The sequence below is a fragment of the Stomatobaculum longum genome (assembly GCA_000242235.1).
Lineage (GTDB): Bacteria > Bacillota > Clostridia > Lachnospirales > Lachnospiraceae > Moryella > Moryella longum.
Genome location: JH590862.1, coordinates 114645 through 228564 on the forward strand (window position 1 = coordinate 114645; position 113920 = coordinate 228564).

A 113920-nucleotide genomic window follows, 5' to 3' on the forward strand; every position below is an offset into this window, starting at 1 on the left:
TGTTCTCGTCGATCATGCGGTTCACTGCATTGTTGCCTGCGCCGCCAACGCCGACTACGATGATCTTTGCAGTATTATCGTCTTCGTTCAGTTTGATCTCTAACAAGGTACCTGCCTCCTGTAACTGCTTATTCACAGATTGTCTCATACTGGATAATATGGTCTATCATACTTATTTTTCCCGAAAAGTGCAAGCAACTTTGCGGATTTTACGGATTCTGCGCCTGCAGCGCATAGGTTCCGTTTGACGCGCGCTTCCGGATATCCAGGATTCCGGAAGCATTGCCCGCTTTCTTCAGAATACCCGCGAGATCTTTGCACCTCTCCTCGGCTTCTTTTTCACCGCCGAAGAGCACAGTGATGCCGCCGCAGCGAAACGTCGCCTGATAGGCCGCGTCAAAGACAATCTGCTCCGTGCGGATATCGTTCTTCCGGAGATTCAGCAAGAGCTGCCGGACTATGGTCCTTCCCTTGGGATCGGCCTCGAGCAGCGTCCCGCCGACCGCAATGTCGCCCGTCTGCAGTCCCGTAATCTCCGGATACCCGGAAATCGGTTTCTGCGCACTCTCCACGACGCGAAGCTCGTCGTCAAAATAAAAGGCCGCACTCATATAGCGCACATAGCCGAGCACCGGCTTTTCGTGCAGTATGAGTTCCACCGAAAAGGGTGAGGTAAAGCGTATGTCGTAGCCGGTCAGAAAAGCGAGCTGTTTCTTTTTGCCGCGCCACAGCCGGAACAGAAGCTCGGCGCTGCGCTCGCCCTCCGCCTGCGGCAGCAGTGCCTTTCGCGCCGCCTCCTCACTGTATATCCGGTTGCCCTGCACCGTGACGGTTTTGACGCGAATACAGACAAACGCCGCTGCGAGCGAGACCGCCAGCAGCAGCGCAAAAACAATTCCCAGTTTTTGGAGCCGCTTCATGTCAGTTGCTCCGGGCGCATGCCCCTGGAAACCGCAAGAACCAGCCCGATTTCTCCCATGAAACTCACGAGAGAGGTACCGCCGCTGCTGATAAAGGGCAGCGTGACACCGGTATTCGGCATCAGGCCCGTGACCACGGCGACATGCATCACAATATGCAGCAGGATATGAACCGCCACACCGCCGCAGAGCAGAGCGCCGTAGCGGTCCGGCGCGTGACACGCAATCCGGAGGATGCAAAAGAGTAGCATCGCGTAGAGCAGAATCAGTACGCTCATACCAACCATGCCGAGCTCCTCGCCGATGACCGGAAAGATAAAGTCGGTCGAGGGCTCCGGCAGACCGTTCTGCTTGACCACCCCTCTGCCGAAACCGGCGCCGAACCAGCCGCCCGCACTGATGGCATACTTGCCGAGTCTCACCTGGAAGCCGCTGCCGTTCGCATTGGCATCGGGGTTCAGCCAAGACTCAATGCGCGCAATCTGATAGGGATGCAAAAACGGAAACTTCTTGTAATAGTGCACGGCGAAGAAAAAGAGCGCCGCTCCCGCAATCGCAAGCCCCAGATGCATCCGGTTGTCTTTCACGCCGAGCAGTGTAATCAGAAAGACCATGGCGCCGAGCAGAAGGCCGGTGCTGAGATTCTGAAAGGCAATCAGTCCCGCCGGGATGCCGCCGAAAACCGCCATCATCCAGAAAACGCGTTTGGGCGTCTTCGAAAAGCTGTAGTAATAGTTGACCAGATAGACCGCAAAGAACAGCACCAGGGCTGTCTTCATGAGCTCCGAGGGCTGAAAGCTCACGGGGCCGAGCCTGATCCAGCGGGTTCTGCCGTGCGAGCTCCGCCCGAACACAAGCGTTGCGACCAGCAGGACAGTGCTGAGTGTATAGAGCTGGCACCAACTCAGGCAGAGCAGTCTGTGATAATCGAGGCGGGACAGAAGCAGCATCGCGCACAGCCCGACCAGCGCAAAAACCGCCTGCTTCTTCACACCTGAGAGCGGCTCATCGCCCGCAAAGGACGTGGTTGAGTAGACCATCGCGAGACCGAACAGCACCAATATGACCGTGACCCAGAAGACATAGCCGTTCATATGCCGGCGATTCCGCTTCCACTGCTCTTTGCCGACGCAGGGAACAGCCTCAAAAATCCGACTCCACCGACTGCGCGCACCTTTCGTTTGTCGCGGATAGAGCGGCTCTACTTTGCCGCCTGCCGTTCGCCCTGTCCTTCTGACGCGCGGCTCTCTCTGCTGCGCGCCACTTGTCTCTTTTCTCCTTGGCGTTCTCGCCGTCATAGTGCGCGCACGCACTCCTTAAAGACTTTGCCGCGCACCTCGTAGTTCGGAAACATACCCCAACTTGCACAGGCGGGAGAGAGCAGCACATAGTCGCCCGCGTTGGCGTAAGAAGCGCAGACCTTGACCGCCTCCTGCATGTCCTCCGCGAACATGATGTTGGTAAAGCCGTGGCGCTTTGCGCAGTCCGAAATCGCATCACGGGTCTGTCCGAGTAACACGAGATAGCGCACCTTGCCGCCGAAGGCATCAATCCACTCGTCGTAAGAGGAACCTTTGTCATAGCCGCCGCCGATTAAGAGGGTCGGCCCCGGCATTGCCTTGATGGCCTGAATCGCCGCATCCGGGTTGGTTCCCTTCGAGTCATTGTAGTATTTGACGCCGTAGCGCTCCGCGACAAACTCAATGCGGTGCTCCACCGCTCGGAACTTGCGAACCGCATCCAGAATCGCATCCATCGGCGCCTTCATGCAGACAGCCATTGCAATCGCCGTCATGACATTTTCAAAGTTGTGACGGCCGAGCAGCTGCAGTTCGTCCGTCCGAATCAGCTCTGTCTTCTCTCCCTTTTCCTTGCGGCAGATGACACCGTCCTCGAGGTCATAGCCGTCGTCGAGCAGCTGGGTGCTCGAGAAGAAGACCACCTTCGGCTTCAAATCCTTCCGCTCACCGAAGGCGCGGAGCACCTCGTCGTCGTAGTTCAGCACGAGGAAATCATCGACCGTCTGGTTCGAGCTGATGTCCTCCTTGATCCGGATATAGTTCTCCATCGTATGATGGCGGTTCAGATGATCCGGCGTGATGTTTGTGATTGCGGCGACATGCGGGTGGAAGCGGATGATGGTCTCGAGCTGGAAACTCGACGCCTCGAGCACCGTGATTGACTTCTCCGTGGTCTTCAGCGCGACTTCCGTATAGGGGAGGCCGATGTTGCCGACCGTAAAGCTGTTACCGAACGCGCGCTGCATGATGGCGCCGGTCAGCGCCGTGGTCGTGGTCTTGCCGTTCGTGCCGGTAATGGCCAGAAGCTGTCCCTTCGCAACCTGGAACCCGAGCTCAATCTCCGACCAGAGCTGAATCTTCTTGTCGGTCAGTTTCCTCACAAAAGGCGTCTCGAGGTCAATGCCGGGGCTCATCACGCAAATCTGAATACCGGTGAGCAGTGTCTCGTCCAGTTCGCCGAGGCAGATTGTGAGGCGCGCATTCTCCGGGAAGTTTTCCCGGATTTTCTCCTCCGAGAGCGCTTCATTGCCGTCATAGAGCAGCACTTCGCCGCCCGTCTCCAGGATCAGCTTTGTTGCCGCGATACCGCTCTTGCCGGCACCTGCAACCATAACCTTTTCATTCATGAGAGTCTCCCCTTTCATTCCCCGAGTCCTATCCAGGCCGCGAGTGACAAAATGACTGTGCATATCGTAAAGACCGTGACAACGCGCGTCTCGGACCAGCCACCCAATTCAAAATGATGGTGCAGCGGAGCCATCCGGAACAGCCGCTTTCCCTTGGTCGCCTTGAAATAGCCGACTTGCAGCATGACCGAAATCACTTCCAGCATGTAGATGATGCCGACCAGCATCAGGAAGAGCGGCATGCGGAGCACCAGCGCAACGGCCGCCGCATAGCCGCCGAGCGCGAGGGCACCGGTATCGCCCATGAAGACTTTGGCCGGATAGCAGTTGAACAGCAAAAAGCCGAGCAGCGCACCGATGACCGCCCCGCTGACCGGCGCGGCGCCGGGTGCAAAGCGGCAGGCGACCGCCGCAAAAAAGAGCGCCACGACCGCCGTCACGGACGAGCAGAGCCCGTCGAGTCCGTCGGTAAAATTGACGCCGTTGTCCGTGCCGAGCACAACCAGAAAAACAAAGGGCACAAAGAGTCCGCCGAGCGGCAACAGAATGCCGGTCTCAAAACTTCCGCTGAACGGCAGCAGAATATCGCCGTAGTTTCCCGTTCGGAACAGCCGATATGCGAGAACTCCGGTCGCGATGAGCTGCAGCGAAAATTTCTGCCAGGCTTTCAGCCCCTCCGACTGCTTCCGGTGAATCTTCAAAAAGTCATCGAGAAAGCCGATAAACCCGAATGCGAGCGTAAACCCCATGACCGGCAGGGTCTCCGGCGCCTTTTTGAGAAACGGCAGACAGCCGAGCGCAATCGCAAGGACAATCATGATGCCGCCCATGGTCGGCGTTCCGCTTTTTTTCAAATGTGACTGCGGGCCGTCATCCCGGACCTGCTGCCCAAACTTCATGCGGTGCAGGATGGGAATCATGATCGGGCAGAGCGCCGCGCAGGCGAAAAAAGCAATAAAAAGCGCCAATATGGTGTCAGTCAGCATGCATCGCGCCTCCTGTTGTCTGTATAGTTGTGAGCCTCTTTACAGTATACCCTTGCCAAAAGTCTTGCGCAAGCCTAGTGCCGCGGCTTACCGCCCCGCGCGGGCTTACTTCTTCTTCGACGAAGAGCCGCTCTTTGAACTCTTGCCGCTCTTGGTGGCGTTCTTTGCGGAATTTCCACTCTTCGTGCTCTTCGAAGTCTTATTGCTCTTTGACGAAGAGCCGCTCTTCGTGCTCTTCGTGCTCTTCGAAGTTTTACCGCTCTTCGACGAAGAGCCGCTCTTTGCGGCCGCCGTGCTGCTCTTTTGCGCCGCCGCCGTGCTCGCCGCGGCCGCCGCACTGTCCGAAGCCGCTGTGCTGTCCGCCGCTGCCGCACTGTCCGAAGCCGCCGTGCTCGCCATGGCCGCGGTACTCTCCGCAGTCGCCGTGCTCTCCGCGGTATTGGCGCTCTCGCCGCCTTCCTCTCGGCCGGAGGCAATCCCGGCATTGATACCCTCCAACAGCGGCGTCGCCGTTGTACCCGGTGCATCGCCCGGAACCACATTGAGGGAGGGCAGAATGTCCGCCATGATATTCTGAAACAGCACCGAGGCAAAGGTGCTGTGCGCCTGGTCTTTCACATGCGGCTGATCGACCACGACATAGCAGAGTACCTGCGGGTTGTTTGCCGGCGCATAACCGCAGAATGAGAGCAGGTAATTCTTCTTGTTTCGCGGCAACTTCTCCGAAGTACCGGTCTTTCCGGCAATCTCATACCCCGGCACCTCCGCCGCCGCACCCGTGCCCTCGGTCACAACGCCGCGCAAAGCCTTGCGAAGAAAGAGCGCGGTCTCCTGGGAACAGGTCTCCCGCACGATTTCGCCGCTGTAGTCGCGAATCACGGTGCCCTGCGAGTTTAATATCTGCTTTACCACATGCGGCCGGTAGTACGAGCCGCCGTTGATGACCGAAGAAAAGGCTGCCGCGAGCTGCACCATATTACAGCCGAAGCCCTGACCGAAGCTGTCGGTCGCGAGTTCGACCGGGCCGAGTCTGCGGTTTGCCGCATCGTCCGGCGGGTTCAGAATGTGCACCTGCGTCGAGGTATCCGGCTCGCCCGGCAAATCAATGCCGCTGCTCACGCCGAAACCGTAGAGGTTCTGCGTTTTCTCAAATGCCTCCCGCCCGAGCGCCTGTGCAATGCGCACCAGCGCCACGTTGCAGGACTGCTCGAGGGCGCCGGTTACATTGAGTCTGCCGTGGCCGGTCCGCTTGCTGCAGTGAATCAGGGTGCCCTGTACATCCACCTCGCCCGTGCAGGTATATTCCTCCTGCCCGGTGATCTTTCCGTTTTCGAGCGCACCCGCGATCGTAAAAACCTTTGCCGTGGATCCGGGCTCGTAGACCGTGCTCACGCAGAAATTGTTCCAGAGTTTCTGCGTCGCCTCCTCGCTGGTCATCTGCTTCAGTTCATTGGCGCTGTAATACTTCTGCAGGTTTCCGGGGTCGTTTAGGTCGAACGAGTGATTGGTCGCCATCGCGAGAATCTCCCCGCTGTTCGGATCCATCACAATGACGCCGATATTTTCCGCACCCGTGGTATTCATGAAGTCCTTGATGTGCCGCTCGACACTCTGCTGCACCTTGACATCAATCGTGCTCACGACGGAGTTGCCGTCCTGCGGCTCCCGGGTCACATCCTGCGCCTCCCGGTCGGCGTCCATATAGCTGTACCGCTGGCCGTCCGTGCCGGAGAGCACCTCGTTATAGGACTGCTCTATGCCCGTCGTGCCGACCCGCTGATCGTCGTAACTCCGGTAGAAGCCGAGCACATTGCACGCGAGCTCGCCGTACGGATACTCGCGCTGGTAGTATTCCTGCAGATTGACGGCGCCGAAGCGCCCGCGGTAGCGCTCCCGCTGTTCCTGGCTAAAGCCCTCGTAGGTCTTGTCCTCCGCCCGCTTCTTCGCCTCATAGCGGTCGGGATTGTTCACGTGCTCCTGAAAATCCAGGAAGCGCTGCTTGTCGGGTGCTGTCAGCGGCTCTCCGACTTTCAGATTCTGGCTCGTCGAATTCTCTTCAATCTGCTTTCGAAGCTCATTCTCATCCATGCCGAGAAAGTCCGCGAGCGCATGCACGGTACAGTCGTAATAGAGATCGCGGCTGTCTTCCTTGAGCAGCGACTTGGGCGACACAATCAGCTGGTAGCGCTTTTCGGTCGCCGTCAGATAGGTGCCGTTCCGGTCCATAATCTCGCCGCGGCGATAGGGAATCACTTCCGGCTGCCGCAGTTCCTTACTCCGCGTGAATGTGCGCGCAACCGCGGCGTTGTTCTTCTGCACGCCGTACACCTGATACACGAGGCCGCCCAGTGCAAGCACCGTGAGCCCCATGAGCAGCCCGAGCTTGCCCCGCAACTGTCCCTTGACGTCATAGTTCGTTGTCTTATTTACCAGACTTGGTCTCTTTGGGAATTTCTTCATACTGCCTCACATAGCCCTGTTCCGCCCGATCGTAGTATATGACCTGGCCGGGTTCCGGCTGTACCAAGCCGTAACGGTTGATTGCCAGATCCCGAATGTGCTCCAGATCCTGCTTCCGGTTCAGTTCCACCTGCAGTGCGTCGTTTACTTCTTTCTGCTCATCGAGCTTCCGCTGCATCTCGCTCCGCGCGAGCTCGGCCTGCCGCACACGCCGCTCGCTCCGCACATAGAAGCCAAGCAGCATGACGGCACAGGCAATGCAGACTGTCAGCGCGACCATGCGCCGGAACACATCGCCGAGCGAGCGTTTCGGCTCCGGCGCGCGGCGCGGCTGCTTTTCGGGCGGCCTTTTGGCTATCCTCCGGTTGCGCGGTTTTTCCTCCGGTTCCAGCTTCGGTGCGGCGCTACCGTAGGTATAGGGCTGTCTGCTCACAGTATGCCTCCTCTCTCAAACACCCGGAGTTTCGCACTCCGGGATCTCGGATTCGCTGCCACTTCCTCTGCGGTCGGCACAATCGGTTTTCCGGTCACGACCCTGCCGCGACTCTTCTTCCCACAGACGCAAATCGGAAAATCCGGCGGGCAGGTACAGGGCGAGGCATTTCGCCGAAAACCCTCTTTGACAATTCTGTCCTCCAGCGAGTGGAAGGTGATAATCGACAGACGCCCGCCCGGCTGTAAGCGCAATATCATCTCGTCAATCGCCTGCTCCAAAACTGTGAGCTCACCGTTCAGCGCAATGCGGAGCGCCTGAAAGGTGCGCATGGCCGGATGCCCCCCCGTCTTCTGCAGGCGCATCGGAATCACGCGTTTCACGAGAGCCGCGAGTTCTCCGGTTGTCTCAATCGGCTTCTTTGCGCGCGTCTCGACGATACGGCGTGCAATCTGATTCGAGAAGCGATCCTCGCCGTAGACGCGGATGATGCGGGCAAGCTCGGCCTCGCTCTCCTCGTTCACAAGGTCTGCTGCCGTCCGTGCGCTGCGCCTGTCCATCCGCATGTCGAGCGGCGCATCCTCCATATAGCTGAATCCTCGCTCCGCGTTGTCCAGCTGGTACGAAGAGACTCCGAGATCCAGATAAATGCCGTCCGCGCGCGGTATGCCGAGGTTGTCGAGCACCGTCGGCAGATTCACATAGTTGTCGCGGACAACGGTCACCTTGTCTCCGAACGGTTTCAGCCGCTCTCCGGCCGCCTGGATTGCATCCGCATCCTGGTCTATGCCGATCAGCCGTCCGCCTTCCCCGAGTTTTGCGGCGACCAGCGACGCGTGGCCGCCGCCGCCGAGCGTCCCGTCCACATAGATACCGTCCGGCCGGATGTTCAGGCTGTCAATGGTCTCCCGCGGGAGCACTGAAATGTGATGAAAGTCCATATGCTGTCCTCCGCTGCCCACAGCTCTGCCATATCTTGTCACAATCGATACTCATTTGGATGCATCATACCAAAATAAGCGGCATTTTTCCAGCTTACGGGCGCATTCCGTCAGTTTTTTCGCCCGCGCGCCGCAAGCCGCCGCCCGGCCAGAATGCAAAGCAGGGCGACCAGAACACAGATGCCCGCGAGCGCCTGCGAAACCGCAATTCCCGTGCCCGGCACCAGCAGCGAGTCCGTGCGAAGTCCCTCAATCCAGACTCTGCCGAGACCGTAGCCGCCGAGATACAGGAAGAAAATCTCCCCGGTAAAACGCTTCTTCGGGCGGTACCAAAGTAAGAACAGCAAGAGGCAGAGGTTCCAGACGGACTCGTAGAGAAAGGTCGGATGTACCTGAATATAGTCGACGCCGTTCACCCGGACAAGGTGTTGCAACAGCGCGGAATCGATCATAATCGGATTCACGATGTCCCGCCGAAGTTGCATCGCAAAGAGACTGTCCGTATAGCGCCCGAAGGCCTCGGCATTGAAAAAATTGCCCCAGCGCCCCAGAATCTGTCCGACCAGGACGCCGAGAATTAAGGAGTCCGCGAGATTCAGGAAATTCTGCTTCTTCCGTTTGCAGTAAAACATAAGACTCAGAATGCCGCCGATTACACCGCCGTAAATCGCGAGCCCGCCGGCCCGGAGGTTCAGAATCTCGAGCAGGTTCCCGCGGTAATTGTCCCACTGGAAAAAGACATAGTAGAGGCGGGCACCGATTACGCCGAAGACTATGCCGAGCAGCGAAAAGTCGTATATCGTGTCCTCGCCGATACCGCGCCGCTCGGCATCCCGCGCGGCGAGTGTAATGCCGAGCAGCATGCCGATGCCGATGATGATGCCGTAAAAGGCAATCGAAAATCCGAAAATCGTGATGTGGTTTTGCAGATATTCAATCGTGATGCCGAGATGCACGAAGCGCAAATCATATCCCATAAGTTCTGTCTCCCTTCCGCAATTTCAGACCCGAGCATAGCAAAAAGCACAGGCATTTTCCATGCAAATCTTTCGCTGCGCGCTGTCCCTGTCCCCGGTACTTGAGAGCACCGCGGCTCTCTGCTACAATGAAGCCCAAACAGGCTCTGCATTCGCAGCGCCTTCACTCGCAAATCACCAAAGGAGATTTCTGTCTATGAAACTCGGTATTGTCGGACTTCCGAATGTCGGAAAAAGTACGCTTTTTAACTCCCTGACCAAGGCCGGCGCCCAGGCCGCCAACTATCCGTTCTGCACCATCGACCCGAATGTCGGCGTGGTCGCGGTGCCGGATGCGCGCATCAAAACCCTCGGCGAGATGCACCATTCGAAAAAAGTGACGCCCGCCGTCATTGAGTTTGTCGACATCGCGGGACTGGTGCGCGGCGCAAGCAAGGGCGAGGGACTCGGCAACCAGTTCCTCGCAAACATCCGCGAGTGCGACGCGATTGTCCATGTGGTGCGCTGCTTTGAAGATGAAAATGTGATTCATGTGGACGGCTCGGTGGATCCGGTTCGTGACATCGAGACCATCAACCTCGAACTCATCTTCGCTGACCTCGAAGTTCTGGAACGCCGCATTGCGAAGACGCAGAAGTCCGCGAACAACGACAAGAGCTTAAAGAAGGAGCTCGAGATTCTGAAAGAACTGAAAGTTCTGCTCGAGGACGGCAAGCCCGCCTCCGCCTTTGAGACGGATGATGCCGATGTCGCGGCTTTTGTCGCTTCTCTCTGCCTTCTGACTGCAAAGCCCGTCATCTACGCGGCCAACGTAAAAGAAGACGATCTCGCGGACGACGGCGCTTCCAATCCGCACGTCACCGCTGTCCGTGCCTACGCGGCCGCACATCAGAGCAAGGTCTTCTGCGTCTCCGCACAGATTGAAGAGGAAATCGCCGCGCTCGACGAGAGCGAAAAGGCAGACTATCTCGAGGCGCTCGGCATCTCTGTCTCCGGCCTCGACAAGCTGATTGCCGCGAGCTACGAGCTCCTCGGCCTGATCAGCTTCCTGACAACCGGCGAGGACGAGACCCGCGCCTGGACCATCAAAAAGGGCTCGAAGGCCCCGCAGGCCGCCGGCAAAATCCACACCGACTTTGAGCGCGGCTTTATTCGCGCCGAGGTCATCGGCTATGACGACTTTGTGCGCTGCGGCTCTTCGGCGGCGGCAAAAGAAAAAGGGCTCATGCGCCTCGAGGGCAAGGACTATGTCGTGCAGGACGGCGACGTAATTCTGTTCCGCTTCAACGTCTGATTCCCTCTCCCCCTCTACCTCTGTTCCGCACAAAAGAGTCACAGGACAAAAATTGGCAGAAAACCCCGCAGCGCCGTCAGAAGCAAGCGCTGCGGGGTTTTTTCTTTCGGACAAGATAACGAATCAAATACGATGCCGCCTCAGGGCAGCCAGTCTGTCCCTGTGTTGCCGTGATACCAGCCGTCATTCCAGCCGCCGTGCCAGTTGTCGTTCGGATTCGGCGGCAGGTCCCAGGTGTCGTCCCAAGACGTCTCTGTCGGTGCCGTCTTGGTCGGTGCGGCCGTCGTCGGCGCCGCGGTCGGGGCAGTCGTCTCTGTCTCCCGCCCGGTTGTGCTTTCCCGCGTCGGTGCAACCGTACTTTCCCGCGTCGATTCCTGTGTCGCCGGCGCCGAGGACGAACTCTCCTCCGGCTTGGTCGGATTCTCGGTCGGTCTTTCGGGCAATGTGTCGCTCGCCGAGGTCTCCTGTCTGCCGCCGCGATGACGGGTGCCGCCCGGCTTGGTGATATAGCGGACGCTGCGCTTCTTGGTCTCCGTCTCCGTGCTGCTCTCGGCCTCGCTGCCGCTCTCTTCCGTCGTCTCAGCCGCTGCGCTCTCGGTCGGATCCGGTCTCGCTCTGACCGTCTGTGTCTCTGTCGCCGTGGCAGTGCGCGTCTCTTTGCTGCTCTCACGCTGCATGGTCGAGCTCTGACTCTCGGCGCGCCGTCCGGTCTCTGTCTCCGTCACAGTCTCGCTCTGTGCTGCCGTCGTCCGCACAGTGCTCGCCTGCGCGGTCTCTGCTTGCGTCGTTGTCTGCGCCTCTGTCGTGAACTCCTGAGACACATCCTGGGTCATCTCTGTCTTATCGCTCTCCGTAATCCGAATCTGCGTCGGATAGAGGAGGCGCAGCTGACACTGCAGCTCCAGCCCGTCGCGCGCGCCCGCCGCCTCCGTCGCCTGAAACTGTGTCGTATAGCGGTACAAAACTTCCACGCCGTCACTGCCTGGATCTGTGTCGCCGAGTTTTTTGAGACCGCTCAGCTGCTCCCGCGCAAGCGAGAGTTCCTCCGGCATCCTGCCGAGAAAAGCGCTGTTTTGCGGCGTCAGATACAAATTCGCCGTATACTTACCGTCCTCCCGCTCCTCCACGCTGCGGTACAGAAGACAGGCGAGTCCTGTCCGAAATACCTGCGACATTGCGTCATACTGATAGCGCACACCCGAAACGGCAAGGGCGGTCTGCCCACTCTGAAAGCTGACTGCCTCGCCGTCACCGCGCAGGTTCGGCTGCTGCAGCAGCACTGCGCTGCCGTTTGCACTGAGCGGATAGGAGAGCCGCAGATAGCTCCCCTTTCCGAGTAGCGCCGCCGGGATACTGTCCCGGATGCTGAGTTCCACGCGTTTTCCGTTCCGGCTGCGCTTGACATCGACCGCAAAGTTCTGCAAGGTCTCGCCGCTCTGATTGACAAGCTCTGCGGTATAGCGCTCTTCCCTAGACTGCTGATAGCCGTGACTCATGTCCGTCGCTCTCAGCACCATGCGTGTTCCTCCCGCTCCTCCTATATATTGTTTTCCGAATCCCCAAAAACCCAGAACCAGCACCGCCGCCGCAATCCAGACGCGCGCCTGCCTGAGTGCTCGTATTATTTTCATCCTCTCACCACATCTCTACTCCGGTTTGCCTACTTATACTATGACAGAGAACGAAGAAAAATGCCAGCATTTTAGAAGAATTTCTTAATTTTTCCGATTTATTTCTTATTTCCACACAAAAACGCGCCCTTTTTGGGGCGCGTTCCTGTCCTGTCGGCATTCAGTCCTCGTTCTCGCCGTCCTCTTCACCTTCCATGAGCTCCTTGAACTCCTCTTCGTCCAGAATCTCGTCGAAGGCATCGCTCACGATCTCATATTCCTCATCGCTCTCGATGTTGGTGAGATCCGGCTGACCGTCCTCGGTCTCCGCATAACGGTATAAAAATACATTTCCGTCTTCATCTTCGCCGCTTTCCGGCATCAGTGCGATGTACTCCTTGCCGCCCGCTTCAAAAATCGTGAGCACCACGCACTCCAGCAGCTCGCCGTCATCCAAGGTCAGTGTGACCGTCGTGTCACCGCCGTCAAACAGACCCTCGTGCTTTACTTCATCATAATCGCTCATCTGCTTTTCCTCACTCTCAGAAAGGTTTGAATATCTCTGTTCTGCTACTATAGCGGACAGTTGCCCGCTCTGTCAATGCGACTCGTACTCCCGCACAAAACGGCTCTCCTCCGCCTTTCGGTGAAAACGGGTCTTACAGGTCAGAATCCGCAGTTCATCCCTGGCGCGCGTCATCGCGACATAGAACATGCGCCGCTCCTCTTCCAGTTCCTCCCGGCTGTTCGCCTTGCGGTGCGGCACGATGCCCTCGTTCACATCGAGGAGAAACACAGTCGGAAATTCGAGTCCCTTGGAGGCATGGTAGGTCATGAGTTGCACTTCGTCGCCCGCTTCCGTCCGCTTGCTCCGCGCCTTACAAGCCGCTGAAAATGCTGTCCCGTCGGCCTGCCAGGCGCTGACCGTCGGAAAACCCTCTGCGGAGGCCTCGATTTCCTCCAGAATATCAAAGAGCTCCTCGGCCTCGATCTCCCGCTCCTCCGCATACTGCTTTAAAAAGTTGTCGTAGCCGATCTCCGTGCGGATGTAGACGATGGCCTCGGACGGGCGCATGCGCCCGAGACGCCGGAGCTCTCCGGCAAACTTTCCGAGCCGCTCGTCCATCCAGTGCTCGCCGCTTTTTTCGTAGTGGCGCCTTAGGCCTGCGAGACTCTCGCCCTCCATGCGCACGGCCTCGCGGCGGATGTAGCGGTTCGGCCGGTTCATGATGCGGAGCAGGTCACCCGGTTCCGCCCGGTCTCTGGCAAGGCGCAGATAGGCGAGAAGGTCCCGCGCAATCCAGTGCTCGTTCAGATCCGGCAACATCTCCCGCATGCGAAACGGGATGTTCTCCTGGTAGAGACGCCGCGCGAGAAGGCGCGGTTGCAGGTTCGTCCGGTAGAGGACCGCGATGCTGTCGTAGCGCGCGCCGCCGCGCACCAGTTCCCGGATCTCTCTGATCAGATAGTCCGCCTCCGCGTGCGGCGTCGGACAGACAACGGTGTTCACCGGCTTGCCTGACGGGCGCGCTGCCGTGATTTCCTTCGGGAAGCGGGTCTTATTCCGCTGAATCAATCGCCCCGCCGTCTTCACAATCTCCGGTGTCGAGCGGTAATTGATATTCAGAACGACCCTGGACGCCTTCGGATAATCCCTCTCAAAATGGAGCATAATCTCCGGCGCCGCACCGCGAAAGCGGTAAATCGACTGATCGTCATCTCCGACAATCATCAGATTCTCCCGCTTTCCGGCGAGCATGCGAACCACTTCGTACTGCAGACGGTTGATGTCCTGAAACTCATCCACCAAAATCCAGGCGTAGCGCTCGGAGAGAGCCTCACGGATGTCCGCCCGCTCTTTGAGGAGCTCATAGCACATCCGGAGCATATCCTCGTAGTCGATTTTCCGGAGTTCCGCGAGCCCGCGCTCATAGGCGCGGTACACTTCCCGAAACTGTTCCGCCGGACAGCTCACCGAATAGTAGTGCGAAAGTTCGGCTCTCTCTTCCTTGACGAGCGCTATTTCCGAGAGCACATTCTGCACCAGACTGCGGAAATCACCGCTCTCCGTCTTTTTCTGCCGGAGCACGGCAGAGACCAGGGCACGCTGCTCCTCCTCGCCGATAACCTGATCCGCCTGATAGCCGTAGGCGGTTCGCAGAATGCGGAAAAAGAAGGCGTGAAAGGTCCCGAACGAGACGCCCGTCCGCTCCCTGCCGCACAGTTTCCGGTAACGCTCCTCCATCTCCCGCGCCGCGGCGCGCGAAAAGGTCAACACCAGGACGGACTGCGGCGCCACGCCGCGCTCTTCGGTCAGAAAACGGACGCGCTGCGTGAGCACAAAGGTCTTCCCCGATCCCGGCCCCGCAATGACAAGAAGCGGTCCCTCCCCGTGGGTGACCGCTTCTCGCTGCGCAGGATTTAAATTGTCATGCTTCGCTGCTGCCAAGTTTTTTCTGTCCCTCTCTGAGCCGCGCAAGCGACTCCTCTTTGCCGAGTACATCCATAATTTCGGTTGCGCCCGCCGGTGTCATGAGCTTGCCGGAGAGTGCAATGCGGAGCGGCCACATGACGAGGCCGGTCTTATAGCCCTTCTCCTCGCCGTAAGCCTTTAAGAGCGCAAAGAGCGTGTCGTTATTCCAGTCCGAAAGTGCCTCGAGGCGCGGCAATACCTCCGCGAGAATCTCGCGCGAGCTGTCCGCGGTCGACTTTGACTTTTTATTCACAAAGAGCTCGGTCTCATAAGCCGGAACGGCATTGAAGAAGTCCACCATCTCCCGGATGTCGAGGAAGGTCTCGACGCGCGTTCTGACCATCTCCGCGATTTTCTTTAAGTCCAGAGGCTTCGTCACATACTCCTTCAGATACTTCTCACCGCGCCGGTAGAACTCTTCGGGCGCCATTGCCTTAAAGTATTCGCCGTTCATCCAGCGGAGCTTGGTCATATCAAAGACCGCCGGCGACTTCGAGATGCGGCGGTAATCGAAGACCTTTGCGAGCTCTTCGAGGCTGAAAATCTCCCGATCGCCCTCGGGCGACCAGCCGAGCAGCGCGACAAAATTCACGACCGCCTCGCTCACGAAGCCCTGCTCGATCAAATCCTCGAAGGAGGCGTGGCCGCTCCGCTTCGAGAGCTTCTGGTGCTGCTCGTTTGTAATGGTCGGGCAGTGCACATAGACCGGCACCTCCCAGCCGAAGGCCTCGTAGAGGCGGTTGTACTTCGGCGAGGACGAGAGATATTCCTGCCCGCGCACCACATGCGTGATTTCCATCAGGTGGTCATCGACGACATTCGCAAAATTATAGGTCGGGAAACCGTCGGACTTGATTAAGACCATGTCGTCGAGTTCCGCATTGTCCACCGTAATATCGCCGTAAATTTCATCGTGGAAGGTCGTGGTGCCGGTCCGCGGGTTGTTCTGTCGAATCACAAAGGGTTCACCCGCCGCAAGCCGCCGCTCCACCTCTTCTTTCGGCAGCGAGAGGCAGTGCTTGTCATACTGCATGATGACTTCGCCGTTCACGGTCTTTTTCAGAGAGTCCAGACGCGCCTGGTCACAGAAGCAGTAGTAGGCCTCGCCCTTCTCGACGAGCTGCTTCGCGTATTGCATATAAATGCCCGCACGCATGCGCTCACTCTGCACATAGGGGCCGTAGCCCTTATCCTTGTCCGGTCCCTCATCGTGCAAAAGACCGGTTTCCTCGAGCGTGCGGTAAATAATCTCGGTCGCACCCTCGACAAATCTGCCCTGGTCGGTGTCCTCGATGCGGAGAATGAAGGTACCGTCCGCGTGCTTGGCAATGAGATACGCATAGAGTGCTGTCCGCAAGTTTCCGACATGCATGCGCCCGGTGGGACTCGGCGCATATCTGGTTCTGATTTTCATGTTGAACTCTCCCTTCGCTCTGCTCGGCGCAGCTTTTCACTTATTTTAGCACGCTGTGTTTCCCCCCGCAATCGGTCTTACACCCGCTTCGCCGAGCGCCCGCAGTAAGCCCTCGCAGCCCGCCGTAATCTGATCGGCGCAAGTGACAAAATCGCCGGTATACCAGGGATCCGCAATCTCCGCCTTTTCTTCCGCTTTCTCTGCAAAGGGGAGCAGCAATCTGAGTTTTCCCTCCGGATCTTTGCGGAGGATGCGCTCGGCATCTCGCAGATTTCTCTCTTCCATACAAATCAGATAATCGTAATTCGCATAGTCCGCTCTCTTTAACAGAACCGCCCGCTTCTCTCCGCAGGGAATGCCGCGCCGCTTTAATTCCGCCTTTGCGGCCGGATACATCGGATTTCCGATGTCACAGATAATTTCCTCGCTGCTTGTCGCGGCCGAAGCACACAGAACCTGCTCCTCGACACCGGCTTTTTTCACGAGATCCCGCATAATAAATTCAGCCATGGGGCTGCGACATATATTTCCCAGACAGATAAATAAAATCCTCTTCATAACACACTCCAAACTGCAGGCAGACCTTGTTCCGCGCCAAAAAATCGAGTATGATTCTATCATAGGAGCACTGTAAGAATTGTTAAGTTTCCACCGCATTTTTTTGAAAGGAGTCCTGAATATGAAGAAAAAATTAATCCTCGCTTTGACGCTCTCCCTCTCCCTCTTCGCAGTCGCCTGCGGCGGCAAAAAAGACCCCGGCACCGCGGAGAGCAGTGCAGTCTCTTCGGCAGCCGAAAGTTCCGTATCGGCAAATTCCGCAGCCGGGAGCGAAAGCGGCGCTGCAGCCGCGTCCGACGCCGCAGACGGCAGTCAGGCGGTCACTGTGGCGCCGGATGCGGCCATGGCGACCGCCTTCCGCGCGCTCAAGAAAGATATGAGCTACGCCGAGGTCGAAAAGCTCTTCGGCCGCGCCGGAACCGCCGGTGCCGCAAAGGGCAGCTACAACTGGACGAGCGAAGACGGCGCCGGAATTGTCACCGTCGCATTTGAGAGCGACCATCTGACCAATTACTCCCAGGTCGGCGTCATTGTCGACAAGAGTGCGAAGGCGACCATGGACGCTTACAACCGGCTGAAACCCGAGATGAGCTATGACGAGGCCAAGGAGCTGCTCGGCGGCGACGGCGTCCCGGTCAGCACGAGTTACATTGCCGGTCAGGTCATTTCGTCTTACACCTGGACCGACCCGGACGGTCTCTCCTTTGCGCTGACCTTCTCGAACGACAAGCTCTCCGCAATGAACACCAACCGCTCACAGTAAAGATAACGCGAGCGGGATCTGAATTTCCGAGACCTGCCCCTTTGCAATGAGAAGTGCGATTTCAACGCGCGGCGGCTTTGGCCGGTAGCCGGATACCCGAAACACAGTCTGCTCATCGGGCGGTCCGAAGACCACTCCGGACTGTGCCTCTTTCAATAACTTGCTCACGCCGTCGTAACTGCTGAACCGGGGGCTCGCGGCTGTTGCAACAATCGCAATTCCGACCTCCATTGCCGCGCGGAGCAGATTCTCCCACCAGGCTGTCTTCGACTGGCAGAGGGTCGAAAAACGCTCGGCCCCGTCAATCCAGAGCGCGAGTTCCTTTTCCTGTCTGAAATACTCCCGCATGCGCAGGGTCTTCCCACTGTTTTCGTAGGAAGCCCTGCGCTGTTTGATTTCTTCCTCGAGACGGTCGCCGAGTGCTGCGAGACTCGCGGCATCGTCCGCGTAGTGCGCATCGCCCTCTTTTGCGAGCGGATAGAGATCGCCGCCGCAATCGATCACATAGCTCTGTCCCGCATAGGCCGCATGGAGCAACAGCAACAGATTGGTCTTTCCGCACTGCGCCCTTCCGAGAATCAGGTTGAGATTGCCGTAGAGGCAGAGGGTGCGCGGTGAAACCTCCGCTGTGTCAAGTCCCGCCGCATACGAAAACGGCTGCCGGACGGCCGCATAGCGCTCCCAAAGCAGATTCGGCGTCAGCACTTCCGGCATCACGGCGAGCGGCGTCGGCCGCCAGCCTCTCGTCTCGCGCGCGCAGGCTTCGCAGCGCGCCCGGATTGCCGTGTCATAGTCCTTTTTCTCCGCCGCGCTCGCCCGGTAACATTGCAGGAAATGGATACCGTCTCGCTGTACCAGCGCCCGGCCTTTGATTTCGGGGAGTTTCAACGGACTCCGACCGACCGCCTCGGCCGCCTCGGAGGGATCCAGCAGGAAAAGCGCAATCTTATCCTTGATATGATTTAAGAGCGAATAGCGCAACGCGCCGGGTCTGGTCGCCGTGAGCGCCATATAAATACCGACCGCCGCGCCGTCCCGCGCGAGCTGCATAAAAAAGGGTTCCAGTTCCGGCTCAAGCTCCTTGACCGCGTCGAAGTGATCCAGAAAGATGACAATCGCTGTCTCCTGTCCCGTCGCCTCGCTAAGTTTTCGCCGCTTTACCTCGGCCGTCAAAAGTGCCATGAGCTTTTTTCGCTTTTCCGTCTCATCAAAGTTCAGATAATCCGCGACATGCGGCAAGCCCCGCACGAGCGACAGGGCGCCCGCGCCGAAATCCAGAAGATAGAAGTAAACGCTCGACGGCGGGTAGCGCTCCGCGAGCGCAATGGCAGCAGTCTGCAAGACCGTGCTCTTTCCCATTCCGCCCGCGCCGAAGACTGCGAAATTGCCGTCCCGCCGGAAGTCGTGCGTGCAGATCTCTGTGCGCTGCTCTTCCGGAATGTCCGCACAGCCGAGCGGAAACGCGAGACTTTCCGTCTCATCCGCTGCGCCGCTCTCCGCCGCCGGCAGTTCCAGCATGGTCGGGAGCGGCGGCAGCCATAACTTTTCCGGCAGCTTCAGCGTTCCGGCAGCGGCAACTCGACAAATCTCCCGAAGCACCGCGCCGAGTTCGCTCAGCTCTTCGCGCTCCGCTGTCTCGCCGCGCCCTGCGCGGCACAGAAGTTCCCGCTGTCCGCGCGCCGTCCGCCGGTAAATCCGCCGGTCGGCAGCCTCGCCTGCGCGCCGGTAGGCAGCACCGCTGTAAGCCGACTGGAAGAGTTCGTAGAGCTCATTGTTGCCGACCTGGAGATAAGCCCGGCCGGGCTTGGTGAGTTGCGCGGCGTCCCCGGTCTTTAGCATCTCCTTGCTGTCCGCCTCGGTCTGCACCTTGAGCGCTATCTTGCAACGCGCATTGCTCCAGATCTGCTCGTTGACCACACCCGAGGGCTTCTGCGTCGCAAGGATCAGATGAACGCCGAGGCTTCGCCCGACGCGGGCGGTCGAGATCAGTTCCGCCATAAACTCCGGCTGCTCAGCCTTTAATTCGGCGAACTCATCGGCAATCAGAAAGAGATGCGGCAGCGGTACCCCGGTTCGCCCCGCGCGGCAAGCCTCTCCGTAGTCGTCAATGTGATTGACGCCGAGTTCCCGGAAGAGCCGCTGTCTTCTCGCGAGTTCGCTCTTCACCGCGACCAGCGCGCGGTAGCTGTCGCTCCCGTCCAGATTTGTGATGGTGCCGAGCAGGTGCGGAAGCTCCGCAAAGAGATTTGCCATGCCGCCGCCCTTGTAGTCGATCAAGAGAAAGCCCACTTCCTCCGGCGAGAACTGCAGGGCGAGAGAGAGAATCAGGCTCTGTAAGAGCTCCGACTTGCCGGAGCCCGTGGTACCGGCGACCAGCGCATGCGGACCGTGCGCGCTCTCATGGAGATCTAGGCAGACTGTCTCCGCTGCCGTGCGCACCCCGAGCGGCGCCGCGAGCCCGTCAGCCGCCCGGTTTTTCTTCCAGCGCGCCGCAATCCGCAGGTCCTCCGGACTCTGTGCGCTAAAGAGCTCGAGGAAACCGAGTTTATCCGGCAGTTCCTCGCTCGTATCCCGGCGATGAAACAGCCCCGCGAGACGGCGCGCCGCACGCTCGATAGCCGCGGCATCCGGAAGCTCGAGTCGCAAGCGCTCCGTCGCGATCAGACCGTTTCTGAGACAGAGCAAGCCTTCTCCGCCGCCCTCGACCGAGACTATGGTCTTTACACTCTCCGGCAGCTGTTCCCGCCGCTCGGCACAGTAAATCAGCGAAATGCCGAGTTCCGGCGAAGCTTCGCCTAAATAGGACAGGAGACTGTGCCCCGCGAGCAGGCTCGCATCCTCTGCGACCAGCAGATACTGCGGCAAAAAATATCCGCTTTTCTTTTCCTCCCCCGCCTTTCGTTTTCTCTCCTTGATTTGCTGCAAAAGACCGCCGAGCACGGTCTCGGCCTCCTGCGTGTAGGACAGAATGCCGCTACACCGAAAATCCTTTCCCTCGAACTGCGGACACCAGGAAAAGGCGCTCCGCAGCGCGCTGTCCGCCGCTTTGCAGAGCAGAATAATCGAGAGATCCCGGTAACTCTGAAAAAAGCAGAGCCGGAACAGATAATTCGATAGCACTGCGCGGCACAGTTCCGGCGCGCCGAGGATACCGAGCTGGGACTCCCTGAGATTCACAAATACCGGCATATCCGGTAAAGTTTCAAATTCCCGCTTTAGGGCGAGCGCCTCGAGGCAGAGCGGATCCCGCTCCCGCCTGGTCTCCTGTTCCGAAAACCGTATGGCATAGGGCGCCGCCTGCCGCTGCCGCCCGAGCACGAGGCACATGAAATCCGCATCCCGGGGACTGCGCTCATAAATTCGCGGCGCATAGCGCTCTGCCATCAAAAGCAGTTCCCGGGTCTCCGGCGCCGTCAGCCGGGCGGCCTGTATACTCTGTTCCCGAAGCGAAAAGAAACGCTTCTGCATGCGAAGCAAATAGGCCGCATAGCCCTCCGCTCTCTCCGCCATGCGCGCTTTGGCGGCCTTTTTCCCCTGCAATAGCGCGATGACGGCAAAGCAGACCGTGAGCAACACGGTGCCGCCGCTCAGCGCAAACATCGAGGCGCGCCCCAGCGCAAAGGCCGTGCCACCCATCACAAGCACTGTGCCGAGCGGCATCAGGAGGCGACGAAGCTGCTCGCCCCGCTGTACTTCCGGGAGGTTCTCGGGACGCAAAAGCTCAATGCTCTTTTGCATCGGCGGCGGCAGGCGCCGCGGCGATCGGTCATAGAGCGGAAACTCGGGCGGGAGCTTCGGCTCGGCGAGGCAAGGCGGGAGCGAGCACAAAACGCCCTTGCCGCAGAGAAGTAAAGTATCGCCCCGGTAGCAGAGCAGCACAGTTCCGAAAAAGAGCTTGTCCCCCATCTCGAGCCGCACGCTCCCCGCCTCCAGCTTTCTGCCGTTCCGGTAGACCTCGCCGCGGTAAAGCGAAAATTCTCCTTCCGGGGAGAGCACGGCAAAGAGTTCTTTCTCCGGAAAGATCAGTCGGCAGGGCGCACTGTCCCCGAAGAAAACTTTCTCCCGCGGCAAATAGTAAGACTGCTCGTCGGACAACACGGTGAGAAGAGACGCCCCTTCCTGTTGCAGCGGCGCCGGTGTCTCCAGAATCAACTCATTCCGCAGGTACAGATAGCGTTTCATTCGTCTCCTCCTGTTCCGGCTGCATCTTTTTCCGGAGTGTCTCGATTTCCGCTTCGATGCGCCGTTCCTCTGCCTCTTTCTCCTGCCCGCTCTTTGTGCGGTCCCCGGCGAGCATGCTCTCTTCTTTTAACAACGCATAGAGCTGCATCTCCGAGTCGCCGCGCCGTTTTGCCGCATCGAGCGCCTCGGGAAAGCGGTTCTGTCCGATGTAAATCCAGAACCGCAGTGTCTCCTCATCGCTCTTTGGGTGCAGCCCCGCCAGAATATGCTCGCGCTGCTCGGGAGTAAGCCCCTCCGTAAAGATGCTCGCGCGCGCCAGCATATATCTGCCTTCCGCCGAGAGTTCTCCGGGCTTCACCCCGCGGAGCGCCTCTCCGACCGCGAGATAGTCCTCTCGGAGATAGGCCTCTGCCGCCGCAATCAATCGCTCCGCCTTCCGGAATCGAATGCGATACCAGTAAAAGAAACTGCCCGCGAGTGCCAGCAGGGAGATGCTCAGCAACGGAAGTGCAATGCGACTCAGAAGAAGACGCTGCCGCGAGACTTGCACCGTTTTCTCCCGGCGTCTTTTTTTCCGGCTCTCCCACTGCGCCGAAAAATAAGCCGAGAGTTCCTTCGAATCGGTCTGCCGCGCGAGTCCCGAGAGCTGCTTTTCCGCCCGGAACAGCCGCTCGCCGCCAGCCAAAAAGTCCTCATAGGTATGGCGTTTCGAGAGCAGCGAGGCCGCCAGCGCCCGGTAAGCGCGAACGAAGTCTTCTTTCGTATCCTCTTCGGCCACCGCATCCCGCACCAGAATGCGCGGGCACAAATTCCGGTCAAAGACCAGATTGTCCGGAGACAGTGCAAAGTAATAGTGCGCACGAGCGGCTTCGAGCGCAGCACAGTTGGCGAGCAGGCGGAATTTCTCCTCTGTCTCCAGTGCCGCAGCCGCCGCAAAGTCCTGCCAGTCCTCGTCCGTCACAAAGCAAAAGAAAAATCCGTTTTCCGCCTCCTCTATCTCGCAGGGACAAAAGAGAGGATTGCTCACGGCGAGCAATCCTCTCTTTTCTCTCTCCGCGCGAGACTCTGCATTCCGGATAAAAATGCGTCTTGTCGCGTCCATCTCTCCTCCTCAGATCAGTTCGAGTGCATCTCCGCTCGCAATGCGGGCTGTTGCAAAGGACTGCGCGGTGCAGAGGACTTCACGGCAGAGGCGCGAGCGCACATAGCAGCAGTCCGCCGCCTGTCGGCTGAAAATCCCCTTGGCCGCAAGACGCTCAAGCGTCTCCTGTATCATGAGACCGTCATCCAGAATCAGCGTCTCCTCCCGCGTCTCCTCCCGCACCGTAATCATAATCTCCATCGTGATTTTCAACCCTTTCGCCGCGCATAAAAGCTCATGCCGCAACCGGAAAGCAGTGAGAGAAGCGCTACCGTTACCTGCCAGGGTTGTAACCGTCCCGCTGTCTTTCCTGTGCGCTCCGGCGGTTTCGGCACTGTGTTCACTGTCACTGTCGGAACATCTCCCGGCTTTTCTTCCCGCAGTGCAAGCGGTGCCGCCATCTTCTCATAACTCTCCTTATTCGGCAGACTGCCGTTTCGTGTATGCGGCAGCTTCTTCGAAAAACTTCCGAACAGGCGCTCGTTTTCCGTCGCGCCCGCGCCGAGTTTTTCCTGCAGGCCGCCGACCGCCGCCTTGACGCGCGACTCGCTGTCCTGTTCCGCCGTCGTAAACGCGCGATACAGCGCTTCGCTGTACTGCATGGCGCGCTGCTTGGCCTCGCGCTGTTCCCGATCTGCCTCGCGTATGCTGTTCTGTAGCTGCTCCCGCTCCTGCCGCACTGCCTCGCGCTGCGCACTACGGCGCGCTCTGCTGTCGGCCTCTGTCTGCTCGGCCGAGAAGATTGCGTTCGAAAATGTTTCGCTCTCCCGCCGTATTTCCGTGAGTGTCGTCTCCCGCCGCTGTCGCATGGCCGCAACCATATCGTTTGCGACAATTTGTTTCATCGTCTCCTCGGGGAAGGCTGTCTCCTGTGTGAGTTCACCCTCCAGCGCATGGAGCGCGTCGCGCGTCGCATCCGAAGCGCTCGCAAGCCGATTCCGCTCCTCGCGCCAGAAGCTCACATCCTCTCGAGACAGCGCCTCCGAGGGACTCGCCAGAAAAACAGCATTTGACGCAGAGGCCGTCCGCGAAAGGAAGTTCGTCGTATGCATCACACCGGCATTGGAATTGCTCGCGAGCTTTTCCGTGAGCTGACCGCGACTCTCTTCGATCCGAGCGCGGTAGAGCGAAAGCTGCTCCTGTAATTTCTGCTCCCCCGCCTCGCCGATGGCCTCCAGCGCGACACCCTCTTCCGCAAGTTCTTCCATGCGCTTTTCGAGCTGTTCCCGCTCATCCAGCAGACGCGTCAGGAGGCGCGCCTCCTGCTCGCTCTCGGCGAGCAGCGCATCGTATGCGCGACGGGTGAGTTCGGCTTTTTGAAACGGCGCCGTTTCTTCCGGGCGCTCCGGCAGCTCTGCGTGTTGTATCCACTGCTCGCTTCCGAGCCCCTTGACATGCTTAAGCTCCTCCGCCTGATTTCGGAGCGCCGTCTGCACGGCATCCTGTGCCCCGTGAAATTCACCGAGCACCGCGTGAAAGTAGAGGTAGACGATATTCTGATTCATCCGCTCGCCGAAACTGTCGAGACGCCGCTGCAACTCTGCCCGCTCGCTCTGCGGCAGCTCCGCGGAGAGGCGATACCGCACCGTCGCCTGCTCCGGATGGCGGGAGATGCTGTCAACCTTCTCGGAGAAGTCTCCGGGAATCACGAGATACGCCGCATAATAACCGCTCCGCACACCGCTCTCCGCCTCCGGCATGCTCACAGAGACAAAGTCGGTATCCGGAAACTCCATCGCATCGGCCGCATAGTAAAGATGCTTTTCGCCGCGTCGTATGCCGTTATCCAGATTGACCACCGCAATCCGCCGGCTGTACTGTGCCGCACGGACAGGCGTCGGCGCTGCCCGGCTCTGTAACCCCGTATAGCCGCTGCCCATCGCAAATCCCGACAGAAAAAAAGCCACCATGGCCGCATACAGGCTTTTTTGCATAGGCTCACCTCCCTCGAAAAAGAGAGAGGGCGGCTGCCCTCTCTCCCGCCTCACAGTCTGTCAGGATGAAAATTTCCGTGCCATTTCGCTGTCCAGTCTCTCGGTCGCCTCTGCCACGCCGTCACACTGTCTGGCAATGCTCTCGATGAGTTCGCCCATCTCGTTAAACGAAGGACGCAGCGACTCAAACTGTGCGGCGAACTGTCGGCTCGCCTCGCCTTCCCACTCATCCTGCAACGTCGTGATGAGATTGCTCATGGTCTGAATAACCTGTTCAAAGTTTCCTTTGGCTGTGCGAAACTCGGTTGCTCTGCCGTGCATGGTTTCCGGTGTGACGCGAATCTGACCTGCCATTTGTTAACTCCTCTCATTGGTGCGGTTAGTGGTTACAGCACAATACTACCAACTTTACAAACATAAGTCAAGTCACTTCGTATATTTAATTTACTATATCCCTCGCTATATCAGTGCTTTTTAGCGGTTTTTATATTCATTTTGTAAGTTCTCTCTCGCAAATTCTTCTTTTTTCACGGCGCTCTGTCTATGGTGCCCGGCTCTATGTAGCTGCCGGAGGCCAAAGAAGAAGCAGAGGAGTGCAAATCCGGCGAGGGCGAACCCGGGGAACCTGTTTTCTGCCTCTCCCCTTGCGGCTATCCGCACATAGCTGACCGTGCGCGGCGCAGCAAAAAGCCCCGCCGCTTCGCTCCTCTTTTGCAGCTCTGCCTGCCGGGATGATGCCGTCTCCGGCAAAAAGCAGAGTCCCTGCAACAGAGATTCCCGCTCTGCTGCCTTTGCGGCCTGTCTCGCTTCCCGCTGTTTGTCCGAAGCCTCGGTAAAGAGCGGGAGGTCCGGACAGCGATCGGTATACGCCTGCGCTGCCTCATAGTCCCGCTCCCGCAGATGCTGCGGATCCAGCTGCAATGCTTCCGGCTGCTCACCCATCCTTTGTTCTCCTCTCCGAATTTTGTGCGACCTCCGCGATGCTATAGTTATACTTTATTTTATTTTGTTATCATTTTCAAGTTATATATGTACTTTTAGTTCATGGTTTTTGCGCAACAAAAAAGCGGCTCCGGCCGCTTTTTTGCAAATGAATAGAGCGCTCGGGGGAGAGCGCTCTATTTCTCTTGGGGGTTGTGCTTCTCATTTGTTGCATGATACAACGATTGTCTTTCTTACTGGCATGTCCTCCTTTCTCTCGGATTTACATTGCGAGACCCGACAAATTTTCGGGCATCACAAATTGTAGGCTTCCTTCCGACATCGGCGCAACTTCGCCTTCATCAAAACAGATGACCAGACGGCCTTCGCTGTTCACATAGAAATTCTGGTCCTTCTTGATTTCCTTAAAATCGTCCTCCGGAATATCCGAACTCAGGAAGAAAACTTTTCCGGAATCTCCGGTCATTTCCGCCTGCATCTGCCGCTTGACTTCCTCACTCAGCGTCTTCACATAATCGCTGCCCGGCGCGAACAGGTCACTGAGTTGCATCAGCTTCCCGTCGCTCTTTCGAATTGTAAAATACCGGTTTGCCTCCGCGCTGTCGGCATTCTGCCGGACTTGCGTCAAACAGACCGAATACCACGCGTCGCTGTCGGTCACAACTTGGGTCGAGATCTCCAGATTCGAGTACCCTTCACGCCCCATTTCCTCCCGGAACGCGGCAACCTGCTCCTCCGTGATGCGCTGTATTTCCGCATTCACTTCCTCGGCACTCTTTTCCGCGCGGACAGCCTGTGTGCCGCTCTGGCTCTCCGGCTGGATTTCTCCGACCTGCACGGTCGCGGTGTGCCCGCCCTCTGCGAGCGTATAGTCGCGCACCGTCACCAGACGGAAGTAGGCACCGGCAATCGGCAGACTCTGCAGGGCGTAGGCGGTCGTGCGGTTTAAGTTCGGCAGCACCGCGCTAATCAGCGCGAGGCTCGCCGCAACGCCGAGTATCGAGCGAAACCGGTGGCGCCTGATCGGCCGCACCTTGCTCTCATCCGCGGAGATTTCCCTCTGTTCCGGCAGTTGTAACGGCTGCTCCGCAGCCTCCTCTATCCAGTCCTCCGAGATATTGGCAACCGCCTCCATGATGTCCTGACTCCTCAAAGAAATTCCTCCTCTCTCAAGACAAGTGCCAGATTTTTGCGAATCCGATATAGACTCACCTTCACGGCACTCTCGCTCATACCCTGTCGAAGCGCGATTTCCTGAATCGAATCGGTATAGAAGTAGCGCCGCACGAAGAGAATCCGTTGCGTCTTTGGGAGCTTTTCCAGAAAGCGGTCAATGCAGGCCGCGAGGCGGTTTTTGTCCGCCGCCTCCTCGGTGCTTTCGCCGGTCGGGAGTACGTCCTCATCGAGCTCATCCAATGCAAGCTGATACTGCTCGCTGCAACGTTTCTCTGCATGCTGTTTCCGAAACAGGCTGAGTGCCAGATTTTTGACAATCCGGCTCAGATACGCGCGGAAATACTTCGGCTTTTCCGGCGGGATGCTGTTCCACGCCCGAAGCCAGGTGTCATTCAGACACTCTTCCACGTCTTCTCGCGAGGAGAGCACCGCACCCGCCACCTTGGAAAGATAGCGCCCGTACGCAGCTTCCGTCTCCTGTATTGCCCTCTGATCCCGCTGCTCATAGAGCGCGAGTAATTCCTGTTCCGTCATGCAAACTTCCCCCGTTTTGCTTCTCTATAAGATAAGACGCAAGCGTCCCCCGATTGGTTACTTCATTTTAGCATTTTTTTGAGATTTTTTTTGCGTATCACTTTCTCACCCTGCCGCTTTCCGAACCTGCCCTTGCTGTCTGTGACGCTTTCTGTCGGCCAAACGCAAGACAGCTGCCCGCACATGCGGACAGCTGTCTCGTCTGTAAAACTCGTATGGACTCTTACTTGAGGTTCATAACCTCTTTGACCTTCTCGATGATGTGGAGGCCGATGTCTCTCGACGCGTCGACCGTCTGCGCTCCGATGTGGGGGCTGATGACAAAGTTGTCGCAGGAGAAGAGCGGACTCTGGAACTCGTCGTTGCCGCTGAGACCGCTGCCTGCGAGCTCGTTCTCCATAACGTCGGCAGCGTAACCGCCGATTCTGCCCGCGCAGAGTGCCTCGTACATATCCTGCTCGTTGACGATGCCGCCGCGGCTCATGTTGAGCACGACTGCGCCGTCCTTCATCTCTGCGATCGACTTCTTATTGAAGAGATCCTTGGTCTCCGGGGTCAGCGGAATGTGCAGGGAGATGAAGTCCGACACCTTGATCAGCTCGTCGATGCCCATGCCCTTTGCGCCCTCGCGCTCAAAGTCCTCGGGCTTCAGGAACGGATCGTAAGCGACAATCGTCATGCCGAAAGCCTTTGCGAGCTCGGCGACACGGCGGCCGATGCGGCCGAAGCCCATCACGCCGAGGGTCTTGCCGCGCAGCTCTCTGCCGACATACTTGTACTTATCCCAGATGTGGTTGACCTTGACGTCCTGGTTTGCCGGAATCGTGTGACGGGAGATGTCGAGCATCTTGGAGATTGTAAGCTCCGCAACCGCATTTGCGTTGAGACCCGGTGCGTTGAAGACCTGAATGCCCTTCTCCTTCGCATACTCGAGATCAACATGGTTCAGACCGACTGCGCAGACGCCGATTGCCTTCAGGTTCTTTGCGGCATCCAGAACATCGCGGTCAATCTTCGGATCGACGCGCATGATGAGCACATCCGCATCCGCAATCTCGCGAATCATCTCTTCCTTGGAGAGCGGCTTCCCGTCGGAAGTCTTAACATCCATGAACTTCTTCAGCTCCTCGGCAATGCCGGGATACACAGCGTCTGTAATCAGGCACTTCATCGCTACTTTCCTCCTATTTGTACAAAAACAGTTTCTTAGAAAAAAGCGACCGGAATTTGCGTTCCGGTCGCCTCAGTCTTGTTTGGTTTAACTTACAGTGCGCGACCCTGCTTAATCATAGCGTCCGCAACCTTCTCGAATCCGACAAGGTTAGCACCTGCAACGAGGTCGTAGCCGAGGCCGTAGCGCTCAGCTGCAGCTGCGGAACCATCGTGGATGCCCTTCATGATCTTGTGCAGCCACTTGTCAACTTCCTCTCCGTCCCAGAAGAGTCTCTCGGAGTTCTGAGACATCTCAAGTGCGGAGACAGAGACACCGCCTGCGTTGACTGCCTTGGACGGAGCAACGATCATGTTCTTCTGCTCAAGGAGATACTTCAGAGCCTCGTTCGTGGTCGGCATGTTAGCAACTTCGATGTAGTACTTAATGCCGTTAGCGACAATCTTCTTAGCCTCGTCGAGGTCAACGTCGTTCTGCGTTGCGCACGGCATCACGATATCGACATCCTTCTGACCCCACGGCTTCTGGCCTGCGAAGAACTGAACACCGAACTTGTCAGCGTAATCCTGGACCTTGTTGCGGCCGGAAGCTCTCATCTCAAGCATGAAGTCAATCTTCTCCTTGGTCGTAACGCCGTCCGGATCGTAGACATAGCCGTCCGGGCCGGACAGGGTGACAGCCTTAGCGCCGAGCTCAGCGAGCTTGGTTGCAACGCCCCATGCGACGTTACCGAAGCCTGCCAGAGCAACTCTCTTGCCCTTAATCTCATCCTTCTCGTGCTTCAGAACCTCCTCGAGGTAGTAGACAGCACCGAAGCCGGTAGCTTCCGGACGGAATGCGGAGCCGCCGAACAGCGGGTCCTTGCCCGACAGAGCGCCGTTTGCATAGGAGGAGGTCAGTCTTCTCCAAGCGCCGAACATGTAGCCGATCTCACGGCCGCCGACACCGAGGTCGCCTGCCGGGCAGTCGACATCCGGTCCGATGAAGCGGAACAGGCCTTCCATGAAGGAACGGCAGAATCTCTGAATCTCGGCATCACTCTTGCCGTTCGGATCGAAGTCGGAACCACCCTTAGCGCCGCCGATCGGAAGCGTGGTGAGCGAATCCTTAAAGGTCTGCTCGAAGCCGAGGAACTTAATGATGGAAAGGTTTACGTTCGGAGCGAAACGAAGACCGCCCTTGTAGGGTCCGATCACGCTCGAGAACTGGACGCGGTAGCCGCGGTTCACGTGCATGTTGCCCTTATCATCCTCCCACGGAACGCGGAACATGATGACACGCTCCGGCTCGACCATTCTCTCGAGAATAGCGTTCTTCTCATACTCCGGATGAGCATCGACCAGCGGGCTCAGCGAAGAGAAAACCTCCTCGACCGTCTGGCAGAATTCCGGCTCGTGCGAATTCTTCGCCTTAACCTCAGCAATGACTCTCTCAATGTACGGATTCAACTTGCTCATGTCACTTTCCTCCTATAGAAAATAAGATGATACAAACAATTATGTGGCAGGTTTTCCATATATTACCCACTCACGATGAAACCATTGTAACACTTTTCCTGAATCTTGGCTATCAGTCTTCCCGAATTGGTTATTGTAGATAGCGATAGGCGGCCTATACCGGGTTATATGCCGACCGGCTTGCAAAAAACGTACAGCTTACAGATGGAAGAAGCTCGTCAGGAAACCTGCGAAGCCCGTGATAATCAGACCGTTTACGAAGTCGATGAAGAGCGAACCGACCAGCGGCACAATCATGAACGCGACCGGTGCCGGACCGTAGATGTTCGTGATTGCCTGCATGTTTGCCATTGCGTTCGGGGTTGCACCCATACCGAAACCGCAGAAACCGGACGAAATGGTAGCAGCATCGTAGTCTCTGCCCATGACATTGAAGACCACGATCGATGCGTAGAACCACATGACGACAGTCTCAATCAGCAGAATGACAATCATCGGAACCGCGAGGTCCACGAGCTGCCAGAGCTTCAGGTTGCACATTGCGAGTGCAAGGAAGAGAGACAGGCAGACATTGCCGAGCGCATTCATCTCGCCCATCGGCATCTTGACGCCGCGCGCCTCCTGAATGTTGCGGATGATGGCACCGACGATCATCGCGCCGATGTAAGCCGGCATCGTCAGGACCTTGCCGATGAAGAAGGAGACCACAGTTCCCGCGCCGACCGCGACGACAATGTAGAGCGCTGCGTTCAGGACATTGTCCTCATCGAGCGCTGCGGTGTCCGCGGAGACATCGACCGTTGTGGTCGGATGTGCTTCCTTCGCGCCGTCGGCATTCAGGCCCTTCGACTTTAAGCCGAACTTCTTAATCTTACCGTACGCGATCGGGCCACCCATCATGCAGCCCGAAATCAGGCCGTAGGTTGCGGCTGCGACTGCGACCGTCGTCGCATTTGCGACGCCGAGATTCTCGAGGAAGGGACCCCAGGAACCTGCAGTTCCGTGGCCGCCGACCAGCGGGATCGAACCCATCGCGAGACCGATGCGCGGGTCAAGGCCGAAGGCCTTTGCGCCGATCGCGCCGACCAGATCCTGAATCACGCACATCGCCGCGGAAATACCGAGGAACAAAATGACGCCGATACCGCCCTTTTTCAGCATACCGAAGGCCGCCATATATCCGACCGAGCAGAAGAATGCGGTCATGAAGACCTTCTGCAGGGTGACATCCATGTCGAACTCCATGATGCCGGTGCCGCGGAGCACCGCGTGCACGATAGCGAAGACAAGTCCGCCGACGACCGGTGCCGGAATACAGTAGCGACGGAGAAACTCAATCCGCGCGACCAATTCGCGGCCGATGAGCAGCATGATGACTGCGATTGCAAGCGCCTGATACATATCAAGCTTTACTGTTTGCATAGAAACCTCCTTTTCCCCCTGTCGGCACGGTGCGGGTTCTTACCCGGTCCTTCCGCCCATGCCGATAACCGATATCTATATTATAAAATAGAGCTTCAAGAAGTTTCAAGAAGTTTCACAAATTCCGTTCAAATTCAACTATCCTGTTCGGCGAGCTGCATAAGGCTTTCGATGAATTTCTTAATAGATGGCTTTCCGCCATAGTCTTTTTTACCACGAATCAGATCCATCTCCGCGCGCACTTCCTCAAAGCGGAAGAGCGTGCTGCCGTAACGCGTAAAGCTCTCGTTCAAAAAATCCTCGAGTCCGAGGTGCGCGAGGTTCGTAAGACCGACCGCAATCGCACGGCGCATGCGCTGTTCCATGCTCTTCGGATTGTCCGAGAGCTCGGAGCAGAGCTCCCGAATACTCTCCTGTTGCAGCGACTTCTGCTCCCGCTTCACAAAGAGGCAGAGATTCAGGATGTCCGCGCTTCCCTTCTCGCCCGCCATGCCGACACTTGCGAGTATGTTGTTGATTTTCCGCCGGCTCTCCTCATCCGTGTCCTGCGGCACTGCCTGCTGACCCGAAAACAGCACGCGGCGCAGCGCCTCTATGGTTCTCTCGTTTTCGAGCTGCCGCACGACGGTGCCGATGACCGCGCGAAGCTCCACAATATTGATCGGCTTATTCAAAAAGAAATCAATCCCCGCGTCATAGGCCTTTGCGATCATGTCCTTCTGCGTGACCTGGGAGAGCATGATGCATTTGGCGCGGCAGCCCTTCTCGCGGAGACGGCGCACGAGTTCGGCGCCGTCTTGCCCGGGCATCAGGAAGTCAATCAGAATCAAATCCGGCTGCAGCGCCGCAATCTGCAGCGCATCGCCGCCGTCATCCTCGGAGCTGCCGACCACTTCTCCGAGTCCCTGGTCCTCAATAAAATCGCGGAGGGTATCGATCACGCCGACGTCATCCTCCGCGATATAAATTCTAAGTTCTCTCTCCATGAACAGCCCTCTCCTCTTCCGTATATGCGATTGCTTCTGCCGGAATTTTCACGGAGAAGCAGGTGTTACCGGGCTCCGAGCGCACCGCTATGGTGCCGCCGAAATGTTCCTCCACCATGTTTTTGACACCGGCGAGTCCCACGCCGCGGTAGATGTTGCCGGTCCGCTCGTCGAACTTGGTGGAATAGCCGAGGCGGAAAATCTTGTCCAGTTTGCGCGGCAAGATTCCCGGACCGTTGTCCGAGACCGCGAAGAGATAACAGCCGTCCGCCTGCCGCTCCGACACCGTAATCGTGCCGCGCCTGCTGTCGCCCTCGATGGCCTCAATCGCATTGCCGACCAGATTTTTGAACACCGTCATCAGCGCATAGTGTTCCCGTGTCAGGAAATCGTCTCGGCAATCGTAAATCAGCCGGATATCGAGCTGCTTCTCGCGGATCACCCCGTTCGAGGTCGCATCCAGAATTTCCATGAGCTCACGAAAGCAGATGTGGTCCTCGTCGTACTCATTTTCCGCGGTCTCCTCAAGCCCTCTGATGATGCGGAGATAGTCCTTCTTGATTTCGTGGACATCGCGGGCGATGTCCAGCGCGCGGCGCTGCATCTCCTCGGGCAGTGCTTGGGCGCGGAGCTCCTCCGAGAGGTGATAGGCATTGCCCATGACCCGCTCGATTTCCTCGGAATTTTTCCGCATCAGATAGAGTTCGCTCTTTAACCCCGTGATCATCAGGAAGAGTCGCTGATAGCGGCTCTCCTGCTCATGCCTGACTTGTAGTTCCCGGTACTGCCGATCCATGACCAGCGCGAGAAGTACGAGCCCCGCGCGGAGCAGCGCAATCGGAAACAGCACAAACAGAGCCCGCTCCGCATTGACCGCCGTGCCGAGCAACAGTGCGCGGAGCAAAAGTTCGGCGACATTCGCGAGCAGATCGCAGAAAAACACCGCTGTGACGACCCGCGGCAAGGTCGTGATGCGCTTATTCGGAATCTGCAGGCGGAATAAAATCCCGTAGCAGACATAGAACAGCGCACCCGGAAGTTGCTGGCAAATGCGGCTGCCCGTGTAGCCGTGACTCCCGACGGCTACCAGTACGCGGAACAAAAAGACAATGAGCGCCGTAAACCCACAGACCGAGAGACTGTGTATCTGTGCTCCCATGGTCATCAGGAGGACCGGCAAGAGCACGACCGCAATCGAGATGCGGAAATCACTGCTGATCACATTAAAATAAAATTGAGAGAGCAGCGCGACCGTCGCGCCGATCAGAGCACTGCGGCGCACCGGATGAAATTCCAGCGGTCGTCTGAAAAGCCCCCTGTCCATCTGCCTCGTCTGTCCGACCACCCGGTTCTCCCGTTTTTCCCGCACGCGCTACACCTCTCTTTCCCGCATAGTATAGCATTTTATGTTATACTGGTCACACCAAAGCGAACTGCTTTGTCTATTTTTCGGGAGGCCTTCTATGACTTTACCTGCGATCCTTCTTGCGCTGCGCCCGCTCCTCGCAGTGCTCGTGGTTCTGTTTTTGATTCCATGGATTTTCCGGCGCCCGCTCGGCGAATTTACCGGTTTTCTCCGCGATTTGCGCTCCCTGCTCCGCGCGGCCGAGGAGAGCAAAAAACTGGGTCCCACCGAGCGCTCGGTGCCGGACATGACCAAGCTTTTTTTGCCGACCATCAACCGCGATTTCCCGGCGTTCAACTGGCCGGAAGAACGGATTGCGATTGAAAAGCGCCTAGTCTCGGTGCTCGCGGCCAGACAGGCACTCGATTTAAGCAAGCTCGTCTCGCCCTCCGAGAGTCTTCGGGAGCGTGTGCGCCTCGCCATCGAGGATGACCGTATGAACGGGCTGACACGCAGCTTTTCCGACATTGTGATTCATAAGACCGCGATTGCGGACTATAAGAATCTGCCGACTCTGACCGAAATCCGCATTGTCAGCTCCGTCGGCTTTCTCGCTTCCCTGGCGGGCGAGTCCGTCAAAAAAAGCGAAGGCAAGGCGCGCGCCGCTGCACTCGCTGCCCCGCACCGGGTGGAGACCAGCGTCACCTCTGTCCTCGTCCACGCCCAGAGCGTCAATGTGAAAAGCGGCTATCAGAAAATTGTCGGCATCTCCTGCCCGCACTGCGGCGCTCCGCTGCAGCGCGCCGACGCCCGCATCTGCCCCTTCTGTAAGAGCGCTCTCGTGCAGACCGACAGTATGGTCTGGTCGCTCGAGGAAATCGAATTTCAGACGCTCATCTGAGCTTGACACAGCCGGGCCGCACACGCACACCGAAGCATCTCCTGTTTGCAAACTTCCGCGGCATTCGCGCCGATGTCCCAATAGCCAGCCGGGCTTCATAAGCAAAGGATTCGCAGCGGTTCTGGGTAGCCGGAGATTAAAAATCCCCCGCGGTGACCGTTTTCACGGTTACCGCGGGGGCTTTCTTCTGTTCTTTTTTGATAGCACAGCGCTTTTCTGTCTGCTTTTCGACGCAAACGCCGCTTCCGCTTCCGGTTTACTGTCTCTGAATCATCGCGAGGACTTCCTCGGCAGTCTTGCCGCTCTCCTCAATGGCCTTCATGATGACCTGCTGTGCTTCGCTCTTCTCTTCCCTCTTCAGCTCCTTAATCTCGGCCTTCTTTGCCTTGACTGCCTCCTGAAGCTCCGTGAGTTCCGCATTTGCCTTCTGCAGTCTCTCGGTGACACTGAGTGTCGGCTTGTTCTTTGCGCCCTTTGTGCGTGCCATTTTGTTTCCTCCTCTAGACCTTTTTCTCTTATTTATTCTCGAGTTTTGCCTGTGTTTTTTCATCAAAACGCACCCGATCCACAACTGCTCTCTGGTGCGTTCCCTCGCCGATCAGCCCGCACTCATCGTGCGCCTCGACATGGAAGGTGAGAATTTTGCCGTTTGCGCTGATTTCCAAAAGCTCTGCGTCAAAGGTCACCTTCATGCCCTTCGGCGTCGCAGCGACATGGCTCACGTCCACCTTGACACCGACCGTCGTCTTGCCCTCGCCGAGCAGTTCCTCGACCGAAGCAGCCGACGTGTATTCCATATTCGCAATCATCATCGGCGTCGCGAGCACATGGACCGTGCCGCTACCGACATGAATGGCAAGATCCTTTTCCTCAACCGTGATTTCCTGATGTCCTTTGATTCCCGGGTTCAGCATTCTATCTCCTTTTTTCTATTCCAAACGCCCTGTTTTATACAAGCAATTCCTTATAAAGAGTTATAGCAAACTCTCTTTTTCTGTGCAAGTATTGTTTTGCAAAAAGTGATATTTATTCGAGCAATAAAATTCCCCTGCCCTGCAAAACAGCGATATTTTGAATGTCATTGTCAGCGCAGTAAAGCGCGCGAAGCTTTGAGAGCGCCGTGAGCGGGGAAATATCCTCGATGCGGTTTCCGACGATATCCAGCACTTCGACATTCGGAATTGCGTTTACAAACGTAAGATCGGTGAGTCCGCAGTGATTCAGGCGGAGTTCACGGAGCGCCGTGCAGTGCGAGAGAACCGAAAGCGCCGCAGAGTCTTTGGTCTCGCTCCCGTAACCGCCGATTTGGATGCCTCCCTGAAAACCGATGATGCTGAGGCGCGTAAGCGCCGTATTCTCGCCGTCGGGCGCCGGATCAATTCGGAGTGCGTCTGTGCTCATAGCGCTCACAATATTGTTTCCGATTACCGTGATGTCCGTGACCTGCGGAAACGCCCCCAGCGGCAGCGGTCCGTCTTCGCCAACGACGGTCAGTTTCCGAAGGGCGGGCAGGGCCGATAGGCTCTCGATATGCACCGGCTTTTCGTCGTCTTTATCGAAATTCAGATACAGCTCTTCCAGCTGATCGAGGCCTGCGAGCGCCGTAAAATCCGCGCTGTCGCCGAAGCGGTTCATGAAGAGCGTCAGTTTTTTTATGCTCTTGCAGGGCGCAAACTGCGCGAAATCCTCTTCGCTGGCTTCGAGCTCTTCGAGTGCGGTCAGACCGCTCAGGTCAGGCAGTGTTCCCTTCACCGACCAATCGGCGTTGGCGACGCGGAGTTTTCGAAGTTTCGTCAAGGCGCTGAGCGCGTTCAAATCCGTGAGTTCCGTGCTATCGCCGATGTCCAGCGAACGGAGACCTGTGAGTGCGCGAAGCGGCTCCAGACTGCGCAGTTCCCTGCCGTTCGAAATACGGAGTTCTTGCAAATTGCCGAGCGGCTCCAGCACATTGAGACTCTTCATCTCATAGGCATTTTCGAGCGTCAGACTCTCAAGCTGCGTGAGACTTGAGAGAAACCGGAAATCCTTGATGCCGTCTCCCTGCGCCGAGGCTCCGAGCTCCATTTTCTTCACCCCGCTCAGCTCGAGCAGGTCTTCGTTTCCGTCGGTGGAGAGCGCTGTTCCGAGCGTTTCAAGCTGTCCGAGCGCCTTTAGCCCCGACAGCGAGATCTTCTCCCCGCGGTAGCCGACATACAAGGTCTTCAGCGCGGGAAACTGTCTGACCAGGGTGTCGACATCGTCCGCATCGTAGAGCATGACGCCGCCGAGTTCCTCAATGGCCGCGGGATCTGCGACCAATTTTGCGAGCCCCGCGGGACCGGTGGAAAAATTACTGTTATTCTGCAGGTAGAGTACCTTCAGCTTTTTTAAATTGCCGAGCGTATTGGCGTACTGCTCCGATGAAAACGAAAGGGTGATATCGTCCGTCAACACCCGGAGTTCCTCGAGGTTTGAAAAAACCTGCAGTGCGGTTCCGTCGATTTCAATATTATCGTCGTGCACCAGCGGGACCCTTGTTTCGCTCGCATCGTCGAGCGTCACCTTCGCCCACAGGATGTCACTGTTCGATCTGTTAAACGCAAGCGCCCGGACGCGCTGATAGTCCTCCTCGGTAAGCGCGGCGGCGTCCTTCCCAAATACCTCCGACAGCACTGTGCCGAGCACCGGATCAGTCAAAGTTGTCGCATACTTTGCCGCTGCCTTGGTCTCTTTCTTTCGGAACAGTCGGTCGAGAAGCGGCAGAAAAATCATGAATACACAGAGGAGCACCGTGAGCGCTGCGCAGAAGAACAGCAGCGCGCCCGGCTTTTCCTTCGGTTTCGGCGCTCCCCCGAGATTCACATTGATCTGCACTGCCTTGTCTTTTTCTTCGACATAGAGCGCCGTCCCGCAAGACGGACAACTGACCTTGCCGCTCTGTTTCACCAGGATGCTGTTCCCGCAGTTCGGGCAGCGAATTTTTGTCGGATTCATTCTCTTCTCCTTGTAATCATTCCGATACCACCAGATCCCTGCCGCGCAGAACCGCGATGTTTTGAATCGCATTGTCCGCAGAGAGAAACAGGCGAAGCTTCGGAAGGTCGGTGAGCGGCGAGACATCTTCGATCCGGTTGCCGCTCATATCCAGAATCTCCAAATTCGAAAGACCGCTCGTAAACGCGAGATCCGTGAGCCCGCAGTGGTTCAGCCGGAGTTCCCGGAGAGCCTTGCAGTGCGAGAGCTGCATAAGCGCCGCCGTGTCCCGTACCGTACTGTTATAGCCGCCGATCTGTACCCCGCCCTCATATCCGAAAATCCGTAGGCTCTCAAGCGCGGTATTGTCGCTGTCAAGTTCCGAGGTAAGCCGGAGCGCCGCAGTCCCAGTACTGTTCATGATGACCGTGATAGCGGTCGCATGCGGAAACGCCCGGAGAGACAGCGGCCCCGTTCTGCCGGTGACGGTCACGGTTTTTAGATTCGGCAGGACAGCGAGACTGTCGATATTCGTAAGCTCACTCGTCACGATGCCGCAATCAATCCGGAGTTCTTCCAGATTGCTAAGCCCCGCGAGCAGCGAAAAGTCATTGCTGTCATCCGCCCCCTCGGCTTCGATCGTGAGCTTCTTAAGACCGGTACAGCCGGCAAACTGCGGTATCATATCGGCATCGGCCGTGAGTTCTTCGAGTGCGGGGAGCGCGCTTAAATCCGGCAACGCCGCGGCGAAGTGTCCGACCGAATCGGCGACATGAAGACTTTGCAACTTGGTGAGCGAGGACAGGACGCTCAGGTCTTCGATGCCGTAACAGTTTTCGAACTCCAGGGTACGGAGCTCCGTGAGAGAGGCAAGCGGCGCAATGCTGCGAAGCTCTCTGCCGCCGTAGATCCTTAACTCTTTCAGGTTCGTGAGCGGCGCTATCATATTGAGATTCTTCATTTCATCGGCACCGACCAAGCTCAGGCTGTCAAGCTGCGTGAGACTAGACAGAAACTGCAGGTCCTTGACATAGCCTTCGGAGGTTTGCACTCTGAGCTGCATTCTTTTGATCTGACTGAGTTCCGGCAGATCTTCGTTGCTCTTGGTATCCAGGTCGGTGCCGAGTTCTTCGAGCTTCGAGAGGGTACGCAGGCCGGACAGCGGAATCTCCGCCTCGCGCCGGTCAATGAACAGCGTCTTCAAATTGGGGAAGCGCTTTGCCAGTTCGTCGACATCCGCCGCTTCGGTGAGCGCAACGCCACCGAGTTCCTCGATCGCCCCGGGGTCTGCAACCAGCTCCGCAAGTCTGTCCGGCTTCTTTTGATAACCGCCGTTGTTCGGGAGATACAGAATCTTTAATTTCTTCAAGTTGCCGAGATTCGGGGTGTATTCCGTTGAATCAAAGGAGATGCGGACATCGTCTCCCGTATTTCCGCTCGCGGCGCGGAGCGCTTCGAGGTTCGGGAAGGCCTGAAAAGCCGTGCCGTCGAGTTCTACGGTGTCCGTATCATGATAAATCGGGATGCGCTTTTTGCTGTCATCCGCGAAGCTCACATCCAGGTAGAGCAGCGTCCAGCTTTTCATCTGAAACGAAATTTCTTTGACGCTTGCATAGTCCTCCGCGGTCCAGGCGGAAGGTTCCTTTTCAAAGGCATCCGTGAAAACCCTGACCAGAACCGGATCCGTCAGTGTTGTCGCATAGTGCGCCTTCTCTTTGGGCTCTGCCTTCCGGGAGCTCCGGGTCAGCATCGGCAAAAAAATGAAGAAGATACTCGCAACCGCGCAGAGAACCATCGATATGACAAAGAGTTCCGGTGACATTCGCCTGCCGTAATTCACCTGACCGTTCACATTGATCTGTACCGACTTCTCCTGTTCTTCGACATAGAGCATCGTTCCGCAGGCACTGCATTTCGTCTTGCCGCTATGCTTCACCAATATGCTGTTCCCGCAGTGCGGGCAGCGAATTTTTGTCGGATTCATTCTTCTCTCCTCATTTCGATTTATTCGACCGGAACAATGCCCCTGTCTTTTAAGAGCCCGATATTTCGGATTACATTGTCCGTATAGCAGAGATAGCGAAGCTTCGGCAGCGCCGTGAGCGGCGCAATGTCTTCGACCCGATTGTCACTGATATTCAGCAGCTCGAGGTTCGGAAACGCCTCCGTAAAGGCGAGCGAATCGATGCCGCAGCTGCCGAGACAGAGCTCCCGGAGTGCCGTACTGCGATAGCCCTCAAAGCGCACCGCGCCGAAGGCAAAGACAGAGAGCTTCTCGAGAGCGGGAGCATCCTCCCCGGTTGCTGCCAAAATGCGAAGTTCGGAAGAACCGCCGCCCATTTCCGTGGTTTCACCGAGCACGGTGAGCTCCGTGACCGCCGGAAAGGCATGCAGCGGAAGTGTTCCCTGTCCGCAACTGAATGTGACTTTTCGAAGCTTCGGCAGCTCCCGGAACGCATCGAGTTTTTCCGTATTCTGCGTAGCGCTCTCGACATTCAGCGCAAGTTCTTCGAGTTCCGAAAGGCGCGAGAGACCCGAGAAATCCGTTTCGCTCCCGATGTGACCGAGAAAGAGCGTGAGCTTCTTTAATTTCCGGCAACGGGCCAGCTGCGGGAGAGTCTCCGCACCGCACTCCAGTTCTTCGAGCGCCGGGAGCAGGGTCACATCCGGTATGAAACACCCCGCCTGCCAGCCATCGGAAATCCTGAGCCGTTTGAGCTGCGGAAGTTCATACAGCGCGGCATAGTCCGAAAGATTGAAACTGTCCCCCAAATCCAGCGTTTCCAGCGCCGTAAGCTCCCGGAGCGGCTCTAGGCTCGTGAGCTGTGTCGCGCCCGAAAGGCGCAGTTCCCGCAACTTTGTCAGGGGCTTGATATCGTTCAGATTCAGGAGCAAAACGGCGTCGCGAATCGTGAGACTTTCAAGCTCTGTGAGACCGGACAAGAAACGGAACTCTTTGATATCCTCATTCCCCTCGGAGGCGATGAGTTCCATTTCCCGCACCCCTGTGAGGGAAAGTAAGTCCTCGTTGCCCGCGCACCGCAGCGGCGTATAGAGCGCTCTGAGCTCCTTTAATCCCTGTAACCCGGACAGCGTAACCCCGGGCTCCCGCTTCACAATTCGCAATCTTTTTAGGTTCGGGAACTTTTGCACGAGCTTTTCGACATCCGCCGTCGCGTAGAGCGTAACCCCGCCCAGTTCTTCCATTGCACCGGGATTTGCGACCAGATATGCGAGCCCCGCCGGACTTCCGGGATACTCCCCCCGATCCGGCAAATAAAGACAGCGGAGCTGCTTCAGATTGGCGAGCGTATTCGCGTACTCCTGCGAGGAAAATGTGACCTGAAGCAACGAGCGCTGTCCGGACATATCGAGCGCTTCGAGATTCGGGAAAGCCTGAAAGGAGTTCCCGTCGAGGGTAATCCCCTCGCCGCCGCTGACAATCGAAACCTGCTTCTCACTGCCGTCCCCGAGAGTGACATCCATACGGAGCAGGGAAAAGTCGACGGTCTCAAAGCGGATGCGCCGCACCTTCCGGTAATCCTCCGCTGTCAGCGCAGCCGGGTCTTTCCGGAATACTTCCGCGAATGCTCGCCGCAAGACCGGATCTGTCACCGTATCGGCATACTTCGGAAGATACTTCGATAACGCCGGCAGCGTCACGGTGATTGCGCCTTTTTTCCGGACCGCGGTCGCTTTCTTTGCGGAGACAGATCCGCAACCGCCAAACAAAACGCCGCTCAAAAGAAGCGGCGTACAGGAAAGAAAAGCTTTTCGAACTCCACGCGTAAGCCCACTCGGATTCATTTTTTTTGCTCTCCGTTTACGGTAAAATTCTCCAGAAATCGCATTCCTGTGAGTTCCGGCAGTCCAGTGACCTCTTCCGCACGAATCTCGGCATTCTTTAAATACGGCACACTTCCGAGCGCCGTGAAATCCGTGATTCGATTATTTTCCAGGGTCACTGAGACCAGGGATTTCATGCCGGAGAGCGGCGATATATCCTGCACGCCGGTATTCTTTAGCGAGAGACTCTGTAAACCCTGCAGACTTTTGACAAAGCCGAGGTCCGTGAGCTGCGGCGCATCCTGAATCGTGATGCTCTCCAGATAGGGGAAGCGGGACAGGCTGCTGAAATCGGAAATCATCGCCGCATCTTCGATGGTCAGGTGCTTCAGTCCCGTGATATCACTGAGTTCCGCGAGACTCGACGCGCCGGAGAGCGTATAGTCCTCAAATACCCGGCTCGCCGTCGTCTCTGTCTGCGAACTATGTCTGCCCGCCTCATTCGAGGCAGCGGTGTTGATGCCGAGCAGGATGAGGGGTATCAGAACGATACTGGCCGTAGCTACGCCGATGATGATTTTTTGCGACACAGAGAGTTCGACTTCTCTGCTCGAATTGTTCTGCCCTCCGTTGTAAAAGTTGACCGTGACATCCGGCCCCGAGAGGTCGATGCGGAGCGCTGTTCCGCAGTAAGGGCACTTTGCCTTGTCTTGTCCCTCCTCCCAGTCCAGCGCTGCGCCGCAGTGGGGACAGGTTAAACTTGTGATTTTCATTCCGAGCCGCACACTCCTATTCATCTGCCTAGTTATTTTTCTTTTTTAGCTCAGATTTTATTATACACTTTCTTTTATTGTTTGGAAATAGATACAAACGCTTTCGATATTTGCGGTTGACTAACCTCTGATTTCGGTGATAAATTGGACGGGCTTTAACAGGGAGTAGGGAACGCCGTTAGGCGTTTCAAGTCAACAAAATGGCTTCGGCCTGGCTTGGATTAAATCGCGAGACTGGGAAGCACGCTGGTCGTGCTCCGGTCTCTTTTTTTGTCCTTGTTTATCACTGTCATCGGAGGTGCTCTGTGACCATACAGCCGTCTTTTATTCTGAACAGCATTCTGCTCGGCGTCGGACTCGCGATGGATGCCGTCTCGGTTTCCGTTGCCAACGGACTCGAAGATCCCGGTATATCCCGCAAGAAAAGCTTTGGGATTGCGGGAACCTTTGCCTTTTTCCAGTGGCTCATGCCGATGCTCGGCTGGTTCTTTGTGACCTTTTTGCTCTCGCTGTTTCGCGTGATTGCGCCCTTTCTGCCCTTTGTCTCCCTTGCTCTTCTCCTCTACATCGGCGGAAAACTCGCGCTCGAGGGCATTCGCGGAGACTCGGAGGAGACGCCGGACAGCGGCATCGGCCTGAAGGCGCTGCTCCTCCAGGGCATCGCGACCTCGATCGATGCCCTCTCGGTCGGCTTTACGCTCGCCTCCTACCGTGCGGCGGAGGCACTGCTCTCCTCGGTCTTAATTGCCCTTACCACCTTTTTCCTCTGTCTCGGCGCGCTCCACGCCGGAAAGCAGGCCGGCGCCGTCTTAAACCGCCAGGCCAAGGTGATCGGCGGTCTCATTTTAATCATCATCGGGGCGCGCATTTTTATCACCGGCTGAACCCCGAAGCGCCGTTTCACACAACGCAAAAAAGGAACCGGAAGGCTTTCGCCTCCCGGTTCCTTTTTTGTCAGCGCGATGCTCTTGCTCTGCACCCGCCCTGTCCCGATTAATAGTTCTCTGCGAGAATCTCGAAGAATGCCTGCGGGTGCTGGCAGGTCGGACATACCTGCGGTGCCGAAGTGCCGACCACAACGTGACCGCAGTTCCGGCAAACCCAGACCTTGACTTCGCTCTTCTTGAAGACTTCCTGCATCTCGACGTTCTTTAAGAGCTTTCTGTATCTCTCCTCGTGGCGCTTCTCGATTGCGGCGACCATGCGGAACTTCGCTGCGAGCTCCTTAAAGCCCTCTTTTTCCGCCGTCTCGGCGAACTCGACATACATGTCGTTCCACTCATAGCTCTCGCCCTCTGCCGCATGGAGGAGGTTCGTCGCCGTGTCCGCAATGCCGTTCAGCTCTTTGAGCCACATCTTTGCATGCGCGTTCTCGTTCGTTGCGGTCTCCTCAAAGAGAGCGCCGATCTGCTGAAAGCCTTCCTTCTGCGCCGTGGAAGCAAAGAACAGATACTTGGTTCTCGCCATCGACTCGCCGGCATAAGCCTTCTGCAGGTTCTTCTCGGTCTCAGTGCCTGCGTACTTGGTCTTTACATCGCTACCGCTTGTGATCTTCTTCTCGTCTGCCATGATATCCTCCTTATTGTTGTTTCTGCATCTACTGTATCAAATGCATCTGTAATCGTGTCTTCCTTACTATAACAGTTTGTTTCCGGCTTGTAAACAATTAAATCAGGAATTATTCCTAATTTGTATTTGTCCGGACTAAATCTTTCGACGAAGGTTTTCTTCCTCCGCTCTCTCTTCTCGCCTCTCTGCCGCTCCCTTTTCCGCGCAACGTGACAGTCCCGCTTCGCCATGCTTCAGACAGGATATACCTGTCTTTCCCGCACGGTTTCCGCTCATGCTCCCGCTGCGGCGGCTCTGCCTTGCCGAAATTTCCTGTGCGCGAAGAATGCAGAAAAGACGACGGATCTTAAGTCCGTCGCCTTCTGTCTTAACCAAAGAGGGATTTCTTGGATTTCTGTAGCTTGTTTCAGGCTTCCTTGCCGAAGAAGAGCTCGATATCATCTTCGACGGAGCCGATGCCTGCGATGCCGAAGTTCTTGACCAGGACGTTTGCGACATTCGGGGAGAGGAAGGCCGGCAGTGTCGGTCCGAGATGGATGTTCTTCACGCCGAGGTAGAGGAGAGCCAGGAGCACGATGACTGCCTTCTGCTCGTACCAAGCGATGTTATAAGCAAGCGGAAGCTGATTCACATCGTCGAGGCCGAAGATCTCCTTCAGCTTGAGCGCGATGACTGCCAGAGAGTAGGAGTCGTTGCACTGACCTGCGTCGAGCACGCGCGGGATACCGCCAATGTCGCCGAGATCCAGCTTGTTGTACTTATACTTCGCGCAGCCCGCGGTCAGAATCACAGCGCCCTTCGGCAACTTCTTCGCGAACTCCGTGTAGTAGTCGCGGCTCTTTGCTCTGCCGTCGCAGCCCGCCATGACGACGAACTTCGTGATGGCGCCGCTCTTCACCGCATCGACCACCTTGTCCGCGAGTGCAAAGACCTGTGCGTGTGCGAAACCGCCGACAATCTTACCGGTCTCAATCTCGGTCGGCGGCGGGCACTGCTTTGCCTGCTCGATGATCGGGCTGAAATCCTTGACCTCGCCGTAGGGCGCATCGATGTGCTTGAGGCCCGGGAAGCCGACGCAGCCCGTGGTCCAGACTCTGTCCTTATAGCTGTCCTTCGGCGGAACCAGGCAGTTCGTGGTCATAAGAATCGGACCGTTGAAGCTCTCGAACTCCTCCTTCTGCTTCCACCAAGCGTTGCCGTAGTTGCCCGCAAAGTTCGGGTACTTCTTGAAGAACGGATAGTAGTGCGCCGGAAGCATCTCGGAGTGCGTGTAAACATCCACACCCGTACCCTGGGTCTGGTCGAGCAGCATCTCGAGGTCCTTCAAATCATGGCCGGAAATCAGGATGCCCGGGTTCTTGCGGACGCCGATGTTGACCTCGGTGATCTCCGGGTTGCCGTAAGCGCCGGTGTTTGCGCCGTCGAGGAGCGCCATGCCTTCGACACCGTACTTACCGGTCTCAAGAGTCAACGCAACGAGATCGTCGACCGTGAGGCTGTCGTCGAGGGTCTTAGCGAGCGCCTCCTGCAGGAAACGATCCACTTCCTCGTTCTCACGGAGCAGTGCGTTCGCGTGCTTCGTGTATGCCGAGAGACCCTTGAGTCCGTAGGTGATGAGCTCGCGAAGAGATCTCACATCCTCGTTCTCGGTCGCGAGAACGCCGACTTCCGCCGCTCTCTCCGGGTAAGCGCTCTCCGGAATCTCCTCGGTCGCAGCCTTCGGCAGCTTCGAAGCATCGGAAAGGTCCTTGCGGAGTGCGTCGCGACATGCGAGCGTTTCCGTGATGCGCTTCTCAATCGCCTTGCGATCGAAATTTGCGTTCGTGATCGTGATGAAGAGGTTCATCGACACGAGGTGATTGACCTCGGCCGCAACCGGCTTGCCCTCCGCTCTGAGAGCAGTCGTAACCGCAGAGAGACCCTTAGTCACATAAATCAGAAGATCCTGTGCTCTTGCGACATCAAACTTCTTGCCGCAGACACCCTGCACGGTGCAACCCTTGTTGCCCGCGGTCTCCTGACACTGGAAACAAAACATTTTAGCGTCCATTGATATCCTCCTGTACATCTCAGGGCGTCCGCCCTGTTGTTTGCTCTTACTGACAGGATTTATGGTATCACGCCGAAACGCTTTCATCCGTTGCTATGGCAACGGCTTTTCGCTTTGCTTTGTTCTTTTTTGCATACGCAGCAGAAGAAACAGCAACACCGGAACGCAGAGCAGGGAGGCGAGGTTCACGAGAGCCGTCGCCTTTTCGCCGTCAAAGCCGGGCGGCAGCGTCCCCGAAAAATTATTGACAAAGTGCACGAGATACGGCCAGATGATGTTCCGCGTCTTTGCATAGAGGTAGCCGAGCACCAGCCCAATCAGGAAAGTGTAGACACCCTGCACGAAAATGCCGTGCCAGATGCCGAAAAGCAGCGCCGAGATAAAAATTGCGGCGCCCTCTTTTCCGGTATCCCGCTCTACGAAATGAAAGACAAGGCCGCGGAACAGAAGCTCTTCGACCATCGGGCCGATAATCGAGACCTCCAGGAGCATCCAGATGTAATCGCCGTTCTCGAAGGCGCCCATCTCCGTGTTAAAGGTCTCATAGCTCGCCTGCAATGCCGGAATCGATTTCTGGATGAGCTCCGCGAAATTCAGCCAGAGCAGCGAGACACCGCCGACGCCGAGGCCGATCAGCAACATTTGCAGTGTGCCGCTGACCGGGCGCAGTTTGAGAGTCGCAGGTCTCTCCTCGTAATTCCGCTTGACGAGTTTCAGAAGTCCGCTGTAAACAAAGCAGAGCACAAGCGCCGAGCAGACATAGCCGAGATTTTGATTGGCGTCGAGATAGGTCCACGAGACGCCGAGAAACGCGAGCCCACCCTCGGCGAGGAGGGCAAGAATCGCATCGATGTAACTGTAACTGTAAATTAAGCTTGCCACCAGCAGAACGCGGAGGCCGCTCACCGCTCTCTCTTTTGAAGTCAATGTTCCATCACCTCGCCGACGCCGTTCAGAATATAGTTGGGTCGATAGGGATACTGCTCGCACTCCTCTCGCGTCGTGACACCGGAGAGCACCAGCACCGTCGTGAGGCCGGTCTCAATTCCGGCGATCACATCGGTGTCCATGCGGTCACCGATCATGACCGCGTTTTCCGAGTGGACGCCGAGCAGGCGGAGACCTGTCCGCATCATCAGGGGGTTCGGCTTTCCGACAAAATAGGCCTGCTTGCCGGTCGCGAGCTCAATCGGCGCAATCAGCGCGCGGCAGGCAGGTGCAATACCGCTCTCGGTCGGCCCGGTCAGGTCGTAGTTCGTGCCGATCAGCTTGGCGCCCGCATTGACGAGGCGTATCGCCTTGGTGATCTGATCCAGATTATAGGAAGAGGACTCTCCGACCACCACATAGTCCGGATTCACATCGTTGTAGGTGATGCCCTTGTCGTAGAGCGCATTCAGAACGCCGTGCTCACCGACCACATAGGCCGAACAGCCGGGCGCCTGTCGATTCAGGAAATGCGCGGTCGCGAGCGCACTCGTGTAAAAGTGAGACTCATCGACCTCAAGTCCCATGCGCTCCAGTTTCTGCTGCAGCTCCTTCGGCGTGTACTGGCTCGAATTCGTGAGAAACAAAAAGTGCTTGTCCTCGCGAAGCATCCACTCCACAAATTCCCGCACGCCCGGCAGAATCCGGTTGCCGTGATAAATCACGCCGTCCATGTCGCAGATAAATCCCTCTTTATCCCGCAATGTTGTCTCCATAATAACTCCTTTCCATATAACAATACCCGCGCACCTTGCATGCGCGGGTATCTTCTCGCTCAGACGCCCTGTTTCTTGCCCCAGTGCGCCTGCATCTTGTGAAAACTGTCCTCGCTGATCACATGCTCGACCGAGCAGGCCTCCTCTTCGGCGACCTCCGGTGCAATGCCGATGGACTCGAAGAGTTGGCGGAAGAACTCATGCTTCTCGAATGTCTGTGCCGCCGCCTGCTCCCCGGCCTCGGTGAGCTGAATGCGCCAGTCCTCGCGGTGAATGTAGCCCTCCTCCTCGAGTTTTTTCAGCGCGACCGAGACACTCGGCTTTGAAAAGTTCATGAGCTCTGCGATGTCAGTGGGGCGGCAGGCACCCTTCTCCCGGATGATGCGGAGTATGCTCTCCAGATAGTCTTCGCTCGATTTGCCAAGCTCGTGTCTCTCCTGTTTCATGCAACCTCCTCTTTCTGATTTCAAAAAACCGAAGCCGTGAGACCGGCTCCGGTTTTGTTTCCATTGACTAACAAAATAGCACAGCGCGCCGCGCGCGTCAAGTCACCTCAGTCTTCCCGCTCCTGCTTGTCATAGATGCTGAGCGGATGCGACTCCCTGCGGAACACCCGGGCCGCAAGCCAAGGTAACCCCTCCGCCTCAAAGAAAGCACGCATGCAGCGCACGGTCGCATCGAAATCCCAGGCGATGAAGTCCAGATAGCCGCAGAAGAGACCGGTTGCGCCGCCGATGAAGCTGCAGCACTCCGCGCCCTCGGGCGTCTCCATCCGCGCCTTTGCCCTATCCCGGAGCGCTAAGATTTCCTCCGAGCGATTTTCTCCGCGGAACCCGGAGAGCGGGTAGATGAAGAAAGCCGCCACCGCACCGTCTGCCTGCAGTGCATCGATCATGCTGTCCTCCTCCTGCAGATACTCACTGACCAGAGTCGGGCAGAGACTTGCGCCCGAGATGGTGTCGAGCCGGTAGTCGGCGTTCGGGTCTTCGCTCGGATCTAAGCTGTAAAAGGTATAGTTTTCCGCAATGACTTCCGCTGGCGTGATGTCAAGCTTGGCGCCGCGACGTGAAAGCTCCTCCGGCAGTTCGGAGAGTAGGCAGGACTTTCCCTCGGCGGGCGCCTTCAACACATCGAAGCTACGGATGTAGCGCATATTGACGAGTTCGCCGAGCAGCTGATCGGTGAGCGTCGTTAAGAGCCACCAGACTCTTCCCTCATCTTCCGTAAGGAGGGGGAGCAGCTTCTCGCAATAGAGCTTGACCCCGTAGCGGTCTCCCTTTCCCGCCTCGATCCAAACCTGTACGTCCTCGCCCCGAATCGGACCCTCGCCCGCATCGAGCGCGAGACCGCTCATGCGCTGCCGCCCGACTATGATATTCCAGTGTTCCGCCACTTCCGCGGGCACATAGCGCTGAAAATAGCAGTCCTCGAGAAGCACTTCGATGCTGCCCTCGGGCGTCAGGATGAGCTCATATTTTTCGCCGTTAAAGCCGAGTTCAAAGGCCTGGTTCTCAAGGGCCTCGCGCAGAATATCGCCGCATTTCTCGATTAACTCATCGCCGCGCACATGCTCTGTGTCTTCATCCATGATGCGGCGGAGTTCCGCTTCCTCCGCGGCAAAGCGCTTCCAGACGCTTGCCGTTCTCTCGCGAAAGTTTTCGGCAAAGCGCGGCAGCGAGATGCGGCGCTCGCAGTCGTCAATGAAATTCTGCGTGTCCTCATCGCCCGGAAGCGCGGCGAGTGCCTCACGGAAGTGGTGTAAGGCCCTTCCCTCCTGATCCAGATAGTAATAAGCGTAGCCCAGGCGGAAATTCCAACGGTGATCCCCCTCAAAATAGGCCTCGTGGCGCTTTAAGAGCGAAACCGCCTTCCGAAACAGTTTGCGGTCCGTTGCCTCCGCCACGTTGTTATAAGCGCGCGCAAGTTCGCTGTCGAGTTCCGGCGTTCTCTCTTCCGCCGGAAGCGCCTCAATCGCATCGACTATTTTTTGATGCTCCCCGTTCTCAAACCACTGCGCACACTGCTGTAACAGATCCATGCCCTTCTCCTTTTCTCAGACCAGTTTGAAATCACAGAGCGCTTCGTGCGCCGTGACTCGTCTTAACTCCTCTCTGACTTCTGTCAACGCAAAGCCGAGCAGGTTTTCCCCCTTCCACTTGAGCGGATTTTCCGCTGCCTCTTCATGCTCCGTAAGCCCTATACCCCAGACACGGTCGTAGGGACTGGCCTCAACCAATATTTTATCTCCGGTCGAGAGCAGAAAGTCGCGTAGTTCCCGGTTCTGACTGAATTTGAGCCAGCTCCCGTTTAATACGATGGCATAGCGAAAGCGCTGCCAGACCGCCTCCTCAAAGCCTCTCACCTCTCGGCCGAGCGCCTTGATGCGCTTCGGGTCTCTTACGGACAGAATCTCTGCTCTGTGTTCCGCATCACAAAAAAGCGCGGCTTTCTCAGCCATCATATATTGTTCCGCGGAGCTAAAGCGCTCGCCCGCGCCGTAAAACTCTGCTTTCCACCACTGGCTGAACGCGCTCTTCGTCACGCTTCCGTCCTTTGCGGGCTGATGTCCCCAAAAGAAGCAGTACTTTTGCTTTTTTCCGGCGAGCTTCTGTTTTCCGAGCAGCGCCCGCGTATACTTAGGCGCGCCGTCCGGGTTTCGAATCGCGATACAAAAGTCCCCCCGCTCCAGATACACGGCCCTGTCCTCATCGTCCCACCAGCCGGCCCAGGTAAAGGGCTCCGGGAAGCGCGCGGTATATATCTCCCGCTCCTTTTCGCCGAGCGCCTCAAACCATGCCGCAAAGCGGTCCAGGTAATCTTCGCCGCTACCCATGCGCCAGCCGAGACTGTAGCGCTCATATTCGGGATAGGCGAGCCACGGCGGCGGCATATAGCTTTGTGTCGCTAAGTTCATCTGCGTCTTCTCCTTCTTACTTAAGCCGACGGTTTCAATCCCACCAGAAATACCAGATTTTCGAGCGACTGAGGCTGTCCGCCAGCGCGCCGAGCGGGTAATCCCCGCCCTGATAGACATCCGGGCAGAAACCGTAGTGTTCGAGCGCAAGCTCTAACGCGCTGTTCTCCGGCACCGGTGCTCATTTCCGTTTCCTGCCTTTTCTTTCAGCAAAACTTTGTCCGATGAAAGCGACTTTCTGCCGCTCCCGGCTCGGCCTCAGCAGACTTCGCAAATCGGCTCCGGTACAGGCCGAAACGCTTCATCAAAGGCCACAAAGAGATAGAGCCGTCCCGCAGGTGTATCTCCGGCATCGTAGCCGAGCGAAAAGGCGCCGTAACTCTCGCCTTGATCCAGCGCGAGCTCCGTCAGCGGAAGCGCCGCAATCCGCTCCCCCGGGAAAGCGTTTTGCAGGACAGCACGCGCCTTAAGGTCCAACTCCGGAAGTTCCTCCTTGAGCCGTTTCCAAAAGAGCGCATCGCGCGAGGGCGGCTCTTCCCCGCTGCCGCCGTCCCGACTGAGATTGAGCATCTGCCCGGCATGAGCGGTCTTACAGCAGAGTCTCGTCCCGCAATTAAAGGCTTCTCCGTTCCAGAGCACGCATACCTCATTCCAGCGTAGCTTTCTCACAGTGCCTCCAAGACCTTCGAGAGCTTTGCTTCCAAAGCAGGTGTTCTCGCAGCCTCGATCTCCTCTCGCTCTGCGAGTACGGCCTGCCAGGTGTAGTAGTAAAAGCTGTAGAAGAGCGCATCGGGGAAGACATCCTCTTCTTCGTAGCGAAGCTCATCCGCCTCTTCATCGTACTCTTCCGACCAGAGATACTCTTCCAGGAGGAGGTCCGCAAAGCGCGGCAGCGGCGCCGCGTGCTCCATGGTATCGCCGAGATGATAGCAGCCAAGCAGGCAGTCAAAGAGCTCTGTCAGCTGTTCGGCCAGATAGGCCGCCACGGGGTTTTCGGCGCTCTCGCGGAGTGCCTTTTCAAAAATACGCGCGAGAAACACGCTCGCAAAGGGCGTCGCATGCCAGAGGGTGTCCTGGTGCTCCACATTGTAGCCGAGTTCCTCAAATGCCTTCCGGACGCCCGCCGCATCCCGCATTTCTTCCAGAACGGCAAAGTACGCCGGAAAGGCGGTCGCTCTGCCGTAAACCGTCGTGAGCCTGTGCCAGGGCACATCGCTCACGCGGAGCGCCTTGATATAGCTTCTGTTCTCCTCTGTGATACGCTCTGTCATGATGCCCTCCGCTCAGCCCGCAATGTTCGCGTACTTGAGTCCCTCGCTCTCGGTTCCCGATATTTCGATTACGTGCCCAAAGAAGAGATCGTCGTCGTCATAGTAGGCGACCAGATTGCCGTCCCAGCTTACCACCAGACTCTCCGGCTGTATGCGCCGCATGAAGTCCTCTTCCGTGAGTTCCGGGGCATTCTCGTTCTCCTCCTCGCTCGACTGCCAGTCGTTTGCGAGCTCTGTGAGTTCCTTTGCCGCAAAGCGGCGCAGTTCGCCGTCCCAACGCGCAGCATCCGTGGCCAGTTTTCGCGCAAAGGCCCGCGCCTTGTCCCAGGTCTCCGTATCGTCCGTATCGATTTCGAGCGAGAGGCTCATGCGCCCGTCGCCCCAGGGGATTTCGCCCTCCAGCCAGTCGAGCTCCCGATTCAGCGTGAGTTTGCCGAGCACTTCGTCGCTCAGTTCAACCGGCTTTTGATATTCCTCCCAATAGGCCTCGAGTTCCGGACAGGAAACCGCGGGCTCCAGGACCTCAACCAGCAGCCAGGCATTGAATTTTTCCGGCGTCGTGTACTCCGGCACCGCGCTCGGCTTCATGCGGCGCAGCTTGAGACGGCAAATCTGTCCTCTTGCAAGGCGCCCCCAGCCGTATTCTCCCTTCGTCTCCTCCTCGCTGAGCGGCCACTCCACTCTGCCTTCTCGAATCACACAACTCCCGTCCGGAAAAACCATGCCGAGCGAAATCGCCGTCATGTCCCAGTAATTTCCCTCTTTATAGTAACCCGCGCCGAGGCATCTCTGAATGAGCACCAGAACTTCCTGCTCCTCGCTCTCATACTTTTGATAATAATTCTCGTACATCTTGGCCCCCTTTCCCCGCAACACAAAAGTCCCCGCCGCCCCGTGAGGGTACGGCGGGGACTCTTTCTGTCCGGGCTTATATGTTATCTGTTAAACGGTGTGAAACGCTGTCTCAGCCTCTCTTGATTGCCGCCTGTGCAGCCGCAAGTCTTGCGACCGGCACGCGGAACGGCGAGCAGGAGACATAGTCAAGGCCGATCTCATCGCAGAACTCAACGGAGGACGGATCGCCGCCGTGCTCACCGCAGATACCGATGTGGAGATCCTTGTTCGCCGGGCGACCGAGCTCGATTGCCATCTTCATGAGCTTGCCAACACCGACCTGGTCGAGCTTCGCGAACGGATCGTTCTCGAAGATCTTCGTGTCGTAGTAAGCGTTCAGGAACTTGCCGGCGTCATCGCGCGAGAAGCCGAAGGTCATCTGCGTGAGGTCGTTCGTGCCGAAGCAGAAGAAGTCCGCATCCTTTGCGATTGCGTCTGCCGTGACGCAAGCTCTCGGAATCTCGATCATCGTGCCGACCTCGTACTTGAGATCGGAACCCGCTGCCTTGATTTCCGCATCCGCAGTCTCGACAACCGTCTTCTTGACGAACTTGAGCTCCTTGTCCTCGGAGACAAGCGGAATCATGATCTCCGGAACCAGCTTCCAATCCGGGTGATTCTTCTTCACTGCGATTGCGGCGCGAATCACAGCCTTGGTCTGCATTGCCGCGATCTCCGGATAGGTGACCGCAAGACGGCAGCCTCTGTGACCCATCATCGGGTTAAACTCGTGCAAGGAAGCAATGATGTCCTTGATCTCCTGGACGGTCTTGTGCTTTGCGTCTGCGAGCTTCTTAATCTCAGCCTCTTCGGTCGGGACAAACTCGTGCAGCGGCGGATCCAGGAAACGAATCGTGACCGGGTTGCCTTCCATTGCCTCGTAGAGTGCCTCGAAGTCCTTCTGCTGATACGGCAGAATCTTTGCGAGTGCCTCTTCTCTCTCCTCGAGCGTATCGGAGCAGATCATCTCGCGGAATGCCGCAATGCGCTCCGGATCGAAGAACATGTGCTCGGTGCGGCAAAGGCCGATGCCCTCTGCGCCGAGCTCTCTCGCCTTCTTTGCGTCGGTCGGCGTATCCGCATTGGTTCTGACCTTCAGTCTTCTGTACTTGTCAGCCCAAGCCATGATGCGGCCGAACTCGCCGACAATCGCAGCGTCCACGGTCGGGATGATGCCCGCGTAGACATTACCGGTCGTGCCGTCGATCGAAATCGGGTCGCCCTCGTGGAAGGTCTGACCGCCGAGCGAGAACTTCTTCGCTGCCTCGTCGATCACGATGTCGCCGAGACCGGAGACGCAGCACTTGCCCATGCCGCGCGCAACGACTGCCGCGTGGGAGGTCATACCGCCGCGAACCGTGAGGATACCCTGGGAGCTCTTCATGCCGGTGATGTCCTCCGGAGAAGTCTCAAGGCGGACCAGGACGACCTTCTCGCCTCTCTCTGCCCAAGCCTCGGCATCCTCTGCCGTGAAGACAACCTTACCGCAAGCCGCGCCCGGCGATGCGCCGAGGCCCTTGCCAAGCGGGGTTGCCGCCTTCAGTGCCTTCTGGTCAAACTGCGGGTGAAGCAGGGTGTCGAGGTTTCTCGGATCGATCATTGCGACCGCTTCCTTCTCGCTTCTCATGCCCTCATCGACAAGATCGCAGGCAATCTTCAGCGCTGCCTTTGCGGTTCTCTTGCCGTTTCTGGTCTGCAGCATGTAGAGCTTGCCGTGCTCAACGGTGAACTCCATATCCTGCATGTCTCTGTAATGCTCCTCGAGGGTCTTGCAGACATCGACGAACTGCTTGAACGCCTCCGGGAACTTCTGCTCCATCTCGTTGATGTGCATCGGGGTGCGGACACCTGCGACGACGTCCTCGCCCTGTGCGTTGGTCAGGAACTCACCGAAGAGGCCCTTCTCGCCGGTCGCCGGGTCTCTCGTGAACGCAACGCCGGTGCCGCAGTCATCGCCCATGTTACCGAATGCCATCGACTGCACGTTGACAGCCGTGCCCCAGGAGTAGGGGATATCGTTGTCGCGGCGGTACACGTTTGCACGCGGGTTGTCCCAGGAGCGGAACACAGCCTTGATGGCGCCCATCAGCTGCTCCTTCGGGTCGGACGGGAAGTCCTGGCCGAGCTTCTCCTTGTACTCTGCCTTGAACTGGTTTGCGAGCTCGTGAAGGTCCTCGGCGGTCAGATCGACGTCCTGCTTCACACCGCGCTCTTCCTTCATCTTGTCGATGAGCTCCTCAAAGTACTTCTTGCCGACTTCCATGACGACGTCGGAGTACATCTGGATAAATCTTCTGTAGCAGTCCCAAGCCCAGCGCGGGTTGTTGGACTTCTCTGCGAGCACCTTGACGACGTCCTCATTGAGGCCGAGGTTCAGGATGGTGTCCATCATGCCCGGCATCGAAGCTCTTGCACCGGAGCGGACCGAGACGAGAAGCGGGTTCTCCTTGTCACCGAACTTCTTGCCGGTAATCTTCTCCATCTCCGCAATATAGTCATTGATCTGCGACTGAATCTCCGCGTTGATCTCGCGGCCGTCCTCATAGTACTGTGTGCAAGCCTCGGTCGTAATCGTGAAGCCCTGCGGCACCGGAAGACCGATCTTGGTCATCTCGGCCAGGTTTGCGCCCTTGCCGCCGAGGAGCTCACGCATATCCGCATTGCCCTCGCTGAACAGATAAACCCATTTCTTTGCCATCTCTACCTCCTGTGAACACGAATCTAAGATTTTGTTCTACAACGTTAGCATCATACCACAAAAGTTTGTTTTTTAACAGATACACGCTTCCTCAAAACGTAAACTTGTCCAGAAAATAGTTTCTGAGCTCGGAAATTTTGATGCGTTCCTGTTCCATGCTGTCGCGGTCGCGGATCGTGACGCTCTGATCCTCCGCGGACTCAAAGTCGTAGGTCACGCAGAACGGCGTGCCGATCTCGTCCTCGCGGCGATAGCGCTTGCCGATTGCACCGCGGTCGTCGTAGTCACAGTTCCAGTACTTCGAGAGCTCCGCATAGATCTTCTCCGCGCCCTCGCCGAGTTTCTTCGAGAGCGGCAGCACCGCGATTTTTACCGGTGCGAGCGCCGGGTGGAAGTGAAGCACCGTGCGCACATCGCCGCCCGGGAGTTCCTCCTCGTCGTAGGCGTTGCAGAGGAAGGCAAGGGTCACGCGGTCCGCACCGAGCGAGGGCTCAATGACATAGGGGATGTACTTCTCCTTGCTCTCCTCGTCGAAGTAGCTTAAATCCTCGCCCGAAACTTCCTGGTGACGCGAGAGGTCGTAGTTCGTTCTGTCCGCAATGCCCCAGAGCTCGCCCCAGCCGAAGGGGAAGCGGAACTCGAGATCGGTCGTCGCCTTAGAATAGAAGGAAAGCTCCTCTTTCTCGTGGTCGCGCGCGCGGAGCATATCCTCGCGCATGCCGAGCTTTTTCAGCCACTGAATGCACTGCTCCTTCCAGTACGCGAACCACTCGAGGTCCGTGTCCGGCTTGCAGAAGAACTCGAGCTCCATCTGCTCAAACTCGCGGGTGCGGAAGGTGAAGTTGCCCGGTGTGATCTCGTTCCGGAAGGACTTGCCGATCTGTCCGATGCCGAACGGAATTTTCTTCCGGGAGGTGCGCTGCACATTCTTGAAGTTCACAAAGATGCCCTGTGCCGTCTCCGGGCGCAGGTAGACCGTGTTCTTCGCGTCCTCGGTCACACCCTGGAAGGTCTTGAACATGAGGTTGAACTCGCGGATGTCCGTGAAGTCGTGCTTGCCGCAGCTCGGGCACGCAATCTCGTGCTCCTTGATATAGGTCTGCATCTTCTCGTGACTCCAGCCGTCCACACCGGACTCGAGCTCTACGCCGTGCTCCGCCGCGTAGTCCTCAATCAGCTTATCCGCGCGGAAGCGCTCGTGACAGCTCTTGCAGTCCATGAGCGGATCCGAGAAGCTGCCGATGTGACCGGAGGCGACCCAGGTCTGCGTGTTCATGAGAATCGCGCAGTCTACGCCGACGTTATACGGCGACTCCTGGATGAACTTCTGCCACCACGCTCTCTTCACGTTGTTCTTGAGTTCAACGCCGAGATTGCCGTAATCCCAGGTGTTCGCAAGACCGCCGTAAATTTCCGAGCCGGGATAGACAAACCCTCTCGCCTTCGCAAGTGACACGATTTTTTCCATTGTATAATCCATCTTTTTCCCCTCTCTGTTGCCAAACGTCCTCTATTTTACTGCACCCGTCGCATTTCTTCCAGCACGGAAAGCGCGCGGAAGTGATGCGGCGCAACCTGAGAACGCAGTGCGTCCACATTCGCCGCAAATTCCCGCAGCGCAGTCTCGCCGACGGTAAAGGTAAAGAGCTTTTCCACCGGCGTTCGCACCACATAGTCCCAGGTGTAAGCGCAGTTCTCATGGGTTTTGAGCGGCGGCACTACGACATAGCTCCCGTCCAGTACCAGAAGTTTTAACTCCAGAATGCGCCGCACGAGTTCCCGCGGGAGCTCCGGCTTTTCCAGGGCGAGCAGCGCAAAGTAGAGAAGCTTTAAGCCCTCTTCCTCCCGCTGAAACTCCCGGTAAAAGTAGTCGGCGAGTTCCAGAAAATAGCTCGCATAGCAGAGCGCCAGGGCATCCGCCTCCAGCGTTCCGAAGAAGCGAAGCCCCTCCGCCGCCGTAATGATATCGGCATCTCTGCCCGGGCGCAGCGTAAACTTGCCGTAGACTAAGGGACGCGCAATGCCCATCAGCGGGCTGCCCTGGCGGGCGGCGCCGCGTGCGAAGCAGGAGAGCTTCCCCTTTTCCCGCGTGAGTATCGTGACGCGCCGGTCCCGCTCACCGATCGGCATGGTCTTTAAAACCAGACCGGTGACTTCCTCGCCCTCTCTCATACTTTCTTGATGTCATAGCCGAAGGAGCGGAGTTGGGTATCATTGTCCCGCCAGTCGCGCCGCACCTTGACCCAGAGCTTTAAGTTCACCTTGCTCTCCGTCATTTCTTCGATGGCCTTCCTGGCGCCGATACCGATGCGCTTTAACATCTGACCGCCCTTGCCGATCACCATGCCCTTATGGGACTCCCGCTCGCAGATGATATTGGCATCGATATCGAAGCCGCCGTCCTCTCTCTCCTTCATGCGCTCGACCGTGACGGCGACGCCGTGCGGCACCTCGTCGCGGAGTAAGCGCAGGGTCTGCTCCCGGATCAGCTCGCCCGCGAGTTCCCGCATCGGCTCCTCGGTCACGGTGTCCTCGCTGTAGAAGAACGGCCCCTCCGGCAGATAGCGGTACAGGGTGTCGAGCAGAAGTTCGACATTCTCGCTCTTTAGCGCGGCGACCGCGACCAGATCCTTCGGGCGGCAAAAGTCCTCATAGGCCTTGACCTGCGCGGCGAGCCGCGCCTTGTCGGTGATCTTGTCGATTTTATTGACCGCGAGAATCAGCGGCTGACGGCACTTCCGAAGCCGCTCGGCGAGCTCCCGCTCCGCGGCCCCGATGTGCTCGCTCACATCGACAATCCAGAGAATCACGTCCGCCTCTTCGATGGTCTTCTCGGCGACGCCGACCATGAAACGTCCGAGTTTATTCTTGGCGCGGGTAAGCCCCGGCGTGTCCTCAAACACAATCTGGCCGCGCTCGTCCGTGTAGACGGTGCGAATCTGATTCCGCGTGGTCTGCGCCTTCTCCGAGGTAATCGCGATTTTCTGCCCGATCAGGTGATTCATGAGAGTCGACTTTCCGACATTCGGGCGCCCGATCAGCGCGACAAATCCTGCTTTCATGCCTCTGTCTCCTCGCTCTCCTTGGCAAAGAGCTGCGGAATCTCGGTAAAGAAGTCTTCCGCCCGCTCGATTGCGCTCTCGTTTCCGATCACGCACTTTGCCTCGTAGCGAAGCGCCTCCCGCACCAGCGGCGCAAGCGCGCGGATGTCCGCCGGCGTTGCCGTGAGTACCTCTCTCCGCTCGGCCGAGAGCATCTCGTCCGTGACCTTCGAGTAGTAGGCCGCGAGCGCGAGCTGACCGCTCATCTGTGCACTCCGCGGCGTATCCATTTCACCGATGGCGCCGATGATGGCCTTGGTCATCTCTCTCTCATCCGCCTCGTAGTGCTCGAGATAGGCAGGGGTTCCCTCGTAGACCTTGTCGGTCGCCTCGAGCTTCGGGTCGCGGTAGGAGCTGAAGACCACATTGCCGCCGCGCCCGAAGCGGACACTGCAGCCGTAGGCGCCGCCCTTCGAGCGAATCTCGTTCCAGAGATAGCCGTAGCTCAGCATGGTCTGGGCAATGCGGAGCGCGCCCGTGTAGCGGAAGCCGCCCGTGCGGAAATTGCCGACCCGCGCCACATAGTTCACACGGGACGCCGAGCGGAAGCCCTCGCGCCGGATATCTTCCACGAGACGGAAACGGACTTCGCCCTTGCCGCCCGCCGGATAACGCTCTCCGAGCGTTCTAAGCAGCGGCAGCAGTGCTTCCTTATCTGCCTCCTCCGCGGTCAGATGCACGAGCAGGCGGCCGCGCACGACAGTCTCCCGGAGGAGTTTCGGTGCGCGCTCACAGAAAGCGCGGCGCGCGGACTCTGCCGAGAGACTCTCTAAGAAGCGGTAGTAGGCGATGCCCCGCGTCACATCCCGGAAGAGACCGTTTTCGTTAAAATAGGAGGCCGCGCGGTTTGCCGCGGCGATATCCCCCGCGGAGAGGAGCGTGTCCTTTAAGCCAGCGCGAATTTCACCGATCAGATTGCGGATTCTCGCCTCATCCGTAAACAGTGTCTGCAAAAGCTGCTCGTTCACGAGATTCAGCGCCTGTTCCACCTTTTCCGTCAGGAACTTGACCGAGGCCGAGAAAATTCTCCGGTCGCCCCGGAAGTCCGCGAGATCCGGGTAGTTGTCAATGCCGAACTGAATGCCGCCGGTGTGAAGATTGACGAGAGTCGAGAGTTCGGTGTAACTGTGCGCCTCCGTGCTCAGATAGCCGAGCAGATCCTTGATTAACGCGAGCGCCGAGAGATCTTCGACCGGCAAATCGCTCACGTCAAAGTCGAGGCGGAGATAGTCGATGCCCGTCGTGTTCCGCGCCGCGTAGTGGAAGGGTGTCTCGCCGAGCGTCCCCGTCTCGTAGCAAAGCGGTGTGTTTTCCGCGGCGAGATCTTCGCGGGAGAGCATCGGAATCGTGCGGAGTGCCGCCTCGCTGTCCGGCGCGTCCTGGTAAGCCTTCATCTCCTTGCCGAAGTGAATCAGCGCTTCTCTCTCTTCCGCTGTCATGGCCGCCTTGACGGCCGACAGCTTCTCGGCATCCTCTGCCTCGTGCTTTGCCGTGAGACCGCGCACCGGGTAGAGCTCCGCGACCGCGTACTCCTCGTTATCTAAGAGTTTCTCCCGGATCAGCTCTTCAAAGTAGTTATCTCCCACCTTGCTGCGAAGCGCGTCAAAGAGCCCCGCAAACTTTAAGTGCAGGCAGGGATCGCCGTCGTAAATCCAGCTCTCAAAGCTCTGCAGGCCGTAAATCAGGCCCTTCGGATAGGAGCCGAAATTCGCCTCGCGCGCGCGGAACTCCGCCATATTGATTGCCGCGAGCAGCATCTCGTGATCAAGGCCGTCTTCCGCAAGCTCTGTGAGCAGTTCCCGGACGCGGCGCACGAAAGCGTCCTTCTGCTCGCGTCTCAAGTGCTTCGCCGTAATCCGGAAATAGGGTTCGCGGATGCCGTTTGCGTAGCCGCCGTAGACATCGTCCCCGAAGCCCTCCTCAATCAATCTGTCGTGCAGGATTGCGCCCGGCGCTTTTAAGAGCACATAGTCGAGCGCCTGAAACGCATTGTAGGGCACAGGCTCGAGCTGCCCGCCGACGCGGATGTTCAGCGAGACATAGGCCGCATTCTCTTCGCTCTCGGCGTCGCCGATCGAATACGGGCGCGACACCGAGACCGGCGCGGCGAGCGGCTTCGGCGCCGGAATGGCCGAATCGATTGCGAGGCGCTCGTACTTCGAGAGATAGTTTTCATCTAAGTAGCACAGTCTCTCCGCCATGTCGAGATCGCCGTAGAGGTAGATGAAGGCATTGCTCGGATGGTAGTAACGGCGATGGAAATCGAGGTAGGCCTCGTAGGTCAGATCCGGAATGAAATCGGGGTCGCCGCCGGATTCCTCGGCATAGGGGTGTCCCGGGAACAGCGCTTCATCGACTGCGCGCGCCATCACCTCATCCGGGTCCGAATACACGCCTTTCATCTCATTGTAGACGACGCCGTTCCGGCTGAGTTTTCCGTCCTCGCTCTCCAGTTCGTATCTCCAGCCCTCCTGCCGGAAAATCTTCTCCTCTTTGTAGAACAGCGGGTGGAAGACCGCGTCGAGATAGACATCCATGAGGTTCTCAAAGTCCTTCGGGTTGCAGCTCGCGACCGGGTAGAGCGTCCGGTCCGGATAGGTCATCGCATTCAGGAAGGTGTTGAGCGAGCCCTTCACAAGTTCCATAAAGGGATCCTTGGCCCAGTACTTCTCCGAGCCGCAGAGCACGGTGTGCTCGATAATATGCGCGACGCCGGTCGAATCCTGCGGCGGCGTCCGGAAGCCGATTGTAAAGACCTTGTTCGGATCGTCCGCGAGCAGGAGAAACACACGCGCGCCGGTCTTCTTGTGCGAGAGCACCACGCCGTCCGCGTGCAGTTCCTTCATGTCGGTGATTTGCCGGATTTCATAGGCATCCAGCCGCTTCAAGGCTTCCAGCTGTTCTTCCCGGTTCCGTTTTGCTGTCATATAAGCTCCTCTCTATTCTTCTATAGATGTGTCGTTTACAGGCGCCCCAGAAACTTATCCTTTAAGAGCGCGATGCTCTCTCGCGCGAGATAGTGCGCGAAAAGCACAGGGTCGCTCGGCGCGGAAATGCCGAGTGCCTGTATGCCGAATTGCTTTTTTAAGATTGCGGAGGCCCGGTAGAGATGAAATTCCGAGCTGACGATACCAAGCGATACCGGCTCCGGTGAGACCAGCAAAAAGCTCTCGCCGCGTAAGTCAAAAAAGCATGGATTGCTCTCGTTGCGGAGGCGATAGAGCAGTGCATGGCTGTATACAATGTTCTCGTAGGTATTCTTCGACTGCATCTCGAGGAGCAGCCGGTAGCGCGGAATGCCGTGCTGTTCCAGGTAGGCGGCCATCGCCTCGGCCTCGCTCCGCTGCCCCCGTCTGTCGTGACCGCCGCTCAGCACAAAACCGGTGTCCGGCGATTCCTCGGCAAAGCGGAGCGCTGCGTCGAGGCGCTGCCGGAGCGTTTTGGAGAGCGTCCCGTCCGGTTTCAGTCCCGCGCCGAGTACAATCGCATACTCGGGGCTTCCCTTTTCCTTGGGATGCATGCCGGACGCGATGACGATACCGGCCGCCATCAGTACGACCATGCCGAGAAGGCTGATGGTATGCGCGAAAGTCAGAAAAAACAGCGAGACCCGCGCCGGGCTTTTCGCGTGCAGGTAGCGAAGCAGCGCATTCACAAGGCACACGCCCGCAAAGAAGAGCCAGATCCAGCTGCCGGACAGCAACTGCTTTGCATAGACCAGGAGAACCACAAAGTAAACCGCCGAGACACCCGCGGCACTCAGAAAAAAGGCGGTCATTTCGCGGTCTCCGTGCGGAGCAATTCGCCGACTACCGGTACCGCCGAGAAACGGACCGCAAGCGCCTCTTTGGGATGCGGCGCGCTCTCGACCGAAAGTCCCTCGTGATTCCGGATTTCCAGCACAGTCAGCAGCTCGTTGCTGCCGTCAAAGCACATGCGCTCAACCCGGTCGCCGACCGAGAACTTGTTTTTCTGCTCGAAACGCGCAAAGCCCTCGGCATCGACCGCGGCAATTTTTCCGAGATAGGTGTAATTCCGCACATAGGTATTGCTGTCGTAAATCTGCGCCTCCTCGTTCGGTTTTCCGAAGAAAAAGCCCGTCGTGTACTCCCGATAGGTGCACTTGCCGATTTCCTCCCGGTACGATTCGAGATTCGCCGCATATTTCTCCGGGCTCTCGAGGTAGTCGTCGATGGCGCGGCGGTAAGCGCGCGCCGTGACGGCCGCATAGAGCGCGGTCTTCATCCTGCCCTCGATTTTAAAACTGTCAATCCCGCTCTCGATCAGTTCCGGGATGTGGTCTATCATACAGAGGTCCTTCGAGTTAAAGAGGAAGGTCCCTCTCTCGTTCTCAAAGACCGGCATGGACTCGCCCGGGCGTTTCTCCTCGGTCACGCTGTACTGCCAGCGGCAGGGGTGGGTGCACTCGCCGTGGTTTGCGTCCCGCCCCGCCATGAAGCTCGAGAGCAGACAGCGGCCGGAGTACGAAATACACATCGCGCCGTGCACAAAGGTCTCGATCTCCATCTCCGCCGGGATGCGCTCCCGGATTTCGCGTATCTCCGCGAGCGAGAGCTCTCTGGCCGTTACGACGCGGCTCGCGCCGAGCTCCCGCCAGAAGAGAAAGGTCCCGTAGTTCGTGTTGTTCGCCTGGGTGCTCACATGTAACTCGATGCCCGGGCAGAGCCGCTTTGCGAGCATAAAGAGCGCCGGGTCCGAGACGATAATCGCGTCCGGCCTGAGTTCGGCCAGCTCTTGAAAGTACCGCTCTGCCTCGTTTAAGTCATCGTTGTGCGCGAGGATATTCGCGGTCACATACACCCGCTTGCCTCTCTCGTGCGCTAAGCATAGCCCCTCCGCCATCTCTTCCGGGCTGAAATTTTTGGCGTTTGCGCGGAGCCCGAAGGCCTCGCCGCCGATGTAGACCGCGTCCGCCCCGTAGTCAAAGGCTGTCTTCAGAACTTCCAGGCTGCCGGCCGGCAGCAAAAGTTCCGCTTGCTTCCTCTTCTCTCTGCTCAAATGTCTTCTCCTTTACACTTTTACACTGAATGCAAGTCCGTCGCCGATCGGCAGAATGGATGTCCGTATGCCCTCCGTCCGGGAGAGCTGTTCCAAGTAGGCGCGCATCCGGCTGTGAATGGTCCGGTCGCGTCGGTCAATTACAAAGCGGGACTCTGCCGTGTCGCCGCCCTGCAGTACATTGTCGGAGAGCAGCGTGCCGCCGGGAGAAAGTACCCGTAAAAGCTCGGGGAGCCACTTCACATACTGCCCCTTCGCGGCGTCCAGAAACAGGAAGTCATAGGACTCGTCCGGCTGTTCTCGCAGCACCTGAAAGGCATCGCCTTCGATCAGCGTGATACGCCCCACCCCGTATCTCGCCAGATTTTCTTTCGCGCGGGCAATGCGCGGCGCATAGTTCTCCACCGTCGTGATATGCGCGGACGGCGGCAGCTCTTCTGCCATGACCAGTGCAGAATAGCCCACCGCCGTTCCCAGTTCCAGCACCCGAAGCGGCCTAAGCCCCGCGAGCAGCGCGCGGAGAAAGCGCTCGCTGTCCCGCCGTATGATCGGCACCTCGCCCTCCTCCGCTTCCCGCCGGAGTTCTTCCAGATAGCGCCGATTGCCGGGATCCAGATAATCCAGATACTCTCGGATGCGCTCTGTTATCATGATTTTCCGCTCCTCCGCTTCTCGGGCGCGGTCGATAAAAGTTCCAGCATCTCATCGATGGTCTCGGAGGTGTTCAGGCGGTACTCGCCCGCGCGCACCTTTCTCCCGAGAAACAGCGACTGCACCCGGAAAGCCCAGGTGTCCCGGATGAGACCGAGCTCCTTTAACTGCTTCGCCGTCTCCTCGGTACTCTGCCCCTCCGGAATCCGCACATCAATGTCCCGCCCCGGCGCAGCCTCGACGCTCTGCTGGTAGAAGACATCGTGGCCGAAGCGATATGCCGCAAAAACACCCCTGAAAAGTACAAAAAGCAGGCAGGCGGTGATTAACAACCGCACTGCCATGCCCAATGCCTCAGAAGACAGATGATTCAGTTTTTCTGTATTCTGCCGCGCTTTCAACGTCCCGCTCTCCTCTTTTGCAAGTTCAGTTGACGCCGAGGATAATCGGCAGGATCACCGGGGTGCGCTTCATCTTCTTCCAGAAGAAATCGCTGAGCTCATCCCGCACGACATTCTTTAATTTGCTCCAGTCGTTGACGCCTGCGTCGAGGCTGTCGGTCACGGCTGTCACAGCCCGTTCTCTCGCCTCTGCCATCAAATCCTCGGAGTCCTTGACATAGACAAAACCCCGTGACACAATCTCCGGTCCCGCGAGCAGCTGATTCGAGCCGCGCTGCAGACCTATGGTCACTATCATAATACCATTCTGGGCGAGATTCTGTCTATCGCGCAGCACGACGTTTCCGACATCGCCGACGCCGAGGCCGTCCACGAGGATGCCGCCCGCCTGCACATGACCCGTGATCTTGCAGCTGTCAGCGGTCAGCGTCACGACATCGCCGGTCGACATGAAGAGAATATTTTCCTTCGGCACACCGACTGCCTCCGCAATCTCGACCTGTGCCTTTCTGTGGCGGTACTCACCGTGCACCGGCAGCGCAAACTTCGGGCGGAGCAGGGAGTACATGAGTTTAATCTCCTCCGCGCAGGCGTGACCGGAGACATGCGTGTCCTGGAAAATAACATCCGCGCCCTTGATCGAGAGCTCGTTGATGACCTTGTCGACTGCCTTCTCGTTGCCCGGAATCGGGTGAGAGCTCATGATGACCACATCGTTCGGGCTGATTGCGACCTTGCGGTGCATGCCGCTCGCCATGCGGGAGAGCGCTGCCATGCTCTCGCCCTGGGAACCCGTCGTGATGAGGACTGTCTTCTCCGGCGGGTAGTTCTTCAGCTGATCGATTTCAATCAGCGTGCCCTCCGGAATCTTGATATAGCCGAGCTCGTTCGCAATACCGATGACATTGACCATCGACCTGCCCTCGACCACGACCTTTCTGCCGTACTTGTAGGCGGAGTTGATGACCTGCTGCACGCGGTCCACATTCGACGCGAAGGTCGCGACGATGATGCGGTTCTTTTGGTGCTCCGCAAAGATGAGATCAAAGGTGCGGCCGACCGTCTTCTCGGACATCGTAAAGCCCGGGCGGATTGCGTTGGTCGAGTCGCAGAGCATAGCGAGCACACCGCGCTTGCCGAGTTCCGCCATGCGCTGTAAATCCGCCGCCTCGCCGAAGACCGGCGTGTAATCGATCTTAAAGTCGCCCGTGTGGAAGATGACGCCCGCCGGGCTGAAAATCGCGAGGGCCGAGCTGTCAGAAATCGAGTGGTTCGTCTTGATGAACTCGACATTGAAATCGCCGAACGGAACGGTGTCGCCGTGCTTCACGACAAAGAGTTTTGCCGAGTCCAGAAGCCGGTGCTCCTCGAGCTTATGGCGAATCAGCGCGATGGTCAGCTTGGTCGAATAGACCGGCACATTCAGCTCTTTTAAGATATAGGGCAGGGCGCCGATGTGGTCCTCGTGGCCGTGCGTAATCACAAAGCCCTTGACCTTGCTCCGGTTCTCCTTCAGATAGCTGATGTCCGGAATCACACAGTCAATGCCGAGCATATCCTCACTCGGGAAGGCAATGCCGCAGTCCACGACAATAATCGTGTCGTTGCACTCGAAGGCCGTGATATTCATGCCGATCTGCTCGAGACCGCCGAGCGGAATAATCTTGACCTTTGCCTTCGGGTCGAGGTGAATGTTGTGCGCCTTCGGGAGCTTGGCGCGCTTTAAGAGCTCCGCGAGCTGTCCGGCCGGCGCTTTCTTCCGGGGATTGCGGCGCGGGGCGCGCTTTTCTTTCTGCTCTGCCTTTTCCGCTGTCTTACCGGAGGCTGCGCTTCTCTCGCTCTCCGCTCTCTCGCCCTGCGGCTTTCTCCGCGGCTTCTTTGACGCGCGCGGCTTCTCGGTGCCGACAGCCTCCGCCGCGCTCTCATCGCTCTGCGGCTTCTCGCTGCGACGGCGGCGCGGGCGCTTCGGCTTGTCCGCCGAAGTGCTGTCAAAGGCGCCTAAGCCTGCCTCTGCAGCCTCCTGCCGAAGCGCACGGCTCTTTTCGGACAGGCGCTTAAAAAAATGCATGGGATTCTTTTCCTGTTCACTCAAATTCTTACCTCTCTCTTTCTGTTTTCGAATCTATATGTGTCTTTCAAATCGATATGTCTATACGTGTCTCTTCGCTTCTCGATTGATTCTCGTCTGTTTCTTCTCGCCCGCAACGCACACCGGATAAGACCGGGATTTTTATTCGTCGAGGAGATCGATGTCCGCGCCCTCATCTTCCAAGATGGTCTGAAAGATTTCAAGCATATAGCCGGCTTCCTCTTCGTTCTCCACAAACTCGTAGACGGCCTCGGCATCGTCCGCACCGGACACATCCTTTAAAAGATAGCAGGCGCCGTCTTCATCCGCCTCTTCGCTGTCCACCGCGAGAATATAGGAGCAGCCGTTCAATCTGGTCTCCTCCAGAATATATAGAGTCACTTCCTCGCTGTTCTCATCTCTTACCACCAGCGACGCCGCCCGGAATGCCTCGGGCTCTCTCTTCTCTTCTTCCATAATTTCTCCTGACTTTCTCTCCGTTTCAGCGCGCCTCCGGATGCGCATCCATGTAGTCCTGCAAAATAATCGCGGCGGCAAGTCTGTCGAGATACTGTTTTCTCTCCACCCGCGGAATGCCGCGCTCCGCGAGGCGCTCGTCCGCCTCCGCCGTTGTGAGCCACTCGTCCTGCCAGTCCACCGGCAGTCCCGTCCGCTGTTCCAGTTTCTCCTTAAATTGAGCACAAAAAGCGACCCGCTCTCCCTCGGAGCCGTCGAGATGCGAGGGGTGCCCCAGCACAATGCGGGTGATGCCGCGCGCGGCGACTATCGTCTCGATGCGCTGCAGGGTCTTACGGAGCTTCTTCTCCGAGTCCCTCCATATGGTTTCCAGCGGCTGTGCCGCAAGGCCGAGTCCGTCGCTCACGGCGACGCCCACCGTCTTTGCGCCATAGTCCAATCCCATCAATGGCAAGTATTTTCCCTCCTGCACACCAAAAGCGCTGATACGGAATATTCCGTATCAGTGCAGAGGTGCATGATTCATTTTCCGACCGAGCCCATAACGGTCCTTCACGCGGCTTTTATCACAAATGATGCAATCCGAAGTGTCAGTGGCGATCAATCTTATGTCTGATGTAGTAGCTCAGAAGGAGCTCCAAAATATCATCGCGCTCAACCTTCATGATCAAACTGCGCGCATTTTTATGACTCGTGATATAAGTGGGGTCTCCGCTCATCACATAGCCCACAATCTGGTTGACCGGATTGTATCCTTTTTCAGACAGCGCCGTATAGACCAGATCCAACACCTGGTCTACATCCATTTTATTCTCCTGAACTGTCTGAAAAAACTGTGTGTCGTGCAAGTTTTTATTCATGATATGCTTTCCTCTCAATTACAGTCCATTCTATCTGATTTGAAAAGAATCCACAAGGGCAAAAGCTTTACGTTTTGCTTACATTTGTCAGTAGAAGTATTTCGGAATTGAGAAAGTTTTCTGCCGTCCCGCGGTACAGACAGTTCACCGCGCAATCGCCGCCGAGCGCCGAAAGCGGCACTGCCAGTTTCACATATTCGCGGCTGTTGCCGACGAGATACGCTTGCCCGTCAATTGTCACCGTTTCCTCGGAGAGCATCTCCTGCGCGGTGCCGAGGCGGGAGGTGCGAAACTCCCGCTGCCGTCTTAAATTCAGTTCCTGTAAGAGGGCGGCGCGCCGCTTCTTCACAGCGCCCGGCACCTGCTCCGGCATTGCGGCAGCCCTGGTTCCCTCCCGCTTCGAGTACGGGAAAATGTGCGTCTCGTAAAACCGTATCTCCTCGATAAATGAAAAGCTCTCCGAGAACTCCTCTTCGCTCTCCCCGGGAAAACCGACGATCACATCCGTGGTCATCGCGGCGTCCGGAAACGCCGCACGGAGTGCCTCTACACCCGCTCTGAATTCCTCCGCGGTATAGCGGCGCCCCATGCGTCGCAGGGTCGCATTGCTCCCGCTCTGGAGTGACAGGTGAAAGTGCGGGCAGAAATGCCGTAAAGACGCGAGGCCCGCGGCAAAATCCGGCGTCGCGATTTTCGGCTCGAGCGAGCCGATGCGAAGCCGCTCAATGCCCTCGACACCGTCGAGGAGTGTCAGGAGCTCGAGGAGATTTGCCGCACCGTCGCCGAAATCCTCCCGCTCCGCCGCATTCTTAAAATCGCGCCCGTAGGAGGAAAGGTGAATGCCGGTCAGCACGAGTTCCCGCACCCCGCTTGCCGCGAGGCGCTCCGCCTCTCGCCGCACGTCCCCCGGACGGCGGGAGCGTATGTTGCCGCGGAGAAACGGGATGATGCAGTAGGAGCAGTACTGGTTGCAACCGTCCTGCACCTTTAAAAAAGCGCGCGTGTGCCCCTCGCTCCGGTTTGCCGCAAGGTCCTCATACTGGGTTGCCGCGCGCATATCTCCGACCGCAAAGGGCGCCTCGAGCTCCTCTGCGAAATAGGCGTCCAGAATGCGGACCAGATCCTTTTTCTCCTGATTGCCGAGCACCAGATCCACACTGCCGTCCTCTTTGAGGCTCTCCGCCGCTGCCTGCGCGTAACAGCCCGCCGCGACGACAACAGCTCCGGGATTTAAGCTCTTCGCGCGGTGCAACATCTGCCGCGATTTCCGGTCGGCGATATTCGTGACCGAGCAGGTGTTGATGATATAGACATCCGCCGCCTCCTCAAACGAGCGGAGTTCATAGCCCGCCTGCAGGAGAGCCTGCTCCATCGCCTCGGTCTCATAGGCGTTTACCTTACATCCCAGCGTGTGAAATGCCGCTGTTCTCATCTTATTCTCCTTCCTCATCTTGACTTTACACGGTCTTCCCCATAAGATGAAAGCAATACGCTATTACATCACTAAAAGGAGGCTCTGCCATGAAAACCGTCAAGATTTCCCTGGACTCCATCGAGAAAGTGAAGTCCTTCGTCAATACCATTGCGCGCTTTGATGCGGACTTTGATCTGGTGTCCGGCCGCTATGTGATTGATGCCAAGTCAATCATGGGCATTTTCAGCCTGGATCTCTCGAAGCCGATCAGTCTGAACATCCACGGCAACGATTCGATGGACAATATCGTAGAGGCGCTGAAGCCCTATATTGTCGAGTGAGTTCTGTCTGAGAAAGAGAAAGCCGCACAACTTGTGCGGCTTTTTTCATGCCCGTTTACGCCTCGCAGAGCACGATTTCCTCTGTGCGGAGCGCTGTCTCCACCAGTTCCTCGATTCGCTCCGCGAGCTTCTCCTCCGACTTCTTGATGCGCGATAACTCGGGGTTCGTGACCGGGTGCTTCGCGACAAAAATCGTGCAACAGTCCTCAAACGGAAGAATCGAAGTCTCGTAACTTCCCATTTTTTCCGCGCGCTCAATGATCTCCTGCTTGTCAAAGCCGATCAGCGGGCGGAACACCGGTAGCGTGCAGACCTCATTGGTCGAAAGCAGCGACGGCACCGTCTGGCTCGCAACCTGGCCTATGCTCTCGCCGGTGACGAGCGCCATGCCCTTGTTCTTCTTCGCGATGGTCTCCGCAATGCGCATCATATAGCGGCGCATGATAATCGTGAGTTCCTCGCGCGGGCACTTCTCGTAGATATAGAGCTGAATGTCCGTGAAGTTCACGATGTGCAGGCGCACCGGCCCCGCATAGCGCGCCAGAATGCGCGCGAGGTCCACGACCTTCTGCTTGGCGCGCTCCGAGGTATAGGGCGGCGCGTGAAAATATGTCGCCTCAAGCTGTACGCCGCGCTTTGCGATCATATAGCCCGCGACCGGCGAATCGATGCCGCCCGAGAGCAGAAGCATCGCGTGTCCCGCCGTGCCGACCGGCATGCCGCCGGGGCCCGGAATCGAGAGCGCATAGAGCAGTATCCCCTCGTTCCGGATTTCGAGATTCAGTCGAATCTCGGGATTTCTGACATCGACATGCAGATTCGGGCAGGCATCCAGCAGCACCGCGCCGAGCGACGCGCTGATTTCCTCGGAAGTGCCCGGGTAGTTCTTGTCGATGCGGCGCGTAAAGACTTTGAAGCTCTTTGCCTCGCCCGCCGTGATTTCCCGAAGAAAGCGCACCGCTTCGGCCGCAATCGCGTCCTCGCTCCGCTCCGTGAGACGGAGCACCGGGCAAATCGAGACCACGCCGAAGACCCGCTGAAGCGCCGCAATCGTATCCTCGTAATCATAAGCGCCGTCCATATCGACATAAATGCGGCCGTGCTCCTTCACAATGTGAAAGGCACTGCCGAGCGGCTTCAGGGCAAGACCGAGCTGCCGCACCAGAGCGTCCTCGAACTTATAGCGGTTTTTCCCCTTGACACCGATCTCGCCGTATTTGATCAAAAAAGACTTATATTCCATCCTCTGTTCCTCACCGTCTGAATTTCCGAAGTTCCGGCACGAGCCGCCGGAAGACCTCTGAAAAGCGCTCTGCCTCCGCCTCGGTATTTTCTGCGGAGAAGCTCAGGCGTATCGTCGCGTCCAAAAGCTGTTTGGGAAGCCCAATGCCCCGCAGCGTCGCGGAAATGCCCGGGTGATTCGAGGCACAGGCGGAGCCGCTCGACACAAAAATCCCCTCGGCCTCGAGCGCGTGCAGCAGCACCTCGGCGCGAACCCCTTCGACCGAGAGACTTAAGATCTGCGGCGCGGAGTCCATGCCCGGCGCGCTGTTTGCGCTGACACCCGGGATTTCGAGCGCCGCCGCGAGAATCCGGTTCTTAATCACAAGTAGGCGCTCCCGCTTTGCCGGAAAATCCGAATACGCCTCCCGCGCGGCCTCTCCCATACCCGCAATGCCCGGCGCATTCAGCGTACCGCTCCGAAGTCCGCCCTGCTGTCCGCCGCCGAAACTCACGGGTTTTAACGAGACGCGGCGGTTCTTATAGAGGAAGCCGACGCCCTTCGGTCCCGCAATCTTATGGCTGCTTGCGCTCAGGAGGTCTATGCCGAGACGCTTCGGATAAATCTCAAATTTCCCGTAGGCCTGTACGGCATCCGTGTGAAAATAGCAGTCCGGATTCAGACGGTGTACGAGTTCCGCCGCCGCCGCAACCGGCTGAATCGTGCCGATTTCATTGTTCACATACATGAGCGAGACCAGTATCGTGTCCTTCCGGACGGCAGCTTCCAGATCCGAAAGCGCAATTTTCCCGGCTGTATCGACCGGCAAAACGGTCACCGAAAAGTCCTGTTCTTCCAGAAAGCGCATGGCCTCTAGCACCGCCGGGTGTTCGACCGCGCTTGTGATGAGATGCCGCCCGTAGCCCTTTCGACTGCGCGCGGTTCCGAGAATCGCGAGATTGTCGGACTCCGTGCCGCCCGAAGTAAAAATGAGTTCCGCCGGTTCCGCCTTCAGAGTCTTTGCAATTTGTTCCGCGGCCGTCCGAACCGCCGCCTCCGCGCGGACACCCGCGAGATGCAGAGAGGACGGGTTGCCGTAGTCTTCCCGCGCCACCCGGTCCGCAATCTCCGCCGCCGCCTTCCCGAGACGCGTCGTCGCCGCATTGTCAAAATATATTTCCATCCGTCAATCTTCCTCTGTCTCCGCCATCAGAAGGGAGAGAACCACAAGGCCGGCCGTCTCCGTCCGGAGTATGCGTTTGCCGAGCGTAACGGCCGTGAAGCCGCGCTCCTCGGCCGCTGCCACCTCGGTCTCCTCAAAGCCCCCTTCCGGGCCTATCATTACGGCAATGCGCTGTCCGGGCTTCGCCGAGCGAATCAGCGCTCTCGTCTCTGCGATTCCCTCCGCCCGCTCATAGGGGAGGAGGCGAAGTTCGGTTTCCTCCCGTTCGACCTGTGCGAGCGCATCCGCAAAGCGGAGCGGCAATGTAACTTCCGGAATGAGGCTTCGCCCCGCCTGCTTGGCCGCCGCCTCCGCAATGGCCTGCCAGCGCTTCTGCTTGGCTGCCGCCTTCTTCTCATCGAGACGCACGACCGAACGGTGCATCGCGACCGGAACCACGCGCGTTGCGCCGAGCTCCACCGCCTTCTGCACAATGAGCTCCATCTTTTCGCCCTTCGGGAGTCCCTGATAGAGCGTGATCGACACCGGGAGCTCCCTGGTCTCCTGCCTGCCCTCCAGAATGCGGAGTTGCACGGCCTCCGTCCCGATCTCCGCAATTTCGCAGAGATAGTCCCAGTCGCCGCCCGCATTGACCATGATCTTTTCGCCCGGCTTCATCCGGAGCACCGCGCCGATGTGCCGCACATCACTGCCGAGAATCACCGCGCTGTCCTCCGAAAGCTGTTCGGGTGCGATAAAAAAGTGATACATCTCAGGCCTTTCTCCGCGCGACAACGCTCGACCACTCGCCCTGACGGTTTACCTCCAGCACCTCAAAGTGCGGATTCGCCGCAATCGCCGCGCGCACTTCCTCTTCCTTTTCGTCGATGATGCCGGAGGTGATGAAGATACCGCCGATTTTTAAGTGCCGCCAGACTTCTTTCTCGAGCATCAGAATCACGGGCGCGAGTATATTCGCGAGCGCGATGTCATAGCACGCCTCGCCGGCCGCCGCCTGCACGGCAGGGTCATCGATCAGGTTGCCGCAGACGACCGTGAAGTCTTCGGGATTCAGATCATTGCTCGCGAGGTTCTCCGCAACCGCTTCGAGCGCATTGTCGTCGAGGTCGGTCGCAAAAATCTCCGCAGCGCCGAGCTTCTTTGCCGCAATGCCGAGAATGCCGCTCCCCGTTCCCACATCCAATACACGGATGTTTTTGACCCCCGCCGCCTGCATGAGCTTCATGTAGCGGTTCAGCGCGCGAATGCAGAGCTGCGTGGTCTCATGCGCACCGGTGCCGAACGCCGTGCCCGGATCGATCTGGATGCAGGTGAGCCCCGCACTCTCCGCCGGTACCTGCTCCCAGGTCGGCTTAATCAGGATGTCATCGACCACAAAGGGGTGAAAGAAGGTCTTCCAGTTGTTAATCCAGTCCTTGTCCTCGGTGAGACTCTCCTCGATTCGCGCTTCGCCGAGATCGGTGAACTGCGAGAGTTCCTCGAGTTCTTCCCGGACGCGGCAGAGCATCGCCTCTTCGCCGCTGCCGGGCTCCAGGTAAAAACTCACGCGCGCTGTCCCGTCGTCCGGCGGCAGTTCCGGCAGAATGTCGATGAACATACCCTTGGTATCCCGCTCCGAGAGCGGCGCATTGTCCTCAATCTCGATGCCCTCAATGCCGAGTTCCGCGAGCGTCGCGCTCACCAGATCCACTGCCTCCTCTGTGGTATACAGCGTATACTTTTTCCATCGCATGGGCGTTTTCCCTCCTGGCTCTGATATCGTTTAATCATAGCACAGCGCACTATGTTTGTAAAAGCGGGCTTCCGCAAAGCAAAAAGGGCGGCTGCCCCGCAGCATCCCGCCGCCGGAACAGTCACCCTGCCAATCGCTTGTCGTTAGGAGAACAAGCCCTTCTTTTTGCCGTCGCCCTGCATCGCCTCGTCGAAGTTCTTTAAGGCCTCGCGCTGCTTTGCGTTCAGCTTGGTCGGCACCTCGACGACAAGTGTCACATAGTGGTCGCCGCGTATCTTCGGATTCCGAAGCGAGGGCACGCCCTTGCCGCTCAGGCGCACGCGCGTGTCGGTCTGCGTTCCCGCCTTGACCGTGTACTCGACTTCGCCGTCCACGGTCTTAATCCGGATCGGACCGCCGAGCGCCGCCGTCGCGAACGAAATCGGCACCGTCGAGAAGATATTCGTGTCCTGGCGCTTAAAAATCGGGTGCGGACTCACAATGCACTCGACCAGCAAATCGCCGCGCTCGCCGCCGTTCACGCCCGGCTCGCCGCCGTGCGGCATTCTGACCGAGAGTCCGTTGTCGATGCCGGCCGGAATGCTGACCTCAAAACTCTTCCGAATGCGCTTATAGCCCGTGCCGTTGCAGGAGGTGCACTTCTCCTTCACCACCTTGCCGCTGCCGTGGCAGGTCGGACAGGTCTGCACATTCTGCACCGTGCCGAACATGGTCTGGCTCATCTTGACAATCTTGCCCTGCCCCTTACAGGTCGGACAGGTCTCGGGCGAGGTACCCGGCTTTGCGCCGCTGCCCTTACAGGTCTCGCACTCTTCCTTGTAATCGATTGTGATTTTCTTCTTACAGCCGAAGATTGCCTCTTCGAAGGTCAGCCGGACGGTCGCGCGGACATTCGCGCCGCGCATCGGCGCATTGGCCGCCTGGCGCTGTGCGCCTCTGCCGCCGCCGAAAAAGCTGCCGAAAATATCACCGCCGAACATGTCGCCGAAAATATCGCCGAAGTCGGCCGCATTGCCCTCGTAGAAACCGCCGCCGCTGCCGCCGCCCATGCGCGGATCAAAGGCCGCATGCCCGAACTGATCGTACTGTGCCCGCTTCTTAGGATCGCTCAGAACGGAATAAGCTTCGTTGACTTCCTTAAAAGCCGCTTCCGCCTGCTTGTCGCCGGGATTCGCATCCGGATGATACTTCTTCGCGAGCATCCGATATGCCTTTTTCAGCGCCGCATCGTCCGCGTCCTTCGAAACCCCAAGCACCTCATAATAATCGCGCTTCTGTTCTGCCATCGTGATCCTTTCTCAAACGGACACGCGAGAGCCTTGCTCCCGCGTGCCATCCGTTTTCTTTAGACTTCCTTGAAATCGCCGTCCACAACACCGTCATCCGGCTTGGAGCCGCCGTTATCCGCGGCGCCCTGGCCCGCCTGACTCTGCTGTGCGTTCTCATAGACCTTCTGGAAGAGCTGCTGCGCGCTTGCCATCAGCTTCTCCTTGTTTGCCTTGATGTCTGCGACCTGCTCGTCCGTCATCGACTCCGCCGGTGCGCGGTTCACAGCCTCCTTGAGTGCGCTGAGATCTGCCTCAACCGCCGCCTTGTCGCTGTCGCTGAGCTTCTCACCGACCTCCTGGATTGCCTTCTCGGTCTGGAAGATCAGGGAATCGGCGTCATTTCTCTCGTCGATTGCCTCTTTCTTCTTCTTGTCCTGCGCCTCGAACTCGGAAGCTTCCTTGACTGCCTTGTCAATGTCCTCCTGAGACATGTTGGAACCGGAAGTAATCGTGATGTGCTGCTCCTTGCCGGTGCCGAGATCCTTTGCGGAGACATTCACGATGCCGTTTGCATCGATGTCGAAGGTGACCTCAATCTGCGGGACACCTCTCTTTGCCGGCAGGATGCCGTCCAGACGGAACTGGCCGAGGCTCTTGTTGTCGCGCGCAAACTCACGCTCACCCTGCACCACGTGGATGTCAACGGCCGACTGGTTGTCCTCCGCCGTCGAGAAGACCTGGCTCTTTCTGGTCGGAATGGTCGTATTTCTCTCAATCAGCTTGGTCGCAATGCCGCCCATCGTCTCAATCGAGAGGGAGAGCGGGGTAACATCGAGGAGCAGCACGTCGCTTGCGCTCGAGTCGCCCGCGAGCTTGCCGCCCTGGACCGCCGCGCCGATGGCAACGCACTCGTCCGGATTCAGAGTCTTCGAGGGCTCCATGCCGGTGAGCTGCTTTACCTTCTCCTGTGCGTTCAGCATACGCGTGGAACCGCCGACCAGAAGAACCTTGCCGAGGTCTGCGTTTGTGATGCCAGCGTCGCGCATTGCGTTCTGCACCGGGATAACCGTGCGCTCAATCAGGTCTGCCGTGAGCTCGTCAAACTTTGCGCGGGTCAGGGTCATTGCAAGATGCTGCGGGCCCTCTGCGGTCGCCGTGATGAACGGGAGGTTAATCTCCGTCGTCGTCGCGGTCGAGAGCTCCTTCTTTGCCTTCTCCGCCGCTTCCTTCAGTCTCTGCAGCGCCATCTTGTCGTTGCCGAGATCCACGCCGACCTGCTTCTTGAACTCGGCAATCATCCACTCGGTGATCTTGTTGTCGAAGTCGTCACCGCCGAGGTGCGTATCGCCGTTGGTCGCGAGCACTTCGATGACGCCCTCGCCGATGTCAATGATCGAGACATCGAAGGTGCCGCCGCCGAGGTCATAGACCATAATCTTCTGTTCTTTGTCGTTGTCAAGGCCGTAAGCGAGCGCCGCCGCCGTCGGCTCGTTGATAATACGCTTGACTTCAAGGCCCGCAATCTTGCCTGCGTCCTTGGTTGCCTGACGCTGCGCGTCATTAAAGTATGCCGGAACCGTGATGACCGCCTCGCTGACCTTCTCGCCGAGGTAGCTCTCCGCGTCCGCCTTCAGCTTCTGCAGAATCATCGCCGAAATCTCCTGCGGCGTGTAGCTCTTGCCGTCGATCGTCACCTTGTAGTCCGTGCCCATGTGGCGCTTAATCGAAGCAATCGTGCGGTCCGCGTTTGTGACTGCCTGGCGCTTTGCCGGCTCACCGACCAGACGCTCGCCGGTCTTTGTGAATGCAACCACAGACGGTGTGGTTCTCGCGCCCTCGCTGTTCGGAATCACGACCGGCTTGCCGCCCTCCATGACTGCCACACAGCTGTTGGTTGTACCAAGGTCAATACCGATAATCTTACTCATTGTTTCTCCTCCTGAAAATCCGCTCGTATATAAACTCGTATATAAAAATCAGTTTCGTGTTGTATTCCGATTTAGTTCGCGACCTTCACCATGCTGTGGCGAAGTACGCTGTCCTTGTAGAGATAGCCTTTCTGCAACTCCTCCGAGACGACATTCTCGCCGAGCGCCTCATTGTCCTCGTGCATCACCGCATTGTGATACGCCGGGTCAAAGGGCTTGCCCTTCGCGTCAATCGCCTCAACGCCCGCCTCCTTCAGATTCTTTAAGAGCTGGCGGTATATCATGTCCATGCCCTCGGCATAGGCCTTGATGCCGCTGTCCTCGCTCTCCGGAACCTGGGCGACGCTGCGCTCAAAATTGTCGATGACCGGCAAAAACTTCTCGAGCACCGACTTGGCACCGAGATCAAACATCTGTGCCTTTTCGCGCTCGCTCCGCTTGCGGAAATTCTCAAACTCCGCGAGTGTCCGCTTCAGACGGTCGTTCAGTGCTTCGATTTCTGCCTGTGCCGCACTGTTTCGCTCGTCTCCCGCAGTCTCCGCGCCGGAATCGGCCTCAGCGGTCTCTGCCGTTTTTTCCGCCTTATCTTCCGCTTCGAGCTCCGCCGCCGCAGCGGCAGCTCCCATCGCAGCGCGCTCCTCGGCGCTCTGCCGCTCCTGTCTCTCCCGCTCGTGTCTGTGCTTGTCCTTAGCCATCGTCTCCTCCGAAATTCTCATCCATCTCACGCATCAGACTGTGCAACGTCTTCAGCACCTTCTCATAATCCATGCGCTTCGGCCCCACGATACCAATGGTACCGCAAAGACCGCCGCCCAGATCATAGCGGGCTGTGACGATGCTGCAATCATTCATCTCAGGCACCGGGGACTCCTCTCCGATAAACACCTGAATGTTCTCTTTCTCCTCTCCCGTCTGCGCCGCCGCATCCGCCACAATGCGCTTCAAGCGATTCTTCTCTTCAAAGGTCCGGATGATGCGCTTTGCGCCGCCGCCGTCGGTGAGCTCCGGATACCGGAACACATTGGTCGCGCCGCTGGTATAAATCTGCAGCTCTTCCTCCTCCGAGAGCATGTGCCGGAGTTCATCGAGAAGATAGGCGACGAATTCTTTGTTGTCCCCTGCCTCCGCGAGCAGCTTCTGCATGACACCTGCCTCCGCTTCCTGAATGCTGACGCCGTTTAAGCGCGTATTCAGCAGAATATTGAGTTGCAGGAGCTCTGCGTCACCGATCGGCTGCCGCAGGGTCAAAATGCGGTTGCTGATCAGATTGCCCTCAAGTACCAGAACAACCAAAAGGCGGCTCTCATCCATTCCGGAGAGTTGCAACAGCTTGATGCGCGCCCGGCTCGTGTCGGGACCGCTGATGACTGCTGCGTAATTGGTATGATCCGCGGCAATGCGTGCCATTCTGCGGAGCACCAGCTCGAGGCGGTCCACCCGCGCGACAAACTGACGCTTCAGGGCTTCGACTTCATTCTCGGTTTCCCGCAGAATCTCGTTGACATAGAAGCGATACCCCTGATCGGAGGGGATACGCCCCGCCGAGGTGTGCGGCTGCAGGAGATACCCCATCTCCTCCAGATCGTACATCTCATTGCGTATGGTCGCACTGCTCAGCGCGCAGCCAGGAAGTTTTGAAATCGTGCGGGAGCCGACCGGCTCGCCGGTCTCCATGTAGTTTTTGATCACCGCATTCAGTATCATGACTTTTCTGTCATCCAGCTCCATGATTTCCTCCTTCCCGTTGTTAGCACTCATTAGAGTGGAGTGCTAACATCTGCTGTCGTTACTATAGCTGTTTTGCAAGCCCCTGTCAAGCGGGATTCAAAATTTTTTTAGAGAATTTCTCCGTCCCTCTTCCCGCTCTGTTTTCCCTGCCGCGCTGCGCTTCTCCGCGCGCTTCCGGTGCCGCAAGGCCCCCTCGCCCCTTTGCCCTCTGCTTTTCCCGCACACGATTTTCTTGCGTGTTTCCCGTCTCTCATGCTATATTGCAGACAGAAAGGTAACATCTCTGTAACATTTCGACATGAAAGGAGACCTTGCATGCGACTTTTGACAAAGTTTTCCGCCCTCGGGCTCAGTATCCTGCTCTCACTCGCCGCAGCCCAGCCTGCCGCGGCCGCAGTCGTGCAGAACAACGCAACCGCCAACAGCCGGACCGAAGAAGTGACCGCTGTCATCGAGGCACCGAGTGAGACACCGGAGACCGCCGTGCCGCTCCCGCCCGTCCGGAACGAACGCTCGCTCGGCACCTTTAAGACCACGGGCTATTCCAATCCGAACGGCACCCGCTGCGCCGACGGCTCCGTGCCGAAGGCCGCACACACGGTCGCATCCGACTGGGGCGTGTTGCCGCGCGGCAGTAAAATTCGCTTTGCCGGCAGCGACACAATCTACACCGTCGAAGACAACGGGGTCCGCGGCCAGATTGTCGACGTCTACTATGCGACGACCGCCGAGGCCTGGGCACACGGTGTCCAGTACCGCGAGGTGTACCTGATTCTCGAGTAAGTCCCCGCTGTTTTAATTTTAATTGACAGTACCCCTCTCCTCTGTTTAGAATAAAGCTGTAGTTCTTACAGAATTCTTAAGAGGATACAGAACCGTGCACAAACATATGAATGCCATTCAGCGGGCGTGCATCTTTCTTCTGACCCTGCTTCTGTTTCTCGTACCGCTCAGCGCGCTGGGTGAGCCGAAAGCAGAGCCGGCCCCGGAAGCCGCTGCGGCCGAGACAGGCACCACAGCCTTTGTCTCGCCGACAGACACTCCCTCCGCGAGCGCTGTCTTCACGGACAGCACAGTGATGGGAGATGTGCAGCACGCCGAAGAGAATCTGAGCGACCAGATTGATGTACCGGCGCTCAACGATGCCCGTGTCGCGGCGCAAAACGCGCTGATTGAGACCCGGACCAATAAAGACCGCGCTTGGCTCAGCCTGAAGCGGGAAGAACAGGCAAAGGCCGAGGCAGCGCGCCGCGCCGCCGAAGAAGCCGCGCGCGCCGCGAGTGAGGCGGCCAGAGAGCGCGCCGAAGCGGAATCCCGCGAGGCCGCAAAAAAAGCCGCGGCTAAAAAGGACAGCGGCAAGCAGAGCAAGACCACGGCTGCCGCGAACCACAGCACGAGCGGCAAGAGCGCCAAAAAAGAGAGCGGCCGGAACGGCAAGAGCCTCGGCGTCTTCAAGCTCACCGCCTACTGCCCCTGCTACGAGTGTTCCAAGGGGTGGGGCCGCATGACCAGCTCGGGCAAGATCGCACAGGCCAATCACACGATTGCAACCGATCCCGCCGTGATTCCGGAGGGCACGCGCGTTGTCATCAACGGCACCGTCTATGTCGCCGAGGACGTCGGCAGCGGTGTCGCCGGCAAGCACATCGATATCTTCATGGAGAGTCACTCGAGTGCGCTGAACTTCGGCGTGCAGTACGCGGAAGTCTATCTTGCGGATTAAAAAAAACGCAGGGCGAAAATTCGCCCTGCGTTTTTTTCTGAGACGGCGCTCGCGGCCTCAGAATTCCAGCTTGCAGTCGTGACCGCTCTCCCGGTCCAGAATAATGCCGATCAGGCGCAGCGCGGTCTCATCGCCGAGCGCCTCCCGGCTCACATCGAAATCCTTCCAGTAAAGACGAATCCGCTGCCCGTAGGCATGCTTTCCGAAGCCGCCCCGCAAAATGTCGTCGAACGCCGAGAGATTGTGCCCGGTCTTTTGCGTCCCGTCGGTCAGAACCCGGTCAATCTCCGCATAGAATGTTTCCATGTCCCGGACATGTTTCCCCTCAATCGTAAAGGTCGGCACATTCAGCGCCTCCGTGAGGAGCGGCAGGGCCTTTTCGAATTTGACGCCGTACCAGTGCGCGCTGTCTCCCTCGGTCGCGCGTATGCTCGCGACCACAAAGCGCGCGGCAAGCTTTGTCGCCTCGAAAGCGCTCTTCCCCCGCAACATGGCGCCGGTAAACGCCGCGGCAAAGCAGTCGCCGGTTCCGTGGCTACTCCGCGGCACGCGCGGAGTAAAGTCATAGCGGAGGTCACCGCTCGCGCTGTCATAGACTACATTGCCGATGCGCCCTTCCTCGTAGGAAATACCTTTCAGAATCACATGTTTTGCGCCGAGCGCCGCAAGTTTCCTGAGGAGCCCCCGGATTTCCGCTTCGCTCTGCAACCCTTCGCGGTATTCGGTGTCGGTCAGCAGGCAGGCCTCTGTGAGATTCGGGAGAATATAATCCGCCCCGCCGCAGAGTTTCGCCATCTCCTCGACAAACGCGAGATCAAAGCCGGTGTAGAGCGCGCCGTTGTCAGCCATCGCGGGATCCACAATTCTGAGGCCGCCCGGCGCGAGGAGTGTATCCATAATCTCCTGCACAATCGCAATCTGTCTCCGGCTTCCGAGATAACCCGTATAAATCGCATCAAAGGCAATGTGCTCTTTCTTCCACTTTGCGGAAATTTCCGGCATATCCTCGGTCAAATCCCGGAAGGTAAAGCCGTGGAAATCGGCACCGGTGTGATTGGAGAGCACTGCCGAGGGGAGAATACAGGTCTCCACGCCGCAGGCCGAGACGATGGGCAGGGCCACGGTGAGCGAGCATTGTCCCACGCAGGAAATATCCTGTATTGTCAATATTTTCTTATCAACTGCCATTGTAATGCCTCCTTTTGTTCGACTTGCTGAAAGTATAGCACAGAAAATTGTCAAAGAACAACTTGCAAAGCATTAAACCCTGTAGTAAGATAGGTTTATATGTTAGATGAGAGGAGTTCCGTATGATGATTTCAACCCGGGGCCGCTATGCACTCCGCGTCATGATCGATCTCGCCGAGCACATCGGCAGTTCTTATATTCCCCTGAAGGACATTGCCGAGCGGCAGCAAATTTCCGAAAAATATCTGGAGTCCATTGTCAAAATTCTGGTCCGCAACGGCCTGCTCGATGCGCTCCGCGGCAAAGGCGGCGGCTACCGCTTAAACCGCTCGCCCGCCGAGTATACGGTCGGTAGCATTCTCCGCCTCACCGAGGGCAGTCTTGCGCCGGTCGCCTGCCTCGAGGAAGAGGCCGCCTGCGAGCGCGCGACCTACTGTCGTACCCTGCCCATGTGGCAGAAACTGGACCGCCTGGTCAATGACTTTTTCGACGGCTACACGCTCGCCGATCTCGCCGCGCCGAACCTCGCGGGCAATGATTTTGTCATCTGAGCGTTTCTCTTCACACCTCCGTGCCGCCCGGCGCGGGGGTGTTTTTTGACTGTTTTAGGGCCAAGCGGATAAAGACCGAACTTTCCTCTTCGCATAGGTATTGCAGTGTCACCGCTAAGTTCCGGACTGATTCCGCCCGTATTTTATACAAAGCCCGCCGCAAAGAGAACCGCTGACAGGCTTCCTGACCTTTTTCTCCCAACATACTGTTTCAAGGAAGATGTACGCGGAGAAAAACCTTGTATATCAAGGGTTTGATTCTGTCGATGTTGCGTGGGCTACCGACTCATTTTGACCTATGGATCTATTTTGACGATTTTCCCTCGAAAAAGCGCAAAAAGGAGCCGCTTTGCCGGAAAACAGGCAAAACGGCTCCCTTTTGATTCACTTACATTCGGATTTTAATCAGTCCTGGAACAGCGGCGAAGAGAGATAGCGGTCACCGGAATCCGGCAACAGAACGACAATCGTCTTGCCCTCGGCCTCTTTCCGCTTTGCGAGCTGCACCGCCGCATAGAGCGCCGCGCCCGAGGAAATGCCGGTCAGAATGCCCTCGGCTCTTCCGATCTCCCGTCCCTCGCGGAACGCATCCTCATTCGAGACCCGGATGACCTCGTCGTAAATCTTCGTGTCAAGCGTATCCGGCACAAAGCCCGCGCCGAGTCCCTGGATTTTGTGCGGGCCCGGCTGTCCGCCCGAGAGCACCGGCGAAGCGTCCGGCTCCACGGCAATCAGTTTGACCTCCGGCTTTTTGCTGCGGAGATAGCGGCCCACACCTGTCAGTGTGCCGCCCGTACCGACGCCGGAGACAAAGTAATCGACCTCACCGTCGGTGTCCTCCCAGATTTCGGGACCCGTGGTCTTCTCATGTGTCGCCGGATTCGCGGGATTCACGAACTGTCCGGGGATAAAGCTGTTCGGAATCTCCTTTGCGAGTTCTTCCGCCTTGGCCATTGCGCCCTTCATGCCCTTGGCGCCCTCTGTCAGAACGAGCTCCGCGCCGTAGGCCTTCATGAGATTTCTGCGCTCCACGCTCATCGAGTCCGGCATCACAATGATAATGCGATAGCCTCTCGCCGCCGCGACCGAGGCGAGGCCGATGCCGGTATTGCCGGAAGTCGGCTCAATGATGACCGAGCCCTTCTTCAGGACACCGCGTTGCTCCGCGTCGTCGAGCATGCCGCGGGCAATTCTGTCCTTCACGGAGCCCGCCGGGTTAAAGTACTCGAGCTTTGCGAGAATGCGCGCCTTTAAACCTTCCTCCGCCTCAATGTGCGTGAGCTCGAGGAGCGGGGTATGTCCGATCAACTGGTCTGCAGAAGTATAAATCTTCGACATGAGAATGCCTCCCTTTCGTCTGTTCGTCTCTGAAAGCTATCCTACCCCCTTTTAACATATAAGTCAAGTAGGTTTAAGGATTAATTGTTCGAGAGTTTCGCGACGCGCGCCTGGATGTCCTCCCGGCTCGGGATACTCGCAATGCCGCCGGAGCGCTCTGTCGAGAGGCTCGCCGCCGTCGAGGCGAAGGTGCCGATGTTCTTTAACTCTTCCGCAGTGAGTTCTGCGGCGTTCTTGCCGCTCTCCAGAATGCAGGCGAGTGCCGTGCCGCCGAAGATATCGCCCGCGCCGGTCGTGTCAATCGGCGAGACCTGCGGTCCCGCACAGTAGGCGAACGCGCCGCTCCTGTTCTTCAAGTAGCTGCCCTTCGGCCCGAGCGTGACCATCGCAAGACTTACGCCGTAGACATTGAGCAGTTTCTCCGCGCCCTCTTCCGGCGTGCAGCCCCAGAGGAAGTCCACCTCTTCGTCGCTGATCTTCACGACATCCGCGTGGGAGACCGCCCAGAGCATCTCCCGGCGCGCATCCTCAATGTCTCGCCAGAGCGGCAGGCGGAGATTCGGGTCGCAGGTGATGAGCTTGCCCTTTGCCTTCGCATAGGCGACAGCCGCGCGCGTCGCCGAGCGCACCGGCTCATTGGTCAGCGAGAGCGTGCCGAAGTGAAAAGCCTTTGCCTGATCGATCAGCGAGAGCTTGATCTCCTCAAAGCGGAGCTGGGTGTCCGCGCCCGGCTTTCTCGCAAAGCTGAAAGCGCGGTCCCCCTCGCGGTTAAAGGTCACGAAGGCGAGGGTGGTGAAGACATTCTCGTCCTGCACGAGCCCGCTCACATCAATGCCGCAGCGCTCCAGGGTGCCGAGCAGCATGACGCCGAAGGCATCCACGCCGACCTTGCCGATGATAGCCGTGCTGTGTCCCAGATTCCGAAGCGCCGCAAGGAAATTTGCCGGTGCACCGCCCGCGTGCGCTGCCATGGTCGGATAGCCTTCCACATCTTTGGATTTCTCCGCAAAATCAATCAACACTTCCCCGAGTGCCACAACTTCTGCCATGTCAAACCTCCTGTCTTTTCACTGCCCTTTGCAGTCTTTGCCTGATATCCGAAGTATAACATACCGAAGCCCTTCCTGCCTTGCGCGATTCTTACAATACTGCTAAACTATAGACATTTTCGCACCTGATTCTGCCGGAAAGGATGGTATGTATGACCGAAGCCAAACAGCAACTCTCCGAAAACAAGATGGGCACCATGCCGGTCGGAAAACTCATTTTTTCGATGTCGGTTCCGATGATGATTTCGATGATCGTCCAGGCACTCTATAATATAGTAGATTCGATTTTCGTCTCGATGATCAGCGAACAGGCACTGACCGCCGTGAGCCTCGCGTTCCCGCTGCAGTCGCTGATGATTGCCTTCAGCACCGGCATCGGCGTCGGCATCAACGCGCACCTCTCCCGCGCGCTCGGCGAAAAAAAGCTGCAGCGCGCCAACCGGACAGCCGCGAGTGGCCTGTTGCTTGAGCTCTGCTTTGCGCTGCTCTTTGTGCTGACCGGCATCTTTCTCGCCGTGCCGTTTTTCCGCGCGCAGACCGCCGACCCCGAAATTTTCTCCTACGGTGTTCTCTACACGCGCATTGTCTGCTGCGGCTCTCTCGGCATCTTCACGGAAATCACCTTTGAGCGTTTTTTGCAGTCGACCGGCCGCACCACACTCTCAATGTACTCCCAGCTCTCCGGCGCGCTCTTTAATCTCGTGATGGATCCGGTGCTGATCTTCGGCCTCTTCGGCGCGCCGAAACTTGGCATTGCGGGCGCCGCGCTCGCGACCGTGCTCGGTCAGCATCTCTCCGCGCTTGTCGCGATTCTGCTGAACCAGACCAAAAATCCCGAAGTCAAGCTGCACGCGCAGTCCTTCGGTTTCTATCCGGAGCTCCTCGGACACATTCTCGCCGTCGGCATTCCGTCGACCATCATGCAGGCGCTCTCCTCCTTCATGGTTTATGCGATGAACCAGATTCTGATTAGCTTCACCGCGACCGCAACCGCGATACTCGGCGTCTACTTTAAAATTTCGAGTCTCATCTTCATGCCGGTCTTCGGTCTGAATAACGGCACGGTGCCGATTCTCGCCTACAACTACGGGGCCGGCCATAAGCGCCGCATCCTGCGCGCCCTGAAAGTCTCCGTCCTGACCGCACTCGGCTTTATGACGGTCGGTCTCCTGCTCTTTGAACTCCTGCCGGGGCTCTTTTTCCGATTGTTCCATGCCTCGGCCAACATGCTGTCCCTCGGCATTCCGGCACTCCGCATCATTGGGCTCTGCCTGCCCTTTGTCGGTTTCTCGATTGCGACGAGCTCAGCCTTCCAGGCCCTCAGCAAGGGCTACTACAGCATGCTGGTTTCGATTTGCCGCCAGCTCCTCTTCCTTCTGCCGACCGCCTATCTGCTCGCAAAGACCGGTGTGCTGCAGAATGTCTGGTGGTCCATTGTGATTGCGGAGGGTGCGGGTCTCTTTGTGAGCCTCTTCTTCCTGCTTCGCAGCCTGCAAAAAATAGTCGCCCCCATTCCGGACGACCATGTGCTGTGATTGCGGGTCCTATTAACCCGTTTCCTCTTAAAAAGCAAGCATCCCTTTGTTACAGAACAATCTCCTCGGCATTCTGATTCCGTTTGCCGGCATCACGCTCGCCGCAGCCGATTTCTTCATCGGGGCAATGCCCTATCTCCTGAGCTTTGCGGCCGGTGCGATGCTCTATGTCGTCGTCGAGGAACTAATCCCCGAAATGTCGGAAGGAGAGCACTCCGACATCGGGGTCCTCTCCTTCGCGCTCGGCTTTACTCTCATGATGGCGCTCGATGTGGCGCTCGGCTGAAGTAAAGCCGCCTGTATTTTATTTTGCGACATAGCTCTCCGGCTCGTAGAAAATAACCGTCGTGCCGCCGTTCTCAAAGGTGAACGGGACATGCAAGAGGTTTGAAAGCGCGGCATGTACCGCCGCCTGTCTCTCCTTCTCCACATAAAAGAGAAGAAAGCCGCCGCCGCCCGCGCCGAGTAATTTTCCGCCGAGCGCGCCGGCTTTTTTTGCGTCCGCATAGAGCCGGTCAATCGAATCCGTCGAAATCTTCGCGCTGACGCCGCGCTTTAACTGCCAGCTCGTGTCGAGCATGCGTCCGAACTCATTCAGGTCGCTCTCTTTATGAATCAGAATTTTCTCGGCCTCATCGACCAGCGCGCACATTTCTCGGAGCTCCGCGGTCTTGTCCGCGAGCGCCTTCTTGGTCGCGGTCTGAATGTCCGAGGAAAAGCGGGAAAAACCCGTGAAAAAGAGCATGAGGTTCTCATTCAGCGCGCGCTTCCGCTCGGCACTCACAATGACGGGGCTCACGCGGTAGCCGTCTTCGCTGAAGCGGATCACATTGAGACCGCCGTACGAAGCGGCAATCTGATCCTGCCAGCCGCCGGCCTCCCCGCAGAGTTCCCGCTCGAGGTAGATGGCCTCGTCCGCGAGGCGCTTCTTATCCGCATACTTGCCCTTCAGCGCATAGAAGGCGTTCAGCATCCCGACCGCAAAGCTCGAGCTCGTGCCGAGTCCCGAGCGCGCCGGGAGATCCGCCTCGTAGGTTAAGCGCAGCTCGTGCATGTCGAGGAACTTCATCGCCTCGCGCACGGCCGGGTGCTCAATATCCTCGATTCGCGTCACGCGCTCCAGCTTCGAATACGAGAGCTCGGTGCTGTAGTCGAAGAAGCGCGGCAGATGCCGGACATTGACATAGCAGTATTTGTCGAAACTGGTCGAGAGCACAGCGCCGCCATGCTCTTTGAAGAATTCCGGCATGTCGGTTCCGCCGCCGAAAAACGACATGCGGAAGGGGGTTCTTGTGATAATCATGTCTCGTCTCCAACTGTAAGGCCGAGGGCGCGCGCTCTCACCATGGCGCTCTCAATCACCTTGTCCATATCGTAATAGCGGTACTCGCCGAGGCGTCCGCCGAAAATCACGGACTCCCGCGCGCCCATTTCCCGGTAGACCTCGTAGAGCGCCTGATTCTTTGTGTCGTTGACCGGGTAATAGGGCTCCATGCCCGGTTTCCAGTCCGAAGGGTACTCGCGGGTGATTACGGTCTTTTGCTGCGTGCCGAAGACAAAGTGCTTGTGCTCGATGATGCGCGTATAGGGAATGTCCCGCTCGGTGTAGTTCACGACCGCGCAGCCCTGGTAGTTCTCCGTGTCGAGAGTCTCGGTCTCAAAGCGAAGCGAGCGATACTCGAGCGCGCCGAGCGCATAGTCAAAATACGCATCGATCGGTCCCGTGTAGACCACGGCATCGGCGCGCAGGTTCCACCCCTCTTTGTCCGCAAGATAATCTGTGTTTAAGAGAATATCCGCCTCCGAAAAGAGCGCCTGCACCAGCGCATCATAACCCTCCTCGGGAATGCCCTGGTAGCGGTCGTTGAAATAGTTGTTATCATAGGTGAGGCGTACCGGCAGCCGCCGTATGATAAACGCCGGGAGTTCCGTGCAGGCCTTGCCCCACTGCTTTTCCGTGTAGCCCTTGATAAGCTTCTCGTAAATGTCCCGTCCGACGAGGGAAATCGCTTGCTCCTCGAGGTTTTTCGGCTCGCCCGCAATCTCCGCGCGCTGCTCGTTCAGAATCGCGAGCGCCTCCGCAGGCGTCCGGATATTCCACATGCGCGAAAAGGTGTTCATGTTAAACGGGAGATTGTACATCTCCCCCTTGTAATTTGCGACCGGCGAATTCGTGAAGCGATTCATCGTGACAAAGCGGTTCACAAAATCCCAGACCTCGGCGTTCGAGGTGTGGAAGATGTGAGCGCCGTAGCGGTGCACCTCTATGCCCTCCACGGTGTCGCAGTGAATGTTGCCACCGATGTGCGCGCGCTTTTCGAGCACCAGGCAACGCTTGCCCGCGCGGGCCGCCGCATGTGCAAAGACAGCGTTAAAAAGCCCTGCGCCGACCAGGAGATAATCATAGTGTTTCTGCATAGTCCACAGTCCCTCCTCTGTCAAATCCTGTCCTCACGCCGATAGCGTAAAGAGTACAATACCGCCGAGAATCAGGGCGAGCGCCAGAAGTTTTCTCCTCGTAATCCGCTCGCCGAAGAACACGGCGCCGAAAATCAGCATGTAGAGATAGGCGCTCGCCTCCAGAATAGGGCCGAGGCTCAGCGGAATTTTCCGGTAGGCAATCACATCGATCAGCGTCGCCAGAAAAAAGAGCCCATAGGCAAAGATGACCTGCGGGTTTAAATACTCCTCTACGAAGCTCCGATGCGGCCGCATCGCCGCTTTTTTGAGGAGCACCTGGGAGAGCGCCGCGATGAAGACCGCGCCGAGGTAAATTGCGAGGTGCAGCCAGGGGAGGTCTCTCATGTTTCCCGCCCCCGCGCCGCGCCCGGCAGCGCATAGAGCACAATGCCGGCAATAATCAGCGCCGCGCCAAAGAGTTTCCCGGCCGTCACGCGCTCACGGAAAAAGAGAGCGCCGAACACGAGTCCCCAGATAACGGTCGCCGCCTTATTCATGTAGGCGGTCGAGAGCGGCAGGCGCTTAATGATCTGCTGCCAGAAAATCGCGTAGAGCCCCAGAATCAGAATCACCGCGCCGTAAAACAGCAGCCAGCGAAAACTGCCGACCGGGTAGGAGGCCGCAGTCTTTGAGCAGAGCGCCGAGAGACTGTAAAAGAGCACGAGCGCATGCAGGGCGAGATAGATGCCGCCCTTCGAAGCCTGTCTCATTCCGCGAGTCCCTCGCGGATTGCTGTCGCCATATAGTCAATCATCTCATCCGTCATGCCCGGATAGACGCCGACCCAGAAGGTGTCGCGCATAATGCGGTCGGTCTCCGTGAGTTCGCCGACAATGCGGTAGCCCTTGCCGCTTGCCCGGAGCGTGTCGAAGCAGGGGTGCTTCGTCAGATTGCCCGCAAAGAGCATGCGGGTCTGCACGCCCTTCGACTCGATGTAGCGCACCAGCTTCTCGCGGGACACGCCCTCCCGGCAGGTCAGAAGAAAACCGAACCAGCTCGGGTCCGCATTCTCGCAGGCCTCCGGGAGTATCAGCTTGTCCGCTACGGAAGCGAGCGCCGCGCGGAGGCGCTTAAAGTTTTCCTTCCGGCGCTCGACAAAGTGCGGAAACTTCTCAAGCTGCGCGCAGCCTATGCTCGCCTGCAGATCGGTCGCCTTCAGATTGAAGCCGAACTCCGAATAGACATACTTGTGGTCATAGCCCTTCGGGAGTTCTCCGTACTGGCCGTCGAAACGGTGGCCGCAGAGATTGTCGACCCCCGAGGGGCAGCGGCAATCCCGACCCCAGTCGCGCATGGAGCGGAGAATGTTGTGCAGAACGGCATTCTTCGTGTAGACCGCGCCGCCCTCTCCCATCGTCATGTGGTGCGGCGGGTAAAAGCTCGAAGTGCCGATGTCGCCGACGGTGCCCGTGAACTGCGTGACGCCGTCCAGGGTATAGCGGCTGCCGAGGGCATCGCAGTTGTCCTCGATAAGCCAGAGCCCGTGGGCGTCGCAGAACTGCTTGACTGCCTTTAGATCAAAGGGATTGCCGAGTGTGTGGGCAATCATCACAGCCTTGGTCTTCGGCGAGTAAGCTGCCTCGAGCTTTGTCACATCGATGTTGTACTGCGGAATGGTCACATCCACAAAGACCGGGACCGCCCCGTACTGCAACATCGGCGTGACCGTCGTCGGGAATCCGCAGGCCACGGTGATGATTTCATCGCCGCGACAAACGCGCCGCTCGCCGAGCTTCGGGGAAGTCAGCGCCATGAAGGCGAGCAGGTTCGCACTCGAGCCCGAGTTCACGAGCGACACAAAGGGGACGCCGAGATAGGCGCCGAGTTTCTTCTCAAAGAGATCCGTGTAGCGCCCCGAGGTTAGCCAGAATTCGAGGACCGCATCGGCCGCGTTGACCATCTCCTTGTGGTCGTAGACACGGGACGCATAGGAAATGCGGTCGCCCGGGTGAAAGTCCCTCTTCTTTTCGCGGAAACGCTCCGCATATTCTTCTACGAGCGCGAGAATTTCCTGTCGCGCCTCCTGTTCCGTCTTATCTTCAAACATGCAAATTTCTCCTCACCATCGCTTCCAGGGCGCGTTGCCGCTCTCCCAGAGCTCTTCTAACTTTTTCTTTTCGCGCTGCGTGTCCATGCACTGCCAGAAGCCCCTGTGGTAATAGCCCACGAGCTCCCGGTCGCGGCACAGGTTTCGGAAGGGTTCCTGCTCGAGCACGGTGTCATCGCCCGCAATATAATCGAAAATACCCGGCTCACAGACCATGAAGCCGCCATTGATCACCGCGCCGTCGCTGTCGTCCTTCTCGCGGAAGGAGCGGATTTCCCCGTTGTCACCGACATCCAGCACGCCCTTTGCCTGCCCGATATTCACCATCGTGATGGTCGCGATTCGCTGTTTCTCCCGATGGAACGCGAGCAGCGCATTGAGATCCACATCCGAGACCCCGTCACCGTAGGTCAGGAGGAAGGGCTCGTCTCCCACATAGTCGCGAATGCGCTTCACTCTGCCGCCCGTCATCGTGTGGAGACCCGTGTCGATCAGCGTCACCTTCCAGGGCTCCGCATGCCGCTGCAGCACCTCCATGCTGTTGTTCGAGAGATCGAAGGTCACATCCGAGGTGTGCAGAAAATAATCCGCAAAATATTCCTTGACCACATACTGTTTGTAGCCGAGGCAGATCACAAAGTCGTGAAAGCCGTAGGAGGAATAGTATTTCATGATGTGCCAGAGTATCGGCTGCCCGCCAATCTCGATCATAGGCTTGGGCCGAAGATAACTCTCCTCCGTAATTCTGGTGCCGAAGCCGCCTGCAAGAATGACTACCTTCATCGCGTTTCCTCCCTGTCTCAGACATGTAACGCTATCTTAACGCATTTTTGAAAACTTTTCTATGCTCTTAACTTATGCTACACTGATTTCAGTGCAAATGATACAGAAAAACGCTGGGAGGATAGCAAAATGGACGCTTGTATCAAAGAACTGTACCGCATCGGAATTGTTCCGGTTGTCGCAATCGAGGACGCGAACGACGCGCTGCCGCTCGCCGAGGCCCTCAAGAAGGGCGGTGTCTCCGCAATCGAGATTACCTTCCGAACCGAGGCTGCCGCAGAGGCCCTCCGCACGCTGACCCGCGAGATGCCCGACATGACAGTCGGCGCCGGCACCGTCGTCACCAAGACGCAGGCAGATGCCGCGATTGCGGCGGGTGCAAAATTCATCGTGAGCCCGGGCTTTCAGCCGGCGCTTGTCGCCTATGTGCGGGAAAAGGGCGTTGCCATGTGTCCGGGCACGGCGACCCCCGGCGAGATGGAACAGGCCATGTCGCTCGGCCTCGACGCCGTCAAATTTTTCCCCGCCGAGCAGAACGGCGGCCCTGCGATGTTAAAAGCGCTCTCGGCGCCGTATCGGAATCTCCGCTTTATGCCGACCGGCGGCGTGACGCTTGAAAATCTGCAGCGCTACTTTGCCCTAAAGCAGGTCTTTGCCTGCGGCGGCACCTGGCTCGCCAAAAAAGAGGATATCCGTGCGCACGCCTTTGAGACCGTCACGGCGCGCACCCGCGCGGCTGTCCGCACCATGCTGAACTTTAAGATCAAGCATGTCGGCATCAACTCGAAGGACGACGCGGAAGCAAAACAGAATGCCTCGCTGATTGCCTCGATCTTTGACCTCGACTGCATCGAAACCCCGGTCTCCTTCTTCTCCGGCACCGCCGTCGAAGTCATGAAGTACCAGGGCAAGGGCTCTCTCGGCCATGTTGCGATCGGCACGGACAATGTGGACCGCGCCGAATACTACCTCGCAAAGCGCGGCGTTCGCTTTGACGAGTCCACGCGCAAGGTGGACAGCCTCGGCCGCAGCACCTTCCTCTATCTGGAGGGTGAAATCGGCGGATTTGCCTTCCATCTCGTCGAAAACTGATGCGCCGCCTGACGCTCGGCATTCTGGCCCATGTCGATGCCGGCAAGACGACGCTCTCGGAGGCCCTGCTCGTCGCGGCGGGTGCACTCCGCGCGCCGGGACGCGTCGACTACGGCTCTGCCTTCCTCGACACCGATCCCGCGGAACAGCGGCGCGGCATCACGATTTTCTCCAAACAGGCCTATTTCGAGACCGGCGACCTCGCCGTGACCCTGCTTGACACGCCGGGGCACGTTGACTTCTCGCCGGAAGCCGAGCGCGTTCTTCAGGTTCTGGATCTCGCGATCCTCGTGATCAGCGCGGCCGAGGGCGTGCAGAGTCACACGGTGACGCTCTGGCAGCTGCTTCGGCGCTACCGGGTCCCCTGTGTCGTCTTCTTCAATAAGACCGACCGGCCCTGCGCGTCGAAAGAGACCTTGCTTGCCGCTCTTCGCGCGCGACTCGGCGGCGACTTCATCGATTTTTCCCGTCCGGCCGCTTCGCCGGAACTCGCCGAGGAGCTCTCGCTCCTCGACGAGCGCTTCTTAAACCGCTATCTCGAGGACGGCAGCTGCCCGTCCGACGGGGAAATGGCGGCGCTCCTTCGGGCGCGCCGCTTTTCCCCGTGCTTCTTCGGCGCCGCCCTGCGTCAGCAGGGTGTGAAAGAACTGCTGGACGGCATCTCAGCGCTATTCGTACCCCCCGCCTATCCGGCAGACTTCTCGGCGCGCGTCTTTAAAATCGCCGCGGATGAGAAGGGGGCGCGCCTCACCTTTTTAAAGGTCACGGGCGGAACGCTCAGTTCCAAAATGCCGCTCCCGCCGCTCGATGAAAAAGCCGAGCAACTCCGCCTCTACTCGGGGCGCTCCTATTCGCTCCTCAAGGAGGCGCCCGCCGGCAGTATCGTCGCGGTGACCGGTCTCGCGGAGAGCCGGGCCGGCATGGGGCTCGGCGCCGATCACAGCGAACACACGTTGCCTGTTCTGACCCCTGTGCTCCGCTATCGCCTGATTTTACCTGCGGGCGCACAGTGGAGCGAGTGGCTGCCGCGCTTTCGTTCTCTCGAAGAAGAGGAGCCAAGTCTCCGCTTCCGCTTTGACAGCGCTGACAGCGAACTGCAGGCGTCCCTGATGGGCGAGATGCAGGTGGAAATCCTGAAGGAACTTCTCTTGCGCCGCTTTTCGCTCGCGGTCGAGTTCGAGTCGGCGGGCGTCAGCTACCGCGAGACCGTCACGAAAACCGCTGAGGGCGCCGGACACTTTGAACCGCTCCGTCACTATGCGGAAGTGCATCTCCTGCTGGAACCGCTTGCGCCGGGCAGCGGTCTGCAGACAGAGAGTGCGCTCACGCCGGAACAACTCCCCGTCCAGTACCAGCAGCAGGTACTCCGCACACTCGAGGAAGAGGAGATACCGGGCATCTTGCTCGGCGCGCCGCTCACGGATATTAAAATCACCCTGATTGCGGGGCGCGCCCACGAGAAGCACACCGAGGGCGGCGACTTCCGGCAGGCGACCGTACGCGCGCTCCGCGCGGGGCTCTATGCCGCCGCGCCCAAGGTATTGGAACCCTGCTATGACTTTTCGCTGCAGCTTCCGGCCGCCTCGCTCGGTCGCGCCCTCCATGACCTTGAGCGCATGGGCGCCTCCTTCGCGCTCGGCGAGGCCGGGAGCGCGGAGCGCGCCGAAGTGCACGGACAGGCGGCCATCGCCGCCATGCAAAACTATGCCGCCGAACTCCGCCGCTATACCAAGGGCGAGGCTTCGCTCTCCCTCTCCTTTGCGGGCTTTTTCCCCTGCCGGGACAGCGAGGCCGTGATTGCCGCACGGGGCTACGATCCCGCAGCCGATCTCGCCTTTCCGGCCGACTCGGTCTTCTGCCGCCACGGGAGCAGCGAGACGGTTTCCTATGAGGAAGCGCCCCGCTACATGCATCTCCCCTACCGGCGCGACCGGAACGCCGCCGAGGCAGAAAACGGCGAAGACGCCCTCGTCCGCACCAAAAAAGAGAGCGCCCCGCTCTCTTTGGAAGAAATCGATGCGATTTTGGAACGCACTTTTTACCGGAATCGCCGCGAAGACAAGAAGCGCCCGGAGGTGAAACGCCGGGCGGCAAGCGAGGCAGCAAAAGAGCGCGCTTATCGCGCGCTCCGCACCGCCGTGCCAAGGAAGCAGTTTCTCCTGGTAGACGGCTACAATATTATTTTTGCGTTCCCCGAGCTCCGCGCCCTCGCGGAAGAAAACATCGACAGCGCGCGGCTTGCGCTCCTCGACCTGCTCTCCGACTACCAGGGCTTTACCGGTGTCACCCTGATTGTGGTCTTCGACGCCTATCGGCGGAAGGACCACAAGGAAGAGCGCTATTCCTGGCACAATCTCTTTGTCGTCTACACCAAGACCGCTCAGACCGCGGACAGCTATATCGAGAGCTTTTCAGGGCGCCACGCGGCGACCGACAGCGTGACCGTCGCAACTTCGGACGGTCTCGAACAGATCATTGTTCGTAGCCAGGGCGCTCTCCTGCTCTCGGCGAGCGAGCTCCGCGAAGAGATGCTCCGTGCCCACGGCGAGGGGCTCTCTGCCCCCGCACTGACGGAGGCGGCGCCAAAAAACCGCCCCTTTGCGGACAAACTTAAGCGCCCAGAATCCAGTGAAGAAGCGCCGTAAACGGCAGGCGGTTGCCGATTAGGATACAGACTGCTGCAAGCGGAAGCGCCGTCAGGGCGTCAATCACGACATGCTGCTTCGTAAAGAGAGTCGAAACCACAATGCCGAGCGCGACCGGCGCCGCGATTGCCGCGACGGCGGACGGCAGACCGGGCGTTGCGCCGACAAAGTGCAACACGAGATAGCACATCGAGCAGTGCATGCTCGGCGCGCAGTTTAAGCCCTTATAGCTTCCGCGGAACACGAGCTTCATGGCCCTGCCGGAAACGGTATCCGGTGCCTTGGGGCGCGCAAAACTCGTCGGGTAGACGAGGTAGCAAATGAGGCTCAGCGCGATGTCCAAAAGAATTGCCGTCTGGTAGCACGCATAGGCCATCGAGTCCGCCCGAAAAAGAGCAAGCGGAAACAGAAGGATTAACGGAAACCAGAGCACATAGATATAGACAAAGGCGGGCACGAACGGTATGTGTCCGTCTATTTTTTTTGCCACATTGTGCGGCTTTCCCTCAAAGGTCTCGACGCCGAAGTAGAGGAGGGTCTGCAGGCCGAGAAGCAGGATCTCGGCGAGCAGAACCTTGATTCGAATGCCCATGACTCAGCGCTCCTCCCGGAAGTAAGAGAGCCCGAGACTTGCCGGCGGCTGATCTTCCGGCCGGTTTCTGCGACCCGTCTGAATCAGAACCAGGATGGTTGCGAGATAGGGAAGCATCTTAAAGAGCTCCTGTGCCGAACGGTTCAGGCCCGGAATGTAGAGATACAGAATATAGAGACCGCCGAAGAGGAAGGAGCCCCAGATTGCCTTTCTCGCATTCCAGACCGAGAGAATGACCAGGGCGACGGCGAGCCAGCCGCGGTCGCCGAAGCCGTCGTTCGCCCAGGTGCCGCCGAGATATTCCATCACAAAGCAGAGACCGCCGAGTCCGGCGAGCGCAGCCCCGACCACGGTCGAGACATATTTCACGCGGTTCACATCGACCCCGGCAGCATCCGCCGCGGCCGGATCCTCACCGACTGCCCGGATCTCAAGACCCTTCCGGGTGCCTGTCAACAGGAAGGCGAGGCAGAGCGACAGCGCAATCGAGAGGTAGGTCAAAAAGCCGAAGGAAAAGAAGGCCTTGCCGACAAACGGCAGCCCCGAAAGTCCGGGCAGACTCTGCCGGTACGCCGCTGCCGTGAGCTTCGTGGAAATCTGTCCCACGCCGCCCGCGAGCTGCGAGAGCGAGCCGCCGAAGAAATTGCCGAAGCCGACGCCGAAGGTGGTCAGCGAGAGACCCACGACATTCTGGTTCGCGCGAAGCGTGACCGTCAGAAAGCTGTACAAAAGACCCGCGAGCATCGAGACCAGCAGTGCCGCACAGAGAGAAACCAGCAGTCCGACAAGCCCCGACGCGCGGTCACCCGCCTCTCTCTCATAGAAAAAGGCCGCAATGAGCCCCGAGACACCGCCCATATACATGATGCCGGGAATCCCGAGGTTTAAATTGCCCGCCTTCTCGGTCAGAATTTCCCCGTTCGCGCCGTAGAGAATCGGGACGCCCTGCAGGATGGCGCGCTGCAAAAAGGTGGAAAGCAGATTCATTTCGTCGCTCCTCTCTTTCGAAGGGTCAGTCGGTAGCGGACAAAGAACTCACAGCCGATCAGGAAAAAGAGCACAATTCCCGTGATGATGTCCGAAAAGTTCTGGTTTAACTTAAACTGCGTCGCAATCTGAATGGCTCCCTGCTGCATGAAGCAGAGCAGAATCGCGGTCAGCGCCATGAAGAGCGGATTGAAATTCGCCATCCACGCGACCAGAATCGCTGTGAAGCCGCGCCCGTTTGCCGTGCTGATTGAGAGGGTGTGCCCTGCGCCGCCCACAATCACCGCGCCCGCGAGACCGCAGATTGCGCCGGAAATGGCCATGGTCCGGAGCATGACGCGCTGCACCGAAATGCCCGCATAGCGCGCCGTGTTTTGGCTCGCGCCGACCACCGAGATCTCAAAGCCCTGCTTGGTGCGTGTCAGATAGAGGTGCATGAGCACTGTCACGAGGAGGATGATGATGAGGCCGAAGATATACTGGCTGCCCGCAAACCCCGTGCCGCCGATGCGCGGAAACCAACCCGCGCGCGTCGCCTGGTTAATCGTGCCGATGCTGTTCGAGCCCTTCGGATTCTCCCAGAAGCAGATGGCAAAGGTCACCAGCTGCAAGGCGACATAGTTCATCATGAGCGTGAACAAGGTCTCGTTCGTGTGATAGCGCGCCTTGCAGTAGGCGGGAACGAGGCCCCAGACCATGCCGAAGAGCATGCTGCAGACAAGCATCAAAAGAAGGAGCAGCGCGTTCGGCAGCTTTCCGCCGAGAAGTATCATAAGTCCGGCGCTCGCAATGCCGCCGACCAAGATCTGTCCCTCCGCGCCGATGTTCCAGAAGCGCATGCGGAAGGCCGGCGTGAGTCCGACCGCGATTAAGAGGAGAATACCGCTCTCCCGTATCGTGACCCAGAGGCGCCGCGGGTTTCCGACCGCACCGGTGACCAGTGCCTCATAGACGCCGAGCGGGTTCACCCCGGTCACGAGCACAATGACTGCCGCGCAGGTCACGAGCGCGAGCAGCAACGCAATCAGATGAATCAGCGCAAGTTTCCCGAAAGAGATATAGCCGCGCTTATGCATTTGAAACAGTGGTTCCCGACTCTGTCTCATACCTCGCTCTCCTCTCCGCCCATCATTCTTCTTCCCAGTTCTTCCTTGCTCGCCGTGCGCGCATCCAGAATCCCGGCGCTCTTGCCGCCCTGCAGCACGAGGATGCGGTCGCAGAGCTCAAGGAGCACATCCAAATCCTCGCCGACGCAAATCACGGCGCTACCCTTCTTTTTCTGCTCGTTCAGGAGCTGATAAATCATGTAGGAGGAATGAATGTCGAGACCGCGCACCGGGTAGGCCGCCATCACGACCTTGGGGCTTCCGAGTATCTCACGCCCCACCAGCACCTTTTGCACATTGCCGCCCGAGAGCCGTCCGATCGGGGTCGCCGTGCCGGGCGTCGCGACCGAGAGCTCTTCGACAATCTGCTCCGCCTGCTCCTTCGGCTTCTTCCGGTCGGTCACAAAGCTCGCGCCGCTCCGGTAGGAGCGGAGCATCACATTGTCCGTCAGATCCATGCTGCCGACCAGACCCATGCCCAGTCTGTCCTCCGGCACAAAGGCGAGGCGCACGCCGAGCGCTTCGATGGCCGCCGGTGTCATGCCCTTTAAATTCTTCTCGCTCCCGTCGTCCTCCCCGTAACAGATTTCTCCGCTGTAAGGCACCAGACCCGCAATGGCCTCGAGGAGCTCCCGCTGGCCGTTTCCGGCGATGCCGGCAATGCCCAGAATCTCTCCGCCCTGCAGCGTGAGGCTCAGATTCGAGAGCACTGGGACGCCCTCCGCGTTCACACAGGTGACATTTTCGAGGCGCAGCCGTCTCGGACCGTTTAAGGGCGCCGCGCGGTCAATGCCGAGCTTCACCTTCTCGCCGACCATCATCTCGGTGAGAAGGGTCACATCCGCCTTTGCGGTCTCGACCGCGCCGATATACTGTCCCTTCCGGAGCACCGCGACGCGGTCCGAAAGCGCAAGTACCTCCGTCAGCTTGTGCGTGATGATCAGAATCGACTTGCCGTCCTCCCGCATCTTCCGGAGAATCGCAAAGAGACGCTCGGTCTCCTGCGGGGTCAGCACGGCGGTCGGCTCATCGAGAATCAGGATATCCGCGCCGCGGTACAGGACCTTCATGATCTCGACGGTCTGCTTCTCGGAGACCGAGAGCTCGTAGACTTTCTGCTTCGGATTCAAGCGGAACCCGTAGCGCTCTGCGAGCTCCGAGAGCTTCTGCTCCGCCGCCCGCAAATCGTACTTGCCGCCCTGCTCGCCGAGGATGATATTCTCGGCCGCGCTGAACACCGGAATCAGCTTGAAGTGCTGGTGTATCATGCCGATGCCGAGCCGGAACGCATCCTTCGGAGACTGAATGCTCACAACTTCGCCGTTTACTTTAATCTGTCCGCCGTCCGGAAAATAGATGCCGGAGAGCATATTCATGAGCGTCGTCTTGCCGCTCCCGTTCTCCCCGAGGAGCGCCAATATCTCTCCCTTCTTCAGCGAAAAACTCACGCGGTCGCTCGCCGTGACTTCGCCGAAGCGCTTGGTAATCTCGCAAAACTCAATTGCGTTTTCTGCCACAGTTTCCTCCTAAAAGCCGCTGGCTTTGAATCAAAAAGCCTCCTGCCGTCGCAGGGGGCTTTTTGTGGGTCTTTCCTGAATTAGTTTGCGGTCGCCTCGATGCCATCGACAATCAAGTCAAAGCTCGGAGAAGAGCGGTACTCCGACTCGTGGAAGTAGCCGTCCGAGACCAGCTCCTGGCCGTTCGGCGCATAGCTCGTGACTTCCTTGCCGTTCACCGTGAAGGTCTTGGTATCGAAGACATGCAGGGCGCCGTCCTTAATCTTCTGCTCCACTTCCTTCAGTTTCTCCTCGGTGCCCGGTGCAGCCGCCGTGCCGAGCTTCGTGAGACGCACAGCATCCTGCGCAAAGCCCTCCGACCAATCCGTTGCAATCGGCTCACCGGAAAGCACGCTCTGAATCGCGTACTCGTAGTAGACTTCCCAGTTGTTGGTCGGCGAAGTGATTGCCGAATCCGGTGCGACACCGGTCATATCGATGTTATAGCCGACGCAGGGAACCTTCTCCTCCTCTGCCGCCGTCGGCGCACCGGTCGTGTCCGCATGCTGGCTCAAGAGCACACAGCCGTCGGAAATGAGTTGCTTCGCGGTCTCCGCCTCGACCGCCGGGTCACCCCAGCTGTTCGTGTAGAGCACCTTCATCGTGGTCTCCGGGACCACCGACTTCGCGCCGAGGTAGAAAGCCGTATAGCCGGAGATTACCTCCGCGTAAGGATACGCGCCGACATAGCCGAGACGCGCCTGATCGGCCTTGATCTTGCCCTCGTCGATCATCTGCTTCAGCTTTAAGCCCGCCGCGACGCCGCTCACATAGCGCGCCTCGAAGATATCGTCGAAGTAGTTGTGGAAGTTGCTGAGACTGGCACCGGCCGCCTGGTTGCCGCTCGCGTGGCAGAAAGTAATCTCCGGGTGGTCCTTTGCGACCTCCAGCATATAGCTCTCATAGCCGAAGCTCGTGCCGAAAATCAGCTGACAGCCCTGGTTTGCGAGATCCTCGGTCGCATCGAGCGAAGACTCGTCCTCGCGGATGTTGGTCTTCAGAATCAGCTGATCCTCGCTGAGACCCAGCGTCTTTGCCGCTTCCTTGAGTCCGTTGATGTGGCTTGCGCTGTAACCCTCGTTCTCGTCGCCGATTAACAGCATGCCGATTTTTAACTTCTCCTTCGGAACCACTGTCTGGGTCGAGCCGTCCGCTGTTGTCGTGCTCTCCGCCGCAGCCTTTGTCTCCGTCTTCGCACTGCTGCCGCAACCTGCCAGCAAGAGTGCTGCCGAGAGCAGCGCGCAGACTGCCTTTGCCGTCTTCTTCATACCGTTCCTCCCCGTACCTTCTATACTATGTGAATCACCGTGTTCTTTTTGTATACCATATTTTTCCCCTAGTCTCAAGTCCTTCTCAATCGCTGACGATGGGCGTGCTGAGCCGCCTGGTCATCCAGACTTCCGGCGAGAGCAGGAAGAGGAGCGGGAAAATCTCGAGGCGGCCGAACAACATGTCCACCGAGAGCACAAACTTCGAAAAATCCGAGAAGGCGCTGAAATTTCCGGTCGGTCCGACCATGCCGAGGCCGGGGCCTATGTTGTTAAAGGTACAGATGACCGCCGAAAAAGTTGTCTCGAAGCCCTTGCCGTCCAGAGACACCAGAACCAGCGAGACAATCAGAATGCAGAGATAGGCCGCGAGATAGGCCGTCGTCCCGAACATCACGCTATTGTCCACGCGGCGCTTGTCCATGCGCACCGAGCGCACGCGGCGCGGGTGAATCATCTGACACATCTGCAGTCTCAGATGTTTAAAGAGCAGCAACACACGCGACACCTTGAGGCCGCCGCCGGTCGAACCCGCCGAAGCGCCGATACACATGACGAGCAGCAGCATGTAGCGCGAGAATTCAGGCCACTTGTCAAAGTCCGCCGTGCAGTAGCCGGTCGTCGTCATGACCGAGGAGACCGAGAAGAAGCTGTCACGGAAGGCCTGCCCGAAATCGCCCGGATAAAACCCGCGGAACACATTGATTGCAATGAGCAGCGAGGCACCGAGCATGATAATCCAGTACCAGCGGAACTCCTCGTTGTGGAGCACATCCTTCCACTTCCGGGTCAGCATCAGATAGTAGACCGAGAAGTTGACACCGAAGAGTGCCATGAAGACACCGATTGTCATATGCACAAGCTGGCTCGGATAGGCCGCGATAGAATTGTTCTTAATCGCAAAGCCACCCGTGCCCGCTGTGCCGAAGGTGTTCATGACGGCATCAAAAAGCGGCATGCCCTCGAAGAGCAGAATAATCACCATCAGGACGGTCATCGCAAAGTAGATGATGTAGGTAATCTTTGCGGTCGTCGAAATCTTGGGCACCAGCTTGCCGACCGAGGGACCCGGACTCTCTGCCTTCATGAGCTGCAGGGGGCCGCCGTCGCCCTTTGCGAGCGGCAGAATCGCGAGCAGGAAGACCAGCACACCCATGCCGCCGATCCAGTGCGTAAAACTTCGCCAGTAGAGCAGACCGTGCGACACGGCCTCGACATTCGTGAGGATACTCGAACCCGTCGTCGTGAAACCGGACACTGTCTCAAACCAGCAGTCAATGTAGCGCGGAATCTCTCCGCTGATATAAAAAGGCAGGGCGCCGAAGAGCGAGAGCACAATCCAGCCGAGCGCGCAGACCACAAAGCCCTCGCTCATCGAAATGGAGCGGTGCACCCGGATACAGGAGAGCAGTATACCGGGCAACAGCGTAATCAGCGCCGCAATCGCAATGGCCCGTGCACTCTGCGGCTCGCGGTATGCCATCGCCACCGCAATCGCCGGCAGCAGGAAAATCCCCTCCACGAGGAGGATGTTTCCCGTGTACTTTCCGATCAGACGATAATTCATGCTTCGCCTCCGCGATTCCGGAAGATGTCCGTCAGATTGGAAACCATCTGGCTCGCTCTCGCAATCACCACAATCGAGTCACCGCGCATCAGGCAGTCCTGGCCGCCCGGGATAATGACCCGCTGGTTTCTGACAATGCTCGCGATCAGAATCGACGGCTGCAGCGGGAGCTCCATGATCGGCTTATTCACGAAAGGCGCATCCTCAGGCACGGTGAAGCCGAGCGACTCAATGGAACCGCCGCCGAGTGTGTGCAGCGTCTCGACCGAGCCTTCGCGCGTCTGGCTCGCCGCGCGGGCATAGCGCGTAATTTCATTGGCGGTCAGCACCTTCGGGCTCACAACTGCGCCGAGGTGCTCCTGCCCGAAGAGATTCACATACTCCGTCCGGTTCACCTTTGTGATGGTCTTCTTCGTGCCGATCGAGTGGGCATAAAGGGAAATCATGATGTTTTCCTCATCGATGCCGGTCAGCGGAACCACCGCGTCCATATTCGCAATGCCCTCTTCCGCGAGCACATGCTGGAGCGAGCCGTCGCCGTGGATGATGGCGGCGCCCGGCAACAGGTCCTCAAGTACCTCGCACTTTTTGAGATCCATCTCCAAAATCGTCACATGCAAACCCGAGCGCAACAAATCGGTCGCGAGGTAGCGGGCGATTGCGCTGCCGCCGATGATCATCACATTCTTCACATCAAGCGTCCGGATGCCGAAGCGGTGCAGGAGCGCAGGCAGATCCGCGGTCGCGGCCGCAAGCCCCAGCTTATCGCCGGCGTGGAGCTCGGTGGAACCCGAGGGAACCAGCACCTCGCCGTTTCGTTCAATCGTACAAATCAATGCCTTTTTATCGAGAACGTTTGTGAGCTCCGAGAGCTTCCGCCCGGTGAGTTTTCCCTCCTCCGGGACAATGAGCTCGACCATCTCCGCGCGGCCGCCCGCAAACGAGTTCCGCGTGAGGAAGGTTGGAAACTGGAGCAGACGAAAAATTTCCTTCGCGCAGGTCTTCTCCGGATTGATCGAGACATTGATGCCGAAGCTGGTCTTTAAGAGGTTCATCTCCCGGTCGTATTCGGGGCTGCGGACGCGCGCCACTGTATAGTTGCAGCCGAGTTTCTCCGCAACCAGCGCAGTCAGAAGATTCACCTCGTCGCTGTTGGTCACCGCAATCAAAAGGTCGGCGCTGTCTGCGCCCGCCTCCCGGAGAATCTCAATCGAGGCACCGTTGCCCGGTACAACCGCGACATCCAGCTTCTCCTGCATAAATTCAAGCCGTGCCGGATTGCTATCCACGACCACCACTTCATGCCCTTCCCGCGAGAGCTGCTGCACGAGAAGTTCGCCTATCTTGCCGTTACCTACCACAATAATCTTCATTATTTCAACAAACACCTTTCTTGGGGCTAAATAACTTTTCTATCATAGCACACTTTTTCGCGAAACATTGCCGCTTGCGTCTGAATTATTTTTGATTTTCTCTTGTCAACGCACTTTCCTCTCGCTATAATAATGCTTGTGATTTTAATAGACACAAGTCTATTAAATGCCAATCGTCCATTACCGGTGCAAATACCGGCTGTTATGTATAGAGCAACACAAAAGGAACAAAGGAGTCTTGCAGTATGAACAGCAACAGAACAGCGCGGAGAAAACCGCTCCGCCACAGCGGCAGACAGTTCGCAGCCCTCATTCTCGGCGCAAGTCTTGCGCTCAATCTCCCCGTCGCAGTGCAGGCCGAAGTCACGAGCGGCGTGCACCCGACTGTCGACGAGGCCTATTATGTGACTCTCGACAGCTACGGCAACCCGACCGATGCCGCCGTTGTGAAAAGTTATGCACTGAACGGCGCGACCGAGATTGTGGATCACGGAACCTATGACAGCGTCGAAAACCTGACGAACGGCGTGAAACCCGAAATCAACGGCGACACCGTCCGCTTCCCGCTCGGCAAGAGCGCGCCTTCACACTTCTATTTCGAGGGAAAGACACGCGCACCGTTTGAGACCCTGCCCTTTCAAATTTCGATTCAATATCTGCTGAACGGTGTGCCGACCGACGCCGCAAAACTCGCCGGCGAAAAAGGCGTAGTCGAAATGCATATTCGCGCCGTTCCGAATCCGGCGAGCAGCGAGTATCAGAAAAACAACTGGTTTCTGACCGCTGCGGCTGTCTTCAATCAGAATGACATTCTCTCGCTCACGGCGCCGGACGCACAGATACAGACCGTCGGCAATCTGAAGACGGCCCTCTTCGTCTGGCTGCCGGGCGAGTCGCAGGAATATGTCCTCTCGGTCGGCGCAGAGGACTTCAAGTTTGACGGCTTCACCTTCCTGCTCGGCCCGGTCAATGCCTCCGGTCGTCTCGGCGACCTAAAAAAATTGCAGGAGGACAAGCAGGACATTCAAAAGTCCTGGGATAGTCTGAATGCCGCGGGCGACCGGCTGTTTGACGCAGCCGAGGGCATGCAGGGCAAGTTAAATCAGGCGGCGAGCGGTCTCGACGGCCTGAATCAGGTCCGAAAAAACGTGCAGAGCCGCGAGAGCGAGTTCTACGGAAACCTCGACAACTTCCTCGGCAACATGGACAACCTCGGCAGTGCACTGGCCCCTGCGAGCGGCCATCTGAACGCCGCAAATCAGACCGTCGGCGAGTTGCATGAAAATCTCTCCGCGGTCAACGAAAGTCTGCTCACCCTGCAGCAACATTTAAAGGAGAGCGAGAGCACGCTGAGCGCTCTCCAAAACAATATGGAGAGCTTTCAGGATGCGAGCGACGATCTGGACAGCGACAGCCGCAACATCAAAAACGATCTCCGGACACTCCGCGCTCTCAGCGAGGCCGGAAAGACCGGCGCAAATCAGAAAATCAGCGGCACCTTGCAGCAGATGGGCGCCCTCTATCAGGGATACGCGCAGTACATGCAGGCGCACGGCCTGCAGCCTGTCGACGCAGGCGGTACCGGCAGCAATCGCATCCGGGTTCGCGCCACCAACCTCGGCACAGCCTCAAATGCCGGCGGTATCGACTACACCGCCGACGCCGAACTCACGCCGTCGCCGCAGTATCCGCAGGGCAGCTTCCAGGACTTTGCCGTTCAAAAGCTCGCCTCACTCGGCTATGACAACGATCAGATTGCCTATGCCCTTGCGCTCTGGAATCAGCGTGACACGGTGCAGGCGGCGGCCGCGGGCGCAAACGAAGTCTACGGCAAGGTCGATGCGCTCGGCAACGACCTCGAGGCGCTCCGCCTCTCCTCGCTCTACGATGCCCTTTACGGCAGCAGCGCGACCGGAAGTCTGGCGGCCGCAGATGTACAGAAACTCTCCGCGGACATCCGCCGGAGCATCGATGCGCTCAACCGGGTCTATCAGACCACAGACGGCTATCTTCCCACCCTGCAGGCAACCCTCGGCGATGCCGCTGCTCTCAGCGACACCGTGCGCGCGGACACCGAGAGCCTCACGGCGCTGCTCCGCACCTCGCGCGATATTGTTAAGAGCAACAGCGCCGCATTTCACCGAAGCGCCGACCTCTCGCTCGACGCGAGCGCCTCGATTCTCCGACAGAGCGCCACAGCACTCGACAGCACCGACGCGATGCGGCAGGCGGCCGACAGCATACGCGACTTAGTCGATCAAAAGTGGAACGAAAATACCGGCGAGAAAACCCGGCTCTTCTCGCTCGACGCCGCGGCAGCTCCCGAGTCGCTGACCTCGACCGAGAATGCGGATGTGAGCTCTGTCTCTGTCATGCTCCGGAGCGCGGAAATTAAGACCGTCGCGCCGGACAGCCATGTGAAGGGCGCGACCGGACAGAAGAAGACCGGACTCTTCTCGCGCATCCGGAAAATGTTTGCGGACATCTGGCACGGCCTGACCGGCTGGATGCACCGCTGAAACAGGAGGAACTGCAATGATTCACAAGTTGGCAAGGCGCATCACCGGGAACCCGAAATTTGTTCTCTTTGTCGCCGCTTTACTCTTAATTCCGGCGCTGCTCGGCTACATCGGCACCCGGACAAACTACGATGTCCTCTCCTATCTCCCGGAAGATGTGCGCTCCGTGCAGGGCGAAAAGCTCCTCGAGGAACCCTTTCAGGCCGCTGCGACCTCTATGGTCGTGGTCGAGGGCATGCCGCCGTCCTATACCGATGACCTGCTGGAGAGCATCCGGAAAGTACCGCATGTCAGCAATGCCTTCTGGCTCTCCGGCACCCTCGGCATCCAGGTGCCGACCGACATGCTCCCGGCAAAACTCCGCGAGAGCTTTTACGCGGGCGATGCGACTCTCATGATAGTCCAGTTCGACACCGCCCTCTCCGCGGATGAAACCATGGACGCGATTGTCGAAATCCGGAAGCTCACGAACGAGAAGTGCTTCGTTGCGGGCATGTCCGCAATGGTGCAGGACATCAAAGAACTCGTAATCTCGGAGCTGCCGATTTACACCGTCATCGCCGTCATTCTGATGCTGACCGTGTTGCTCTTAAGCTTCGAGTCCTATGTCATGCCCTTTTTGCTGCTCGCAAATATCGGCATGGCCATCCTCTACAATATGGGCAGCAACATCTTCCTCGGCCAGATTTCCTATATCACCAAGGCGATTGCGGCCATCCTGCAACTCGGCGTGACCGTCGACTACTCGATTTTCCTCTATCACCGCTATGAGGAGGAAAAAGAAAAAAATGCGGACAAGCGGGAGGCCATGGCAAATGCCATCACAGCGGCCTTTACCTCGCTCTCCGGCAGTTCGCTCACAACGATAGCCGGCTTCCTCGCGCTCTGCGCGATGCGCTTTACGATGGGCCGTGACATGGGCATTGTCATGGCAAAGGGCGTCGTGATCGGCATTGTCTGCGTGATTGTGGTTCTGCCCTGCCTCTTCCTCGTCTTTGACGACGCGATTGAGAAGTACAAGCACAGATCCTTGTTCCCGGATTTCACGGGCTTTAACCGTTGGCTGCTCCGCCACCGCCGCCTCTGGATTATCCTCTTCCTCTTTGCGCTCGTGCCCGCCTATTACTCGCAGAAAAACACCGACATTTACTACCAGATTTCCCGCTCCCTGCCTTCGAGTCTCCCCTCTCTCCGCTCGAACGAGAAGTTGAAAGAGGACTTTCAAACGGCGACGGAGCATGTCGTGATTCTGGACCGCACCGTGGACAACGGCAAGCTCGGAGAAATGGAGGAGGAACTGAAGGCCGTGCCCGGCATCAGCCATGTGGTCTCCTACCACAGTCTGATCGGCAGCGGCATCCCGGACTTTTTCCTCCCCGAGCGGGTGCGGAAGATTTTTCTCTCCGACGACTACCAGCTTCTCATGATGACCTCGGACTTTGAGCCCGCGACCGATGAGACCAAGGAGCAGCTGGCCGACATTCAGGAGATTGTGCACCGCTACGATCCGAACGCCTACCTGACCGGCGAGGCCGCGATGACCGAAGATCTGCGCGAGGTCTTTACCCGCGACAATATCACCACGAACTATCTCTCGATTCTCTCGATTTTCGTGATTGTCATGTTCGTCTTCCGCTCCTTCACGGTACCGGCCGCCCTGATCTTAGCGATTGAGCTCGCCATCTACATTAACCAGGGGCTGGTCTACTGGATGGGCGGCAGCATCTCCTTTATCGCGCCGATTTTAATCAGTGCGATTCAGCTCGGCGCAACCGTCGACTATGCAATTCTCGTGACCTCCCGTTTTCAGGAAGAATTGCGAAGCGGCAAGGGCCGCGAAGAGGCCGCGATTCTCGCGGGTGCCACGAGTGACGCCTCGATTATCACGAGTTCGCTCGGCATGTTCGCCGCGACGGTCGGTGTCGCCGTGGTGTCCAAGATGTACCTGATCAAAGAAGTGTGCATGCTGCTCGCGCGCGGCGCTCTGATTTCCGCTTTCATCGTCGCCTTCATGCTCCCCTGCATCCTCTACGTGCTGGAGCCGCTCTTCCGGCGTACCAGCTTACACTGGGACAAGCTCCCGGCACCAAAGCAAAAAAAGCAGCGAAGCGAAGCGCATCCGGAAGAGGCCGCGGCAAGTGCCGCCTCTCTCTGAGGACTGCCGGAACCGCGAAAGGCTAAGCAGACGAAACATCAAAGAACCCCGGAGACCGCCTGGTCTCCGGGGTTCTTTGTCTGTACCGATATAACGCTTTGCCTCAGTCGTCTCTGTCCTGCTGAATAAAGTCGAGATGCTGCTTGTGCGCTTCGACCTCATTGGCACTCAGGAACAGATACTTCCGTATGCCGAAGAGCATTGCGAGCGCAATCACGCCGAGCAGCATATTGACACTGCTCTCGTGCGAGACCAGCAAGTTCTTGGTCACCGCAAAAATCATGACCTCTATAATGGAGTCCATGTCGTGGCGGCAGAGCATCGTGATGAGCTCAAGACACATCAGGATGTCCAGCACAATCTGAATGAATTCCACAAACTGACTGTGCGCATCCTTCGGCAGATGGATCCGCAAATTCACCACCTGAAAAATCACCGCCGCAAAAATAAAGGCGGCAATCACAATCTCCGCCCACATCGCGGCCTGGAAAAAACGCCCCTGCACGCGGTGCAGCAGATGGTTCACTTTCGAATGTCTCTGATACATACAACCTCTGATTTCTCAATTCCGACTGTCGGCATCCGCCTCGCTGCCGTAGACCGCAACCTGCGCGCGCAAGTCGTCCAGTCCGTAGGCAATCTGGAGCAGATCCTCCTCGGCAAAGTCCTCGCCGAGCGTAAACAGGGTCCGGTAAAATGTCTCGTTGACTGGCGCATCCGTGACTTCTTTTTCGAGCGCGCGGTGCACTGCGCCGGAAAGTTCCTGGAGCGTCGAGAGTATCATGTACTTTAATGCGCGCACTTCCCGCTCGTCCCCCGCCCAGCTCTCCATGTGAAAGTCACCGGTCAGATCCGGCGCGCCCTCACAGTCGTTGCACTTCGGCGCCTGCAGGCGCCTCCGCATTTCTCTGACCTTTTCGGCTTCCGCCTCGAGTTCCTCCACCGTCGCGACCGGCGAAGCACTCAGCATAAGGCCCGCAAAGAAAATACGGTCCTTGTCGCTGATCATATTAAAACTCCCGGTTCCGCCGGTCCGTATCATCCCGACCAGCGCCTCGATAAGAGCCTGTCTCGCGCCACCAAGCGTCTGTTCCGCCTTTGCCCAGGCTGCCTGCGCGGCGCGCTGATCCTTTCTCGCAAATTCCATCTTGTTATCCTCTTTTCTCAGCTGCGGCGCTGCCGCAGCACTTCATAGGCAAGCACACCGGCCGCGACACTCGCATTCAGCGAGTCAATCTGTCCGAGCATCGGAATCCGCGCCGTAAAATCACACTTCTTCCGAACAAGCTCCGAGACACCCTTACCCTCGTTGCCGATGACCAAACCCAGCGGCCCCTTCAGATTCAGACTATACATCTCTTCGCCGTCCATATCGGCCGCGACAAACCAGAACCCTTCCTTTTTCAGCTCCTCGATGGTGCGTGCCATATTCGTGACCTTCGCGACCGGCGTGTAATTCAGCGCCCCCGCGGAGGTTCTCGCAACACTCGCGGTCAGCCCGACCGCGCGGTTCTTGTTGATGATTACGCCGTGTGCTCCCACCTGGTTTGCGGTCCGGATAATCGCGCCGAGATTATAAGGATCCTCGATGCCGTCGAGCAGAATCAAAAACGGATCTTCGCCCTTCTCCCGCGCGCTTGCGAGAATATCGCCGAGTTCCGCATAGCTGTAGCTTGCGACCATTGCGATCACACCTTGGTGCTTGCCGTCCTCGCTCATGCGGTTCAGGCTCTCCTTATCCGAATAGAGGATGTGACTCCCCTGCTTTTTTGCCTCCCGCACGATGCTCAGAATCGGACCGTCTTTTAAGCCCTCCTGCACATAGAGCTTATCGACCGTCTTGCCCGCGCGGAATGCCTCCAGAACGGCATTTCGCCCTTCAATTGCGTTTTCGTTCATGCGCCTGTCTCTCCTCCTGCTCCAGCGCTTCGAGCCCGGCTCCCACCAGGTCCCGGAAGCGCTCTTCCTTTCCGCTGAGCCGCCAGTAGCCGACCAGCGCCTCAAACGCAGTCGCAAAGCGGTAGTCAATCATGCTTGCATTTTTTGCCATGGTATTCGCATGCGCATTCCGTCCCCGGCGAAAGACACTGCTCTCTTCCCCGGTGAGCCCGGGCTCCAGATAGCGCGCGAGCTTTGCCTGGGTCTCTGCCTTCACATAGTGCACGGTCTGCCCGTGCATGCGGTTCACCGGCTGATTCCCCCGGTCCAGAATGCGCTCCCGGATATAGAGCTCGTAGACCGCGTCGCCGAGATAGGCGAGCACCAGCGGCGAATACTGGGCCGCCTGCTTTACGCTCTCTTCCACTTGACGCCCTCTTTGGTGTCCTCGAGGAGGATGCCCATCTCTGTGAGCTCGTTTCGAATTTCATCGGCGCGCGCAAAGTTCTTCTCCTTCCGCGCCGTCTGCCGCTCCGCAATCAGAGCCTCCACACGGGCATCCAGATTCTCTTCCTTCCGCTCGGACAAAAGACCCAGCACGTCGAGCAGCTTATCGAGAAGCTCTTTCACGCGGGTGATGTAGGCCTTTGAGCTCTCTTCCGTGACCGTGATATTGGCGCGCTTCACCATCTCGAAAATCACACTGATTGCATCCGCGGTGTTGAAGTCATCGTCCATCGCGGCCTCGAATTTTTCACGGAGCGCGTCAAAGGCCGCGAGCTCCTCTTCCTCCGCGCCCGTGAGTGCCTCGGCCTTCGCTGCCGCAAGGCAGTCTCTGAGATGCTCCATCGCGGTCAGAATGCGGTCCAGACTCGCCTTCGCGCCGTCCATCATCTCCCGCGAGAAGTTCAGCGGACTTCTGTAGTGCGCCGAGAGCATGAAGAAACGGAGTACCTGGAGATCGTACTCCTCGCTGATCTGCCGCACGGTCTTGAAGTTGCCGAGCGACTTCGACATCTTGACGTTGTCGATGTTCAGAAAAGCATTGTGCATCCAGTAGCGCACAAACTTCTTGCCGCTCACGGCCTCGGACTGCGCAATCTCGTTCTCGTGGTGCGGGAACACCAGATCCTCGCCGCCGCCGTGAATGTCGATGGTCTCGCCGAGGTACTTTTTACTCATGACCGAGCACTCGATGTGCCAGCCCGGGCGGCCCTCACACCAGGGCGACTCCCAGTAGGGCTCGCCTTCCTTCTTCGGCTTCCAGAGCACAAAGTCGTTCGGATCCTCCTTGGCCTCCTCGCCGCGCACCTTGAGGGTGCGGAGTCCCGCCTGGTTCTCCTCGACATTCTTGTGGGAGAGCTTGCCGTAGTCCGGGAAACTCTCGACCCGGTAGTAGACCGTGCCATCCGCCGCGACATACGCGTGACCGCCGTCAATCAATTTCTGAATCATCTCAATCATGCCCGGAATCTCTTCGGTCGCACGCGGGTTATAGCTCGCCGGGCGCACATTCATGCCCGCCATGTCCTTCTTGCACTCGACAATGTAGCGCTCGGAAATCACGGAGGCGTCCACGCCCTCCTCATTGGCCGCCTTGATAATCTTGTCGTCCACATCGGTGAAGTTCGAGACAAAATTCACCTCATAGCCCTTGTACTCAAGATAGCGCCGCACCGTGTCAAAAAAGATCATCGGGCGCGCGTTGCCGATGTGAATCAGGTTGTAGACCGTCGGGCCGCAGACATACATTCTGACCTTGCCCGGCTCAATGGTCCGAAACTCCTCTTTGTAACGCGTCATCGTATCGTAAATTTTCATTTTGTTCTCTCCGTCAGCAGGCACACGGCGTGCGCCGCAATGCCTTCTCCTCTGCCTGTGAATCCCATGTGCTCCTCGCTGCTCGCCTTGACGCTCACAGCCCCCATCGGGAGCGCAAGCACCTCCGCAATCCGCGCGCGCATCGCGCCGATATGCGGCGCGAGCTTCGGCGCCTGGCAGACCACCGTGCTGTCAATGTTTCCGATTTCATAGCCCGCCGCGCGAATCAAGTTCCCGACCGCGCGAAGAAGTTCCGCACTGTCCGCGCCGCTGTACGCCGGATCGCTGTCCGGAAAATGCGCGCCGATATCGCCGAGCGCCGCCGCGCCGAGCAGCGCATCCGAAATCGCATGTAAGAGCACGTCGGCGTCGCTGTGCCCGAGCAAGCCCTTTTCGTACGGAATGTCGACGCCGCCCAGCATGAGCTTTCGCCCTTCCACCAGGCGATGCACGTCATAGCCCTGTCCGATTCTCATCTTCCTCTCCTCCCGCTCTCAACAGAGAAAGCGTATCTGCCGGTGCACACAGCGCACCGTGAACTCCTGTCTGCTCCCGCGCCCCTCGCCGTCCGTGTGAAACGACAGCGCTTCGTCGAGACAGAGATGAAACTCCCGGCAGCGGTACACCCGGACGCCCGCATAGGCCTCCGGCTGCAGACGCCGCGGCAGGAGCAGGAGTCTTGCCTGCTGCAGGCGGCTCTGCGTATTCAGCACCGAGACGGTCAGCTGACCGTCCGAGAGCGGCACCTGATTCGCGAGGCGTATGCCGCCGGCCTCTGTCGGCTGCAACTGCGCGCTCAACAAAAAAAGATGCCCGAACTCGACCCGCTGTCCGCTGTCCGTCTCAAAATAGCCCCGGGTACAGCGCGCGCGAAGCAGTGCGCGAAGGCCCTCTCTGCGCCGCGTGCCGAGCCAGAGCAGCCGCGAATGCCGCCCGCGACGCTGTTCGAACGCATAGAGCCCGGACAGCCACTCCGCGTCGAAGCCGACGCCGCAACTCACGAGAAAGCGGTGATGCAGGGGCTCGTTTCCGCCGAACTCCACCACGCCGTAGTCAAGCGACCGCTCCTCGCGCGGCGCAAGAATGCGCTTTAAACAGCCGAGCGGCGTCACCGGGAGTTTTAGCCCGCGCGCAAAGTCGGAGTCCCGCCCCACCGGAATAAAGCCGAAGCGAAGCCGCTCCGAGAGCCGCGCGCCGTCCAGCACCTCGTTCAACATGCCGTCGCCTCCCACGGCGACCAGGGTGAGTTCCTTGTTGTCCGGCACTTCCGTGAGTTTTGCCGCAAGCTGCCTTGCCTCGCCGATGCCGCCGGTCACATAAACCTGATATTCTGTTTTGGTGCGGAGCAGCCTCCGCTCGAGTTTCTTAAAGACGCGGTACCCGCGCTCGCCGCCCGCATTCGGATTTACCAAAAAAACCAGCATCGAAACGTCCTCGCTCTCCGCCGTGTCCGGCCTTCGCAATAAGATACCTCATTCCCGGTTCCTTGCGCTTTGAGTATAACACAGAAAGTAGGGTGCTGGAAAATATATAAATTCCTATTGACACCCGTGCATTCTTCCCGTATACTAACAAAGTCGCAAAGACATGTGGCGGAATAGCTCAGTTGGCTAGAGCACACGGTTCATACCCGTGGTGTCGAGAGTTCGAATCTCCCTTCCGCTACGACAGAGCCGCCTTTTGAGGCGGCTTTTTTGTTTTTCTATCGCTGTGATACTTTCTCTCTTCTCTTTTGTGCGCCGCATGTTACAATAGAGGGTATCGCAACCGACATCTTTCTTGCATACAGGAGACCGATTTGAATCAGAACAAAGCGAATTATTCTCCCGCCCATATGCTCGCGCGAGACCATCTTCTCTCTGTCATTTTTCTCTATACCGTCTTCTATATCCTCTGGTTCCATTATCTGGAGACGACAGTTACCGGTAACTATCTGGTCATGCACACCCGCCTGGATGAGCTGATTCCCTTTCTGCCGGTCTTCATTGTTCCCTATCTGCTCTGGTTCATCTACATC

General features: G+C 58.1%; 104 protein-coding genes and 1 tRNA gene (2 of these 105 only partly in view). 16 read left to right on the top strand and 89 right to left on the bottom strand.

Features of this window, described 5'->3' with window-relative positions; all coding sequences use genetic code 11:
- The 9 genes from ftsZ to lgt form a co-directional block, all read right to left on the bottom strand.
- Window positions 1-106: the beginning of a cell division protein FtsZ gene (ftsZ, locus tag HMPREF9623_RS03410; RefSeq protein WP_009532497.1), read on the bottom strand. Its footprint begins 1208 nt before the window's first position; only the first 106 of its 1314 coding nucleotides appear in the window; the start codon lies at window positions 104-106; its stop codon lies off the left edge, out of view.
- A gap of 103 nt (window positions 107-209) precedes the next feature.
- Complete coding sequence (locus HMPREF9623_RS03415) at window positions 210-920, bottom strand: cell division protein FtsQ/DivIB (RefSeq protein ID WP_009532498.1); 711 nt, start codon at window positions 918-920, stop codon at window positions 210-212.
- The gene (locus HMPREF9623_RS03420; RefSeq protein ID WP_009532499.1) at window positions 917-2218 is read right to left on the bottom strand and encodes an FtsW/RodA/SpoVE family cell cycle protein; all 1302 of its coding nucleotides are present in this window, start codon (window positions 2216-2218) and stop codon (window positions 917-919) included. Before HMPREF9623_RS03420 ends, HMPREF9623_RS03415 begins: the two co-directional genes overlap by 4 nt.
- A complete protein-coding gene (gene murD, locus HMPREF9623_RS03425; RefSeq protein WP_040799479.1) occupies window positions 2215-3567 on the bottom strand; it encodes a UDP-N-acetylmuramoyl-L-alanine--D-glutamate ligase in 1353 nt (450 codons plus the stop codon). Before murD ends, HMPREF9623_RS03420 begins: the two co-directional genes overlap by 4 nt.
- A gap of 14 nt (window positions 3568-3581) precedes the next feature.
- Entirely contained in the window at window positions 3582-4553 is a 972-nt protein-coding gene (gene mraY, locus HMPREF9623_RS03430) for a phospho-N-acetylmuramoyl-pentapeptide-transferase (RefSeq protein ID WP_009532501.1), read from the bottom strand.
- Between the two features lie 105 nt (window positions 4554-4658).
- Complete coding sequence (locus tag HMPREF9623_RS03435; protein ID WP_009532502.1) at window positions 4659-7013, bottom strand: peptidoglycan D,D-transpeptidase FtsI family protein; 2355 nt, start codon at window positions 7011-7013, stop codon at window positions 4659-4661.
- Window positions 6976-7446, bottom strand: coding sequence for an FtsB/FtsL family cell division protein (locus tag HMPREF9623_RS10810; protein ID WP_009532503.1), 471 nt, complete (start codon window positions 7444-7446; stop codon window positions 6976-6978). Before HMPREF9623_RS10810 ends, HMPREF9623_RS03435 begins: the two co-directional genes overlap by 38 nt.
- Complete coding sequence (gene rsmH / locus HMPREF9623_RS03445; protein WP_009532504.1) at window positions 7443-8387, bottom strand: 16S rRNA (cytosine(1402)-N(4))-methyltransferase RsmH; 945 nt, start codon at window positions 8385-8387, stop codon at window positions 7443-7445. The genes HMPREF9623_RS10810 and rsmH overlap by 4 nt, the downstream gene beginning before the upstream one ends.
- A 110-nt stretch (window positions 8388-8497) precedes the next feature.
- The gene (gene lgt / locus HMPREF9623_RS03450) at window positions 8498-9364 is read right to left on the bottom strand and encodes a prolipoprotein diacylglyceryl transferase (RefSeq protein WP_009532505.1); all 867 of its coding nucleotides are present in this window, start codon (window positions 9362-9364) and stop codon (window positions 8498-8500) included.
- 196 nt (window positions 9365-9560) lie between these two features.
- Between lgt and ychF the strand changes: the two genes are divergently transcribed.
- Window positions 9561-10658 (top strand): redox-regulated ATPase YchF, encoded by a 1098-nt coding sequence (gene ychF, locus HMPREF9623_RS03455; RefSeq protein ID WP_009532506.1) that lies wholly within the window; start codon window positions 9561-9563, stop codon window positions 10656-10658.
- 140 nt (window positions 10659-10798) lie between these two features.
- On the opposite strand, the gene HMPREF9623_RS03460 is transcribed toward ychF, so the two are convergent.
- From HMPREF9623_RS03460 to HMPREF9623_RS03480, 5 genes are all read right to left on the bottom strand, one after another.
- On the bottom strand, window positions 10799-12289 hold the full coding sequence (locus tag HMPREF9623_RS03460) for a hypothetical protein (protein ID WP_154646104.1): 1491 nt from the start codon (window positions 12287-12289) through the stop codon (window positions 10799-10801).
- Between the two features lie 160 nt (window positions 12290-12449).
- Window positions 12450-12794 carry a DUF1292 domain-containing protein gene (locus HMPREF9623_RS03465; RefSeq protein ID WP_009532508.1) on the bottom strand — a complete coding sequence of 115 codons (345 nt, stop codon included), beginning with the start codon at window positions 12792-12794 and terminating at the stop codon, window positions 12450-12452.
- A 72-nt stretch (window positions 12795-12866) separates the two neighbouring features.
- Window positions 12867-14717, bottom strand: coding sequence for an ATP-dependent helicase (locus HMPREF9623_RS03470; RefSeq protein WP_040799614.1), 1851 nt, complete (start codon window positions 14715-14717; stop codon window positions 12867-12869).
- Window positions 14698-16155, bottom strand: coding sequence for a glutamate--tRNA ligase (gltX, locus tag HMPREF9623_RS03475; protein WP_009532510.1), 1458 nt, complete (start codon window positions 16153-16155; stop codon window positions 14698-14700). Before gltX ends, HMPREF9623_RS03470 begins: the two co-directional genes overlap by 20 nt.
- Window positions 16156-16200: 45 nt before the next feature.
- Window positions 16201-16713 (bottom strand): low molecular weight protein-tyrosine-phosphatase, encoded by a 513-nt coding sequence (locus HMPREF9623_RS03480; RefSeq protein WP_009532511.1) that lies wholly within the window; start codon window positions 16711-16713, stop codon window positions 16201-16203.
- Between the two features lie 121 nt (window positions 16714-16834).
- On the opposite strand from HMPREF9623_RS03480, the gene HMPREF9623_RS03485 reads away from it, so the two are divergent.
- Complete coding sequence (locus tag HMPREF9623_RS03485; protein ID WP_009532512.1) at window positions 16835-17476, top strand: hypothetical protein; 642 nt, start codon at window positions 16835-16837, stop codon at window positions 17474-17476.
- Here the strand turns inward: HMPREF9623_RS03485 and essC are convergent.
- The 13 genes from essC to HMPREF9623_RS03550 form a co-directional block, all read right to left on the bottom strand.
- The gene (gene essC, locus HMPREF9623_RS03490) at window positions 17468-21658 is read right to left on the bottom strand and encodes a type VII secretion protein EssC (RefSeq protein ID WP_009532513.1); all 4191 of its coding nucleotides are present in this window, start codon (window positions 21656-21658) and stop codon (window positions 17468-17470) included. The genes HMPREF9623_RS03485 and essC overlap by 9 nt on opposite strands.
- Window positions 21630-22760: a type VII secretion protein EssB/YukC gene (locus tag HMPREF9623_RS03495; RefSeq protein WP_009532514.1), complete on the bottom strand. Its 1131-nt coding sequence runs from the start codon at window positions 22758-22760 to the stop codon at window positions 21630-21632. Before HMPREF9623_RS03495 ends, essC begins: the two co-directional genes overlap by 29 nt.
- Before the next feature lie 9 nt (window positions 22761-22769).
- On the bottom strand, window positions 22770-23012 hold the full coding sequence (locus tag HMPREF9623_RS03500; protein ID WP_009532515.1) for a hypothetical protein: 243 nt from the start codon (window positions 23010-23012) through the stop codon (window positions 22770-22772).
- Window positions 23009-24733 (bottom strand): hypothetical protein, encoded by a 1725-nt coding sequence (locus HMPREF9623_RS03505; RefSeq protein WP_009532516.1) that lies wholly within the window; start codon window positions 24731-24733, stop codon window positions 23009-23011. The genes HMPREF9623_RS03500 and HMPREF9623_RS03505 overlap by 4 nt, the downstream gene beginning before the upstream one ends.
- Before the next feature lie 60 nt (window positions 24734-24793).
- A complete protein-coding gene (locus tag HMPREF9623_RS03510; RefSeq protein ID WP_009532517.1) occupies window positions 24794-25087 on the bottom strand; it encodes a WXG100 family type VII secretion target in 294 nt (97 codons plus the stop codon).
- A gap of 120 nt (window positions 25088-25207) precedes the next feature.
- Window positions 25208-25675 carry a hypothetical protein gene (locus HMPREF9623_RS03515; RefSeq protein WP_009532518.1) on the bottom strand — a complete coding sequence of 156 codons (468 nt, stop codon included), beginning with the start codon at window positions 25673-25675 and terminating at the stop codon, window positions 25208-25210.
- A gap of 262 nt (window positions 25676-25937) precedes the next feature.
- Entirely contained in the window at window positions 25938-26828 is an 891-nt protein-coding gene (locus HMPREF9623_RS03520; RefSeq protein ID WP_009532519.1) for an RsiV family protein, read from the bottom strand.
- Window positions 26825-27385 carry an RNA polymerase sigma factor gene (locus HMPREF9623_RS03525; RefSeq protein ID WP_009532520.1) on the bottom strand — a complete coding sequence of 187 codons (561 nt, stop codon included), beginning with the start codon at window positions 27383-27385 and terminating at the stop codon, window positions 26825-26827. Before HMPREF9623_RS03525 ends, HMPREF9623_RS03520 begins: the two co-directional genes overlap by 4 nt.
- Window positions 27386-27608: 223 nt before the next feature.
- Window positions 27609-28556, bottom strand: coding sequence for a D-2-hydroxyacid dehydrogenase (locus HMPREF9623_RS03530; RefSeq protein ID WP_009532521.1), 948 nt, complete (start codon window positions 28554-28556; stop codon window positions 27609-27611).
- Between the two features lie 92 nt (window positions 28557-28648).
- Entirely contained in the window at window positions 28649-30013 is a 1365-nt protein-coding gene (gdhA, locus tag HMPREF9623_RS03535) for an NADP-specific glutamate dehydrogenase (RefSeq protein WP_009532522.1), read from the bottom strand.
- A 198-nt stretch (window positions 30014-30211) separates the two neighbouring features.
- Entirely contained in the window at window positions 30212-31435 is a 1224-nt protein-coding gene (gene gltS, locus HMPREF9623_RS03540) for a sodium/glutamate symporter (protein ID WP_009532523.1), read from the bottom strand.
- 134 nt (window positions 31436-31569) lie between these two features.
- Complete coding sequence (locus HMPREF9623_RS03545; protein WP_009532524.1) at window positions 31570-32421, bottom strand: DNA-binding domain-containing protein; 852 nt, start codon at window positions 32419-32421, stop codon at window positions 31570-31572.
- On the bottom strand, window positions 32405-33790 hold the full coding sequence (locus HMPREF9623_RS03550; RefSeq protein ID WP_009532525.1) for a sensor histidine kinase: 1386 nt from the start codon (window positions 33788-33790) through the stop codon (window positions 32405-32407). Before HMPREF9623_RS03550 ends, HMPREF9623_RS03545 begins: the two co-directional genes overlap by 17 nt.
- Before the next feature lie 94 nt (window positions 33791-33884).
- On the opposite strand from HMPREF9623_RS03550, the gene HMPREF9623_RS03555 reads away from it, so the two are divergent.
- The gene (locus tag HMPREF9623_RS03555) at window positions 33885-34667 is read left to right on the top strand and encodes a zinc ribbon domain-containing protein (RefSeq protein WP_009532526.1); all 783 of its coding nucleotides are present in this window, start codon (window positions 33885-33887) and stop codon (window positions 34665-34667) included.
- A 256-nt stretch (window positions 34668-34923) separates the two neighbouring features.
- Here HMPREF9623_RS03555 and HMPREF9623_RS03560 read toward each other — a convergent pair whose 3' ends face one another.
- The 6 genes from HMPREF9623_RS03560 to HMPREF9623_RS03585 form a co-directional block, all read right to left on the bottom strand.
- Complete coding sequence (locus HMPREF9623_RS03560) at window positions 34924-35154, bottom strand: hypothetical protein (protein ID WP_009532527.1); 231 nt, start codon at window positions 35152-35154, stop codon at window positions 34924-34926.
- Between the two features lie 28 nt (window positions 35155-35182).
- Window positions 35183-35581 carry a thioesterase family protein gene (locus HMPREF9623_RS03565; protein WP_009532528.1) on the bottom strand — a complete coding sequence of 133 codons (399 nt, stop codon included), beginning with the start codon at window positions 35579-35581 and terminating at the stop codon, window positions 35183-35185.
- A 112-nt stretch (window positions 35582-35693) separates the two neighbouring features.
- Window positions 35694-37640: a leucine-rich repeat domain-containing protein gene (locus HMPREF9623_RS03570; protein WP_009532529.1), complete on the bottom strand. Its 1947-nt coding sequence runs from the start codon at window positions 37638-37640 to the stop codon at window positions 35694-35696.
- Window positions 37641-37656: 16 nt separating this feature from the next.
- A complete protein-coding gene (locus HMPREF9623_RS03575; RefSeq protein WP_009532530.1) occupies window positions 37657-39603 on the bottom strand; it encodes a leucine-rich repeat domain-containing protein in 1947 nt (648 codons plus the stop codon).
- Between the two features lie 20 nt (window positions 39604-39623).
- Window positions 39624-41426 (bottom strand): leucine-rich repeat domain-containing protein, encoded by a 1803-nt coding sequence (locus HMPREF9623_RS03580; RefSeq protein ID WP_009532531.1) that lies wholly within the window; start codon window positions 41424-41426, stop codon window positions 39624-39626.
- The gene (locus HMPREF9623_RS03585; RefSeq protein ID WP_009532532.1) at window positions 41423-42178 is read right to left on the bottom strand and encodes a leucine-rich repeat domain-containing protein; all 756 of its coding nucleotides are present in this window, start codon (window positions 42176-42178) and stop codon (window positions 41423-41425) included. Before HMPREF9623_RS03585 ends, HMPREF9623_RS03580 begins: the two co-directional genes overlap by 4 nt.
- A gap of 305 nt (window positions 42179-42483) precedes the next feature.
- Between HMPREF9623_RS03585 and HMPREF9623_RS03590 the strand changes: the two genes are divergently transcribed.
- On the top strand, window positions 42484-43062 hold the full coding sequence (locus HMPREF9623_RS03590) for a manganese efflux pump MntP (protein ID WP_009532533.1): 579 nt from the start codon (window positions 42484-42486) through the stop codon (window positions 43060-43062).
- A 109-nt stretch (window positions 43063-43171) separates the two neighbouring features.
- Here HMPREF9623_RS03590 and rbr read toward each other — a convergent pair whose 3' ends face one another.
- The 25 genes from rbr to mtaB form a co-directional block, all read right to left on the bottom strand.
- Window positions 43172-43747 carry a rubrerythrin gene (gene rbr, locus HMPREF9623_RS03595; RefSeq protein WP_009532534.1) on the bottom strand — a complete coding sequence of 192 codons (576 nt, stop codon included), beginning with the start codon at window positions 43745-43747 and terminating at the stop codon, window positions 43172-43174.
- A gap of 406 nt (window positions 43748-44153) precedes the next feature.
- A complete protein-coding gene (gene hcp, locus HMPREF9623_RS03605; protein ID WP_009532535.1) occupies window positions 44154-45797 on the bottom strand; it encodes a hydroxylamine reductase in 1644 nt (547 codons plus the stop codon).
- A gap of 93 nt (window positions 45798-45890) precedes the next feature.
- Window positions 45891-46724 (bottom strand): CPBP family intramembrane glutamic endopeptidase, encoded by an 834-nt coding sequence (locus HMPREF9623_RS03610; RefSeq protein WP_009532536.1) that lies wholly within the window; start codon window positions 46722-46724, stop codon window positions 45891-45893.
- Window positions 46721-47500: an HAD-IIA family hydrolase gene (locus HMPREF9623_RS03615; protein ID WP_009532537.1), complete on the bottom strand. Its 780-nt coding sequence runs from the start codon at window positions 47498-47500 to the stop codon at window positions 46721-46723. The genes HMPREF9623_RS03610 and HMPREF9623_RS03615 overlap by 4 nt, the downstream gene beginning before the upstream one ends.
- Before the next feature lie 59 nt (window positions 47501-47559).
- Window positions 47560-47946: a metal-dependent transcriptional regulator gene (locus tag HMPREF9623_RS03620; protein ID WP_009532538.1), complete on the bottom strand. Its 387-nt coding sequence runs from the start codon at window positions 47944-47946 to the stop codon at window positions 47560-47562.
- Between the two features lie 107 nt (window positions 47947-48053).
- A complete protein-coding gene (locus HMPREF9623_RS03625) occupies window positions 48054-49538 on the bottom strand; it encodes a hypothetical protein (protein WP_009532539.1) in 1485 nt (494 codons plus the stop codon).
- A 15-nt stretch (window positions 49539-49553) separates the two neighbouring features.
- A complete protein-coding gene (locus HMPREF9623_RS03630; protein WP_009532540.1) occupies window positions 49554-50414 on the bottom strand; it encodes an NADAR family protein in 861 nt (286 codons plus the stop codon).
- Window positions 50415-50448: 34 nt separating this feature from the next.
- Entirely contained in the window at window positions 50449-50589 is a 141-nt protein-coding gene (locus HMPREF9623_RS11125; RefSeq protein ID WP_083826757.1) for a DUF4253 domain-containing protein, read from the bottom strand.
- Between the two features lie 83 nt (window positions 50590-50672).
- Window positions 50673-51083 (bottom strand): hypothetical protein, encoded by a 411-nt coding sequence (locus HMPREF9623_RS03635; protein ID WP_009532541.1) that lies wholly within the window; start codon window positions 51081-51083, stop codon window positions 50673-50675.
- Window positions 51080-51685 (bottom strand): hypothetical protein, encoded by a 606-nt coding sequence (locus HMPREF9623_RS03640; RefSeq protein WP_009532542.1) that lies wholly within the window; start codon window positions 51683-51685, stop codon window positions 51080-51082. Before HMPREF9623_RS03640 ends, HMPREF9623_RS03635 begins: the two co-directional genes overlap by 4 nt.
- A gap of 12 nt (window positions 51686-51697) precedes the next feature.
- Window positions 51698-52537 (bottom strand): DUF2262 domain-containing protein, encoded by an 840-nt coding sequence (locus tag HMPREF9623_RS03645; RefSeq protein ID WP_009532543.1) that lies wholly within the window; start codon window positions 52535-52537, stop codon window positions 51698-51700.
- 112 nt (window positions 52538-52649) lie between these two features.
- Window positions 52650-55277 carry a pyruvate, phosphate dikinase gene (ppdK, locus tag HMPREF9623_RS03650; RefSeq protein ID WP_009532544.1) on the bottom strand — a complete coding sequence of 876 codons (2628 nt, stop codon included), beginning with the start codon at window positions 55275-55277 and terminating at the stop codon, window positions 52650-52652.
- A gap of 91 nt (window positions 55278-55368) precedes the next feature.
- A complete protein-coding gene (locus HMPREF9623_RS03655) occupies window positions 55369-56757 on the bottom strand; it encodes a glycine--tRNA ligase (protein WP_009532545.1) in 1389 nt (462 codons plus the stop codon).
- A gap of 35 nt (window positions 56758-56792) precedes the next feature.
- On the bottom strand, window positions 56793-57449 hold the full coding sequence (gene recO / locus HMPREF9623_RS03660; RefSeq protein WP_009532546.1) for a DNA repair protein RecO: 657 nt from the start codon (window positions 57447-57449) through the stop codon (window positions 56793-56795).
- Window positions 57446-58339, bottom strand: coding sequence for a GTPase Era (gene era, locus HMPREF9623_RS03665; RefSeq protein ID WP_009532547.1), 894 nt, complete (start codon window positions 58337-58339; stop codon window positions 57446-57448). Before era ends, recO begins: the two co-directional genes overlap by 4 nt.
- Window positions 58336-61305, bottom strand: coding sequence for an insulinase family protein (locus HMPREF9623_RS03670; RefSeq protein ID WP_009532548.1), 2970 nt, complete (start codon window positions 61303-61305; stop codon window positions 58336-58338). The genes era and HMPREF9623_RS03670 overlap by 4 nt, the downstream gene beginning before the upstream one ends.
- A gap of 35 nt (window positions 61306-61340) precedes the next feature.
- Entirely contained in the window at window positions 61341-62156 is an 816-nt protein-coding gene (locus HMPREF9623_RS03675) for a YdcF family protein (RefSeq protein ID WP_009532549.1), read from the bottom strand.
- The gene (locus HMPREF9623_RS03680; protein ID WP_009532550.1) at window positions 62153-63397 is read right to left on the bottom strand and encodes a peptidase U32 family protein; all 1245 of its coding nucleotides are present in this window, start codon (window positions 63395-63397) and stop codon (window positions 62153-62155) included. The genes HMPREF9623_RS03675 and HMPREF9623_RS03680 overlap by 4 nt, the downstream gene beginning before the upstream one ends.
- Window positions 63398-63409: 12 nt before the next feature.
- Window positions 63410-64048: an O-methyltransferase gene (locus HMPREF9623_RS03685; protein ID WP_009532551.1), complete on the bottom strand. Its 639-nt coding sequence runs from the start codon at window positions 64046-64048 to the stop codon at window positions 63410-63412.
- Window positions 64045-64392, bottom strand: a complete 348-nt coding sequence (locus HMPREF9623_RS03690) for an endolytic transglycosylase MltG (protein WP_009532552.1) — start codon at window positions 64390-64392, stop codon at window positions 64045-64047. Before HMPREF9623_RS03690 ends, HMPREF9623_RS03685 begins: the two co-directional genes overlap by 4 nt.
- Window positions 64393-64474: 82 nt before the next feature.
- Window positions 64475-66541, bottom strand: coding sequence for a ribonuclease J (locus HMPREF9623_RS03695; RefSeq protein WP_009532553.1), 2067 nt, complete (start codon window positions 66539-66541; stop codon window positions 64475-64477).
- Between the two features lie 138 nt (window positions 66542-66679).
- Entirely contained in the window at window positions 66680-66994 is a 315-nt protein-coding gene (locus HMPREF9623_RS03700) for a DUF1292 domain-containing protein (RefSeq protein ID WP_009532554.1), read from the bottom strand.
- Window positions 66995-67019: 25 nt separating this feature from the next.
- Window positions 67020-67448 carry a Holliday junction resolvase RuvX gene (gene ruvX, locus HMPREF9623_RS03705; RefSeq protein ID WP_009532555.1) on the bottom strand — a complete coding sequence of 143 codons (429 nt, stop codon included), beginning with the start codon at window positions 67446-67448 and terminating at the stop codon, window positions 67020-67022.
- A 136-nt stretch (window positions 67449-67584) separates the two neighbouring features.
- Window positions 67585-67854: an IreB family regulatory phosphoprotein gene (locus tag HMPREF9623_RS03710; protein ID WP_009532556.1), complete on the bottom strand. Its 270-nt coding sequence runs from the start codon at window positions 67852-67854 to the stop codon at window positions 67585-67587.
- A gap of 67 nt (window positions 67855-67921) precedes the next feature.
- On the bottom strand, window positions 67922-69286 hold the full coding sequence (gene mtaB, locus HMPREF9623_RS03715) for a tRNA (N(6)-L-threonylcarbamoyladenosine(37)-C(2))-methylthiotransferase MtaB (protein ID WP_009532557.1): 1365 nt from the start codon (window positions 69284-69286) through the stop codon (window positions 67922-67924).
- Window positions 69287-69375: 89 nt separating this feature from the next.
- On the opposite strand from mtaB, the gene HMPREF9623_RS03720 reads away from it, so the two are divergent.
- Entirely contained in the window at window positions 69376-69609 is a 234-nt protein-coding gene (locus HMPREF9623_RS03720; protein ID WP_009532558.1) for an HPr family phosphocarrier protein, read from the top strand.
- A 55-nt stretch (window positions 69610-69664) separates the two neighbouring features.
- Here the strand turns inward: HMPREF9623_RS03720 and thiI are convergent, their stop codons facing one another.
- From thiI to hrcA, 8 genes are all read right to left on the bottom strand, one after another.
- Window positions 69665-70852 carry a tRNA uracil 4-sulfurtransferase ThiI gene (thiI, locus tag HMPREF9623_RS03725; RefSeq protein WP_009532559.1) on the bottom strand — a complete coding sequence of 396 codons (1188 nt, stop codon included), beginning with the start codon at window positions 70850-70852 and terminating at the stop codon, window positions 69665-69667.
- Between the two features lie 10 nt (window positions 70853-70862).
- Window positions 70863-72014, bottom strand: a complete 1152-nt coding sequence (locus tag HMPREF9623_RS03730) for a cysteine desulfurase family protein (protein ID WP_009532560.1) — start codon at window positions 72012-72014, stop codon at window positions 70863-70865.
- A gap of 3 nt (window positions 72015-72017) precedes the next feature.
- Window positions 72018-72764, bottom strand: a complete 747-nt coding sequence (locus HMPREF9623_RS03735; RefSeq protein WP_009532561.1) for a 16S rRNA (uracil(1498)-N(3))-methyltransferase — start codon at window positions 72762-72764, stop codon at window positions 72018-72020.
- A gap of 1 nt (window position 72765) precedes the next feature.
- Window positions 72766-73746: a 50S ribosomal protein L11 methyltransferase gene (prmA, locus tag HMPREF9623_RS03740; protein WP_009532562.1), complete on the bottom strand. Its 981-nt coding sequence runs from the start codon at window positions 73744-73746 to the stop codon at window positions 72766-72768.
- A 143-nt stretch (window positions 73747-73889) separates the two neighbouring features.
- Window positions 73890-75032, bottom strand: a complete 1143-nt coding sequence (gene dnaJ / locus HMPREF9623_RS03745) for a molecular chaperone DnaJ (protein ID WP_009532563.1) — start codon at window positions 75030-75032, stop codon at window positions 73890-73892.
- Window positions 75033-75091: 59 nt separating this feature from the next.
- On the bottom strand, window positions 75092-76942 hold the full coding sequence (gene dnaK / locus HMPREF9623_RS03750) for a molecular chaperone DnaK (RefSeq protein WP_009532564.1): 1851 nt from the start codon (window positions 76940-76942) through the stop codon (window positions 75092-75094).
- Between the two features lie 71 nt (window positions 76943-77013).
- Entirely contained in the window at window positions 77014-77637 is a 624-nt protein-coding gene (grpE, locus tag HMPREF9623_RS03755) for a nucleotide exchange factor GrpE (RefSeq protein WP_009532565.1), read from the bottom strand.
- A complete protein-coding gene (hrcA, locus tag HMPREF9623_RS03760) occupies window positions 77630-78670 on the bottom strand; it encodes a heat-inducible transcriptional repressor HrcA (RefSeq protein WP_009532566.1) in 1041 nt (346 codons plus the stop codon). The genes grpE and hrcA overlap by 8 nt, the downstream gene beginning before the upstream one ends.
- Before the next feature lie 315 nt (window positions 78671-78985).
- Here hrcA and HMPREF9623_RS10815 point away from each other — a divergent pair, with 315 nt between their 5' ends.
- Window positions 78986-79453: a 3D domain-containing protein gene (locus HMPREF9623_RS10815; RefSeq protein ID WP_009532567.1), complete on the top strand. Its 468-nt coding sequence runs from the start codon at window positions 78986-78988 to the stop codon at window positions 79451-79453.
- A gap of 94 nt (window positions 79454-79547) precedes the next feature.
- Window positions 79548-80393 (top strand): 3D domain-containing protein, encoded by an 846-nt coding sequence (locus tag HMPREF9623_RS10820; RefSeq protein ID WP_009532568.1) that lies wholly within the window; start codon window positions 79548-79550, stop codon window positions 80391-80393.
- 57 nt (window positions 80394-80450) lie between these two features.
- On the opposite strand, the gene HMPREF9623_RS03775 is transcribed toward HMPREF9623_RS10820, so the two are convergent.
- Window positions 80451-81581: a pyridoxamine kinase gene (locus HMPREF9623_RS03775; RefSeq protein WP_009532569.1), complete on the bottom strand. Its 1131-nt coding sequence runs from the start codon at window positions 81579-81581 to the stop codon at window positions 80451-80453.
- Between the two features lie 122 nt (window positions 81582-81703).
- On the opposite strand from HMPREF9623_RS03775, the gene HMPREF9623_RS03780 reads away from it, so the two are divergent.
- On the top strand, window positions 81704-82132 hold the full coding sequence (locus HMPREF9623_RS03780) for an RrF2 family transcriptional regulator (RefSeq protein WP_040799501.1): 429 nt from the start codon (window positions 81704-81706) through the stop codon (window positions 82130-82132).
- A gap of 405 nt (window positions 82133-82537) precedes the next feature.
- Here HMPREF9623_RS03780 and cysK read toward each other — a convergent pair whose 3' ends face one another.
- Together cysK and HMPREF9623_RS03790 are read right to left on the bottom strand one after the other, a co-directional pair.
- A complete protein-coding gene (gene cysK / locus HMPREF9623_RS03785) occupies window positions 82538-83470 on the bottom strand; it encodes a cysteine synthase A (protein ID WP_009532571.1) in 933 nt (310 codons plus the stop codon).
- Between the two features lie 80 nt (window positions 83471-83550).
- Window positions 83551-84519, bottom strand: a complete 969-nt coding sequence (locus HMPREF9623_RS03790) for a carbohydrate kinase family protein (protein ID WP_009532572.1) — start codon at window positions 84517-84519, stop codon at window positions 83551-83553.
- A 152-nt stretch (window positions 84520-84671) separates the two neighbouring features.
- On the opposite strand from HMPREF9623_RS03790, the gene HMPREF9623_RS03795 reads away from it, so the two are divergent.
- Window positions 84672-86054, top strand: coding sequence for an MATE family efflux transporter (locus HMPREF9623_RS03795; protein ID WP_009532573.1), 1383 nt, complete (start codon window positions 84672-84674; stop codon window positions 86052-86054).
- Between the two features lie 46 nt (window positions 86055-86100).
- Window positions 86101-86340: a ZIP family metal transporter gene (locus tag HMPREF9623_RS03800; protein ID WP_009532574.1), complete on the top strand. Its 240-nt coding sequence runs from the start codon at window positions 86101-86103 to the stop codon at window positions 86338-86340.
- 18 nt (window positions 86341-86358) lie between these two features.
- On the opposite strand, the gene HMPREF9623_RS03805 is transcribed toward HMPREF9623_RS03800, so the two are convergent.
- Genes HMPREF9623_RS03805 through rfbF form a run of 6 tightly spaced genes read right to left on the bottom strand, consistent with a single transcriptional unit; the run spans window position 86359 to window position 91344 of the window.
- The gene (locus HMPREF9623_RS03805) at window positions 86359-87357 is read right to left on the bottom strand and encodes a GHMP family kinase ATP-binding protein (protein WP_009532575.1); all 999 of its coding nucleotides are present in this window, start codon (window positions 87355-87357) and stop codon (window positions 86359-86361) included.
- Window positions 87354-88472 (bottom strand): UDP-galactopyranose mutase, encoded by a 1119-nt coding sequence (glf, locus tag HMPREF9623_RS03810; protein ID WP_009532576.1) that lies wholly within the window; start codon window positions 88470-88472, stop codon window positions 87354-87356. Before glf ends, HMPREF9623_RS03805 begins: the two co-directional genes overlap by 4 nt.
- Before the next feature lie 33 nt (window positions 88473-88505).
- The gene (locus HMPREF9623_RS03815) at window positions 88506-88859 is read right to left on the bottom strand and encodes a multidrug ABC transporter (protein ID WP_009532577.1); all 354 of its coding nucleotides are present in this window, start codon (window positions 88857-88859) and stop codon (window positions 88506-88508) included.
- Window positions 88856-89224 (bottom strand): EamA family transporter, encoded by a 369-nt coding sequence (locus tag HMPREF9623_RS03820; RefSeq protein ID WP_009532578.1) that lies wholly within the window; start codon window positions 89222-89224, stop codon window positions 88856-88858. Before HMPREF9623_RS03820 ends, HMPREF9623_RS03815 begins: the two co-directional genes overlap by 4 nt.
- Window positions 89221-90561, bottom strand: a complete 1341-nt coding sequence (gene rfbH / locus HMPREF9623_RS03825; protein WP_009532579.1) for a lipopolysaccharide biosynthesis protein RfbH — start codon at window positions 90559-90561, stop codon at window positions 89221-89223. Before rfbH ends, HMPREF9623_RS03820 begins: the two co-directional genes overlap by 4 nt.
- Before the next feature lie 12 nt (window positions 90562-90573).
- Window positions 90574-91344 (bottom strand): glucose-1-phosphate cytidylyltransferase, encoded by a 771-nt coding sequence (gene rfbF / locus HMPREF9623_RS03830; protein WP_009532580.1) that lies wholly within the window; start codon window positions 91342-91344, stop codon window positions 90574-90576.
- A gap of 129 nt (window positions 91345-91473) precedes the next feature.
- Between rfbF and eda the strand changes: the two genes are divergently transcribed.
- Entirely contained in the window at window positions 91474-92436 is a 963-nt protein-coding gene (eda, locus tag HMPREF9623_RS03835; protein WP_009532581.1) for a bifunctional 4-hydroxy-2-oxoglutarate aldolase/2-dehydro-3-deoxy-phosphogluconate aldolase, read from the top strand.
- Window positions 92436-95081 carry a translation factor GTPase family protein gene (locus tag HMPREF9623_RS03840; RefSeq protein WP_009532582.1) on the top strand — a complete coding sequence of 882 codons (2646 nt, stop codon included), beginning with the start codon at window positions 92436-92438 and terminating at the stop codon, window positions 95079-95081. The genes eda and HMPREF9623_RS03840 overlap by 1 nt, the downstream gene beginning before the upstream one ends.
- Here HMPREF9623_RS03840 and HMPREF9623_RS03845 read toward each other — a convergent pair.
- The 7 genes from HMPREF9623_RS03845 to trkA form a co-directional block, all read right to left on the bottom strand.
- Window positions 95047-95673 (bottom strand): phosphatase PAP2 family protein, encoded by a 627-nt coding sequence (locus HMPREF9623_RS03845; RefSeq protein ID WP_009532583.1) that lies wholly within the window; start codon window positions 95671-95673, stop codon window positions 95047-95049. The genes HMPREF9623_RS03840 and HMPREF9623_RS03845 overlap by 35 nt on opposite strands.
- Before the next feature lie 3 nt (window positions 95674-95676).
- The gene (locus HMPREF9623_RS03850; RefSeq protein WP_009532584.1) at window positions 95677-96660 is read right to left on the bottom strand and encodes an ABC transporter permease; all 984 of its coding nucleotides are present in this window, start codon (window positions 96658-96660) and stop codon (window positions 95677-95679) included.
- Window positions 96657-97766: an ABC transporter permease gene (locus HMPREF9623_RS03855; protein WP_009532585.1), complete on the bottom strand. Its 1110-nt coding sequence runs from the start codon at window positions 97764-97766 to the stop codon at window positions 96657-96659. The genes HMPREF9623_RS03850 and HMPREF9623_RS03855 overlap by 4 nt, the downstream gene beginning before the upstream one ends.
- On the bottom strand, window positions 97763-99283 hold the full coding sequence (locus HMPREF9623_RS03860) for an ABC transporter ATP-binding protein (protein ID WP_009532586.1): 1521 nt from the start codon (window positions 99281-99283) through the stop codon (window positions 97763-97765). Before HMPREF9623_RS03860 ends, HMPREF9623_RS03855 begins: the two co-directional genes overlap by 4 nt.
- A gap of 80 nt (window positions 99284-99363) precedes the next feature.
- Window positions 99364-100590: a BMP family ABC transporter substrate-binding protein gene (locus HMPREF9623_RS03865; RefSeq protein WP_009532587.1), complete on the bottom strand. Its 1227-nt coding sequence runs from the start codon at window positions 100588-100590 to the stop codon at window positions 99364-99366.
- 85 nt (window positions 100591-100675) lie between these two features.
- Window positions 100676-102157 carry a TrkH family potassium uptake protein gene (locus tag HMPREF9623_RS03870; protein WP_009532588.1) on the bottom strand — a complete coding sequence of 494 codons (1482 nt, stop codon included), beginning with the start codon at window positions 102155-102157 and terminating at the stop codon, window positions 100676-100678.
- Window positions 102154-103530 (bottom strand): Trk system potassium transporter TrkA, encoded by a 1377-nt coding sequence (gene trkA, locus HMPREF9623_RS03875; protein WP_009532589.1) that lies wholly within the window; start codon window positions 103528-103530, stop codon window positions 102154-102156. Before trkA ends, HMPREF9623_RS03870 begins: the two co-directional genes overlap by 4 nt.
- A gap of 245 nt (window positions 103531-103775) precedes the next feature.
- Here trkA and HMPREF9623_RS03880 point away from each other — a divergent pair, with 245 nt between their 5' ends.
- Together HMPREF9623_RS03880 and HMPREF9623_RS03885 are read left to right on the top strand one after the other, a co-directional pair.
- Complete coding sequence (locus HMPREF9623_RS03880) at window positions 103776-106049, top strand: hypothetical protein (protein ID WP_009532590.1); 2274 nt, start codon at window positions 103776-103778, stop codon at window positions 106047-106049.
- A 16-nt stretch (window positions 106050-106065) separates the two neighbouring features.
- Window positions 106066-108204 carry an efflux RND transporter permease subunit gene (locus tag HMPREF9623_RS03885; protein WP_009532591.1) on the top strand — a complete coding sequence of 713 codons (2139 nt, stop codon included), beginning with the start codon at window positions 106066-106068 and terminating at the stop codon, window positions 108202-108204.
- Window positions 108205-108307: 103 nt separating this feature from the next.
- Here the strand turns inward: HMPREF9623_RS03885 and HMPREF9623_RS03890 are convergent, their stop codons facing one another.
- From HMPREF9623_RS03890 to HMPREF9623_RS03920, 7 genes are read right to left on the bottom strand one after another with little or no spacing between them, the layout of a single operon-like run.
- Window positions 108308-108751: a hypothetical protein gene (locus tag HMPREF9623_RS03890; RefSeq protein ID WP_009532592.1), complete on the bottom strand. Its 444-nt coding sequence runs from the start codon at window positions 108749-108751 to the stop codon at window positions 108308-108310.
- A 15-nt stretch (window positions 108752-108766) separates the two neighbouring features.
- Window positions 108767-109351: a hypothetical protein gene (locus HMPREF9623_RS03895; protein ID WP_009532593.1), complete on the bottom strand. Its 585-nt coding sequence runs from the start codon at window positions 109349-109351 to the stop codon at window positions 108767-108769.
- A 17-nt stretch (window positions 109352-109368) separates the two neighbouring features.
- Window positions 109369-110103, bottom strand: a complete 735-nt coding sequence (gene rlmB, locus HMPREF9623_RS03900; RefSeq protein WP_009532594.1) for a 23S rRNA (guanosine(2251)-2'-O)-methyltransferase RlmB — start codon at window positions 110101-110103, stop codon at window positions 109369-109371.
- Window positions 110084-110509: a Mini-ribonuclease 3 gene (locus tag HMPREF9623_RS03905; RefSeq protein ID WP_009532595.1), complete on the bottom strand. Its 426-nt coding sequence runs from the start codon at window positions 110507-110509 to the stop codon at window positions 110084-110086. Before HMPREF9623_RS03905 ends, rlmB begins: the two co-directional genes overlap by 20 nt.
- Window positions 110494-111903 (bottom strand): cysteine--tRNA ligase, encoded by a 1410-nt coding sequence (cysS, locus tag HMPREF9623_RS03910; protein ID WP_009532596.1) that lies wholly within the window; start codon window positions 111901-111903, stop codon window positions 110494-110496. Before cysS ends, HMPREF9623_RS03905 begins: the two co-directional genes overlap by 16 nt.
- The gene (gene ispF / locus HMPREF9623_RS03915; protein WP_009532597.1) at window positions 111900-112379 is read right to left on the bottom strand and encodes a 2-C-methyl-D-erythritol 2,4-cyclodiphosphate synthase; all 480 of its coding nucleotides are present in this window, start codon (window positions 112377-112379) and stop codon (window positions 111900-111902) included. Before ispF ends, cysS begins: the two co-directional genes overlap by 4 nt.
- Before the next feature lie 18 nt (window positions 112380-112397).
- Window positions 112398-113327 (bottom strand): diacylglycerol/lipid kinase family protein, encoded by a 930-nt coding sequence (locus tag HMPREF9623_RS03920; protein ID WP_009532598.1) that lies wholly within the window; start codon window positions 113325-113327, stop codon window positions 112398-112400.
- Window positions 113328-113494: 167 nt separating this feature from the next.
- Here HMPREF9623_RS03920 and HMPREF9623_RS03925 point away from each other — a divergent pair.
- Window positions 113495-113568 (top strand) — tRNA-Met (locus HMPREF9623_RS03925).
- Between the two features lie 133 nt (window positions 113569-113701).
- Window positions 113702-113920, top strand: the 5' end (the start) of a protein-coding gene (locus HMPREF9623_RS03930; protein WP_009532599.1) for a phosphatase PAP2 family protein. It continues 516 nt past the right edge of the window; only the first 219 of its 735 coding nucleotides appear in the window; it begins with the start codon at window positions 113702-113704; its stop codon lies beyond the right edge, outside the window.

Excerpts from the sequence above, each read along its gene's own strand:
- HMPREF9623_RS03415 (WP_009532498.1), bottom strand. The coding sequence starts at position 920 with ATGAAGCGGCTCCAAAAACTGGGAATTGTTTTTGCGCTGCTGCTGGCG.
- HMPREF9623_RS03420 (WP_009532499.1), bottom strand. The coding sequence starts at position 2,218 with ATGACGGCGAGAACGCCAAGGAGAAAAGAGACAAGTGGCGCGCAGCAG.
- murD (WP_040799479.1), bottom strand. The coding sequence starts at position 3,567 with ATGAATGAAAAGGTTATGGTTGCAGGTGCCGGCAAGAGCGGTATCGCG.
- mraY (WP_009532501.1), bottom strand. The coding sequence starts at position 4,553 with ATGCTGACTGACACCATATTGGCGCTTTTTATTGCTTTTTTCGCCTGC.
- HMPREF9623_RS03435 (WP_009532502.1), bottom strand. The coding sequence starts at position 7,013 with ATGAAGAAATTCCCAAAGAGACCAAGTCTGGTAAATAAGACAACGAAC.
- rsmH (WP_009532504.1), bottom strand. The coding sequence starts at position 8,387 with ATGGACTTTCATCACATTTCAGTGCTCCCGCGGGAGACCATTGACAGC.
- lgt (WP_009532505.1), bottom strand. The coding sequence starts at position 9,364 with ATGGGATATGATTTGCGCTTCGTGCATCTCGGCATCACGATTGAATAT.
- ychF (WP_009532506.1), top strand. The coding sequence starts at position 9,561 with ATGAAACTCGGTATTGTCGGACTTCCGAATGTCGGAAAAAGTACGCTT.
- HMPREF9623_RS03460 (WP_154646104.1), bottom strand. The coding sequence starts at position 12,289 with ATGAAAATAATACGAGCACTCAGGCAGGCGCGCGTCTGGATTGCGGCG.
- HMPREF9623_RS03465 (WP_009532508.1), bottom strand. The coding sequence starts at position 12,794 with ATGAGCGATTATGATGAAGTAAAGCACGAGGGTCTGTTTGACGGCGGT.
- gltX (WP_009532510.1), bottom strand. The coding sequence starts at position 16,155 with ATGAAAATCAGAACCAGATATGCGCCGAGTCCCACCGGGCGCATGCAT.
- HMPREF9623_RS03480 (WP_009532511.1), bottom strand. The coding sequence starts at position 16,713 with ATGAAGAGGATTTTATTTATCTGTCTGGGAAATATATGTCGCAGCCCC.
- HMPREF9623_RS03485 (WP_009532512.1), top strand. The coding sequence starts at position 16,835 with ATGAAGAAAAAATTAATCCTCGCTTTGACGCTCTCCCTCTCCCTCTTC.
- essC (WP_009532513.1), bottom strand. The coding sequence starts at position 21,658 with ATGAAACGCTATCTGTACCTGCGGAATGAGTTGATTCTGGAGACACCG.
- HMPREF9623_RS03495 (WP_009532514.1), bottom strand. The coding sequence starts at position 22,760 with ATGGACGCGACAAGACGCATTTTTATCCGGAATGCAGAGTCTCGCGCG.
- HMPREF9623_RS03505 (WP_009532516.1), bottom strand. The coding sequence starts at position 24,733 with ATGCAAAAAAGCCTGTATGCGGCCATGGTGGCTTTTTTTCTGTCGGGA.
- HMPREF9623_RS03510 (WP_009532517.1), bottom strand. The coding sequence starts at position 25,087 with ATGGCAGGTCAGATTCGCGTCACACCGGAAACCATGCACGGCAGAGCA.
- HMPREF9623_RS03515 (WP_009532518.1), bottom strand. The coding sequence starts at position 25,675 with ATGGGTGAGCAGCCGGAAGCATTGCAGCTGGATCCGCAGCATCTGCGG.
- HMPREF9623_RS03525 (WP_009532520.1), bottom strand. The coding sequence starts at position 27,385 with ATGACGGAACAGGAATTACTCGCGCTCTATGAGCAGCGGGATCAGAGG.
- HMPREF9623_RS03530 (WP_009532521.1), bottom strand. The coding sequence starts at position 28,556 with ATGAAGTGCCTGATTACAGACGCTGTGTATCCCGGCATTGCCGAGGAG.
- gdhA (WP_009532522.1), bottom strand. The coding sequence starts at position 30,013 with ATGAGCAAGTTGAATCCGTACATTGAGAGAGTCATTGCTGAGGTTAAG.
- gltS (WP_009532523.1), bottom strand. The coding sequence starts at position 31,435 with ATGCAAACAGTAAAGCTTGATATGTATCAGGCGCTTGCAATCGCAGTC.
- HMPREF9623_RS03545 (WP_009532524.1), bottom strand. The coding sequence starts at position 32,421 with ATGGAGAGAGAACTTAGAATTTATATCGCGGAGGATGACGTCGGCGTG.
- HMPREF9623_RS03555 (WP_009532526.1), top strand. The coding sequence starts at position 33,885 with ATGACTTTACCTGCGATCCTTCTTGCGCTGCGCCCGCTCCTCGCAGTG.
- HMPREF9623_RS03560 (WP_009532527.1), bottom strand. The coding sequence starts at position 35,154 with ATGGCACGCACAAAGGGCGCAAAGAACAAGCCGACACTCAGTGTCACC.
- HMPREF9623_RS03565 (WP_009532528.1), bottom strand. The coding sequence starts at position 35,581 with ATGCTGAACCCGGGAATCAAAGGACATCAGGAAATCACGGTTGAGGAA.
- HMPREF9623_RS03570 (WP_009532529.1), bottom strand. The coding sequence starts at position 37,640 with ATGAATCCGACAAAAATTCGCTGCCCGAACTGCGGGAACAGCATCCTG.
- HMPREF9623_RS03575 (WP_009532530.1), bottom strand. The coding sequence starts at position 39,603 with ATGAATCCGACAAAAATTCGCTGCCCGCACTGCGGGAACAGCATATTG.
- HMPREF9623_RS03580 (WP_009532531.1), bottom strand. The coding sequence starts at position 41,426 with ATGAATCCGAGTGGGCTTACGCGTGGAGTTCGAAAAGCTTTTCTTTCC.
- HMPREF9623_RS03585 (WP_009532532.1), bottom strand. The coding sequence starts at position 42,178 with ATGAAAATCACAAGTTTAACCTGTCCCCACTGCGGCGCAGCGCTGGAC.
- rbr (WP_009532534.1), bottom strand. The coding sequence starts at position 43,747 with ATGGCAGACGAGAAGAAGATCACAAGCGGTAGCGATGTAAAGACCAAG.
- hcp (WP_009532535.1), bottom strand. The coding sequence starts at position 45,797 with ATGGACGCTAAAATGTTTTGTTTCCAGTGTCAGGAGACCGCGGGCAAC.
- HMPREF9623_RS03615 (WP_009532537.1), bottom strand. The coding sequence starts at position 47,500 with ATGGAGACAACATTGCGGGATAAAGAGGGATTTATCTGCGACATGGAC.
- HMPREF9623_RS03620 (WP_009532538.1), bottom strand. The coding sequence starts at position 47,946 with ATGAAACAGGAGAGACACGAGCTTGGCAAATCGAGCGAAGACTATCTG.
- HMPREF9623_RS03625 (WP_009532539.1), bottom strand. The coding sequence starts at position 49,538 with ATGGATCTGTTACAGCAGTGTGCGCAGTGGTTTGAGAACGGGGAGCAT.
- HMPREF9623_RS03630 (WP_009532540.1), bottom strand. The coding sequence starts at position 50,414 with ATGAACTTAGCGACACAAAGCTATATGCCGCCGCCGTGGCTCGCCTAT.
- HMPREF9623_RS03640 (WP_009532542.1), bottom strand. The coding sequence starts at position 51,685 with ATGACAGAGCGTATCACAGAGGAGAACAGAAGCTATATCAAGGCGCTC.
- HMPREF9623_RS03645 (WP_009532543.1), bottom strand. The coding sequence starts at position 52,537 with ATGTACGAGAATTATTATCAAAAGTATGAGAGCGAGGAGCAGGAAGTT.
- ppdK (WP_009532544.1), bottom strand. The coding sequence starts at position 55,277 with ATGGCAAAGAAATGGGTTTATCTGTTCAGCGAGGGCAATGCGGATATG.
- HMPREF9623_RS03655 (WP_009532545.1), bottom strand. The coding sequence starts at position 56,757 with ATGGATTATACAATGGAAAAAATCGTGTCACTTGCGAAGGCGAGAGGG.
- recO (WP_009532546.1), bottom strand. The coding sequence starts at position 57,449 with ATGAGAGAGGGCGAGGAAGTCACCGGTCTGGTTTTAAAGACCATGCCG.
- era (WP_009532547.1), bottom strand. The coding sequence starts at position 58,339 with ATGAAAGCAGGATTTGTCGCGCTGATCGGGCGCCCGAATGTCGGAAAG.
- HMPREF9623_RS03670 (WP_009532548.1), bottom strand. The coding sequence starts at position 61,305 with ATGACAGCAAAACGGAACCGGGAAGAACAGCTGGAAGCCTTGAAGCGG.
- HMPREF9623_RS03675 (WP_009532549.1), bottom strand. The coding sequence starts at position 62,156 with ATGACCGCCTTTTTTCTGAGTGCCGCGGGTGTCTCGGCGGTTTACTTT.
- HMPREF9623_RS03685 (WP_009532551.1), bottom strand. The coding sequence starts at position 64,048 with ATGATAACAGAGCGCATCCGAGAGTATCTGGATTATCTGGATCCCGGC.
- HMPREF9623_RS03690 (WP_009532552.1), bottom strand. The coding sequence starts at position 64,392 with ATGGCAGTGCGGTTGTTAATCACCGCCTGCCTGCTTTTTGTACTTTTC.
- HMPREF9623_RS03700 (WP_009532554.1), bottom strand. The coding sequence starts at position 66,994 with ATGGAAGAAGAGAAGAGAGAGCCCGAGGCATTCCGGGCGGCGTCGCTG.
- HMPREF9623_RS03710 (WP_009532556.1), bottom strand. The coding sequence starts at position 67,854 with ATGAATAAAAACTTGCACGACACACAGTTTTTTCAGACAGTTCAGGAG.
- mtaB (WP_009532557.1), bottom strand. The coding sequence starts at position 69,286 with ATGAGAACAGCGGCATTTCACACGCTGGGATGTAAGGTAAACGCCTAT.
- HMPREF9623_RS03720 (WP_009532558.1), top strand. The coding sequence starts at position 69,376 with ATGAAAACCGTCAAGATTTCCCTGGACTCCATCGAGAAAGTGAAGTCC.
- thiI (WP_009532559.1), bottom strand. The coding sequence starts at position 70,852 with ATGGAATATAAGTCTTTTTTGATCAAATACGGCGAGATCGGTGTCAAG.
- HMPREF9623_RS03730 (WP_009532560.1), bottom strand. The coding sequence starts at position 72,014 with ATGGAAATATATTTTGACAATGCGGCGACGACGCGTCTCGGGAAGGCG.
- HMPREF9623_RS03735 (WP_009532561.1), bottom strand. The coding sequence starts at position 72,764 with ATGTATCACTTTTTTATCGCACCCGAACAGCTTTCGGAGGACAGCGCG.
- prmA (WP_009532562.1), bottom strand. The coding sequence starts at position 73,746 with ATGCGATGGAAAAAGTATACGCTGTATACCACAGAGGAGGCAGTGGAT.
- dnaJ (WP_009532563.1), bottom strand. The coding sequence starts at position 75,032 with ATGGCAGAACAGAAGCGCGATTATTATGAGGTGCTTGGGGTTTCGAAG.
- dnaK (WP_009532564.1), bottom strand. The coding sequence starts at position 76,942 with ATGAGTAAGATTATCGGTATTGACCTTGGTACAACCAACAGCTGTGTG.
- grpE (WP_009532565.1), bottom strand. The coding sequence starts at position 77,637 with ATGGCTAAGGACAAGCACAGACACGAGCGGGAGAGACAGGAGCGGCAG.
- hrcA (WP_009532566.1), bottom strand. The coding sequence starts at position 78,670 with ATGGAGCTGGATGACAGAAAAGTCATGATACTGAATGCGGTGATCAAA.
- HMPREF9623_RS10815 (WP_009532567.1), top strand. The coding sequence starts at position 78,986 with ATGCGACTTTTGACAAAGTTTTCCGCCCTCGGGCTCAGTATCCTGCTC.
- HMPREF9623_RS03775 (WP_009532569.1), bottom strand. The coding sequence starts at position 81,581 with ATGGCAGTTGATAAGAAAATATTGACAATACAGGATATTTCCTGCGTG.
- HMPREF9623_RS03780 (WP_040799501.1), top strand. The coding sequence starts at position 81,704 with ATGATGATTTCAACCCGGGGCCGCTATGCACTCCGCGTCATGATCGAT.
- cysK (WP_009532571.1), bottom strand. The coding sequence starts at position 83,470 with ATGTCGAAGATTTATACTTCTGCAGACCAGTTGATCGGACATACCCCG.
- HMPREF9623_RS03790 (WP_009532572.1), bottom strand. The coding sequence starts at position 84,519 with ATGGCAGAAGTTGTGGCACTCGGGGAAGTGTTGATTGATTTTGCGGAG.
- HMPREF9623_RS03795 (WP_009532573.1), top strand. The coding sequence starts at position 84,672 with ATGACCGAAGCCAAACAGCAACTCTCCGAAAACAAGATGGGCACCATG.
- HMPREF9623_RS03805 (WP_009532575.1), bottom strand. The coding sequence starts at position 87,357 with ATGATTATCACAAGAACCCCCTTCCGCATGTCGTTTTTCGGCGGCGGA.
- glf (WP_009532576.1), bottom strand. The coding sequence starts at position 88,472 with ATGCAGAAACACTATGATTATCTCCTGGTCGGCGCAGGGCTTTTTAAC.
- HMPREF9623_RS03815 (WP_009532577.1), bottom strand. The coding sequence starts at position 88,859 with ATGAGAGACCTCCCCTGGCTGCACCTCGCAATTTACCTCGGCGCGGTC.
- HMPREF9623_RS03820 (WP_009532578.1), bottom strand. The coding sequence starts at position 89,224 with ATGAGACAGGCTTCGAAGGGCGGCATCTATCTCGCCCTGCATGCGCTC.
- rfbH (WP_009532579.1), bottom strand. The coding sequence starts at position 90,561 with ATGTTTGAAGATAAGACGGAACAGGAGGCGCGACAGGAAATTCTCGCG.
- rfbF (WP_009532580.1), bottom strand. The coding sequence starts at position 91,344 with ATGAAGGTAGTCATTCTTGCAGGCGGCTTCGGCACCAGAATTACGGAG.
- eda (WP_009532581.1), top strand. The coding sequence starts at position 91,474 with ATGGACGCTTGTATCAAAGAACTGTACCGCATCGGAATTGTTCCGGTT.
- HMPREF9623_RS03840 (WP_009532582.1), top strand. The coding sequence starts at position 92,436 with ATGCGCCGCCTGACGCTCGGCATTCTGGCCCATGTCGATGCCGGCAAG.
- HMPREF9623_RS03845 (WP_009532583.1), bottom strand. The coding sequence starts at position 95,673 with ATGGGCATTCGAATCAAGGTTCTGCTCGCCGAGATCCTGCTTCTCGGC.
- HMPREF9623_RS03850 (WP_009532584.1), bottom strand. The coding sequence starts at position 96,660 with ATGAATCTGCTTTCCACCTTTTTGCAGCGCGCCATCCTGCAGGGCGTC.
- HMPREF9623_RS03855 (WP_009532585.1), bottom strand. The coding sequence starts at position 97,766 with ATGAGACAGAGTCGGGAACCACTGTTTCAAATGCATAAGCGCGGCTAT.
- HMPREF9623_RS03865 (WP_009532587.1), bottom strand. The coding sequence starts at position 100,590 with ATGAAGAAGACGGCAAAGGCAGTCTGCGCGCTGCTCTCGGCAGCACTC.
- HMPREF9623_RS03870 (WP_009532588.1), bottom strand. The coding sequence starts at position 102,157 with ATGAATTATCGTCTGATCGGAAAGTACACGGGAAACATCCTCCTCGTG.
- trkA (WP_009532589.1), bottom strand. The coding sequence starts at position 103,530 with ATGAAGATTATTGTGGTAGGTAACGGCAAGATAGGCGAACTTCTCGTG.
- HMPREF9623_RS03880 (WP_009532590.1), top strand. The coding sequence starts at position 103,776 with ATGAACAGCAACAGAACAGCGCGGAGAAAACCGCTCCGCCACAGCGGC.
- HMPREF9623_RS03885 (WP_009532591.1), top strand. The coding sequence starts at position 106,066 with ATGATTCACAAGTTGGCAAGGCGCATCACCGGGAACCCGAAATTTGTT.
- HMPREF9623_RS03890 (WP_009532592.1), bottom strand. The coding sequence starts at position 108,751 with ATGTATCAGAGACATTCGAAAGTGAACCATCTGCTGCACCGCGTGCAG.
- HMPREF9623_RS03895 (WP_009532593.1), bottom strand. The coding sequence starts at position 109,351 with ATGGAATTTGCGAGAAAGGATCAGCGCGCCGCGCAGGCAGCCTGGGCA.
- rlmB (WP_009532594.1), bottom strand. The coding sequence starts at position 110,103 with ATGAACGAAAACGCAATTGAAGGGCGAAATGCCGTTCTGGAGGCATTC.
- cysS (WP_009532596.1), bottom strand. The coding sequence starts at position 111,903 with ATGAAAATTTACGATACGATGACGCGTTACAAAGAGGAGTTTCGGACC.
- ispF (WP_009532597.1), bottom strand. The coding sequence starts at position 112,379 with ATGAGAATCGGACAGGGCTATGACGTGCATCGCCTGGTGGAAGGGCGA.
- HMPREF9623_RS03920 (WP_009532598.1), bottom strand. The coding sequence starts at position 113,327 with ATGCTGGTTTTTTTGGTAAATCCGAATGCGGGCGGCGAGCGCGGGTAC.